At 62.2% G+C, this 115,343-nt stretch carries 92 protein-coding genes and 4 pseudogenes (2 of these 96 cut by a window edge); 22 read left to right on the top strand and 74 right to left on the bottom strand.

Translation table 11 applies throughout. The features are described from left to right. The 7 genes from BISU_RS10250 to BISU_RS10285 form a co-directional block, all read right to left on the bottom strand. On the bottom strand, nucleotides 1-327 hold the beginning of the coding sequence (locus BISU_RS10250) for an ABC transporter ATP-binding protein (protein WP_024463852.1). Its footprint begins 681 nt before the window's first position; 327 of the gene's 1,008 nt are visible here — the first part of the coding sequence; it begins with the start codon at nucleotides 325-327; its stop codon lies off the left edge, out of view. After that, a complete protein-coding gene (locus tag BISU_RS10255) occupies nucleotides 327-1,481 on the bottom strand; it encodes a FecCD family ABC transporter permease (protein WP_024463851.1) in 1,155 nt (384 codons plus the stop codon). The genes BISU_RS10250 and BISU_RS10255 overlap by 1 nt, the downstream gene beginning before the upstream one ends. 2 nt (nucleotides 1,482-1,483) lie before the next feature. Next, nucleotides 1,484-2,617, bottom strand: a complete 1,134-nt coding sequence (locus tag BISU_RS10260; protein ID WP_226839110.1) for a FecCD family ABC transporter permease — start codon at nucleotides 2,615-2,617, stop codon at nucleotides 1,484-1,486. A 91-nt stretch (nucleotides 2,618-2,708) separates the two neighbouring features. Further along, nucleotides 2,709-3,848, bottom strand: a complete 1,140-nt coding sequence (locus BISU_RS10265; RefSeq protein WP_161787747.1) for an iron-siderophore ABC transporter substrate-binding protein — start codon at nucleotides 3,846-3,848, stop codon at nucleotides 2,709-2,711. Nucleotides 3,849-4,259: 411 nt separating this feature from the next. Next, a complete protein-coding gene (locus BISU_RS13270; RefSeq protein ID WP_024463848.1) occupies nucleotides 4,260-7,142 on the bottom strand; it encodes an alpha/beta fold hydrolase in 2,883 nt (960 codons plus the stop codon). Between the two features lie 139 nt (nucleotides 7,143-7,281). Continuing rightward, a complete protein-coding gene (locus BISU_RS10280) occupies nucleotides 7,282-8,631 on the bottom strand; it encodes a class I SAM-dependent methyltransferase (RefSeq protein WP_033503099.1) in 1,350 nt (449 codons plus the stop codon). 248 nt (nucleotides 8,632-8,879) lie between these two features. Then, entirely contained in the window at nucleotides 8,880-9,590 is a 711-nt protein-coding gene (locus tag BISU_RS10285; RefSeq protein ID WP_024463846.1) for a rhomboid family intramembrane serine protease, read from the bottom strand. A 142-nt stretch (nucleotides 9,591-9,732) separates the two neighbouring features. On the opposite strand from BISU_RS10285, the gene BISU_RS10290 reads away from it, so the two are divergent. Further along, nucleotides 9,733-9,951, top strand: a complete 219-nt coding sequence (locus BISU_RS10290) for a hypothetical protein (RefSeq protein WP_024463845.1) — start codon at nucleotides 9,733-9,735, stop codon at nucleotides 9,949-9,951. Between the two features lie 288 nt (nucleotides 9,952-10,239). Here the strand turns inward: BISU_RS10290 and BISU_RS10295 are convergent, their stop codons facing one another. The 5 genes from BISU_RS10295 to BISU_RS10315 form a co-directional block, all read right to left on the bottom strand. Next, nucleotides 10,240-11,118, bottom strand: coding sequence for a sensor histidine kinase (locus BISU_RS10295; protein ID WP_034533096.1), 879 nt, complete (start codon nucleotides 11,116-11,118; stop codon nucleotides 10,240-10,242). Between the two features lie 137 nt (nucleotides 11,119-11,255). Continuing rightward, entirely contained in the window at nucleotides 11,256-13,910 is a 2,655-nt protein-coding gene (locus tag BISU_RS10300) for a response regulator transcription factor (protein WP_024463843.1), read from the bottom strand. Nucleotides 13,911-14,135: 225 nt separating this feature from the next. Beyond that, complete coding sequence (locus tag BISU_RS10305) at nucleotides 14,136-14,867, bottom strand: hypothetical protein (protein ID WP_152599211.1); 732 nt, start codon at nucleotides 14,865-14,867, stop codon at nucleotides 14,136-14,138. Nucleotides 14,868-15,144: 277 nt separating this feature from the next. Continuing rightward, nucleotides 15,145-16,518 carry an MFS transporter gene (locus tag BISU_RS10310; RefSeq protein ID WP_024463841.1) on the bottom strand — a complete coding sequence of 458 codons (1,374 nt, stop codon included), beginning with the start codon at nucleotides 16,516-16,518 and terminating at the stop codon, nucleotides 15,145-15,147. Between the two features lie 457 nt (nucleotides 16,519-16,975). Further along, a complete protein-coding gene (locus BISU_RS10315; protein WP_024463840.1) occupies nucleotides 16,976-19,432 on the bottom strand; it encodes a glycogen/starch/alpha-glucan phosphorylase in 2,457 nt (818 codons plus the stop codon). Nucleotides 19,433-20,071: 639 nt separating this feature from the next. Here BISU_RS10315 and BISU_RS10320 point away from each other — a divergent pair. Continuing rightward, nucleotides 20,072-20,392 (top strand): annotated as a pseudogene (locus tag BISU_RS10320) (sterol carrier family protein); the annotation flags it as partial. Nucleotides 20,393-20,612: 220 nt separating this feature from the next. Here the strand turns inward: BISU_RS10320 and BISU_RS10325 are convergent. The 5 genes and pseudogenes from BISU_RS10325 to BISU_RS13275 form a co-directional block, all read right to left on the bottom strand. Continuing rightward, nucleotides 20,613-21,434 (bottom strand): amino acid ABC transporter permease, encoded by an 822-nt coding sequence (locus BISU_RS10325; RefSeq protein WP_024463838.1) that lies wholly within the window; start codon nucleotides 21,432-21,434, stop codon nucleotides 20,613-20,615. Then, complete coding sequence (locus BISU_RS10330) at nucleotides 21,425-22,105, bottom strand: amino acid ABC transporter permease (RefSeq protein ID WP_024463837.1); 681 nt, start codon at nucleotides 22,103-22,105, stop codon at nucleotides 21,425-21,427. The genes BISU_RS10325 and BISU_RS10330 overlap by 10 nt, the downstream gene beginning before the upstream one ends. Nucleotides 22,106-22,457: 352 nt before the next feature. Then, complete coding sequence (locus tag BISU_RS10335) at nucleotides 22,458-23,432, bottom strand: glutamate ABC transporter substrate-binding protein (protein ID WP_024463836.1); 975 nt, start codon at nucleotides 23,430-23,432, stop codon at nucleotides 22,458-22,460. Between the two features lie 288 nt (nucleotides 23,433-23,720). Next, the gene (locus tag BISU_RS11765; protein WP_024463835.1) at nucleotides 23,721-24,452 is read right to left on the bottom strand and encodes a hypothetical protein; all 732 of its coding nucleotides are present in this window, start codon (nucleotides 24,450-24,452) and stop codon (nucleotides 23,721-23,723) included. Nucleotides 24,453-25,105: 653 nt separating this feature from the next. Next, nucleotides 25,106-25,492 (bottom strand): annotated as a pseudogene (locus BISU_RS13275) (DUF3073 domain-containing protein); the annotation flags it as partial. Between the two features lie 154 nt (nucleotides 25,493-25,646). Here BISU_RS13275 and trpS point away from each other — a divergent pair. Next, a complete protein-coding gene (trpS, locus tag BISU_RS10350) occupies nucleotides 25,647-26,738 on the top strand; it encodes a tryptophan--tRNA ligase (RefSeq protein WP_024463833.1) in 1,092 nt (363 codons plus the stop codon). A gap of 234 nt (nucleotides 26,739-26,972) precedes the next feature. Here the strand turns inward: trpS and BISU_RS10355 are convergent, their stop codons facing one another. After that, nucleotides 26,973-28,529 (bottom strand): threonine/serine exporter family protein, encoded by a 1,557-nt coding sequence (locus BISU_RS10355; RefSeq protein ID WP_033503116.1) that lies wholly within the window; start codon nucleotides 28,527-28,529, stop codon nucleotides 26,973-26,975. A gap of 506 nt (nucleotides 28,530-29,035) precedes the next feature. Here BISU_RS10355 and BISU_RS10360 point away from each other — a divergent pair. Then, nucleotides 29,036-31,717: pseudogene (locus BISU_RS10360) on the top strand (phosphoenolpyruvate carboxylase); the annotation flags it as partial. 378 nt (nucleotides 31,718-32,095) lie between these two features. Continuing rightward, nucleotides 32,096-32,782 (top strand): carbonic anhydrase, encoded by a 687-nt coding sequence (locus BISU_RS10365; protein WP_024463831.1) that lies wholly within the window; start codon nucleotides 32,096-32,098, stop codon nucleotides 32,780-32,782. Between the two features lie 834 nt (nucleotides 32,783-33,616). Here BISU_RS10365 and BISU_RS10370 read toward each other — a convergent pair. Continuing rightward, nucleotides 33,617-34,759 (bottom strand): ATP-binding protein, encoded by a 1,143-nt coding sequence (locus BISU_RS10370; protein WP_024463830.1) that lies wholly within the window; start codon nucleotides 34,757-34,759, stop codon nucleotides 33,617-33,619. A gap of 229 nt (nucleotides 34,760-34,988) precedes the next feature. On the opposite strand from BISU_RS10370, the gene BISU_RS10375 reads away from it, so the two are divergent. After that, the gene (locus tag BISU_RS10375) at nucleotides 34,989-36,383 is read left to right on the top strand and encodes a hemolysin family protein (protein WP_024463829.1); all 1,395 of its coding nucleotides are present in this window, start codon (nucleotides 34,989-34,991) and stop codon (nucleotides 36,381-36,383) included. A 777-nt stretch (nucleotides 36,384-37,160) separates the two neighbouring features. Further along, entirely contained in the window at nucleotides 37,161-37,640 is a 480-nt protein-coding gene (locus tag BISU_RS10380; RefSeq protein ID WP_024463828.1) for a Dps family protein, read from the top strand. A gap of 424 nt (nucleotides 37,641-38,064) precedes the next feature. Here the strand turns inward: BISU_RS10380 and BISU_RS10385 are convergent, their stop codons facing one another. After that, entirely contained in the window at nucleotides 38,065-38,829 is a 765-nt protein-coding gene (locus BISU_RS10385) for an SDR family oxidoreductase (RefSeq protein WP_024463827.1), read from the bottom strand. Nucleotides 38,830-39,029: 200 nt separating this feature from the next. Here BISU_RS10385 and BISU_RS10390 point away from each other — a divergent pair, with 200 nt between their 5' ends. Next, entirely contained in the window at nucleotides 39,030-39,383 is a 354-nt protein-coding gene (locus BISU_RS10390; RefSeq protein ID WP_034533097.1) for a hypothetical protein, read from the top strand. A 565-nt stretch (nucleotides 39,384-39,948) separates the two neighbouring features. On the opposite strand, the gene BISU_RS10395 is transcribed toward BISU_RS10390, so the two are convergent. The 3 genes from BISU_RS10395 to BISU_RS10400 are packed head-to-tail and all read right to left on the bottom strand — an operon-like array spanning nucleotide 39,949 to nucleotide 41,619. Beyond that, entirely contained in the window at nucleotides 39,949-40,575 is a 627-nt protein-coding gene (locus tag BISU_RS10395; protein ID WP_233419515.1) for an ArsR/SmtB family transcription factor, read from the bottom strand. Continuing rightward, nucleotides 40,484-40,759: a TFIIB-type zinc ribbon-containing protein gene (locus BISU_RS13615; RefSeq protein WP_081672702.1), complete on the bottom strand. Its 276-nt coding sequence runs from the start codon at nucleotides 40,757-40,759 to the stop codon at nucleotides 40,484-40,486. Before BISU_RS13615 ends, BISU_RS10395 begins: the two co-directional genes overlap by 92 nt. Then, nucleotides 40,756-41,619, bottom strand: a complete 864-nt coding sequence (locus BISU_RS10400; protein ID WP_024463557.1) for a DNA-processing protein DprA — start codon at nucleotides 41,617-41,619, stop codon at nucleotides 40,756-40,758. Before BISU_RS10400 ends, BISU_RS13615 begins: the two co-directional genes overlap by 4 nt. A 203-nt stretch (nucleotides 41,620-41,822) precedes the next feature. On the opposite strand from BISU_RS10400, the gene BISU_RS10405 reads away from it, so the two are divergent. Together BISU_RS10405 and BISU_RS13620 are read left to right on the top strand one after the other, a co-directional pair. Next, nucleotides 41,823-42,158, top strand: coding sequence for a hypothetical protein (locus BISU_RS10405; RefSeq protein WP_024463558.1), 336 nt, complete (start codon nucleotides 41,823-41,825; stop codon nucleotides 42,156-42,158). 36 nt (nucleotides 42,159-42,194) lie between these two features. Then, nucleotides 42,195-42,584 carry a recombinase family protein gene (locus tag BISU_RS13620; protein WP_033502967.1) on the top strand — a complete coding sequence of 130 codons (390 nt, stop codon included), beginning with the start codon at nucleotides 42,195-42,197 and terminating at the stop codon, nucleotides 42,582-42,584. Nucleotides 42,585-42,773: 189 nt separating this feature from the next. Here BISU_RS13620 and BISU_RS11775 read toward each other — a convergent pair whose 3' ends face one another. The 5 genes from BISU_RS11775 to BISU_RS12690 form a co-directional block, all read right to left on the bottom strand. Then, nucleotides 42,774-43,355: a helix-turn-helix domain-containing protein gene (locus tag BISU_RS11775; protein ID WP_051922018.1), complete on the bottom strand. Its 582-nt coding sequence runs from the start codon at nucleotides 43,353-43,355 to the stop codon at nucleotides 42,774-42,776. 336 nt (nucleotides 43,356-43,691) lie between these two features. Further along, a complete protein-coding gene (locus tag BISU_RS12685) occupies nucleotides 43,692-43,958 on the bottom strand; it encodes a hypothetical protein (RefSeq protein WP_152599183.1) in 267 nt (88 codons plus the stop codon). A 212-nt stretch (nucleotides 43,959-44,170) separates the two neighbouring features. Further along, nucleotides 44,171-45,016: a tetratricopeptide repeat protein gene (locus BISU_RS10425; RefSeq protein WP_024463563.1), complete on the bottom strand. Its 846-nt coding sequence runs from the start codon at nucleotides 45,014-45,016 to the stop codon at nucleotides 44,171-44,173. Further along, nucleotides 45,001-46,380 (bottom strand): AAA family ATPase, encoded by a 1,380-nt coding sequence (locus BISU_RS10430; RefSeq protein WP_024463564.1) that lies wholly within the window; start codon nucleotides 46,378-46,380, stop codon nucleotides 45,001-45,003. Before BISU_RS10430 ends, BISU_RS10425 begins: the two co-directional genes overlap by 16 nt. A gap of 499 nt (nucleotides 46,381-46,879) precedes the next feature. Continuing rightward, a complete protein-coding gene (locus BISU_RS12690) occupies nucleotides 46,880-48,004 on the bottom strand; it encodes a LysR family transcriptional regulator (RefSeq protein ID WP_152599181.1) in 1,125 nt (374 codons plus the stop codon). Between BISU_RS12690 and BISU_RS10440 the strand changes: the two genes are divergently transcribed. Then, complete coding sequence (locus BISU_RS10440) at nucleotides 48,003-49,289, top strand: MFS transporter (RefSeq protein ID WP_024463566.1); 1,287 nt, start codon at nucleotides 48,003-48,005, stop codon at nucleotides 49,287-49,289. The two genes, BISU_RS12690 and BISU_RS10440, sit on opposite strands and share 2 nt — an antisense overlap. Before the next feature lie 127 nt (nucleotides 49,290-49,416). Here the strand turns inward: BISU_RS10440 and BISU_RS10445 are convergent, their stop codons facing one another. From BISU_RS10445 to mutM, 3 genes are all read right to left on the bottom strand, one after another. Next, entirely contained in the window at nucleotides 49,417-49,797 is a 381-nt protein-coding gene (locus tag BISU_RS10445; protein WP_024463567.1) for a type II toxin-antitoxin system PemK/MazF family toxin, read from the bottom strand. After that, nucleotides 49,794-50,054 carry an AbrB/MazE/SpoVT family DNA-binding domain-containing protein gene (locus tag BISU_RS10450; RefSeq protein ID WP_024463568.1) on the bottom strand — a complete coding sequence of 87 codons (261 nt, stop codon included), beginning with the start codon at nucleotides 50,052-50,054 and terminating at the stop codon, nucleotides 49,794-49,796. Before BISU_RS10450 ends, BISU_RS10445 begins: the two co-directional genes overlap by 4 nt. Nucleotides 50,055-50,338: 284 nt before the next feature. Further along, nucleotides 50,339-51,472 (bottom strand): bifunctional DNA-formamidopyrimidine glycosylase/DNA-(apurinic or apyrimidinic site) lyase, encoded by a 1,134-nt coding sequence (gene mutM / locus BISU_RS10455; RefSeq protein ID WP_024463569.1) that lies wholly within the window; start codon nucleotides 51,470-51,472, stop codon nucleotides 50,339-50,341. A gap of 306 nt (nucleotides 51,473-51,778) precedes the next feature. Here mutM and BISU_RS10460 point away from each other — a divergent pair, with 306 nt between their 5' ends. After that, nucleotides 51,779-52,159: a hypothetical protein gene (locus BISU_RS10460; protein ID WP_024463570.1), complete on the top strand. Its 381-nt coding sequence runs from the start codon at nucleotides 51,779-51,781 to the stop codon at nucleotides 52,157-52,159. 254 nt (nucleotides 52,160-52,413) lie between these two features. Here the strand turns inward: BISU_RS10460 and BISU_RS10465 are convergent, their stop codons facing one another. The 4 genes from BISU_RS10465 to BISU_RS10480 form a co-directional block, all read right to left on the bottom strand. Next, on the bottom strand, nucleotides 52,414-53,007 hold the full coding sequence (locus BISU_RS10465; RefSeq protein ID WP_226839146.1) for a YdhK family protein: 594 nt from the start codon (nucleotides 53,005-53,007) through the stop codon (nucleotides 52,414-52,416). Nucleotides 53,008-53,308: 301 nt separating this feature from the next. Further along, nucleotides 53,309-54,166: a peroxiredoxin family protein gene (locus tag BISU_RS10470; RefSeq protein WP_202805592.1), complete on the bottom strand. Its 858-nt coding sequence runs from the start codon at nucleotides 54,164-54,166 to the stop codon at nucleotides 53,309-53,311. Beyond that, complete coding sequence (locus BISU_RS10475) at nucleotides 54,123-55,085, bottom strand: cytochrome c biogenesis CcdA family protein (protein WP_024463573.1); 963 nt, start codon at nucleotides 55,083-55,085, stop codon at nucleotides 54,123-54,125. The genes BISU_RS10470 and BISU_RS10475 overlap by 44 nt, the downstream gene beginning before the upstream one ends. Nucleotides 55,086-55,087: 2 nt before the next feature. Then, nucleotides 55,088-55,489, bottom strand: a complete 402-nt coding sequence (locus BISU_RS10480) for a hypothetical protein (RefSeq protein WP_024463574.1) — start codon at nucleotides 55,487-55,489, stop codon at nucleotides 55,088-55,090. Nucleotides 55,490-55,682: 193 nt separating this feature from the next. On the opposite strand from BISU_RS10480, the gene BISU_RS10485 reads away from it, so the two are divergent. Together BISU_RS10485 and BISU_RS10490 are read left to right on the top strand one after the other, a co-directional pair. Beyond that, a complete protein-coding gene (locus BISU_RS10485) occupies nucleotides 55,683-56,459 on the top strand; it encodes a winged helix-turn-helix domain-containing protein (protein WP_226839145.1) in 777 nt (258 codons plus the stop codon). Next, complete coding sequence (locus BISU_RS10490) at nucleotides 56,456-57,748, top strand: sensor histidine kinase (RefSeq protein WP_024463576.1); 1,293 nt, start codon at nucleotides 56,456-56,458, stop codon at nucleotides 57,746-57,748. The genes BISU_RS10485 and BISU_RS10490 overlap by 4 nt, the downstream gene beginning before the upstream one ends. Here BISU_RS10490 and BISU_RS10495 read toward each other — a convergent pair. After that, entirely contained in the window at nucleotides 57,723-58,184 is a 462-nt protein-coding gene (locus tag BISU_RS10495; RefSeq protein WP_152599178.1) for a hypothetical protein, read from the bottom strand. The genes BISU_RS10490 and BISU_RS10495 overlap by 26 nt on opposite strands. 296 nt (nucleotides 58,185-58,480) lie before the next feature. Here BISU_RS10495 and BISU_RS10500 point away from each other — a divergent pair, with 296 nt between their 5' ends. Next, complete coding sequence (locus BISU_RS10500; RefSeq protein ID WP_024463578.1) at nucleotides 58,481-59,116, top strand: LysE family translocator; 636 nt, start codon at nucleotides 58,481-58,483, stop codon at nucleotides 59,114-59,116. 136 nt (nucleotides 59,117-59,252) lie between these two features. On the opposite strand, the gene BISU_RS11780 is transcribed toward BISU_RS10500, so the two are convergent. From BISU_RS11780 to mraZ, 15 genes are all read right to left on the bottom strand, one after another. Further along, nucleotides 59,253-59,864, bottom strand: a complete 612-nt coding sequence (locus BISU_RS11780; RefSeq protein WP_024463579.1) for an RES family NAD+ phosphorylase — start codon at nucleotides 59,862-59,864, stop codon at nucleotides 59,253-59,255. Then, nucleotides 59,864-60,502, bottom strand: coding sequence for a hypothetical protein (locus BISU_RS10510; protein ID WP_024463580.1), 639 nt, complete (start codon nucleotides 60,500-60,502; stop codon nucleotides 59,864-59,866). Before BISU_RS10510 ends, BISU_RS11780 begins: the two co-directional genes overlap by 1 nt. 115 nt (nucleotides 60,503-60,617) lie before the next feature. Then, nucleotides 60,618-61,397 carry a DUF1829 domain-containing protein gene (locus BISU_RS10515; RefSeq protein ID WP_024463581.1) on the bottom strand — a complete coding sequence of 260 codons (780 nt, stop codon included), beginning with the start codon at nucleotides 61,395-61,397 and terminating at the stop codon, nucleotides 60,618-60,620. 256 nt (nucleotides 61,398-61,653) lie between these two features. Continuing rightward, the gene (locus BISU_RS10520) at nucleotides 61,654-62,766 is read right to left on the bottom strand and encodes a cell division protein FtsQ/DivIB (protein ID WP_024463582.1); all 1,113 of its coding nucleotides are present in this window, start codon (nucleotides 62,764-62,766) and stop codon (nucleotides 61,654-61,656) included. Beyond that, nucleotides 62,763-64,316, bottom strand: a complete 1,554-nt coding sequence (murC, locus tag BISU_RS10525; protein ID WP_024463583.1) for a UDP-N-acetylmuramate--L-alanine ligase — start codon at nucleotides 64,314-64,316, stop codon at nucleotides 62,763-62,765. Before murC ends, BISU_RS10520 begins: the two co-directional genes overlap by 4 nt. 201 nt (nucleotides 64,317-64,517) lie before the next feature. After that, nucleotides 64,518-65,708 carry a UDP-N-acetylglucosamine--N-acetylmuramyl-(pentapeptide) pyrophosphoryl-undecaprenol N-acetylglucosamine transferase gene (locus BISU_RS10530; RefSeq protein ID WP_024463584.1) on the bottom strand — a complete coding sequence of 397 codons (1,191 nt, stop codon included), beginning with the start codon at nucleotides 65,706-65,708 and terminating at the stop codon, nucleotides 64,518-64,520. A gap of 15 nt (nucleotides 65,709-65,723) precedes the next feature. Next, a complete protein-coding gene (locus BISU_RS10535) occupies nucleotides 65,724-67,127 on the bottom strand; it encodes a peptidoglycan glycosyltransferase FtsW (protein ID WP_081672707.1) in 1,404 nt (467 codons plus the stop codon). Next, entirely contained in the window at nucleotides 67,114-68,607 is a 1,494-nt protein-coding gene (gene murD, locus BISU_RS10540) for a UDP-N-acetylmuramoyl-L-alanine--D-glutamate ligase (RefSeq protein WP_033502964.1), read from the bottom strand. The genes BISU_RS10535 and murD overlap by 14 nt, the downstream gene beginning before the upstream one ends. An 86-nt stretch (nucleotides 68,608-68,693) precedes the next feature. Then, complete coding sequence (mraY, locus tag BISU_RS10545; RefSeq protein ID WP_024463587.1) at nucleotides 68,694-69,797, bottom strand: phospho-N-acetylmuramoyl-pentapeptide-transferase; 1,104 nt, start codon at nucleotides 69,795-69,797, stop codon at nucleotides 68,694-68,696. Between the two features lie 50 nt (nucleotides 69,798-69,847). Next, on the bottom strand, nucleotides 69,848-71,431 hold the full coding sequence (locus BISU_RS10550) for a UDP-N-acetylmuramoyl-tripeptide--D-alanyl-D-alanine ligase (protein WP_024463588.1): 1,584 nt from the start codon (nucleotides 71,429-71,431) through the stop codon (nucleotides 69,848-69,850). Between the two features lie 34 nt (nucleotides 71,432-71,465). Further along, nucleotides 71,466-72,347: a hypothetical protein gene (locus BISU_RS10555; protein ID WP_024463589.1), complete on the bottom strand. Its 882-nt coding sequence runs from the start codon at nucleotides 72,345-72,347 to the stop codon at nucleotides 71,466-71,468. A 25-nt stretch (nucleotides 72,348-72,372) separates the two neighbouring features. Further along, on the bottom strand, nucleotides 72,373-74,160 hold the full coding sequence (locus tag BISU_RS10560; RefSeq protein ID WP_024463590.1) for a peptidoglycan D,D-transpeptidase FtsI family protein: 1,788 nt from the start codon (nucleotides 74,158-74,160) through the stop codon (nucleotides 72,373-72,375). Next, nucleotides 74,153-74,611 (bottom strand): hypothetical protein, encoded by a 459-nt coding sequence (locus tag BISU_RS10565; protein WP_024463591.1) that lies wholly within the window; start codon nucleotides 74,609-74,611, stop codon nucleotides 74,153-74,155. The genes BISU_RS10560 and BISU_RS10565 overlap by 8 nt, the downstream gene beginning before the upstream one ends. Next, the gene (rsmH, locus tag BISU_RS10570; protein ID WP_024463592.1) at nucleotides 74,611-75,672 is read right to left on the bottom strand and encodes a 16S rRNA (cytosine(1402)-N(4))-methyltransferase RsmH; all 1,062 of its coding nucleotides are present in this window, start codon (nucleotides 75,670-75,672) and stop codon (nucleotides 74,611-74,613) included. The genes BISU_RS10565 and rsmH overlap by 1 nt, the downstream gene beginning before the upstream one ends. Further along, nucleotides 75,672-76,112 carry a division/cell wall cluster transcriptional repressor MraZ gene (mraZ, locus tag BISU_RS10575; protein ID WP_226839174.1) on the bottom strand — a complete coding sequence of 147 codons (441 nt, stop codon included), beginning with the start codon at nucleotides 76,110-76,112 and terminating at the stop codon, nucleotides 75,672-75,674. Before mraZ ends, rsmH begins: the two co-directional genes overlap by 1 nt. Nucleotides 76,113-76,433: 321 nt before the next feature. On the opposite strand from mraZ, the gene BISU_RS10580 reads away from it, so the two are divergent. Together BISU_RS10580 and serA are read left to right on the top strand one after the other, a co-directional pair. Next, nucleotides 76,434-78,713 carry a HelD family protein gene (locus BISU_RS10580; protein WP_024463594.1) on the top strand — a complete coding sequence of 760 codons (2,280 nt, stop codon included), beginning with the start codon at nucleotides 76,434-76,436 and terminating at the stop codon, nucleotides 78,711-78,713. A 10-nt stretch (nucleotides 78,714-78,723) separates the two neighbouring features. Then, nucleotides 78,724-79,923, top strand: coding sequence for a phosphoglycerate dehydrogenase (gene serA / locus BISU_RS10585; RefSeq protein ID WP_024463595.1), 1,200 nt, complete (start codon nucleotides 78,724-78,726; stop codon nucleotides 79,921-79,923). A gap of 263 nt (nucleotides 79,924-80,186) precedes the next feature. On the opposite strand, the gene nrdR is transcribed toward serA, so the two are convergent. Further along, entirely contained in the window at nucleotides 80,187-80,642 is a 456-nt protein-coding gene (nrdR, locus tag BISU_RS10590) for a transcriptional regulator NrdR (protein ID WP_024463596.1), read from the bottom strand. 191 nt (nucleotides 80,643-80,833) lie between these two features. Beyond that, nucleotides 80,834-81,136 (bottom strand): LysM peptidoglycan-binding domain-containing protein, encoded by a 303-nt coding sequence (locus tag BISU_RS10595; RefSeq protein WP_051246077.1) that lies wholly within the window; start codon nucleotides 81,134-81,136, stop codon nucleotides 80,834-80,836. A gap of 333 nt (nucleotides 81,137-81,469) precedes the next feature. Here BISU_RS10595 and lexA point away from each other — a divergent pair, with 333 nt between their 5' ends. After that, nucleotides 81,470-82,183, top strand: coding sequence for a transcriptional repressor LexA (gene lexA, locus BISU_RS10600; protein ID WP_024463598.1), 714 nt, complete (start codon nucleotides 81,470-81,472; stop codon nucleotides 82,181-82,183). Nucleotides 82,184-82,206: 23 nt separating this feature from the next. On the opposite strand, the gene BISU_RS10605 is transcribed toward lexA, so the two are convergent. The 3 genes from BISU_RS10605 to hflX form a co-directional block, all read right to left on the bottom strand. Continuing rightward, nucleotides 82,207-83,157, bottom strand: a complete 951-nt coding sequence (locus tag BISU_RS10605; RefSeq protein WP_024463599.1) for a cation diffusion facilitator family transporter — start codon at nucleotides 83,155-83,157, stop codon at nucleotides 82,207-82,209. A 117-nt stretch (nucleotides 83,158-83,274) separates the two neighbouring features. Continuing rightward, on the bottom strand, nucleotides 83,275-84,237 hold the full coding sequence (locus tag BISU_RS10610; RefSeq protein ID WP_024463600.1) for an L-lactate dehydrogenase: 963 nt from the start codon (nucleotides 84,235-84,237) through the stop codon (nucleotides 83,275-83,277). Nucleotides 84,238-84,548: 311 nt separating this feature from the next. Beyond that, the gene (hflX, locus tag BISU_RS10615) at nucleotides 84,549-86,006 is read right to left on the bottom strand and encodes a GTPase HflX (protein ID WP_233419517.1); all 1,458 of its coding nucleotides are present in this window, start codon (nucleotides 86,004-86,006) and stop codon (nucleotides 84,549-84,551) included. Between the two features lie 269 nt (nucleotides 86,007-86,275). On the opposite strand from hflX, the gene BISU_RS10620 reads away from it, so the two are divergent. The 3 genes from BISU_RS10620 to BISU_RS10630 all read left to right on the top strand — a co-directional run bounded on the left by BISU_RS10620 (nucleotide 86,276) and on the right by BISU_RS10630 (nucleotide 92,110). Continuing rightward, nucleotides 86,276-86,923 carry a class I SAM-dependent methyltransferase gene (locus BISU_RS10620; RefSeq protein WP_024463602.1) on the top strand — a complete coding sequence of 216 codons (648 nt, stop codon included), beginning with the start codon at nucleotides 86,276-86,278 and terminating at the stop codon, nucleotides 86,921-86,923. Continuing rightward, the gene (hrpA, locus tag BISU_RS10625) at nucleotides 86,920-91,014 is read left to right on the top strand and encodes an ATP-dependent RNA helicase HrpA (protein ID WP_024463603.1); all 4,095 of its coding nucleotides are present in this window, start codon (nucleotides 86,920-86,922) and stop codon (nucleotides 91,012-91,014) included. The genes BISU_RS10620 and hrpA overlap by 4 nt, the downstream gene beginning before the upstream one ends. A gap of 163 nt (nucleotides 91,015-91,177) precedes the next feature. Next, nucleotides 91,178-92,110: a hypothetical protein gene (locus tag BISU_RS10630; RefSeq protein WP_024463604.1), complete on the top strand. Its 933-nt coding sequence runs from the start codon at nucleotides 91,178-91,180 to the stop codon at nucleotides 92,108-92,110. A 56-nt stretch (nucleotides 92,111-92,166) separates the two neighbouring features. Here the strand turns inward: BISU_RS10630 and glnA are convergent, their stop codons facing one another. From glnA to dnaE, 10 genes are all read right to left on the bottom strand, one after another. Further along, on the bottom strand, nucleotides 92,167-93,504 hold the full coding sequence (gene glnA / locus BISU_RS10635; RefSeq protein ID WP_024463605.1) for a type I glutamate--ammonia ligase: 1,338 nt from the start codon (nucleotides 93,502-93,504) through the stop codon (nucleotides 92,167-92,169). A 98-nt stretch (nucleotides 93,505-93,602) separates the two neighbouring features. Next, a complete protein-coding gene (priA, locus tag BISU_RS10640; RefSeq protein WP_024463606.1) occupies nucleotides 93,603-94,328 on the bottom strand; it encodes a bifunctional 1-(5-phosphoribosyl)-5-((5-phosphoribosylamino)methylideneamino)imidazole-4-carboxamide isomerase/phosphoribosylanthranilate isomerase PriA in 726 nt (241 codons plus the stop codon). A gap of 23 nt (nucleotides 94,329-94,351) precedes the next feature. Beyond that, nucleotides 94,352-94,999: an imidazole glycerol phosphate synthase subunit HisH gene (gene hisH, locus BISU_RS10645; protein WP_024463607.1), complete on the bottom strand. Its 648-nt coding sequence runs from the start codon at nucleotides 94,997-94,999 to the stop codon at nucleotides 94,352-94,354. Between the two features lie 195 nt (nucleotides 95,000-95,194). Beyond that, nucleotides 95,195-96,001: a hypothetical protein gene (locus tag BISU_RS10650; RefSeq protein WP_033502962.1), complete on the bottom strand. Its 807-nt coding sequence runs from the start codon at nucleotides 95,999-96,001 to the stop codon at nucleotides 95,195-95,197. Next, nucleotides 96,001-96,600 carry an imidazoleglycerol-phosphate dehydratase HisB gene (gene hisB, locus BISU_RS10655; RefSeq protein WP_024463609.1) on the bottom strand — a complete coding sequence of 200 codons (600 nt, stop codon included), beginning with the start codon at nucleotides 96,598-96,600 and terminating at the stop codon, nucleotides 96,001-96,003. The genes BISU_RS10650 and hisB overlap by 1 nt, the downstream gene beginning before the upstream one ends. 221 nt (nucleotides 96,601-96,821) lie before the next feature. Then, a complete protein-coding gene (locus BISU_RS10660) occupies nucleotides 96,822-98,006 on the bottom strand; it encodes a histidinol-phosphate transaminase (protein WP_024463610.1) in 1,185 nt (394 codons plus the stop codon). Beyond that, nucleotides 98,003-99,400, bottom strand: coding sequence for a histidinol dehydrogenase (gene hisD / locus BISU_RS10665; protein WP_024463611.1), 1,398 nt, complete (start codon nucleotides 99,398-99,400; stop codon nucleotides 98,003-98,005). The genes BISU_RS10660 and hisD overlap by 4 nt, the downstream gene beginning before the upstream one ends. Before the next feature lie 93 nt (nucleotides 99,401-99,493). Then, complete coding sequence (locus BISU_RS10670; protein ID WP_051246097.1) at nucleotides 99,494-100,531, bottom strand: glycosyltransferase family 2 protein; 1,038 nt, start codon at nucleotides 100,529-100,531, stop codon at nucleotides 99,494-99,496. A gap of 184 nt (nucleotides 100,532-100,715) precedes the next feature. Beyond that, on the bottom strand, nucleotides 100,716-102,392 hold the full coding sequence (locus BISU_RS10675) for a glycosyltransferase family 39 protein (protein WP_024463613.1): 1,677 nt from the start codon (nucleotides 102,390-102,392) through the stop codon (nucleotides 100,716-100,718). Between the two features lie 467 nt (nucleotides 102,393-102,859). Beyond that, complete coding sequence (dnaE, locus tag BISU_RS10680) at nucleotides 102,860-106,417, bottom strand: DNA polymerase III subunit alpha (protein WP_024463614.1); 3,558 nt, start codon at nucleotides 106,415-106,417, stop codon at nucleotides 102,860-102,862. A gap of 425 nt (nucleotides 106,418-106,842) precedes the next feature. Here dnaE and BISU_RS10685 point away from each other — a divergent pair, with 425 nt between their 5' ends. Beyond that, nucleotides 106,843-107,337 carry a hypothetical protein gene (locus BISU_RS10685; protein WP_024463615.1) on the top strand — a complete coding sequence of 165 codons (495 nt, stop codon included), beginning with the start codon at nucleotides 106,843-106,845 and terminating at the stop codon, nucleotides 107,335-107,337. A gap of 57 nt (nucleotides 107,338-107,394) precedes the next feature. Here BISU_RS10685 and BISU_RS10690 read toward each other — a convergent pair whose 3' ends face one another. The 8 genes and pseudogenes from BISU_RS10690 to BISU_RS10725 all read right to left on the bottom strand — a co-directional run. Then, the gene (locus BISU_RS10690) at nucleotides 107,395-108,363 is read right to left on the bottom strand and encodes an RluA family pseudouridine synthase (protein ID WP_024463616.1); all 969 of its coding nucleotides are present in this window, start codon (nucleotides 108,361-108,363) and stop codon (nucleotides 107,395-107,397) included. Nucleotides 108,364-108,518: 155 nt separating this feature from the next. Next, a pseudogene (locus tag BISU_RS10695) lies at nucleotides 108,519-109,037 on the bottom strand (signal peptidase II); the annotation flags it as partial. A 26-nt stretch (nucleotides 109,038-109,063) separates the two neighbouring features. Next, a complete protein-coding gene (locus BISU_RS10700; RefSeq protein WP_024463618.1) occupies nucleotides 109,064-110,545 on the bottom strand; it encodes a DivIVA domain-containing protein in 1,482 nt (493 codons plus the stop codon). Nucleotides 110,546-110,663: 118 nt separating this feature from the next. After that, the gene (locus BISU_RS10705; RefSeq protein ID WP_024463619.1) at nucleotides 110,664-110,942 is read right to left on the bottom strand and encodes a YggT family protein; all 279 of its coding nucleotides are present in this window, start codon (nucleotides 110,940-110,942) and stop codon (nucleotides 110,664-110,666) included. 166 nt (nucleotides 110,943-111,108) lie between these two features. Further along, nucleotides 111,109-111,579 (bottom strand): cell division protein SepF, encoded by a 471-nt coding sequence (locus BISU_RS10710; protein ID WP_024463620.1) that lies wholly within the window; start codon nucleotides 111,577-111,579, stop codon nucleotides 111,109-111,111. A gap of 53 nt (nucleotides 111,580-111,632) precedes the next feature. Next, a complete protein-coding gene (gene ftsZ, locus BISU_RS10715; protein WP_024463621.1) occupies nucleotides 111,633-112,847 on the bottom strand; it encodes a cell division protein FtsZ in 1,215 nt (404 codons plus the stop codon). 144 nt (nucleotides 112,848-112,991) lie between these two features. Then, nucleotides 112,992-114,164, bottom strand: a complete 1,173-nt coding sequence (gene dusB, locus BISU_RS10720) for a tRNA dihydrouridine synthase DusB (protein WP_226839173.1) — start codon at nucleotides 114,162-114,164, stop codon at nucleotides 112,992-112,994. A 289-nt stretch (nucleotides 114,165-114,453) separates the two neighbouring features. After that, a protein-coding gene (locus BISU_RS10725) for a glycine--tRNA ligase (protein ID WP_024463623.1) crosses the window boundary here: on the bottom strand, nucleotides 114,454-115,343 show its 3' portion. The gene runs 625 nt beyond the window's last position; 890 of the gene's 1,515 nt are visible here — the last part of the coding sequence; its start codon lies off the right edge, out of view; its stop codon occupies nucleotides 114,454-114,456.

The following is a 115,343-nucleotide window of genomic DNA, read 5'->3' on the forward strand; positions in this document are numbered from 1 at the left end:
GGTAGGCGTTTGGGGCAGCAGCCCGACGATTGTCGCGACCTGCTTGGTGGGCAGAGCGCTGATCGGCTTGCCGTCCAGCAGCACGGAACCGCTCTTCGGCTTGAGCAGGCGCGCAAGCGCCTTGAGCAGCGTGGATTTCCCGCAGCCGTTCGGGCCGATGATCGCGCCCACCTGATGCGCGGGGATGTCGAGATCGAAATCATGGACTACCGTATGCCCCTCATACGCCAGCTCGAGCCGCTGCGCGCTGAACGTGTGGCCGGGATGGCTGTGCTCGTAGCCATTGCCTCCACCGGCATGGTGTCCGTTGGCGCTGATTATGCTCATCAGAACTCCTGTCTGCGGGTCATGCGGATCATCAGGATCACCAGCACCGGGCCGCCGATGATGCTGGTGATCACGCCGACTGGCAGCTGCGTCGGCGGCACGTGCTGAGCGACGATATCCGAAGCGAGCACCACGCAGGCTCCAATGAGGCCAGCCTGCGCGATGGCGGGTTTGCGCGGGCCGACGCATTGGGCGGCGATGGGCCCGGCGAGAAATGAAATGAAGGATATCGGGCCGCTGGCGGCCGTGGCCACCGATAGCAGCAGCACCGCCACGATAATCACCGCGCCTTGGGTCGGGTTCACGCGCACCCCTAGGCCCGTGGCGACATCACTGCCGAAACGCAGCACATCCACCCGCCGGTTGAGCAGGAGCAGCGCCGCGCCGCACGCGAGCACAGTCGTCAGCAGCGGCGGGATTCCCGGCCATTGCGCCGAGGCCAGGCTGCCGGTCAGCCAACGCGAAGCAGCCTGGATATCCCATTGGTCGCCGCGGATGAGCATCCACGAGCTGACTGCGTTCAGGGCTGCAGCCACGCCGATGCCCATCAGAATCAGCCGGTTCGGCGCAAAAGCGCCATTCCAGGCGAGCCAAGCGACCAGCGCCGCAGTCGCCAGCCCGCCCGCCACCGCAAGCAGCGAAAGCGGCACGCCGGAAGCGCCCAGTACGATGATGCCGAATACGGCCGTGGTATTCGCTCCGGCGGTGATGCCGATGATGTCCGGACTCGCCATCACATTGCGCAGCATATGCTGAAAACTCGCCCCGGCCATGCCGAAGGCGATGCCGCACAGCGCACCGACGATCACCCGGGGAAGTCGCAGCTCGCCGATCACGAAACTCATGCCGGGAACATCACGGCCAGCGATAACCGCCAAGACATCGCCCACCGCATATATCTGATGCCCGAAAATCAGATCGGCGAAGAACAAGACGAACAGCAGCGCCGCAAGCGCAATCGAAATCGCCAGCGAGCGCAACGAGGCCTTGCGGCGCAGCCACCGCAGATTCAGCGCGATATCCGATTCTTGCGGCGGCTGCCGAAGGCCGGTCGCACCGTTGCCGGATGCACCGGATGCGCTATAATAATCCGCTGCACTAGAGGTCTCGCTGACCATGCCAGAGATATGCATATAATCCCGTTCCGCGTTCATCGCTATACCTGAGCCATCGTGCGCCGGCGGACCAGCGTCACGAACACCGGGGCGCCGATCAGCGCGGTGACGATGCCGACCTCCACATCGGCCGGACGTGTGATGATTCTGCCGACGACATCCGCGACCAGCAACAGCAACGGTCCCATCAGGGCGCTGGCCGCCATGATGCGCCGGTAATCCGATCCGACGATCAGCCGGGCCGCATGGGGCACGACCAGTCCGACGAAGCCGATGGGACCGGCCAGCGAGGTGGCGCCGGCACACAGCAGCACCGCGCCCACCCAGATCGTCACGCGCGTGGCGCGGGTCTTGAGCCCAAGCCCTACGGCGAGTTCGTCGCCCAACGCGATCGTGTTCAGCGACCGCGCGGAAAGGAAAGCAATGACGAATCCGGCCAGCAGCAACGGCACGATCGGCAGCATCAGATTGAATCTGGCCCCGGAAAGCCCGCCGACCTGCCAATAGCGATACGTGGAGATCACATCGACGCGCGGCAGCAGAATCGCGGCGGTCAGCGAACTGAGCACCGCACTGAGCACCGCGCCGGCCAGCGTCAGCTTGAGCGGGGTCGGCCCGGACCTGCCCATTGATCCCACTGCCCACACGGCCGCTGCAGTCGCGCTGCTGCCGAGCAGCGCCACCCACACGTATTGGATCGGCGTGGACAGTCCAACGAACGCGATCGAGCAGACGATGGCGAAGGCGGCGCCCGTGTTGAGTCCCAGAATGGAGGGGTCGGCCAGCGGATTGCGCGCCACGCCCTGCATCAGCGCCCCGGCGACGGCCAGGCTGGCCCCCACCAGTATGCCAAGCACGGTGCGCGGGATTCGCAGCCGGATGGCGGCAGCGGAGATATCATTCGACGACGTGGCAATCGCGCGGACAATGTCGCCAGCGCTGACATTGCGCGAGCCGAACACGATCGAAAGGACGCACGCGAACGCGATGGCCATGAGCAGCAGCGCAACCATGGCCGCGCCGCGACCACGGCGGCGCTCGCGTTCATGCGCTTTTGCGGCGTTTGCCCGATTGCGTGAAGCAGGCGCGGCTGCGCCCGCCGCGTCGGTCGCCGACGCGCCTGTTTGCACTGCGCTGGCTTTCACCGCGTCAGCGTTCACCGGTTCATCATTCACTGTGCTGCCGTTCACTGTATTGCTCGATCACCGCTGTTTTCAATCACACCATGTTTTCGTTCGTCTGGGCTACGTCCGCTTCAGCCGCCGATCAGACTTTCGCCGCGGCTTCGCCGAGCAGTCTGACGTATTCCTTGGTGGTCGCGGGAATCGAGAGCGCGGACGGGTCGAGCGCGTTGGCCATCTCCGTGGTGCTGTCGATCACGACCACCGAGCCGCGTTTGACCGCTGGGATCTTGGAGAGCAGCGGATCCTTCTGCATGGCAGCAAGCAGGCCGGGCGTGCCGTAGGTGACGATGATGTCGACGTCCTTGTAATCGTCGGCATGCTCTGCGGAAACGTCCTTATAGAAGGAGTCGGTTCCTGCCGAGGCTTTCTTGATCGAGTCTGGGGTGGCGAGCCCGAGGTCGTTGAGGAGCTGCGGCCGCACATCGGTGGTCGTGTAGATGCTGAAATTGGAGAGCTTGGACGCGTCGAAATACATGACCGCGCCGGTTTTGCCCTTGAGATCAGGATATTGCGCGGCGGCGCTCGTGAGCTGATGCGCCAAGTCGGCGATAAGCTTCTTGCCTTGCGCCTCCTTGCCGATCGCCTTGGCGGTGGTGGTGATCATGCTGCGCCACGGGTCGCCCCATGCGACCTTCTGGTAAGCGATGGTCGGCGCGATTTTGCTCAGCGTCTCATACTGTTCCTTGGTCATGCCCGACTGCAGTCCGATGATCAGATCCGGCTTGGATTCGGCGATTGCCTCCACGTCGATGTCATCCGATTCGTCATGCAGCTGCGGCATGTCGGATTGGCTCACGCCCATCTTGTCCAGCGCGTCTTTGGTCCACGGCAGGAAGCCGCCGTCGACGGTTTTGCCATACGTGTTCTTCTGGATGCTCACCGGCACGACGCCCAAGGCGATGAGATTGTCGAAGCTGCCCCAGCCGACCGTGGCCACGCGCTTGGGCTGCGTGGCAATCGTCGTGGTGCCATAGGCGTGTTTGATGCTTACCGGGAATGCCCCGGAGTTGGCGGAATCGTTCGCCGAGGCGGAAGCATTGGAATCGCCGGCGCCGCTGGCATCGTTGGACGCGCCTGAGCATGAGGCCAGCGCGACCAGCGAGCATGCGGCCACTGCGGCTGCGGCGAAGCGCAGCACTCGGCGCCGAGCGCCTGCCATCAATGGGGCGTGCGAGGTATGCGATGTGGCTGACACCAGTGATTGCATGGTATTTCTTGTCATAGTATTCCTTGTCATAGCATGGTCAGCTTCGCTGTCATTCACGATGCGCACGCCGGATTCGCGATTCGCGTTGGTTTCGCGTCCGCGCAGCGCATCCGCGCAACGAACGGAGTCGGCTACAACATATCAATGAAATGCCGCCAGCAACAGACTTGTAATATCGCTCATACTGTGGTAAAAGCCAACCATTTGCATAACTGCAAGGGTGATGGATGGTTCGAGATGCTCCTCGTGTTTTCATCACGCCAATAGGCTGATCGGCGTGATGAAAACACGAGAAACCCCGGCAACTTGCACTTTCCTCACGTCAGCATCGTGCTTTGCGTGGCGAAAAGACGAGGATATGCAATTTCCCCTACTGCAGTTTCCTCATGCTCCCGCCATGCAAATAAGCCTCAACGGCCCCGGGCTTCAGCAGCCCTCGGACAGGCGCGCCGAGCGGGCGTTCATGCCCAACGCGTTGTAGAGGAAGTCGCGCTGCAGGGTGAGCAGGTTTTCGGCGACCGTCTCGTCGTTGGTCATATGCGTGATGCCTGTCAACGGCAGATAGGTGTGCGGGCGGCCGGCGGCCATCAATGCCTGCGAGAGGCGCAGGGAGTGGGCGATGGTCACGTTGTCGTCGGCGAAGCCGTGGATGAGCATGAGCGGGCGGCGCAGCTTCGGCGCGTCCGCGATGATGCTGTTGCGCTCGTACACCGCCGGATCGAGGCCGAGATAGCGCTCGGTGTAGTGCGTGTCGTACAGCGTCCAGTCGGTCGGCGGCGCACCGGCGCAGGCGGCATGCACCACATCGGGCGCGTCCAGCACGGCGAGCGCGGAGAGATAGCCGCCGTACGACCAGCCGATCATCGCGACCTTGTCGAGATCGGCCTGCGGCTCAGCGTCGGCGAGCGCCTGCACCGTTTCGATCTGATCGGCGAGCGAGATTTCCTTCATGTTCTCGAAGATCTCGCGATCCCAGCGCGGGCCGCGACCAGTGGTGCCGCGCCCATCGGAGGTGACAACGAGGAAGCCCTGATCGGCCCACCACTGCGATTCCCAGTAATATGACTCGCTGAACACGACCTGTTGGAAGCCCGGCCCGCCATACGGCTTCAGGAGCACCGGCAGCTTGTCGGCATGCGCGTACGGGCTTTCGGCGCTCGGCCGCGTGATGGCTGTGAACAGCCGGTGTTCGCCGAGCCTCGCAAACGTGGTGTTCGGCGTAAAACCGGGAGCCGCGGCATGGTTCTCGATTGCGGCGCGGAAGCTCTTCGCGACGGATGCGGCCGGTGATGCCTTGCCTGTGGTTTTGGCTGTTGCCTGAGTTGCTGCGGATAGCGCAGCGGCAGTCTTACCGCCGAGCGCACCGGTATCATCCGCCGCTGTCTGCGTGACGATATGCGTCATCGTCGCATAGGGACCATGCATCGAGCGCCCGGTGACGACCAGCCCGCGCCCCGAGCGCGATGCCGTGTACACGCCGGGTTCGCCAGTGAAAGGGGTTGCCCTGCCGTCATAATCGAAGGCGATCACATCGAAACTGCGGGCGTCATGCTCAGCAAGCGACTCGCGCCATGCATCGGCGGGCCCGGCGAGAGATACGTCCGAATCAGCCGAACCGGATAAAACGGGTGAAACCGCAGAGTTGACCGAGCCCAGCGACGCAGCCGAACCGTCCGAACCAGCCGAGTCAAGCATTCCAACCGAACCAGCCGAAGCGCCCTCCGCCGCAAGCTCGTGCACCGCATGCAGCTCATCCAGCTCCGGCGTGCGCTGCACGACCGCCAGCACGTTCTCGTCACGCACGTCGAGCACTTCGCGCACCTGCCATCCGGCCGGGGTGAAGGCCACGCCGTCGATGGTAAGCCGATTGGTGTCGGCTGCCATGTCATTCGACGCGCACAGCAGCCGCCCGTCCGGCGTGTAGGCCGGCGTGCCGGGAATCAGGTCGAGCCACTGCTCGTTGGCATGCTCCTCAAGCACGCTCGTCATGCCGGTAGGCTCCACCGCGAGCACCTGATCGCGGTTCTGCCGCCGGTTCTGCACCAGCAGCAGCGGGCGCTGGCCAGCCGTCCAGCGCACCGCCGCCACGTATTCGTAAGCCTTGCGGTCCCAGGCGATGCGCCGCGCATCCAAGCCGCAGGAATGGCCGCGCCCGTCGAAGCTGAGTCCGGCCAGCGTCAGATACACGTCGGCATTGCGCGTCAGCGCACGCGGGTAGCGCCGGGGAGTTGCCGGAATCTCGGGGTCGGCGGGGTCGCTGATATGCCACACCGGTTCGGGCGCGCTGTCGAAGGTCTCGAAGATGATGCCGTCCGAATCGGGCGACCACCAGAAGCCGTCATAACGGTCCATCTCCTCTCCGGCAACGAATTCGGCCAGACCGATGCGCCAGGTATCGTCCTCTTCGTCATCGCCGACCCCCCACAGCGCGGCGACATGATCACCCGTCGAAAGAGCGTCTTCGTCCTCCTCCTCGCCGCAGCGATGAACATGGGAATACGCCGCATGGGCATGGCTGATCGCCGCCATATTCGCAGCGTAGTCAGCCGCGCCCGCATCGTCGGATGCGTCCGCGTCGGCGTCGGCGGCATGAGCAGCATCATCGGATTCACCGGCTGCGGAAAACTCAGCAGCGCCGGCAGACTCCTCAGCACCGCCTCGCCCGCCATCGACGTCGAGATTGCCTGCGGCACCCGCCGCACCGCCGCGATCAGCGGCATACATCTTGTCGGCATCGCCAACATCGTCAGCCTCATCCGCATCATCCCAATCGGCGATATCGATGATCACCAGATGTTTGCCCGTGGTGTACAGCACATGCCGACCATCAGGCGAAATACGCGGGTTGAGCACAGGCGCATACTCGGGATGCTCCTCGGTCAGATCGCCAGCGCCCAGCTGACGCGTCCTCGCGTTTTGGCCATCCGGGTCGATTTCGGTGAGGAACAGCCTGCCGTCGATGGTGAAAACCACGCGATTGCCGACCGCATCAGCCGAATACGACACGATGCCCCGCCCGCCTTCGCGCGCACGTTCGCGACGAGCCAATTCCTCGGGCGGCACGTCTTCGCCTTCCGCGTCGGCCAACAGTTCGCGCGGGTCGGCCAGCAGCAATTCGCGATAGCTGCCATCGGAGCCGATTGCGCTCATCCACAACGCGGTCACGAGGTCTTCGGGGCCATCGGAACGCAGGAACAGCGCACGTGCGCCATCGCCGATCGCCTTCGCCGACCTGGGAGCGCCGCAGGTGAAGCGCAGGGTGCGGGCCTTGAGCCGGGGAAATTCTCGTATCGCTTGTGAAACACTCATGTTCTACAGGCTAGTGCCCCGTTGCCCAAAAAGACAGCCCGTGGGATTTGCGCAGTTTCCTGCGGGCCGATGCAGCTCTCTCGCATCCGCGCCGGCGTTCCATCGCGCCCGGAACCGGCCCCGCACCGGCCGAATCACGTCAGCCGGCCTTTTCAGCACGAATGATGATGTGCGCTCCGCTGCTGTCGGTCGTCGCGAAGAGATACGCGTCGCCGCCGTCGCGCAGCTTGAGTCGTTTGCGCAGCTGGGAGACGGCGAGCGGGAAGTTGCGCACGGTGATGTTCGCCTGCTTAAGGCCCGCCAAGCCGACTTTGAGCGCGCGCTTGCTCATCGTCATGGTCGAGACGATGCGGAACCGGCGGCCAGGAAAATCGGCGACAGGTTCCTCCGTCACGAACAGATGGCTGTTCGGCGCAATCTGACGCACGCCGAATCGACGTTCGATCAGCGCGAAGCATCCAGCCTTCATAAGCGCGGCATTGGGCTCATACAGGAACTGCCACGCGCTGTCCGCTTCCTTCTGTCGTTCATTTTCCACAGCCAACGATTCCGCGTTGTTGTCCACAGTATTGCCATCCACAGCATTGTTGTCCACAGCATTGCCATCCACGTTATCCACCGCATAGCCGCAGCCGCCTGCACCACCGCCCTGCGCAACGTAGGCGAATCGCTGATCGTCATTCACGCATACGATTTGCAGCCGCTCCCCTGATTGCCGGACTTGCGACAGCACGAGCAACAGCTCCTTGCATTCGTTGCCCGCCGCGACGATATGCACTTCGCGCACCGTGCCGCCGAAATCTTCGACGGCTTTGCGCCAGTCGAGCATCGGCGAAAGCTTGACCACCACGAATGCGGCCTTGCGCAGCAGTTCGCCCTGCATCGTCAGCACGTCAGGCGTGCAGTCGGCGATGGCATACGTGCGAGCGCCATGCGCGTCGCGCCGAGCAGGATCGATGAAAACAGCCGACACCGGCTTCATCTGAGCCAGGTAGCGTTCCGCATCGTCGTGCACGACGCGAATGCGGTCCGCCAGTCCGAGCGCGGCGAAGTTATGCTCGGCGATCTCGCATAGACCCTCCTGCCGCTCCACATATACGGCGCTATCGAACACCCGCGCCATGTACGAGCAGTCGACTCCGAATCCCCCAGTCAAGTCGACCAGTACGTCGGGGGCTTTATCGTTCCCTGCAGAGCCGCCAGCCCCGCTCGGTCCGTTAATCAGCCGCTGCAGCAAACGCGCTTTGTACTCGGCCGTGATCTGCGACGAGCACTGTTCCAATGCCAAATGCGGAGGATAGACGATGCCCTCGCATGTCGCCCATTGCGGCAGTTTGGTCTTCGCCATCCGCCACCCGGCTATCTGGTCCAGCGCCCACGGCATATCGATCCGCGGATCATGCGAGTGCAGCGCCAAGTCGCGCACATCCTCGTCGCGACGCTCGCGATGGTCGCGTATGAAAGCCAAAGTCCGGGATGATGTGTGCACACGGCTATTCTAACGGCCCAGTTATTGGAAAAAGCAGTACCGCACCAGCATGAGTTATCCACATTCGCTTATGCACATTGTCCACAATGACAGAATCGTTGGAAAACCAAGCTTTCTAGTTAGTGCAGTGGATAACTGGACGACTTTTCCACATGTTATGCCCCAGTAATACCCATGTTATCCACAATGTTGTCCACCGATGTGGAAAACTACATGCGTGTTATTTGCGAGCCATTCACCAGCACTGCTCACACCGCGCCACGTGCGCATACGACGATGATCACGGCCAAAACTGCCGCTATCGCACCGCCATACACCCACATGCGAGTGTGCATCGACGCATGCTGCAGGCCGGGCACACGCGACACCAGCAGCGCGGCGAGCAGCCCGCCGACGACGAATCCGCCGACATGCGACTGCCACGCGACATTGGGAATGACCAGCGGCATGGCGAAGTTGATCGCCATCCAGATCAGCATCGAACGCAGCTCGATGCCCATGCGGCGGTACACGATCAGCAGCGCGGCGAACAGGCCGAACAGCGCCCCGGAAGCGCCATACGCGCTCACCGACCAATCCGAACGCAGCCAGGCCCAGAGCGACAGGCCCGCGGCCCCGCCCAAGCCCGAGATCAGATACAAGGCCAGATAATGCCAATGCCCCATCAATCGCTCCAAGGTCGGGCCGACCGACCACAGCGCCAGCATGTTGAAGCCCACATGCATGGGGTTCTGCGCGTGCAGGAACAGCGAGGTCAGCCAGCTCCACGGGTGCGATATGGCGAGATACGGCGCATACAGGCCGCCGCCCACCACGTTCACATATAGCGCAGGAGAAAGATACCTGAGCACGACCTCAAGCACCCACGCGGCTGCGCAAAGAGCGATGATCGCCTGCGTGACGACGGGTCCGCCGTGATGCCAGTCGTAGCGGATGCTGCGCATGCTCAAGTTAGCCATTGCTCCACTGTACCGGGCGGTCAAAACCGACATATCGACGTTGTTGCGCAACCTTCCACTCAATCGTCACAAACAAACCCCTATGATGGGAAGAGGAATCGGTTTGGACGAGCAAGCCGATGCGATCGGGAAAGGAGCCGTCATGGAGAATAAGTCTTCTAACGGTTGGAAGTTCTTCGCGCTGCTCTTCGGAGCGGCGCTCGCTGCAGTCGTCGGACTGTACATCTACAAGCAGCAGAACCCGGATTACGATCCGTGGGAGGAGCCTTGGGAAAACAGCTCTTCGCCGGTCGATCTGGGACTCGCCAAAGACAATGAGGAGCCCGAGGAGGACGAGGCCGCTGAGGCTGCCACGGACTGATTCGGACTGATGGATTCCGGCTGCTGATTTCCGGCTTCCATACCGTTAGCGAAGACCCCCGTATCGCACGTTACGTTAATATCTGCAGATTGCTTGCCCTTGCAACGATTGCAGTAATTGCGTTATTTGCGCCGATACGGGGGTCTTCTGCGTGCTTGCTGCAGTCCGTGATGCTCGTGGAAAACGGCTTGGCTCACACACTTGCGATGCCATTGCCGCCGCAGAAATTCGTGGCATGGGCCAAAAGCACCGCTAATTCCAATATCAAGGTTCCAATGCCAGGATGCGTCATGCGCGCTCCTCGTCAAGCACTTGCTTGGCTGGTTCGATGACTTCGCGGCGCAGCGTCACCAGAATCGCTTCGAGATGATGTTCGAGACCGACAAGCCGCGCCCGCTGCGGATCGTCCTGCGGCAGTCCATACGCAGTGTTGCGGCATTGCAGCACCGCATACGACAGCGAGCCAGCCACCGAATCGTGCAGGCTGTGCAGCAACCGCAGCCGCTCGGCCTGCAGCGCGGCATCGCGCCGAAGCTGCTCGCGCCGCGCCTCCCATTCCTGCCATCGCCGCAGCCCATAGCCGACTGCGATAGCCACGATGTAGGGCACGAGGTTTTCCGAAGCGAGCGCAAACCGGATGGCGGCTCCTCGCGGCGTATATGTCAAGACGCCTCGCACGAGAGACACGAAGGGGAAAGACTGATTCGCCCCAGCGAGGGCGATCACGCCAACGCAGATTACGGCCGTTGCCGTTCTGCGCCGCCATGCGAGCGCGGCCAGCGCATACACCGCCCCAGCTGCGGGAACGGTGAACCCGACGAAACGGTAGGCGAATCCGGAATCCATCAGCCCCCAGTTAAGGGTGGCCGGCACGTCGGTATGACCTATGCTTACCGCGTTGAGCACGCAGAGCAGCACATAAACCGGCACCGGTTTGGCAGGCATGAGCACGAGCAGCACGCTGTACAGCACCATAATCAGCGTGAATTGCAACGAATACCATGGGTCGCCGAATATCACCATCACCAGCCCGGCAATCAACGGCAGCGCGAGAATGCCAAGCAGAATCGCCGAGGCGATGCGGTCCATGCGCTCTTGAGAGACTTCGCTGCGGCGGTCGTCTGCGGCATACATCACTGCGCCCGTCTCACTGTCGATTCCGCGCACGCTACGGCGGAAAACCCACCTGTCCGCGTCACGCCTCTGCTGGCGCCGGCACTCGCGCTGCCGTCGTTCGCTGGGGCTGCGTTCGCTAGCTCTGCGTTCACGTTTCATGCGCTCGCGCTGCGTATGTTCCCGCGCCATCACAGCAGCCCCTCGCGGATGCACACGGCAATCGCCTGCGAACGGTTGTGCACGCTGAGCTTGCGGTAGGCGGCGTTCATATGCGTTTTCACCGTACCCTCGCTCATATGCAGCTGATGGCCGACGGCGATCACGGTCCGACCGCGCAGAAACAGCCGCAGCACCGCAAGCTCGGTCTCGCTCAAGACCTCGCGCCCGATCACTCGGTCCCCATCGCACCAGTTCGCTGCCGACTCATTGTCGGCAGCGGCCCCGATCGCGCGCACCAGTAGCTCGGTCTGCGCCTCCTTGTGCAGCACCTGCGCAATGCCCGAGGCACGCACGCGGTCGAGCTCATGGGTCAGTTCAAACGCGGTCATGCCCACGATGGCGATATCCGGCTGCCGCTGCGACAGCGCCTCCGCCAGCTCCACGCCGCCCATGCCCGGCATTTCCAAATCGGCCAGCACCACGCTCGGACGCGACGCCGCCCGTTCGCACAGCTCCAGTACATCGCTTGCGGCGAACACCGTCCACAGCACATGCACGGGTGCGCGGCGCTGCGCAAATGACATCTCCACCGCCCGCGCCGCATATGCTTCTGCGACACCTGATCTTGCGACGCCTGTGCCTAAACTGCCACTGCTGTGCGCTGTGCCATCGGCAACGACTGGAACGACTGGAACGCTTGGCACGACTGGCACCGCTATAGCGAGCGACCAGCCGTCCGCATCCCGGCAGGCATTCATCGACCCGCCCAGCTGCTCGGCGTCCATGCGCAGCAATCCCAGTCCGCTGCCGGACGACAGGGCCGCCATGTCGATGTCGGCACGGGCGGGTTCGTATTCCTGCGATGTGATCGCCCCCTGCGCAATCGGCACGGCGCTGACTGCCCGGCACGCATTCGAGGACACCAGCGATAGCACGGTCGACGGTCCGCCCAACCCCGCGCCGGCGCCGACTCCGATGGTCGCGCACAGCGCATAATCCCCTGCGGCACCATGCTTTGCGATGTTGATGGCCAGTTCATCGAAAGCCGTACGCAGGAAGCTCTGGTACCGCGCCGGCAGGTTCTCATACCGACCAATCAGCAGCGGGCGACCAGTGAAGCCGAGCAGTGCCAGCGTGCGGCCGATATCGTCCAGATGCGCTGCAAAATCGCACTGTGACGATGGCGATGATGACAACGGCGACGAGGCACGTTCGGAGCATTCGAAAGACCCAAAGGATTCCGGGAGTGCTGTAACAGATTGATCAGAGGCATGCTGCGGCTGCAGCGCATAGCCCATCCCCGCTTGCTGCGATTGCAACGCATGGCCCATCGCGGCCCGCTGCGCCGAAGCCATATGGTTTATCTCGTTCTGCGTACAGTCTGCGCTGCCCCGCTCACTCGCATGCCGTTGCTCAGCCTGCTCACCCCCATCCGCCAACCAGCAGCCAGCCGAGCTGCCGAGTCGACCACTGTCACTGCCATGCAACGGGCCATTCGCCACAGCCGCAGCCGCAGCCGCAGCATCGGCGGTGATGCTGCAGTCCGTTTCGGCGATGCCAGCGCCGGCCATATCTTCGGCATCAGCCCCAGCTGTGCCTTCGCCAACGCCGCCATTTGCACCAGCACCACGCCGCGAACCCATGGCCACGGCCGCCGACGCACCATGCTCAGGCGATGCTTCCTTCGCCATGACGTCAAACGCAAAGCGCACATGGCGGCCGATTTCGGCAATGCCGTCGCGTTCGGCATCACTCGCCCCGCGTGATGACCATTCATGCGACGATAAACCTTGCGACGGTACATCTCGCAACCCTGAACCTTGCGCAGGCAACAATTGCGAACCCAGCGGTCGCGAACCCAAACTCGGCTCCAAACCGTGCGGCTGTACATCTGGCAATCCGGAACTTCGCGCATGCACCGATTGCACATCGGAACCCCGCACGCCGGGATCCCGCGTCTCTAAGACCCGCACTGTCGCCGAGCACGCTTCCAAAGCCTCGCACTCCTCAATGGTCTGCAGCAGCTCGTCGGATATCCTGCCGTGCACGCCGGCGAGCAGTCGCAGCCGTTCGCGCTGCGACGCCGTCTGCCGTGCGCTCCGCTCCGCATCCCGATGTGCGTCGACCATATTGCGAGTCAGCACGCCCGCAACCGCGCACAGCAGATACGGCACGAAACCCACCACGCGCCCGCCAAACACGTACAGCGCGCCGAACGGTCCGAATCCGGGAAACCCCAGCTGCCCGAAACCGCCGCTGGCATTGACGTACAATGCGCAGCCAACGACCGCCGAGCACGACCAGAGCAGGGTTGTGGAGCGATGCCACGCCAGCGCTCCCAGCGCATAGAACGCAGCCCAGATGCTTGGCAACCGCGTTTGCCCTCCGCACAGCGCGACCCCGGTCGCCACCAGGCACAACGTCGCGTAGGCGGGCACCGGCACCAGCGGCATCGCGAGAAGCGCCACGGCATACAGCGCCGCAACCGCGACGAACAGGGGGACGCCGGGGTCCCAATAGGGAACGTACACATACCACGACAGCACGTCGTAGTCCAGCAGAATAAGAAAGAGCACGGCCGCCAGCACGTCGACTAGCCCTACATGCCAATGCCAATGCCCGACACGCCGCGCAATCCGCGAGGCCCACTGGCCCGGAGCGTGTCGGGAGTTCATCGGCATCATGCCACCGTCCTTGTCTGTGCTGTCCTTGCGGTCTTCGCAGTCTCTGCGATTTTGCGGCTCCTGCTGTTCCTGCGGCTCTTGCAATCCTTATGGTTCCCGCACCCCCTGCCTGTGCGCAAGCACGCGCCCGTGCAAAGCAGCGGCTGCTCCTTGATTCAGCAGCATAGCCGCCGGCGCGCCGACGAGACTTCCCAACCTTGGTCGACCTCGTCGCCGCCGCTGCGGCTATTGCGCAGCAGGACCGGCCTCGCACTGCGCGAAAGCCTTCGCATCGCTGTCATTATATTGCGGATTGGCGCGATTCATGTATTTGTCGAAATGCTGCTCGTTGAGCTGCTGCGCCTTGTCGCTGGCACCCATCATGATCTCGTTGAACTGCTTCGCGGTCATACTCGCATCCGCAAGATCGTGCTGCTTGAGGCAGTCCAGCGTACGCGCGTTCAGCTCCTCGGGGCTGAGGTTGCCCTTATTCCAAGACATTTCGCCATACAGCGCGATCACTCTTTTGTAGTCGGTGCTGTTCAGGCAGGCATGTATCTGATTATTGGTCACGTCATAGTACTCGACGTCGCCATCTTTGGACTTGTCGTACTCGAACGCGACGAGTCCACGATCCATATGGCTGCCGATGCCCGAAGCCGCCAGGCAGTGCGCGTAGGCGTCGCTGATCTGCGTTACCTCCGCCTGCGTGATGGTGTCATCCGCGAGCACCTGACGCGCCAAATCGCTGACGACGCTCTGCCGAGTCTGATCGTATCTCGCTTTCCACGCGGCGTTGGCGGTGATGTCGCCATGCGCGAATTGCTGCGGCGCCGTGCTGTCGGCATTGTGCGCACCGTTAAACGCGAATGCCGACAACGCTGCCGCCACAGCGAGCACGGCCCCTATGCCCGCCAATCGCATCCGCCACCGGCCGCGGCGCTTCGTATGCATCTGCTGTTGCGTCTGCTGTTCCATGATTTCAGCTCCTTTGTTCGACATTATCCTTGGCGATTCACGCCTGTGCGAGAACCACGCCTTGCATGATCTACGCTAAGGAAAACGCCGTGCGGAAGCGCCGAGCGCCCCTCATACGAATGGGCAGAGTTTGGCATCCGCTGCAGGCGGAGATACCAGATAGAGCCATACGATAGCGCCCCGCACGAAACTGAAATTTTCGTACGGGGCGCTATCACACAGGCTCATGGCCAGGTCGCCACGCTGCCGCACTGATATGCCGTTACGCGGCTACGCGCTAGCCAATCGACCTGCGCGAGGTCTCGGCGCCGAACACGCCGACGACGAGCATTGAAACGATGGCGATGGCGCTGATCGAGACGAAGATGGATGTGGTGCCCAATGCGGTCAGCATCCAGGCGACGGCCATTGGCATAAGCACGTTGAGCAGTTTGGCGACGGCATTGGCGAAGCCGACACAGCGGAAGCGCACTTTGGTGCCGAAGAGCTCGGGCGCGTAGACGGCCACGACCGAGGCCATCAGCGTGTACAGGCACACCATGAGCAGGAAGCCGACGATGATGGCGGATACGGCGGATGTCTGGTAGGCGTAGAGCATGCCGAACACGCCGGTGAAGAAGAATGCGGGCACGATGGTGCGCTTGCGGCCGATACGATCGATGAGCAGGGAGCCGACCAGGCAGCCGACGGGTGCGCCCAGCATCATCAGCGTGGAGGTGAACAGCGAGCTGGACAGGTTGATGCCGCGCTTGAGCAGAATCGTCGGCACCCACGATGTGAAGGCATACGAGCACACATTGGTGGCGCTGACGGCCACTATGGCCACAAGCAGGCTGATGCCGAGCGAACGGCCGCCTGCGTTGCGCGAGGAATCAGCGGCGGCAGCCGAGGACTGCGCGGACACCGGCTCGGAGCCATTGCTCTCAAGCTGCTTGACGATGGCATCGGCTTCGTTGTAGCGGCCATGCACGGCGAGCCAGCGCGGCGATTCGGGTATATCGCGACGCAGCCACCAGATTACTGCGGCCGCAAGGCCGACGCCTACGAACAGCGGCCGCCACGACCAGCGCGGAATGACCCATGCGCACAGCAGCATGGCAATCGGCACGCCGCAGTTGGCGACCAAGGACACCATCGCGCACCAGTGCCCGCGGCGATTCATCGGCGCGAACTCGTTGACCATCGCGAAGCCGGTGACGATCTCCGCGCCTAGGCCCAGGCCGGCCCCGAGGCGGCACAATGAAAGCACGGTCATGTTCGGCGCGAAGGCACCGAGCAGCGTGAAGCCGCCGAACAGCAGCAGGTTGATCTGGTAGGCGGTGCGCCGGCCTTTGAAATCGCCGACGAAGCCCGCCAGAAGCGAGCCGATCAGTAGCCCTAAGAAGCCTGCGGACATGAATGTGGAATTCTGCGCGACCGTGGACCAGTGCGTCGACAGGGCGCTGCTTGCGACAGCGCTGCCCAGGTAGACGTCAATGCTGTCCATCAGTATGCCGGCGGCGATCAGCGCGGCGATGCGGTGGAACATCGCGGTTTCATGCGCACAATCCACACGCGAGATAATATCCTGTACTTCGGCTGAATCCCCTGCCACGCGCCGCTCGGACGCCGTGGTGGAATCGCCGGAAATCTGCTGTGCTGCAGCAGTCATGGTGAACACTTCTTCTCTACACAAGCCCATATCCGGCCAGCTCTCAGCCGGCTTTCGGCGGGAAAATTCACGCCTCGCCAAAAGCACTATGGGCGAACTCTCGACGTGACCGACGGCCATCCGCCATCCCATTGTGTGGGAGGCCGATGCGCGCCGCATCATCGCCTTGAATTCCTCACGACGGTGCAATCGTTATGCAATCGCACCTCGCATAGCCATCCACTATAGCGCCAGGCAGGACTTTGGCTCGGCGAGTCTGCGCTCGGCGACCCTGCCCGGCACTCACGAAAGTACGCATGACAAAGCCCCCGCCACCACACAGATAGCGTGTGGATGGCAGGGGCTTGCCCTATGTCTGTCAGTGTGTCAGCGTATGTCAGCTGTCAGTGACGCAGCTTAGCGACTCAGCGAAGTCGCAGACTCAGCGGTATGAACTCAGCGACACAAGCTCAGCAGCTCACTCGCCGAGCGGACCGGTCTCCCAGATGTCGCGCAGGTAGTCGTCGATGGCGCGGTCGGAGCTGAAGAAGCCCGAGTTGGCGACGTTGAGCAGGGCCTTGCGGCTCCATTCGAGCGGCTCGCGGTACAGGGTCTCGATCTCGCCTTGGATGTCCATGTAGGCGCTGAAGTCCGCCAAGGTCATGAAGTAGTCCTTGTTCAGCCAGTCGGTGACCAGCGGCTCGTACAGGCCCTTGTCGCCCTCCGAGAAGGTGCCACCGGCGACCATGTCCACGGCCTGCTTGAGGCGCGGATCGGCCTCGTAGTAGTACTTCGGCTCGTAGCCCTTGGCGTAGAGCGCCTCGACCTCGTCGACGGTCATGCCGAAGAGGAAGAAGTTCTCGGCGCCGACGCGCTCACGGATCTCGACGTTCGCGCCATCGAGCGTGCCGACGGTCATCGCGCCGTTGAGGGCGAACTTCATGTTGCCGGTGCCCGAGGCCTCCTTGCCGGCCTGCGAGATCTGCTCGTCGAGGTCGGTCGCGGGGATGAGGTGCTGCGCGAGGCGGATGTTGTAGTTCCAGGGGTAGTACACGGCCAGCTTGCCCTTGACGTCCGGGTCGTTGTTGACGACGCGGGCCACGTTGTTGATGAGCTGGATGGTGAGCTTGGCCATCTTGTAGCCGGGGGCGGCCTTGGCGCCGAACACGACGGTGCGCGGCAGGATGTCGTCCGCGCTGACCTTGCCGCTCTTGATGTCGGCGTACTGCGAGATGACGGAGAGGATCTTCAGGCTCTGGCGCTTGTACTCGTGCAGACGCTTGATCATGGAGTTGACCATGGTGTTGGGGTCGATGTCGAAGTCATACTCGCGCTTGGCGTAGTTGGAGAACGCGACCTTGTTGGCCTGCTTGACGGCGGCGAACTTCTTCACGAATTCGTCGTCCTTCGCCAGCGGGACCAGCCCTTCGAGCATGTCCAGATCGCTCAGCCAGCGGTCTGTGCCCAGGCCCTCAGTAATCAGCGCGGACAGGCGCGGGTTGGCGATCCTGATGAAGCGCCGCGGGGTCACGCCGTTGGTCACGTTGGTGAACTTGTCGCCGTAGACGTCCGAGAAGTCGCGCAGCGTGACGTCCTTGAGCAGCTGCGAGTGCAGCGCGGCCACGCCGTTGACGTGCGAGCCGCCATAGGTGGCGAGATAGGCCATGTGCACCTGCGGATCTTCGCCGTCGGTGACGATGCGCATGCGGTCGATCTTGGCGCTGTCGCTTGTCTTCGTGCCCAGCTCGGCGACGAACTGCTCGTTGATCTTGTTGATGATCTCCAGATGACGCGGCAGCAGCTCACCGATCAGCTTCGCCGGCCAGACCTCAAGGGCCTCCGGCAGCAGCGTGTGGCAGGTGTAGTTGAAGGACTTGTTGGTAATGGACCACGCGGTATCCCAGTCGTAGCCGTACTCGTCGATGAGCACGCGCATGAGCTCGGGGATGCCGATGACCGGGTGCGTGTCGTTGAGCTGGAAGCAGATCTTGCTCGGGAAGGTGGTGAGGTCGGGGTTCTCCTCGCCGGGGTAGAAGACGCGAATCGCATCCTGAATCGAGGCGGCCACGAAGAAGTACTGCTGCTCAAGGCGCAGCGCCTTGCCCTGCGGGGTGGAATCCTCCGGGTAGAGGATCTTCGAGATGTTCTCGGCGGCGACCTGCGGCTTGACAGCGTCCACGTATTCGGACTTGTTGAAGGCCAGCAAGTCGAATTCGTCATAGGACTTCGCGCTCCACAACCGCAGCGTGTTCACGCGGCCCGACGCATAGCCCGGCACCATGTAGTCGACCGGCACGGCGCGCACCGACCACGCCGGCTTCCACACCTTCTTGCCATCTTCCTCCACGACGCTGCCGCCGTAGTTGACGCGCTGCGAGCGGTTGTAGTCGATATGGCCCCACGGCTCCTCGTTGGCCAGCCAGTAGTCCGGGCGTTCGACCTGAGCGCCCTGCTCGTCGAACTCCTGTTTGAAGATGCCGTAGCGGTACTGGATGCCGTAGCCAAAAGCGGGCACGCCCTTGGAGGCGAGCGAATCGATGTAGCACGCTGCGAGACGGCCCAGGCCGCCATTGCCCAGTCCCGGCTCGTATTCCGAGTCGATGACGTCCTGCACGTCGAAGCCGAGCTCCTTGACCGCATCATAGAACTGATCGCTCAGGCCGGCGTTGAGCAGCGCATTGAGCAGCTGCTTGCCCATGAGGAACTCGGCGCTGAAGTAGCCGACAGCCTTTGTGCTGCCAGCAACCATGTCATGCTGCGTGGTCGCCCACGAATCCACGAGGTGCTTACGCACTGCGGTCGCGGTGGCGACGTACACATCGGCCGACGTCGCCTGCTCGGTGGTCACGCCCTGCGTGTATTTGAGTTCCTTGCGAATTTCGTCGGCGAATTCGCCCGGCGTGGTCGACGACATGGGTGCGGTGTGTTCGGTCATTACCTGACTCCCTTTGACGGATGGTTCTCCATGAAACATTATGCCCGATTATACCCGAGCCGAACGACGTCACATTAACTTTTGCACTGCTGCCCATTCGCCGCCATGACTCGTATTGCATACGTTTCCAGCGCCGAGCTTAGCACGACCGCTGAAACAGCAAGTGTCAGGGGTCTTAATTCTTAATATTTGGCGCGGCGCGAGTGCCAAGCATGACAGCGCGTTCGGGCGGCGCGATGCGGGGTGCGCACGCGGCGGATGACGCAGCCTACATCGGGTCGGCACGGATTGCATCATCACGTCCAATGCACTGGCACAATGGAAGCTATGGCAGCGATACGCGAACAGGATCTGGCGGCAGGCAAGGCCGCACTGCACCAATGGGCGCAGGCGGCGCAAACCGCGTTGGCGGCGCTCGGGCCGCACACTCCCGACGATGCACCCGGTTCGGCTGCTTCGGCTGCTTTGTCCAGCTCGATCAGCGCGGCTGATTCCTTATCGAATCGGTCTGGCCAAGCCGTAATCGATGCAACCATCCCGACTGCTCAGGCAGAACATCAAACGACGCAGGAGACGACGGTTTCAGCCACACCAACTGTTCCAACCGAAAATCAGCCAACGCAGATCGACGCCGCAGAGCGCCTATCCCTCTCCCCTGACCTCCCGCGCCCGATCTGGGCGCTGGCCGTGCGCTACTCGCTGTTCCTGCTCGAACGCAAGGCGCCCGGCCCAGGCGTCGAGGTGCGCGTGGCTCCGTGGGCCGCCGTCAAGATCCTCGATGGCCCGGCTTCGGACCCGCACAATCTCACGCCGCCCGACGTCATCGAACTCGACCCGGACGTATGGCTGCGCTTGGCCTGCGGCATCACCAGCTGGAGCGAGGAGAAGAATGCCGGCCACATCAGCGCCGTCGGCGAGCGCGACGATCTCAGCGCCCTGCTGCCGCTGGCAGTCGCGTAACGCGCCGCTTGTGCGTGCCACCGGCCCCGTTACTCGGACCAGCGTCACTGTCCTAGTACTGTCGTCGCGCAAACGGCCGTGTTTGCGTGACGACAGTACTACCAATCGGCGTTCCCAGTAGCAGCGTCACGCAAAACCACCTGTTTGCGTGACGCTGCTACTAGAACCAATCGATGCCTGCGCCCCCCGCGCCCAGCCCTCAACCTGCATCCCCAACCCCTCATGTCGCGAGGATCTTGACGTCGGAGCGGCTTGAGAGCCAGCGGGCGAAGCGGGAGATGGCGTAGTTGACGAGGATGTAGATGACGGCGACGACGAGGTAGACCGGCAGCATGCTCGTGGAGTTGGCGACGATAACTTTCGCGTTCTGCATCATCTCGGGGTAGGTGACGACGTAGCCGAAAGTGGTGTCCTTGACCACGACGACCAGCTGCGTGACCATCGTCGGCACGATGATGCGAAACATCTGCGGCAGAATGATCAGTCGGTAGCTCTGCCAGCGGCTCATGCCCACCGATATGGCGGCTTCCTTCTGCCCGGCCGGCACGGCCTGCACGCCGGCGCGATACACTTCGGCCAGCACGGCGGAGGCATAGAACGACACCGGAATGACCACCATCCAATAGGTGCTGATATGGATGCCGAACTGCGAGGGCACGAGGAAGAAGAAGTAGATGAACAGCAGCGTCGGTGTGCCTCGCACGAACTCGATCACCGCCGTGGCGAGCCAGCGAACCGGCGCGATTCCCGAGATGCGCCCGAACATGAGCACCAGTCCGCCGACGAGCGCGATAACGCCCGAGCTGAGCGCCGCACGCGCGGTGCCGATGAAGCCGGCGCCGAGGAACTTCCAGATGTTGATGTTGGCGAACAGATCCCAATACATCGGGTCGAACTGGCCATTGGCGTCCAGTCGCATGATGAGCCAGACGACGAGCGCCACGAATAGCAGCGAAGTCACAACGGTGCCGACAAGGATGCGCCGACGGGCGTGCGGTCCTGCGGCCTCGAACAGGGCCGCCTCGGTGGGTGTCATCGCCATATCACGGCCCTCTTTTCGATGATGCGGCCTATCGCGCCGATGACCAGCCCCGTAGCCACGTAGAACAACGCGGCCACCAGGAAGGTCGGAATGCCCAATGCCTCTTTGGTGTTGATTCTGGAAACCAGCCCGGTCAGCTCGTCATGGGCGATTGGCACGAGTGCGCCGGTCGAAGAGCTGATGATCACTGAGATGAACAGCGTGACCATCGGCTGCACGACGGTGCTCAGCGCCTGCGGCAGCACGATGGAGCGCGTGATGCCGCCAAACGACATGCCAAGCGAGCGAGCGGCCTCGATTTGGCCGGGGTCGATGGCGTTGATGCCGGAGCGCAGGTTGTCGCAGCCGAACGCCGATGACACCAGAATCAGCGTGGCGATGACGCTTGGCTCGTAATCCAGCGTGAAGCCGACCTCCGGCAGCCCGTACACGATGAACAGCAGCAGGCACAGCACCGGAATATTGCGGAAAACCTCGACATAGCCTGAAACCGCCGTCCGCAGCGGCGGAATCGGGCTGATGCGCGCCATCGTCAGCAGGACGGCAAGCAGCAGCCCGCCAAGGAACGAGATGACGCCGATGCGCAGCGTCACCCCATAGCTCGTCACATAGTCATGGCCGAACCGCCCGGCCAGGTAGGCCAGACTGCCCCATACCGAATCCTGATGCATACGCCACTACCTTGGTTCTCAAGTGGATCAATGATTGCGATTGCCCGACTGGCCGCTTGGCCGCCGAGACAAGTGCTGCTGAGACAAGCCTAGACAACCATTCTTAAGCGGTTGTTTCCTAAGCGATATCCCCTAGAAACAACTGCGAGGGTCGTCCGGCAGCCCTGCGACTGCCGGACGACCCTCAAGTTGGACCTCGGCTGACATTGCCCGATGCATGGGCGGAATCCGACCTGCCCAACCGCGCTGCTCGGTTATGACCAGCCGCGAACGCACGGCAAGCGCGTCGCTCGAGCGTTCGCGGCTCGCCCGTCAGGGGCAAAGCCCGCCGGGCATCACGCATTACTCAGTTTCACTCAGCGATAGTCGGCGGAGTCGGCACTTCGGTGACGCCAGTGCGATCGCCGATGGTGAGCTTCCACAGCTTCGCCCACGTGCCATCGGCCTCGATCTTCTTCAGCCAGTCGTTCACGAACTTCGTGGCGTCGGAGCCCTTCGGCAGACCAATGCCATACGGGTCCTCGCTGCCGAAGCCGTCGCCGACGACCTTCAGCGCCTTGGGTTCCTTGGCCACATCGCCGAGCACGAGCGACTGGTCGACCACATAGGCGTCGATGCGGCCCTGCTTGATGGCCTGCACCAGCTGCGAATCGTCTTGGAACTCCTGCACGGTGGCCTTCGGCGCAGCCTTCTTGACGATCTGCGGACCGGTCGAACCGGCCTGCACGCCGACCTTCTTGCCATCGAGATCCTTGACGGACTTGATGCTGTTGTTCGTGGACTTGACCAGAATGCCCTGGCGCGAGACGTAATACGGGCCGGCGAAATCGATCTTCTGCTTGCGCTGGTCAGTGATCGAATACGTGGCGAACACGGCGTTCACCGTACCGTTCTGCAGCACGGCCTCGCGCGTGGAGGAGTCGACCACGCTGACGTCGGTCTTCGCCTCGCCGGTGATGTAGCGGGCCAGCAGCTGCGAGAGGCCGGCGTCGAAGCCGCGCAGCTTGTTGTCGTCCGTGCTCTCCAGCGAGAACAGCGCGGAGGTCTTGGTGCCGCCGACCTTGAGCACGCCGGCCTTCTTGACCGCCGAAGCCCAGGTGCTGGCGTCGACCGTGGCGCTGTCGGCCACGGAGCCGGCCGCGATGAGCTTGTCGTAGGCCTTGGTGTCCAAGGGCTTGCCGGTGGCGCTCGAACCATTCGAGCCGGCCGCGCCGTTCGACGCCGAGCCGGAGCCCTGCGAGCCGCATCCGGCCAGCGCGAGTCCCAGAGCCGCGATTGCGGCGGCAGCGAATACTGCCAATTTGCGACGTGTGTTAAGAATGGTCATATTCTTCTTCCCTGTCTATGTCTGTGTATCGCTGTTCTGCTGCGGCTATAGGCTATCCTCATCGGTTAGCCCATAAGCTCGGCAGCGCCCAGCCGTGCGATGCGCCCGCAAGCGGTAGCTCACGAACAAAATCGGCTTAAGCCAGTATAAAGTCCCTTCGCCGCCGCAGGCACCCTGTGGCGCGCATTGCGCTATCAGCATTCATTATGATCGCTTATCACGGCACGCCATGGCAAGGGCTGCACGGGCGAGCATTCACTCATGCAGCCATGCAATGGCCGGGGGGATTCAGTCGGATTCGCCGCGCTCGATGACGATGACGCGACGCTCGTACCGGTCGTTCACCAAGACATATGGCACGCGCTCCCCGCTGTCGAACAGCGAGGCGGCAATCAGGCGATTGGCCTGTGCGGGCTCGTGCTCGATGCGCCGCACTCGCGCGCCGTCGACCTTGGAATCCTTGTATGGGTCGAACACGCGCACGGCCGGGGCGCCATCGGGCATGGCGTCGAAGCCAGTAACCAGCACATAATGCCCGTTCATCCGATTCGACCAGACCCGCGCCACGCCGGCCGCGTGGGGACCGGCAATATGAGCAGCCTCACCAACGCGACGAGCACCGGCGTCGGAGACGTTCCCGGCATGGTTCCGCGCAGGAGTCGGCTGATTCGCGTCACTATTCCTCAAGCCCGACTCGATCGCCCGGCGCAGCGGGGTGCCCGACCCATCTGGCTCGCCCGCCAGCGCATCTTCGCCGCGCAGCAATCGCGCCCGAATGGGGAACTGGCCGGATTCGCCATACATATTGAAGGTGTTGACCAAGCTGAGCATGGCATCCGGCGACGTGCCATCGCCGCCGAAACTGCCGTCCGGACCGTACAGATCCAGCGATGCGCGGAAAATCGACCACAGCACATCAGGGCGAATCTCATCGCGGTCGAACAGGTAGCGCAGCGCATTCACCATGGTCGCGGGAGCGCAGGTGTAGTCGGTTGACTGGTATGCCAAATCGTTCTTCATATGCCTGGCCTTTCCGGTTCTGCTTCCGATGCTTCGCGTTTACGTGCGCACTGTTTATACGCACACTGTTTATGCGTTATGCGCACACTGTGGGCGTGTGTGGGCAAGCACCGCCACTTCAACCACCGGGCCGACTCTATGCCCCTTTCGTGACGCTCAATGCAGATTACCGTCACGAAAGGGGCATTCGTTGCAGCACACTGCCCCTTTTGCGCCTCGTATCACGATTCAGCGTCACGAAAGGGGCATAGACAAGGGATACAGACCACTGCAATCAGCACCTCGTATGAGTCCATTGCTGGGTTGCGACCAGCCCATGCCTCCGGCCGAGAATCCGGACTGGCCCACAAACTGATCTGCTGCTACTTGGTCTTGGGCGCGGCGTTGGACCGGCTCGTGGAGGCACCCGAAGGCTTCGCGGCCTTGGTTGATTTGCCATCCGGCTTAGGAGCCGTGCCGCCCGCGGCCTTCGAGGCTTTCGCCGTCTTTGACGTCTTGCCCACAGACCCGGTGTTTGCAGCCTTGGCTTCACTGGTTTTGCTGGCCTTGCCCGATTCGTCGGCGGCTCCGGCACCCGCATCGTGCGGCTCGGCACCGCCCGCGACCTTGTGCGGCACGCCCGTCTTACGCGATGCGCCGGGCCTATGCAATGCGCCGTTCTTCGACAACGCGCTCGGCACCGGCATCGGAATGCGATGCGGCTTCGGCTGCGCCTTGGCCGCCGGCGTCACCGGCATCTCGCCGCTGGTGGCCTTCGCCGCGGCCTCGGCGGCCCATTTGGCGTACTCGTCAAGATCGTCGTCAACGGGCAACTCCGCCTCAGGCTTGCCGTCGACCGCGTCGACGCGAGCATTGCCACGAGCCGGCGTCGAATCGTCGGAATATGTCGTTTCGGCATCGGCGAAAGGATCGATCGAGTCGGAACCCGGCTCCTGAACGCGCAGCTCCTTGGCGAGTTCGTCGTAGTTGGTATCAGTTGTCAAGTACTTGAGCTTACGGGCTATTTTCTGCTGCTTGGCTTTCTGACGTCCGCGGCCCATCTGACCCCCTGAATTACTGTTGCGTTCGATTCATCACATAAGAGAGTACCACCAGTTGGGCCGCACCGGCTTGTCTGCTCGGACTTTTACGATAAAAGCGATATTTTCGAACGGTTTCCACACGCTTTTCGGCGGGTGCGGCAAAGGACATGGCATGAGCGACGACCAGCAGATGACTGCAGCGGGCAATGAGATGAGCGCGAGCTTCCTAGCGGCGAAGCGGCTCTCCGAGCAGACCAAGGCGCAGCTCGACGCGAACCCGGGCCGTTTCACGATGCTCACCGGCGACCGGCCGACCGGCCGACTGCACTTGGGCCATTACTTCGGCTCGATTCAGGAGCGCGTCGCCATGCAGAACAAGGGCGTGCACTCCAACATCATCATCGCCGACTATCAGGTGATCACCGACCGCGACACGACCGAGCATATCGAAGACAATGTGCTCAACCTCGTGCTCGACTATCTCGCGGCGGGCATCGACCCGACCAAGACCATGATTTACACGCATTCCGCAGTGCCGGCCGAAAACCAGCTGATGCTGCCGTTCCTGTCGCTGGTGACCGAGGCCGAGCTGCACCGCAACCCCACCGTGAAGTCCGAGATGGAGGCCTCCGGCCACGCGCTGACCGGGCTGCTGCTGACCTACCCCGTGCATCAGGCGTGCGATATCCTCTTCTGCAAGGCCAACGTCGTGCCGATCGGCAAGGACAACCTGCCGCATGTGGAGATCACGCGCACCATCGCGCGGCGCTTCAACGAGCGCTACGCCCCCAAGCACCCCGTGTTCCCCGAGCCTTCGGCGATTCTGTCCGAAGCGCCCGAGATCCCGGGTCTCGACGGCCGCAAGATGAGCAAATCCTACGGCAACTCGATTATGCTGGGCGCCACCGCGCAGGAGACGACGAAGCTCATCAAGAAGAGCCCGACCGATTCCGAGCGCCGCATCACCTTCGACCCCATCAATCGCCCCCAGGTCTCCGCGCTGCTGACGACCGCCGGACTCGTGACCGACCGCGATCCGAAGGACATCGCCGAGGAGATCGGCGATGCGGGCGCCGGTGCGCTGAAGCAGTACGTCATCGACTCGGTGAACGAGTTCCTCGCCCCGCACCGCGAGCGCCGCGCCGAGCTCGCCAAGGATATGGATTCGATCCGCGACATCCTGCGCGACGGCAACAACCGCGCCAACGCCATCGCCGAGCAGACCCTCGACGAGGTCCGCGCCGCGATGGGCATGAGGTACTGAGCGGGCGCTCGCAATCGCTGGCACCGGGTCTACTGATGCCGGGCCGGAGCGTACGGCTCTCTGATCGTTCGCGAAGGTCATGTTGGGAAACGTACGCTGACTGCGACTCAGCGTACGTTGTCCGATATGGCCTCGCTCAACGTGCAGCATAACGTACGCTGCGCGACGGGAATGCGGGCGAAAAGCCGGGGACTGGATGGATGCTCGGACGCCAGAGCGTCAATCATCAGAGCGTCAAATATCGTAGCGCCAGCTTTTATCGGTGATGACGCGGGCCATGGCCAGGCCTACGGGCAGGCACAGGATGACCATGAAAGCGCGGAAGGCCCAGTCGAGCGCCGACTGGGTGTCGAACTGGCCGAGCTGAAACATGGCCTGATACATATAGAGTCCTGGCACCATGATCACAATCGAAGGCACAGTCAGGCAGATGCGCGGATAGCCCAGATGCGGCGGCAGCCAGCCGCGGCGCACCGATGAACGCCACGCGGAGGCGAGCAGGCCGGAAAGCAGCGCGCCGATGAACGCAGCCGCTTCGGGCGGCACGCCGAAATCGACGATCGTCAGGCGCAGGGTGTCGGTGATCGCGCCGATGGACGCGGCGGTGAGGCACATGCGCTGGGGCGAATTGAAGAGCACCGAGAAGCCCCACACGCCTACGAAAGCAGCCACGAGACGGAAGAGTCCATTCACCAAAGGGCTGAGGCCCAGCGGCTCGAAGCCTTGCGGGTTGAGATGCACGATCGTGGCCACCATCCACCCTGCCAGCGTGGCCATCAGGATGATCGCGAAAGTATAGGTAATGCGCTGAATGCCTGAGGGGAAATCGATTTTCGCGATATCCAAGCCTCCGGTGATCAGCGGAAATCCGGGGATCACGAACAGCATCGCGCCGATATACGCGGTATCGTGCTGCAGCGCGACCGGGTCGAACAGGCCGATCATACGCAGGGTGCCGGTGCAGGCAAGGGCGGCGAGGGCCACGCACACGAAGGTGACGAAGAACTGGTTCAGCCGATGCGCGAACAGCAGCCGACGCAGGAATTGGCCGAGCCCGGCGCCGATGAACGCGCCGACCATGTCGTACGGGCCGCCGCCGAGCAGGAACACGAACGCGGCGCAGGCCAAGGCCGACGCAAGACCGGAGAACCACGGCGAGTAAAGCGGCGGACGGCGTTCGATCAGATCGAGCCGGTCGTGGGCCTGACGCACGGTGATGCCGTTGCCGCCGGTCACTGCCGCCGCGCCGACATGGTCGAAATGCTGGGCGTACTGGCCTTTTGGCGGCTCGCGCCGCGCCTGCTTGACCGCGCGCATGGCGGATTTGCGCGAGGCGGGGTTGTCGAGCTGCTCGACGAGTTCCTCGGAGACCGTGGGTTTGGCGTGGTATATCGATTCCTCGCCAAGGTTCACATTAAACCAGTCGGCGAAATGCTCGAGCAGCCAGATGCGTTCGGTGTTCACGCCGGTCGTAGGCAGGTCCACGACCTCGGTGATGCGGTCCTTGCCGTCGGTGCAGGCCGCTTCGATGTCGGTGAGGTTCACATCGGCCCGCACATGCACGCCGAGCGGATAGGCGATGCGATGCATCATCTCGCGTACTCGGAAGCTTCCGGTGCCTGCACCCAGGTCCAGCATGCCAACGCGCACGATGACGCTCGCCTTGGCTGCGATGCCGGCATCGGTCACCGGCGTATCCCAGTCGCGCTCGATATCCTCCATGTCCAGCGGAATGGAATGGGTGTGGAAATGCTGCACCGCGGCGGCCGTGTCTTCAGGCTCCCCGGCCATATGGTCAGAGGCGGAGACATGGGCGCTGGCACCAGCGCTGGCCGAAGCACCGCTCGGATCATTGGCCGCATCGGCAGCGCCGGTATCGCTGAAGCCGCCAGCCAAGACGCTGGGCGCACCGCCGTTGCCGCCGTCGACACCGCTGCCTTCGGCCGCAGCCGCCGCCTGTTCGCCTTGTTGTTTGGAAGTCACAGTACAAGTTCTAGCGCACGCCACGTATGAGTTCCGCGACAGGTCCGGCACGCCCCTCGTGGACCTGCGCAGGGTCACAATATGACCGTCGGTAACACGAATGTCGATTTGGTGGTTTTACAATGAAGCCGCACAAACCACCGAACGATGGCTTTGGGTTCGCAACAGACGGTCATCACAATCGCGGAGGAGCCGCGAACGACCGACAGATCGAGCAACCGAAGTTCGGCAAAGGAGGTCTCATGACACAACAGAAAACACAAACCGCGGTTGCGGCTGACGAGCAAACGCCCGTCGCCGCGCCCGTCCAGCTGCCGGAGGAGCACGAGCTCCCCGCGTCGCTGCAGCACGACATGGATCTATGTCTGGAGATTCTGCGCGACGTGGTCGGGGAATTCAACCCCGATCTGCTCGGCGCGTTCGACACCGTCCGCGAACACGTGGTGGCCGACAGCGACGCGCAGTACAGCGGCCAGGCACAACCCGAATCCGGGGAAAGCGGTCTGGACAAGGCCCGCGAGATCATCGACTCGATGAATCTGCACGACGCCCAGCTACTCGCCCGGGCGTTCACCACATACTTCCACTTGGCGAATCTGTGCGAGGAGAACTACCGCGTCAGCTCGCTGCATCAGCGCGAAGCCAAGGTCAGCGACGATCAGGCCGTCGACCCGGTAAATGAGCTGACCGGCACCTATCACCAGATCATCGTCGAGATGGGTCCGGCGAAGGCTAAGGCATTGCTCGACAAGCTCGAGTTCCACCCGGTGTTCACCGCGCATCCGACCGAGGCCCGGCGCAAGGCCGTGGCAGGCAAGATCCGCCGCATCGTGATTCTGCTCAGCAACGATTCGATGCTGGGCGGCTCCAATAAGAAGGAGAACCGCCGCCGGCTCTACAACGAGATCGACGCCCTGCTGCGCACCTCGCCGATCGCGCTGAAGAAGCCGACTCCGGTCGAGGAGTCGAACACCATCCTCGATATCTTCGACGACACGCTGTTCGACACGATTCCCAAGGTCTACCGCCGCTTCGACGACTGGGTGCTGGGAGACAAGGCCGGGCTCGTCGAGCCGGTGTGCCCCGCCTTCTTCCACCCGGGCAGCTGGATCGGCTCCGACCGCGACGGCAACCCGAACGTCACCGCCAAGGTCAGCCGCAAGGTAGCCCGCAAGTTCACCGATCACGCCGTCGCAGCGCTTGAGAACGCGACCCGTACCGTCGGCCGCAACCTGACGATGGAATCGGGCACGACCCCGCCCAGCGACGAGCTGATGCAGCTGTGGAGCCATCTCAAGGAGATGAGCGAGCGGCTGACCGACAAGGCCACGCTGATTTCCACGCAGGAGCCGCACCGCGCGACCATGCTCGTGATGGCCGACAAGCTGCACTACACGATCGAGCGCGACGCCGACCTCATGTACCATAGCTGCGATGATTTCGTCGCCGACCTCAAGATCGTCCAGCGTTCGCTCGCCGCAGCCGGCGATCCGCGCGCCGCGTATGGCCCGGTTCAGGACTTGATCTGGAAGGCCGAGACCTTCGGCTTCCACATGGTCGAGATGGAGTTCCGTCAGCATTCGCTGGTGCATACGCGCGCGTTGGAGGATATCCGCGAGCACGGCCTGCACGGCGAGCGCGGCGAGCTGAAGCCCATGACGCACGAGGTGCTCGACACCTTCCGTGCGCTCGGCTCGATCCAGAAGCGCAACGGCATGAAGGCCGCGCGCCGCTACATCATCTCCTTCACCAAGTCGGCGCAGAACATCCGCGACGTGTACGAGCTCAACCGCATGGCGTTCTCGCACCCCGAAGACGTGCCGACCATCGACGTGATCCCGCTGTTCGAACAGCTGCAGGATCTCGAGAATTCCGTCGACGTGCTCGAGGAAATGATCAAGATCCCCGAGGTGCAGGCCCGGCTCAAGGCCACCGGCGGCAAGATGGAAGTCATGCTCGGCTACTCGGATTCCTCCAAGGACGCCGGCCCGACCACCGCCACGCTTGCTCTGCATTCCGCGCAGGACCGCATCGCCAAGTGGGCGAAGGGCCATGACATCGATCTGACGCTGTTCCATGGTCGCGGCGGTGCCGTCGGCCGAGGCGGCGGCCCCGCGAACCGCGCCGTGCTGGCACAGCCGGTCGGCTCGGTCAACTGCCGCTTCAAGCTCACCGAGCAGGGCGAGATCATCTTCGCCCGGTATGGCAACCCCGTGCTCGCCGTGCGCCACGTCGAATCGGTCGCGGCCGCCACGATGTTGCAGTCCGCGCCGAGCGTGGAGAAGATCAACACCGAGATGACCGAGAAGTATGCGGATATGGCGAATACGCTGAGCGATATCTCGCACAAGCGCTTCCTCGATCTCATCCAGGCCGACGATTTCGCCCCGTGGTTCTCCACCGTGACGCCGCTGACCGAGGTCGGTCTGCTGCCGATCGGCTCGCGCCCCGCCAAACGAGGCCTTGGCGCGAAATCGCTCGACGATCTGCGCACGATTCCCTGGGTGTTCTCCTGGGCGCAGGCGCGCATCAACCTCGCCGCATGGTACGGCCTGGGAACGGCCTGCGAGCAGTTCGGCGACCTCGATGCGCTGCGTGCGGCGTACAAGGAGTGGCCGCTGTTCACCACCTTCATCGACAACATCGAGATGTCGATCGCGAAGACGGACGAGCGCATCGCCAAGATGTACCTGGCGCTGGGCGACCGCGACGATCTGCGCGACAAGGTGCTTGAGGAGATGGAGCTGACCCGCAAGTGGGTGCTGCTCATCGTCGACGACGAATGGCCGCTGCAGCATCGTCACGTGCTGGGCCGGGCCGTGCGTATCCGCTCGCCGTACGTCGACGCGCTGTCGGTCACGCAGGTGCTCGCGCTGAGGACGCTGCGCAAGAAGGTGGACAAGGAAGAGCTGAGCGAAAGCCAGCAGGCCGGGTTCATCTACCTGATCCTGTGCACCGTTTCGGGAGTCGCCGCCGGCCTGCAGAACACGGGCTGATTCGGGTGTGATCCGGATCCGGACGGATGAGAGCGGTTGCGCATGATTGCGCACGCCGCGGTCCGTCCGGCTTTATCCGGCATAAACGCCGTAGGGCGGGTCGGGAATTTACGGGTTCCCGGCCCGCCCCGCGCGATTTTTTGGGGTTTTAGGTTTTTGGGGGAGGGGGCTGCGGGATTCGTATGCAGAGGTTCGCGACGGTGTGCGCCTAGGCTGGGCGTGGTGGACCCGCGCTGATTGTGATTGTTTACATCATTTATATTCGTGCGCGACTATCATGGCGAAAGGCTATGCACGAACGGCCGCAATTGACGATACGACAATAGCCGACACGACGACAAGCCAAAACGACGCGATGTGCCGAATGAGAGGAAAGCCATGACCGACGAACCCGATGCGCAACCCGAACAATCCGAGCAATCCGACTTGACCGAAGCGAAGGCCACGGCCGCGTGGAGCCGCATGCTGGCCGGCAATCGCCGGTTCTCGCAGGGCGATGCCGAGCACCCGTGGCAAGACAAGGAGACGCGCGAATCGCTCATCGACGCGCAGCATCCGGATGCGGCGGTGCTCTCCTGCTCAGATTCACGTGTGCCTCCCGAGATCGTCTTCGACCAGGGATTGGGCGATATGTTCACGATTCGCACGGCCGGCGAAGTGCTCGACGATGCGGTTGTCGCCTCGCTCGAATTCGCCGTGGAAGCGCTCAAGGTCAGCCTGCTCGTCGTGCTCGGGCACGAGCATTGCGGCGCAGTCGCCTCGACGGTCGCCCAGCTTAAGACGCTGATTGACGATTCGACTCGTGCCGGCCAGACCGATCTCGCCAAGACCATCGCCGAATCGGATTCGATCATCACGCGCTCAGTCGGCGCTTCGATTCAGGCCGCCCGCGAATCCGACCTCACCAGCACCGACGACTTCGAGCGCGTGCACGTCGCCCGCACCATCGAAGCACTCGTCAGCGGCTCCGCAACCATCCGCCAGGCCATCGCCGAGCAGCGGGTGACCATCGTCGGCGCCCGCTACCAGGTCACCAACGGCAAAGTCGAAGTCCTGTCGTTCTAAGCGATCCAGACGACGAAACGGCCATATGCGAGTAAGAGCATTATGCCGCTTAGCATTTCACCGTGTTCGGTTTGCCTGTGCATGCCGCTGTCATGGCTATACCGCCGCGATGTATCACTTTTGCAGGCAGTTAAGGGTGCGTGCGACCGGTAGGCACATCTATTAAGCACATCTGGGATGATTACACAGATTTGCATGTTCAGACGGCCCTTTGCTGACTCTTGGGAATGGCGGTATTCCGCCAAAACGCGCTATGGCGAATTCGTCGGCTACTTGGCGAAGTGCTTAATACGCGAAAAAAGTGCTGAATAGACGCCCACAGCGGTCGCGTCGGCGGCAACCACGAAAATCGCGGCATCGGCACCACAATCCGGCACTACTTTCATCTATTCAGCACTTTTTTCGCGTATTCAGCACTTGCGAAAGTACAAGCCCGTCATGCTTCGACACGGATTCGCGGCATTCCGCCGATTATGGGTACATGCCAATGTCTGTGAAGACCCTGTTGACACGGCCATACGCGGAAATCTGCTTAATAGATGAAGAGGGACAGTCATTGCCGCTCCTGTGCTCTGTGAACCGCCCGACCACAGATTGCTGGTTGCAAGCCGTTGCCGGCGAACCGTTCACTTGCGTCGCCTTTCTTACGGTAGTTGGACCCTGCCGTAAAAACTGTAACGTTTTACAGGTCCATTATGTAACATTTCGTACGCCAGCCTCACGTTAGCGTGCAAAAGACGACGCTGAACACCGATTGTCGACGATATATCACGGATTGCAGTCGTCGATCGTAATCCGCAAATTGCGAACCGCAGACCATAAACCGTACGCCGCCTAAAGCGCACGCAAGTACTCGCCCAGATGCGGCACGGCGAATTCCACGTAACCGTGATCGGCCGGCCGGATGAGCTTGTCCTTGATGAGGATTGCGCGGTATTTGCCCACCCAGCTGCGGCTTCGACGCGTACGCTCGGCGATGTCAGCCACTCTCGTGGGATTCGGCGAGTCCTCAGCCATCGCAGTGAGAAACAGCCGTTCAGCACCCGTCGTGCCATTCAATGCCGGAGCGCATACGGCATCCTCAAAGGCTAGCATCGCATCGCCAGCCCCCGCGTTCACGTCGTCAGCAGTGATGACAGCGGAGCCCCGCCGCTGCGCGGACTGCCACATGTAATACCCCACGAGCTGCATTATGTACGGGTAGCCCTCCGAGCGACGGGCGGCATCGAGCGCATCGTCATTGCTGATGGTTTTGCCGGATTCAGCGACGCTCTGGACGAATGCGCTTCTGACGTCCGGCAGCGGCACATTGTCAAGCTCACGTCGCAACGCGCGGCGCAGGAACGTCGTTACTTCGTTATCAAGCAAATCGTTGACCATGTACGGCAGCCCGGCGAAGACGATGGCGACGCCCTTCTTCTCGGCATCAGGCGTATCGCTTTCGTCGGTGTCGATGATGACGTGCTGCACGGCCGTAGCAATCGCCACAAGATCCTCGCGCGACGCGGCCTGCGTCTCATCAATGGTGATGAGAATGCCTTTGCCTTTGCCGATCTTTCGACTGCCGAGCCATTCGTTGAGCGCATTGCGCAGCGTCAACGGACTGGTCTGCGCGGAGAAATGCGCCTGTCCGAGGCTGGCGGAGATGATGCCTGGGACAGCCACCGTCGGGCTGATTTCCGCCTCGTCAAGCCGTAACTTTTCAGGCGTCAGCGCCGCCACCAGCCGCGCAACCAATCCTTGAGAAGCAGTTTCCGCGATGGTCTCCCAATGCTGCGCCTTGGCGATGCGCCGAAATTCGGTGAGCATGACCGTCTTGCCGAAGCCGCGCTGCCCCGTGACGAGCATGATGCGCCCCGGCGCGCCGACGCCGTTTTTCAGCGATTCGGAAAAGTCATCGATAATCGTCTGCCGTCCGATGAGTATGGGCGGCATCTTGCCAGCCGTCGGCTTGAATGGATTGGCTTCCGCTGCCATATTGCGCCTCCTTGTGTGACTTGTGTAGCTTGTGTAGCCGTACGTCCCATACCCTGCGTACATGACGCGCTGCACACCATATACCACGAATGCATACCATATTACACGATTACATACTACAATATACGATTACATACCATCATGTACTCTCTCGCTGAAGGCTGGGCTGGCAGCCAAACCGGTCCAAAGCCACACCCCAAAGACCGGGCACTCCCCTAGAGTGGAGTTCATGCCTCTTGGTTTGAACATCCTTCTGATTTTCGTCTTCCTCGTGCTCGGCTCCATATTCTCCGGCACCGAGCTGGCGCTGGTCAGTCTGCGCGGCTCGCAGCTCGACCAGATGGAGCTGGAGGATGCGCGCGGAGCACGCGTGGCCAAAATCGCGCGTGACCCGAACACCTTCCTCTCGACCGTGCAGATCGGCGTGACGCTGTCCGGCTTCCTGTCGGCATCCTTCGGTGAATCCTCGATTTCGCCGTTCATCGTGCCGGTCGTCGTGGGCTGGGGCGTACCGCAGAACGCGGCGGCGCCGCTGACCACCATCGTGCTGACGCTGATCATTTCTTACTGCTCGATCGTCATCTCGGAAATGGTGCCCAAGCGCATCGCCATGCAGCGCACCGAGCAGATCGCGCGCGCCGTGGTACCCGCCATCGACGCCTTCGCCAAAATCACGAAACCTATCATCTGGCTCATCGGCAAGAACACGAACGGCATTGTGCGGCTGCTCGGCTTCGACCCCAACGAGACCGAAAGCGAGGTCTCCGACGAGGAGCTGCGCGTGCTGGTCAACTCGAATTCGCGGCTGAGCATGGACGAGCGCACGATTCTGGACGATGTATTCGACGCTTCGGAGACCATCGTGGCCGAGGTCATGCGCCCGCGCGCCGACGTGGTCTTCCTCGATGGCGCGCAGCCGCTGGCCGAGGCCGCGGCCTACGTGCGCGAGATGCCGTATTCGCGCTATCCGGTCACCGGCAAGGATTTCGATGATGTGCTCGGCTTCGTGCATGTGCGCGATCTGCTCGATGTACGCGACCCCAACGCCCGCACCGTCGCCGACGTGACCCGCGAGGGCATCGCGCTGCCCGGCACCTCGAAGATCCTGCCGAGCCTGAGCCTGCTGCGCAAGCGCGGCATCCATCTGGCCGTCGTCATCGACGAATACGGCGGCACCGATGGCATCGTCACTTTGGAGGATATGACCGAAGAACTCGTGGGCGACATCCGCGACGAATACGACCTGCCCGAGGAGCCGCGCCACAGCGGCAACGGCAGCGCTCCGGGCGCGTTCGTCAACGGCGTGGCCACGATTGACGGCGGCATGACCATCGAGGACTTCGCGGATCTGACCGGCATCGAACTGGGCGACGGCCCGTACGAGACCGTCGCCGGCTACTTCCTAGCCCACACCGGCCGCATGGGGGCCGTGGGCGAGGTGCTGCACTCTGATGACGGCTACGATATGGTCGTCACCGAGGTCGATCACCGCCGCATCGAAACGCTGGAAGTGCGCAAGCATGTCGGCGATGCGGGAAGTGCGAATGACCAGATTCTGACTGCTTCTGCTAATTCCGCTGCTTTTGCTCATCCCACAGCGGAGCAGGCACCGACCAAGGCGTGACGTGAGCTGCTGGCACATGCGCCTGTCGATCCGCATCTGTTCGGGCGGGTGCTAATTACCAAGCGCTAATCGACAGGCGCAAACCCCGACTTTGCAACGATATATGCAGTTCGAGCGTCCTCCTTGTCTGCAAAACCCGCGAGCTCTCATTCCGCACCGCACGTCCTTCATATATTTAGTAAGCAGATTTTGCAAAATTGCGTGGCATATGCCCCGTATTGGTCGGATATCAAATCACAGAAATGGCGGAATTGCAACAAAACGCAGTATGCTCGTTTTCTCGGCTACTTGGCGAAGTGCTTAATAGCCGAAAAATCTGCTTACTCAATGGTGTGACAGCATCTTCATCCAGTTTTCACCTTGCGCCCATAGTATTTCCTCGCGCAACCCATGCCGCAATCGTTGTTTTCATCTATTCAGCAGTTTTTTCGTCTATTAAGCAGTTACGAAAGTATGCGACCTAAAGACCTTCGCACGATTATTGGTATTCCGCCATTTCTGTGCGTATAAGAAAGATCTCGAAACCGCGTATCAGCGATTTTGTACATCAATGTGCTTACTAAATGACAGCCATAGCAGCCGCATCACCAGATGCTGAGGAAAACATGTCGCCTTTCGTCCTCTGTTTGACGAAATCGCACTTACACGGCCACAAACCGGCAAATGCCGGATTTCGCCGAATGCGAAGTTCGCACGATAGCGGGCGTGGCTGCACGCAGCCACAGCCAAGACCGCTAGGATGGAAGTACTGTGTTCATTGACAGGAAGGAATGAATTATGGCACTTGAATTTGTGGTTCCCGGACTGGACGAGGCTGCCTCCGAGAAGATCGTCTCCATTTTGCAGAATCGTTTGAGCCAGGAGCAGGAAGCGTCCCTGGTGCTCAAGCACGCGCATTGGAATGTGACCGGCCCGAGCTTCATCGGCGTGCACGAGATGCTCGATCCGCAGATCGATATCGTGCGCAATCAGGCCGATGAGACGGCAGAGCGCATCGCCACCCTCGGCGGCAGCCCGGACGGCCGTCCCGACGCGATTCTGCGCAATCGCACCTGGAAGGGCGTGGACCTGACCGGCCGCCACTCCACGACGGATTATCTGAAGGCGCTGTGCGACTTCTACGACCAGCTCATCGCCGATGACCGCGAGGCCATCAAGGAGCTCGACGAACTTGACGTGATCAGCTCGAACATCGTGCAGGATCACGTGCAGGATCTCGAAAAGTTCCAGTGGTTCATGCGCAGCCACTTGGTGTGAGCCGCTCGTTGCACGTATAAACGTGCGAGCATATAAACGGCGGTGCAAGTTACACATTGTGAGGTGAAACTTGCACCGCCGCAGTTTCCCAGCGGGGTGGGGCCAGCGATTCGATTCGCTGGCCCCACCCCGCTGCTATGTCATGATTACACGGTTACTGTCACCGGAAATGCAAGCTTTGGCCTTCTACTTTACAATTTATCGGACTCATACTTAATAATTTATCGGATTATTGTGGTGTATTGCTGCTATATCAGCATCGCGAAGAATGGGATGCTTCGACTGAGATCGGACGAATGAAGACTGCTAACGCGGCGTTTACGCTAGCTACTAGAACGCGCTGGTCCTCGTATTGTCGTCACGCAAACCAACCTGTTTGTGTGACGACAGCACGAGGATCAGAAACGAAGAAGCCGAAACCTTCTCAGCTCTCGCGGTAGAGTTTGGTGTAGGAGCCTTCGGCGCGGGGGCGCACCACGATCGAGTCGATGTCGACGGTGTCGGGCTGGTCGAGCGCCCAGCGAATAGACTCAGCGACGTCGTCGGCCGTGAGCGGGTTCGGCACGCCTTGGTACACGGCGGCGGCCTTGGCGGCATCGCCGCTGAAGCGCTTGACGGAGAACTCGTCGGTTTTGACCAGTCCCGGAGAGATGTCGATCACGCGCAGCGGCTGGCCGATCTGCTCAAGCCGCAGCACTCGCGCCATGATGCGCTCGGCCGACTTCGAGGCGCAGTACCCGGCGCCGCCCTCGTACGGCTCGATGCCTGCGGTCGAGGAGACAATGAGCACCGTGCCGCCGCCGGGCGCAGCCTTCAGCGTCGGCAGCAGCTTCTGCGTGATGCGCAGCGTGCCGATCACGTTGAGCTCGTACATGTTGCGCCAGTCGTCAAGGCTGGCTTCGGCCACTGCGTCCTTGCCGATCGCGCCGCCGGCGCAATTGACTAGGGCCTTGACTCCGCCGCCCTGAACAATCGTGTCCACGGCCTGCTGAGTCGAGTCTTCGTCGGTGATGTCGCAGGCGACATAGCTTACCGCCGAGCCGATCTCCTCGGCCAGCTCCTTGAGCTTGTCTTCGCGGCGAGCCAACGCCACCACGCTCCATCCGGCCGCCACCAACGCGTGCACAGTCGCCGCGCCGATGCCGCTGGATGCGCCGGTCACCACCACGCGTTTCGTTGTTTCCGTCATATGCCGGACCTCCTTCAATCTTGTTCAATCTTGGGACTTCTGTAATCGCTTCAAAAGCGAATAGCGCTGTATCTCAATAACGTCGCATTCGATTCCCACAGTAGTATCACGACTATCGCAGGATTATTCTGTTACCGAATTTTACGGCTTAACGGCTCCCAGGGCGCAACCCCGAAGCCCAGAACATCACCGACCCCGACATGCGCCAAGCCCTGACAGAACGACAAGACCTCATTGAGCAGCGCGCCGCCACCCTCCTCGACGCCGCCATCACAGCAGGTGAACCATGGACGGCACGGCTCGGCCCCAAACCCGACGAGCCCAGGAAGCAGACGGCATGGCTCACCGCCGCTCGCACCGTCGCCGCGTACCGCGACCGCTACCAGATCACCGACAGCCAGCACCCCCTCGGCCCGCAACCGGAGAACGTGAAGCAGAAAGTCGACGCGATTCGTGCCAGAACGTCACTCGCGCGGGCTGAGCGCCTGACAAGTGATCCTCCTGCGGATGCACGTCGAATCGACACCGTCGGGCATATTGGACGAATTCTGTGAATCTAGTTCGACGACGAGTACTGGCCATGGGCTGAGGATAACTTTTGCTGGCTGCATAGCCGACATCTCTGAGTTCGAAGTCCGGGATACCTCGTAACAGCTTTCTTACTGTATTGGTGTTGCCTCATCCTTGAAGTGCTGGTCGAGGCAATTGAAGATAACGAGGTGAACGAATTCGAAGTTGGTGATTTGCCAGTGTGCGTTGTCTTCCTCGTGACAGAAGTGCCGGACGGTGACATCGTACTCGTCGCTAGCACGCATGACCCCGGACAACTCGTCGGTTCTGCGGCACCGCCGTCACCAACGAGAAGCAGGCCTGGGACTTCCAGAATCCGGTGTCAATGGCTGCGCTTCTCTGGGTGTCGCAGCCCCTCTGCCGTGAGTTCCGAACCGCTAAGTATATCTCTTTACGCTCACGTCGAAGACCATATTGGGCACGCCTGAGGGAGGTACGTAGCGACGTTGATGAGTCTGGCGATGAGTCGCGACGGTCTGTGATGCCGCCGGTCGGTCTCTCTGTGAACGAGTGCTTTCGTCCACGACATCCATGAACGAAAGCACTCGTTCAAGAATCGGATGTGTGATCGTGATTGCTGTCTGCGTGTAGCGTCAGTGGGGAATGATTCACATGGTCTATAGCGAGTTCAAGGAGCGCACGTACGTGGGAATCGGCGAGGGCATAGTGCGCCTCCCGGCCTCTTCGAATCACGTCGACGACGCGATGAGCACGAAGGATGCGCAGCGCGTGTGACACGGAGGATTCGCTGGCGCCGACGACCTTGACGAGGTCGCACACGCGAAGCCTCCTGACGCTCAGAGCGATGAGAATGCGCAGCCGAGCAGGATCGCCGAGCAGCGAAAAAATGTCGGCGACATTCACAATTTGTCTCTCTTCGGGGATGGATTCCCTCAGCTCTTGGATTCCGAGATCGACCGTGCCGACAGTGCAATCGTGTAGTTCGCGGTGTATGGCCCTGTGCGTCGGCGAAGTCGCACTAGAACCGCCGACAGATGATGCTTGGTCGTGATCATGCCCTTCGATCAATGAGATACTCACCAACCTGCGGTGATCTGCACCGTTGTGGAGATGAGTGTCCATGTCAATCGAACAAGTCACCGAGCCAACCTCCCCGGCGACGTTGACCATATCCGTCGCGGGTAGAACCGTGGTGGTCATTTCGACTAGAGCCATGGCGGTCTCTTTGATCGCCGTAGCCCGTCGAGGGCGATGAGCCGAAACCATCTCCCGCACGTTCAATAATCTTGTCCAGTTCGCCTCGGTCGAGCCAGACCCCCCTGCACTCGGGGCAGTAGTCGATTTCAATGCCGCTGCGTTCAGAGAGCGCCAGCGGTGTTCCGTCGGTAGGACACTTCATGATCTTTCACATCCATTCGTCATATTGGTTCTCATCTTGTTGTCATCCACTTTGCAGTGATGACAACGGACCACCATTGTGGCCATGAAAACTATGGTACATGTGAACATATATTCATACAACAGGGCGGCGTGTCCAGTTGGTTTGACCGCAAGACTTGCCGCCATGAGTCGGTGGCGGGCGAGGAACATCTGCCGCGTCGGCGCGGACTGCGGGGGCCGTTCGGACACCAGCAGGCCCACATCCCCGATCCTGTCCAGCAGCTCCGCGTTGCCCGCCGGATAGCGCCGGTCGATGCCGCCGGCCAGCACGGCCACCGTCTGGCCGCCAGCCGTCAGCGCACCACGGTGGGCGGCCGCCTCAATCCCATACGCGCCGCCGCCGATGATGACCCGCTCCGCGTTCGCCAGGCATGTGGCCAGCTCGCCGGCCACATGCTCCCCATAATGAGTGGCGGCCCTGGACCCGGTGATCGTGACCCGATCCGACAGCGACCCGGACAGCAGGGAGGCCGCGCCTTTGGCCCACAGCACGTACGGGGCCCGGTCGCCCAGGTCAGCCAGCGCGGTCGGCCAGTGTTGGTCGCCGGGGATGAGCGCGGCCATGCCGCCCTGCCGGTAGCCATCCACCCGAGCCAGCACGTCGGGCGTGAGTTTGGGGGCGAGGCGTTCGCGCCACACCCTGGTCCTCATGGCGTCCATGTCGGGAATCGGACTATCGGACTGCGCCAGCCGCAGGGTCTCGATGCCGCCATGCTCGCGCAGGGTGCCGCCGGTGGCGGGGTCGGCGGGCTCGGCGATCATCGACAGGATGATCCTCGCGGCGCGTTCGTCTCGTACCTGGTCTGCCACGGCGTCCATGGGGGGCTCCTCTCCGGTTGACAGTAACCGGACAGGTACACGGCAGAACACCCGCGAAGGGTTCCGCAGATCGCAGGCCTCACGTAGAATCGAAAGTGAGGTGTCTTTCTCCTTCACATTGGGCCGTTCGCGGCAGACCCTCCGGGTCACTCTCTAGCGCACCACCTCGATGGATACCCGTGCGTGAAGAGAGGAGCACTGCCATGATCCGCCTTCTATTTGCCGCCAGCATCGCCATCCACGACTTCCTGCGCCGCTGGATGCCCACCAACGTCATCCGCGACCTGATCCGCACCCGCCAAGGCCTCAAGTGGGGCGTGCCCGCCATGCTGCTGGCCGCACCCTACTTCGCCGCCGCCTACTGGCTGACCACCCTGCTCGCCAATGGGGCGCCGGGCTGGCTGAACCTGCTGGTGCTGCTGTGCGTGTGGTCGGGGTTCAAGATGCTGTGGCTGGGGCCCATCAGCATCGTTCTGCTTTTTGCGGGCCCGCGCCCGCGAGTTCGCCGCCCGACGCCGGGCACGGCGACAGGAGGATAGCGCTCAGCGTCATCGTGTAGAAGCGAGCGCCATCTGATGTATGCCGCGATTTATACGCGCAATGCGCGACCGAACGCTGGACTGTTTCAGGCGCAGTGCGCAGACTGCAAGCGCTTGGCTGCCGAGTCCGGATTCGAGGTCGTGGGCGAGTTCCACGACGACGGTCATCCCGGGTCTGGCCTCGACCAGCTCCTTGCCTTGGCCCGTGGCGGCAACGTCTCGGCGGTCGTCGTCAGAGACGTTAACCGTTTCGGCCGTGCCTTCGATGCCTTTGGACGAGTCATGACGACCCTCGACGAGGTCGGCGTGCTGCTGTACATCGTTGGCGAAGGCCGTCTGACTGACACTCAGCGGTCGGTCCTCGGCCTCATGCGCGTGCTCACGGACTGTGGAACAGAGCAACCGCGACGGGGACTTCGCCCCTGAATTCGATGACGAGCAGATGGCGTAGCGGGAACGCAAGGTTGACGCGGTGATCGTGAAGCCGCTCGCCACGTACTATCCAGACATTGAATGGGCGCCACCTGAAGACGAGTGATGCCATAGCGACCACAGCGGAAGGGCCACCGAGACGGACATCCCGGTGGCCCTTCCGCATGAGTGACGGTGCTGCCGCTAATGCTGCGGGTGACGCACTATTCCCGCAGGCCTCATTGTTCCTCCGGCATCGCGAATGATGGCGCGCGCTCCCGCAGAGCTGATGCCAAGTTCCTTGGCGACCTCGGCAAGGCTCATACCACCTTCGTAGAGCGGCAGGGCCTGCGCTTTGGCCTCCGACGAGATTCGCGGCCTCCTCACTGGGGCTCCTTCGCTGTTGACGATCGTCGTGACCGTGTTCCGGTGGATGCCGAACTCTCTCGCGATCTGCCTGACAGGCGTCCCAGCAGCGTAGGCCGTGAGGAGTTCTTGACGTCTCGGGTAGCTCAAACGAGTTTGAGTCTGGAGTGTTTTCTCGGCCATCGGGCCCCGAACATCGTTCCGTGGAGACTTCGACGAACGAGTCGCGATGGCCCGTTTGCCGCGCAAAGTCCGGGAGATCAACGACTTCAACGCCACCGACTGGTTTGAGAAGCTCCTACAGAGGACCACCAGATGTTCGTTGTTCAAACTGGCAACGAATGAAGTTTGATTTCCCGACTCGCTTTCCGCTTTATGGCGGAGGGCGAGTTTTTGTATTTCGGAGTCGAGGCTCTTCATGGAGATCAACGCTCACATCTTCAAACAGTGCGACAGCTTGACACCCGCTCACCACGGGGTGATATCCATCTGTACCGTACGCATCTGCCGACAGCAGCAGGTCCGATTCGATCAATGCGCATGCAGCAATCGACGCAGATGCGATACATATGCCAAGTTGAGACTTTATTCTTGATGCAGCTGATGCAGTTGATGCAGACTGAGGCGCAGACACTATGAGTTGGCATTCGTCTGATTTGCAGCTGCATGCCTACAATCCAAGATGAAACCAAAATATACGTGATAGAGCCAAATCAGCGGCACTGCAATCGCCACTCCGCACAGTGCATAGAACCATCATGACTGCCACGCCAATTGCCCGTTGAACTGGCTGATCACCAAGAAGACAAGAACTGCAACCATCATGCCAGCCCAGCCAAAAACCACATAGCACGTTTGATTGAAGGGTAGGCTAATATATGGTTCAACTACGATAGATTGGTGGGCAATCTTGCGCCGAACGCCGCTGGCGACGATCGCAGCGCCAACGCCATACCCAAGGGTGAGCACCGCCAGCCGCCACAACAGTGCGGTCATGCGTTGCTGAGCATCGAAAGCCGCCATTGCCGTGTTATCGACCCCAGTAAAATCCAAGCTCAGATATAACGCGAACAGTGTTGCCGCGCACACAACCCCGAGACCGAAATAGGCCGGTTTGCACCGGTTCAACTGCCTCCACAAGTACCGTGGCGGGCCACTTTTGAAACGCTTCAGCGTATGCCCCCAGACCGACACATACCCGGCAACCACCCCAATTAGCATGATGTTGGAAATGCCTAAATGGCGGTGCCCCGAGGCACTGCAACATGCACATAGCAGAAGATCAGCACCCAGAACGAAGACATGATTATTCTGCCCAACCGCAACACCAGCATCAGATTCAACTGAGCCTGAGCGTCGGCATTCTGCGGGTCGCTGCCCAAGACTCCTGCCAGCATCTGCGCTGATTGCTTGCTCTTCGACGGCTGCTGCGCGTCTAATATCTTAAGGGAAGAGTTCTGTGGGTCGAGGGCAAGCCCTTGATCGATAAACTCCTGCGCGCGCTTCTTGCGGTCTTTGTCCTGTTCAGACCATTGCAGGCCTATCACCTGTTCAATCTGGGCAGATAGCTCCAAGAGTCTCACATCGGTGGGGTCGATCCCGCGCGCCTGCGCGATGTGTTCCGCAGCCGCGTCGATGACTTCTTTCCGCCGAGCACGGGACAATGAGCCATATTGCATTTGGCCAAGTTCTGTCCAGGCCCGGCAGAGATACGGCTGCGAATCGTGTGGATACAGCTCTTGGAACGTGTCGCAGACCGCGAGCGCCTCATCGTAACGGGTTTGAGAGGCCAAAGTACCATTCAAAACGATATAGGCACGATAATTCGTTTCATCGTATCGCAACGCGCTCCGGGCTGCCTCTTCCGCGCCTTTCGCATCCTTGAAGTGGTTAATCTGCACCAAGCCATGCGCTGCATATAGCTCGGCCTCCTGCGGGTAGAGCTGCAAGTTCTGCAGCAGCAGCTCACCCGCCTGTTGCCACCGACCAGCGTCGAAAAGCAGCTGCACCTGCTCCATAACCCGGGCAACCGGATCTTGCGCTGGGGCAGCGTCGTCACCAGGGTTCAGCGAGTCTTCCACGACCGCACCAGCTTGTCGAGATCGTCATATTGGCCATTCGGATTCGCATACTCCACCACATTGCGCGCAGACTGCATCCACGGGCCAATCGACGAATGCACTTCGTTGAATGCGAGTTCAAAATCGTTCATATCGACCAAGCGGATGACATTGGTGCGAATTGAGTCGGCCATTGCGCTCTGCGTTGCCGTGGAGCACAGCTCCGAGACATCGGCGCCTGAAAAAACCTCGGAGCGGAAGGCGATCTTTTTCACATCGATCTTATTCACCGGCACCTGCGCAAGAGCGGTGCGCACTATCTGCTCCCGGGCAGCGGCGTCCGGCGGGGTCACCAGCAGCACCCGGTCAAAACGCCCCGGCCGCTGCAAAGCCGAGTCAACGTCCCACGGCGCATTCGTTGCCGCCAGCACGAACACCCCGTCGTTTGACGCAACCACGCCATCCATCTCGGTGAGCAGCTGGTTGACCACCGGGCGCAACCCGGAGCCGGCGTAACTGGAGCGTTTGCCGCCGATCGCATCCACCTCGTCAAAAAACAGCACCGCCGGGGTGTGCGCACGAGCGGCCTCAAAGGCTGCGGCAACCCCTTTCTCCGACTCGCCAATCCATTTAGAGAGCACGTCAGCCAGTGAAATCGGCATGAAGGTTGCCCCCAGCTCGCCTGCGATGGCACGTGCCACAAACGTCTTGCCGCAGCCGGGAGGGCCGTACAGCAACAGGCCGCTGCCCACTTTGCGACCAAACATCCTGGCAATTCTCGGGTTGCGAATAGGGTCGAGAAATGTCTGCTGAATGCGTTTTTTGACTTGGTCGAGACCCGCCACCTGGGCTAGGGTGAGCTGCTCGCGCTTGAGATCTGCCGCATACGGGATTGGCGCCTCCGAGTCATCAGTCTCAGAAGCCAGAAACGCCGGGCCAATCTCAGAGTCGATCTCTTGTTCAGCCTTTGCCCAGTCGAACTCAGGCGGGACTTGCCGGGCCGGAGTTTGCGCAACTTCAGCTGACGACGATTGCGCGGATGTTCCTTGGTCAGATACCGAGGCGGTAGGCGGCTGTGATGCCGTGGGTGATTCCGACGCCGGTTCTGCCGCTGGCTGAGTGGTGGGTTCAGACACGTCTTGCCGTGAGACATGTGGCGTAGTGGTGCCGTCCGCACCGTTGCTCGTATTCAGCTCGACAATGAGGTCCGCGGCAGCCTGCAACTCTGGATTCAATGCGAATGCGGTGGCAGCTTCGATACGCGCTTCGTCTGCATTGCCGGCCTGCTGGAGCGCCCGGGCAAGTGCGACGCGCACGGCACCGTTCTCAGGTGCGGCAGCGACTGCTGTGCGCAGTCCAACAATCAGTGCATTCGTCTCTGCCATATTTCTTCCCCGGTCTCTTATAATCACACAAACTCACTGCACAAACTACGAGCGAATGAGCGCGAGCCACACACTCACGAGAATTACATGCGCACAAAACAGAGGACATATCGACATCCAAAGTGACAGCTCTGATGCCCCGAAGTGTTTCATACGCCACTAAAGCATTGTCGTTTCGAATCGTAATGGCACACATTGACACTCGAAGATGCCTTCATCGAACGTTCGTTGCTCGCACTGGCAACGAATGAAATCCGATTCGGCCGTCGGTGCGCAGGAGTGTGGGCATGGTGCCGTACCTCCTTCGATGAGCGTCCGTTTTGTAGCGCTAATGATGGCCTGTCGCTACACAACGGTCTATAAGGCTTCGTCAGCGGCAGGATTGTAGCGTCAGGACATAGCTAGCGCTACAAAACGGACGCTAAGCCTGAGATGCGCCTTGGGGTGCGGCCGAATTCTGCCAGTTATGTGGGCAGTTAGGTGCTCCTATGCACGTGTCTCAGGCGTCAGACTTGGACACCTGATTGAGAAATGCGCGTATCGACGGGCCGGAGGCGGCACCGCGTCTCCAAATCAGACGTTTGCGGAACGTGAGCGGCGGATTGAAGTGTCTGATACCCAGCTCGTTGTGCATATTGGCCCCATCGATCGCGCCAATCGAGGCTGCTACGTCTGCAGCAGTGTCAGAAACGCTGAAGCTCGAGATGTCATCGGCAGAGGTATCTGCAGCAGGAATTGAAGAAGCAACGGATGCGGCAGAGGCGGCAGAAGCAGAGTCAGCAGCGGCAGAATTGACAGCGGCAGGGAGCATGGAGGCCGCTGTCAGTGCGATTCCCGCGCCCTGCCGGGCCATCGCCACGTGCAGGAGCGGGTCGTTGGTCGCGCATATCAGGTCGATCCGATGGTCTCCACGCGCGGCGTCGACGAGTTCGGCCAATGCGGATTCGTGCGTGTAGCTGATGATGGGGCACCCCGCGAGGTCCGGCCATGATACCCCGGACGCTTGAGGGAAACCGCCCGAAATAGCCACTGCCACCACCTCATCCATCATCACGGTGATGCTGTCGAGATCTTCGGGCAATGGCGTCACTTCGCTCACGGCGACTGCCAGATCGAGCTCCCGAGTGCGCACGGCTTGGATCAGCGTGCGGCTGGTTCCGTCGGCCATCGTGATGCGCACTCCGGGATGGGCGCGATGCAGCGCCGCCGCGCAGGCCGGGATTCGGGTATTGGCAGTGCCATTGACAACGCCGATGCGCAGGGTTCCCGTCAGCAGTCCGGTTCGTTCGGCGAATGCGTCATGGGCATGCTCAATCGCGGAAAGCGCCGCGCGCGCATAGGGGACGAGCGTCTCTCCCGCTTCCGTCAACGCGGCACCATCTCGGCTGCGAATGAACAGGCGTTCGCCCAGCTCACGCTCCAATCCGGCGATCTGTCTGCTCAATGAGGGCTGGGCCACCCGGCATCGTGCGGCGGCCGCGCTGAAAGACCGCTCCTCGCTTACCGCGAAAAATAGCCAAGCACACGTATATCCATGCCTCAAAAGCATAGCAGAGGATACTTCTAGGTCTTTGACACATAATATATGAGCAGCGACGATGGAAACCATGACATTGCAACCCATGACGCTGAAACCAATAATCTCAGAACCAACAACTTCGCAATCTTCGCACCCTGAGCAACCCCTGCATGCCCAGCAATCGCATTCCGGTCAGCAGCCACACGCTACCGAGCGGCCTACCCGTCGCTGGCTGCTTTATGGCATCGCTTTTCTGTCCTTCTTCGACCGGTTCGCCGCCTCCCCCATGCTGGTCCTCATGAGCGTTCAGGAAGGCACATCCCTCGCCACAATCGCAACCATGATCGCCGCCTACGGAATCGCCTATGGCCTAGGCCAGCCGATCTGGGGAATTCTGGGCGAGCGTCAGGGCCGCCGACGCGCGCTGCTCATCGCCCTGTCCGGAACCACGCTGACCGGTCTGGCCACCATTCTCGCCTGGACGCTACCCATGATGGTTGCGGCGCGAACCGCGATGGGGTTGTGCGTCGGAGGACTGTACCCGCTGCTTCTCACGCTCATCGCCGACACCACGTCCTTGACCCAGCGCGGCCAGGCGATCTCCGACCTGCAAGCCTCGTCCGCGCTGGGAACGACTGTCGCCACCTTAGTTACCGGCGCAATCGCCACGGCCACCAACTGGCGCGTCGTTGTGGCATTGACATGCATGGCAGCAGCGAGCTGCTTCCTTGTGCTCTATCGCCAAAGACCCACCGACCCGCATCATGCCTCAACCGAGAACGTCCAGGCTCTCCCCTTCCTCACCTCCTTGCGAACCGCCCTCGCGCCTCGGCCCCTCGCTCTCTACACCCTCGGATTCGTCGAGGGCGGGCTGCTGCTGGGCACGTTGACCTATTTGGCACCCGCCATCGAAACGCTTGGCGTCTCCCCGCGGCTCGCCGGCAGCCTCACCGCAGGTTATGGCATCGCAGTAATCGCCGGATCCCAGCTCAACAAAGTGCTTGTGCGCCAGCTGCCACGCCTGCCCATCATGATCGCAGGAGCTCTCATCCTGGCAGCCGCCTACTTCATCGCCGGTCTGCGCCTGTCGATTCCCACCGTGATCATCACATCGGTTCTGGTCGGGCTGTCCAACGCCCTGCTCCACTCCGGCCTGCAATCCTGGGTGACCGAAGTCGCTCCGGCAGCGCGTTCCACCACCGTCGCCTTCTTCGCCTGCTCGGTGTTCCTCGGCGCCGGCGTACTCACCAGCCTCACCGCACCCGCCATCGCAGCAAATCGCTACGCAGCGGTTTTTCTGATCACAGCAATTGCAGCGCTACTGCTCACCTTTGCGCTCGCAATCGTTGCCTCACATTTTCATCGCCGCCAACGCGAAGAATCACTATAGAACCCGCCAGCATAGGAATCGCCCATCCGGCGAGACAACCCAGATGGTCCAGTCGGCAACGGCAAGCAGCGGCTTGACCACGCCCACAACCCAGCGAGATCAAGCAACCTCCGACTCCATCGGATCACTACGCGTAGTTCGGGATGATCATCATCTCGGGCTGGATGTAGCAGCTGATAAGAGCTCCGGTGATCTGGTCCATGTCATCGTCTTTGAGGCGGCCGATTCTGGCAGGGTTGCGTTCTTCAAGGTCTAAGGCGCGAATCTGCTCGACTTGTGCGTAACCATCGATCCAGCCATTGCCGTCTTCTCGTTGGACGGCTGCGATGGGCAGATGCAGTTCGAAGTCGCCGCGTCCGTGCGAGATGGCAATGACAACAGTCATGCTGCAATTGCGGTTGTAGTCGTCGTTGCTTACGACGACTACGGGGCGGCGCTTCTTCTGCTCGTGACCTTTTGACGGGTCGAGATCGACCAGGAGGACATCTCCATATTCCCATGAGGTCATAGAGCTTCCCTGCCTACGGCCGGTCCCGTGAGTTCCTCCGTGGCCTTATACTCCTCGGTGCGATTGCGAAACACATCGGCAAGACGCGGAACCCGGATGACCCTGACATTCGTACGAATCGGGCGCAGCACGATGACACCGTCCTTAACGGTCGCCTCGACACGGGAGCCATCGGCCATGCCCACTTGTTCGCGCATGTCCTTCGGCAAGCGCACGGCCTGGGCGTTACCCCACTTGCTCAGTGTCAGCGTAGCCATATTCATCACCTCCTACAATCGATAGTATGTATATCTTAGTATATACATTATGGGTTGCGCAAGCAGCCCTGCCCGACTGCGGGTGCCGACTACACTTCATTCCACTTGGGTCATTCTGATACCTCGTAGCCGTCGATGGGGGATGCATTCGCAGCTTCCGCGGATGGCCTCGGAAGCTGCGAAAAGAAATGCGGGGTAATTGGGGGAAATTTATAGTATCTCCCGCCCTGTCAAGCTGATGCTATAGTTCCTCGTCCTCGCCGCTCACCGATGCTCACCGATGCTCAGCGCCGCCGCTGGCAGCGCGGACAATAGTATGACGACCGCGATCCGAAGCGCTCGCGCCGGATTGGAGTGCCGCACCGCGTGCATGGCTTGCCTGCGCGGCCGTATACGTTGAGGCTGCGCGAGAAGTAGCCGGATTCGCCATTGACGTTGACGTACAGCGAGTCGAATGAGGTGCCGCCTTGGGCGAGCGATTCTGCGAACACCTCGCGCACGGATGCCAGCAGCCGATGCAGCGTACGCGCCGCAATGTCGTGACCGGCCCGCGCCCAATATATATGCGAGCGCCACAGGGCCTCGTCGGCGTAGATGTTCCCCACTCCGGAAACCAGTCGTTGATCGAGCAGCAACGACTTGGCGCTCGCCCGCGATGCTCGCATGCGGGCGATGACTGCGTCTTCGTCGAATGCTGGTTCCAGCGGATCCGGCGCGATGGCGGCGACGCTGCTGGGCACCAACCGCCCACGGCCATCATCCGCAAGCGGCTCGACCGCGAGCCGGCCGAAGATGCGCTGGTCAACGAACGACAGCTCGACAGGCCGCTCATCTTCCCGGATGAGCGCCAGCCGAGCGCGTACATGGGGGCCGGCAAGAGCCTGTGCCATGCGTGAGCGCCTATCGTCACCGAATTCAGCGGATCTTGTGTTTCCCTGCTGCACATCGCGGGATTGAGCGTAAACCGCCGGGCCTTGTTGTGGATCGACCGATGACATGGGAAGCATTGGTCCTCGCAGCAGGTTTCCGGACGCCACAGAAGACACCGCCTCCTGCACCGCCCCAGATTCGCGCAGAAGCAGCTGGCCGCTCATGCCCAGATGCGCCGTCAGCGCCTCGGATGGAGGCTGCGACTGCGGCGGCCACGCAGTCTGCACGTTCAACGGCCGTGCAGTCTGCACGCCATAACCAAGCTCGACGAGCGGCATCCACAGGAACTTCCCGCGCCGCTGCACAGCGACAATCCGACGCCCTTCGAGACTGCTGGCGAATTCACTGCCCGAAGGGTGCGGCGCCGCAGGAGCACCGTGCCGTCTCAGGATGCGTTCGTCGATCACATCAACGCCTGTACAGACCGCGCCCGTGATGTGGGACGCCAGGCCGCGGCGCACGGTTTCGACTTCTGGTAGCTCTGGCATGGCCCCTACCCTACCGCTTTGCCGATGTCATTACACGGCAAAGCTCCTCGCGCCGACCATTCGCAAGATACCCCGTTCTTATGCCACCTTCCGTAGCTGCGGACTGCGCTGGCAGCGTAGTCCGCATGCGCCTTGCATCGGCGCGGAACACTGGAAACTCAGCCAAGCCAAGTCAAATCGTCGTAAGGGCACCTCGCAATTACGAGCAGCGGCAGCCGGATTATGGGATGATAGGCACAAGGTTCGGCACTGAGGCCCTAGCGGTCGCAATGATGCCGACATCCGATACACACTAGGGAGGCAACCATGACATTGCAGAAGCAGCTCAACGACCTGAACATTGGTGCCATCGGCGATCAGCTTGGCGATCAATTCAGCAATCAGGCGGATAATCTCAAATCCACGCTGCGCGACGTCGCACAGACGGCACAGTCGAAGAACCCACTCCCGTTGTCAAAAAAAGAGAAGAAAAGCGTCAGTGACACGCTGCTTGCATTCGGCTTCGCATCGGTTCTGCTCTTCCTCGCGTTCCTCTTCTACCGGGCCATCGTCAAGGCAGGCGTGAAAGCCGCCCTGCGGGAGCATGATGAAGAGGTGGCAAGCGAATGGGCGTATCGTCACGACCAGTACGATCATGCCGACCAGGAAATCGCTGAGGATGACTACCAAGACGATCAGGACGACTGAGCGCCCGCAGCGGCTGCGAATCCGAAACTCGCATCTTCGGACCTGCACCAGTGCCCAGGCACACAGGAATCCTCGATTATCGATACAGACGACATCGCCAGCAGGCCGGTAATCAACGACACAGTTGAGTATTGCCGAGCGGAACGGGGTTGACAGTTCGCCCGGCAATACTTGATATGAATATTCAGGAGTGATGCCGCCGATCGGAAGCGATCGAGCGGCATCATCTCATTATCTCTTGCCTGGCGAATGCATTAGCTCGCAGGCTTGATTTCGCTTTCGACGACCCACTTGTGGTTGGTCATGGTCATGCCGTCAGCCGTGTAATTGACGACGTATACGGTCTCGTCGGTGGAGGACGCGATGGTCGCCTTCGCGCCTTTCATGCCCTCCATGTGATCGGCCAATAGCACGACTTCGGTTCCATCAGCCAGGCGCTTGCTGCCGGCGTTCTCGATCTCCTCCTGCACGACCCACTTGTGGTCGCGCACAGGCTCGCCGCCCGCAGGAGTGTAGTTGACGGCGTACGTATAGGTCTTGTATGCGCCTACGATAGTCGCCTTCGCACCTTTCATGCCGTGCATGTGGCCGGCGGTGAGCGTCACTTCGCTCCCTACCGGATACTTCGGGTCAGCGGCCTTTACCATGCCCTCGGGCACCGGGCCGCCATCCATCGGATGGTCCATGCTGCCATGCCCGCCTTGCCCGGTCGACACCGGCGACGACGCCGAAGGGGCCGAAGAAGCCGTGCTTCCCTGACCGCTCGCGCAACCAGCAAGCGAGAGCGCTCCCCCGACTACTGTTGCAACGAGTGCGAATCGCAGTTTCCTATGCATATGCATGTCCATTGTGCTTTGCTCCTTACCTTGTCTCCTATGCCGCGTCTCATTCGAGACTCCTGCCATGTCGGCGCCAACCCGCGCTGCAGGCGCGTCGTCTGCAGAACAGCAGCATGCGCAGCCGCCTTAGACTCAGGCAGGACGTGAGCCGCAGATCCACCCGACCACCCAACGCCCGGCCGCAGCTGCCATACCCCATAGCTTTTCCAGTCCTGCACAGCCTGCTTCCAGCATATACCCCTAGGGGGTATAAGTCAAATAAACTGCTATAGCTTGGCGGAATGATACGACGAAGATCATGAGCCAGAATCTAATTGTGCGCTTTCAACGCCGTCTGCGCCACGCTGAGAAGATCCTGGGGGTCGACTCGCATGCTGGGATAGTTTTTCGCCCAGCGGACCACACCCTGTCGGTCGATGAGCACGAAGCCGTGTCCGGGCAGGTCAGCATGCATGCCAGTTCCCAATGTTTTGTATGCTTTCGAAACGGTCCCGTCGTCGAGTGCGAAGGGCGTGCCCACGTCGAATTGCTTCATCGCCCGGATGATGTCCTCGCGGGAATCCATGACAATCGGAACGACGCTCAGCCCGGCATGCGCGAAGCTCGCCTGCGCACCTTCGATGCTTTTCATCTGCGTGATGCACGCCTGACAGCCCGCTCCCTCGCTGAAATAGAGCAACACCGGCTTCCTGCCTTTGAAATCGGCGAGGGAGACCTGCCGGCCATTGGTAGTTTCGAGCGAGAAATCAGGGGCGGGCTGGCCTACGAGAGCGATGTCCGAGGGCGCGCTGGCGGCGCTTCTGCGCGTATTGAGTACGAACGCGTAAACGATGGCGGAGATTACGGCGGCGACGACGAAGACGACAATGATGCCGAGAATCGTTGCGCCGCGTCTCTGACTGCGGATTTCAGACTTGGCAGCGCGGCTGTATTGCGTTGCGCGATTGCTCGCGGCGCGTGCTTTCGTTGCGTAGGCGCCGGAGCCCGATTGGGAACTGGCGCGTTGTGATCGCCCGGTGTTCTTCCCCGTGTTCTTCCCGGCGTTTTGCACAGCGCCTTGCTTAGCGGCCCGCGTCTGTCCGGCATTGCTCAATCGCTGATTGCCTTTCGCGCTCGAGGTCGTTTTATGATTCCTGCTGCTCATCCGCTCCTGCTCCGTGCGTGTCATGGTCGTGTTCGTGTTCGAGTATCGAGGCGATGGCCGCGTCCTCGTCGCCCGTGTCGTGTTTGCGCTGGGGGATTATGATCGCCGCGGTTATTACGAGAGCGGCAAGCGCGATCAGCAATATCCCTTGTATAATGATCGGCATGCCTGCCGTCGCGCGTGCGATCGGGGCGGTTACGTCTGCTATCCAGGTGCCGAGGAACCCCAGCGGCTGCTGGTGCCCGGTCGGCATCTCCCCACTGAAGGCGACGACTCCGATCAGCACCGCCATGACGAGGAATCCGGCACCGACACAGAGGTTGATGATGTTCGTGTGCGCAGTCCTGCCCAGCAGCCGCAACGTGAGCGGTTTGGGCGTGAACGACCTGCGACCCAGATCGAAGGCATCCCATGCCAACGCTATGAGCAGCAGCGGGAACACCATGCCCAGCACATAGGCGAGGCCGAGAATGATGGCCTGCACGGGCGACTGGGAAATGGCGGAAAGCGTGAGCACTCCGGCAAGCACCGGCGCGCAGCAGCTGGAGGCGATTCCCGAGAACACGCCGAATGCGAAAAAGCCCGCGTACCCGCCGCCATGCAGGTTCGGCGCAGTCATGAACGATGGCATCGACCACATGCGGCCCGACACCGACAGCACTGCGAACACCACCATCAGCAGTGACCCCAGCATGAAGAGGACCGTGTGATTGGCAGCGATGAACGATGAGATCATCGTTACTCCGGCAGCGATCGGCACGACCACCAGGGCCAGCCCTGAAGCGAACACGATGGTCAGCGGGATCAGCCGCCAACGCCGGTTTTTCACTGCCCCGGCAAGATACCCGGGCAGCAGAAATACGACGCAGCACGGAGCGAACAGTGCGATGGAACCGGCGAAGAACGCGGCTATCAGCCCGCCAGTGGAAAGCAGCGCCCCCATGCTCAGGCAGCCTCGCAGCCACAATCATGCGCCCGCGCCGCATGCGCGTCGGTCGCGCCCGCCGCGCGAACCGGTTGCTCGGCATGAGACGACGCAGCGCTTGGCTGCGCGGAATCCGCATGTGCTGCGCCCGCTCGTTCGCCATCTGGCTGCCCGGCCTGGGCGATCCGCTGGCGCAGCTTGCCTTCATCGATCGCGCCCTGCGCGAAATAATGCCCGGCCACGAGAACAATCGGCACTTCAACGGCTGCGATCTCCTCTATGATTCTCCTGCCCACGGGCTCGTCGGACTTGACGTGGCGCACGTTCAGACTCACGCCTTCGCGTTGAAGACGGGCGAAAAGATCGTTGGCGTTCGCGCAGTCGACGCAGCCTTCGCGCTCGACGATGAGTATGTCTGTCATGGGGGTTCTCCTTTGGTTGAATCGTGGCGGCTCGCCGCCGGGCATGTGTGCTGCCCGGCGATGCGGCATTGCCAACGACGCTATGTGCCGTGCATGGAGAAGGGATAGCGGCTTCATAAACTTTTCATGAAGATCGCAAGCATCGCATAGCCTGGGGCAAGCTGCGGCGTTCGCCGGCAATACAATGGGAGCAATGATCGCGTATGCAGGAAGGATCTCGATGCCCGCCGATAATGCAGGACCTGAGGCGCAGCTGCTGAAGGGGACGGTGCTGATCGTCGAGGACGAAAGCAGCCTTGCGACGATTCTCGCCGGGTATTTCAAGAAGGCGGGATTCGGCGTCACTGTCACCAGCAATGGCTTGGACGCGGTGGATATGGCCAGAGACGACGCAGTGTCCGTAATCGTGCTTGATCTCGGGCTTCCCGGCATCGATGGCATCGAAGTGTGCAGGCGCGTTCGTACGTTCAGCGATGCGTATATTCTCATGCTGACGGCGCGCGTCGAGGAGGTCGACGAGCTCATCGGCCTGTCGGTCGGCGCGGATGACTACCTGACCAAGCCGTTCAGCCCGCGTGTACTGGTCGCACGGGTGAAGGCGCTGCTCAGGCGCCCGAGAAACGGCGCGAATCATGGCACGGCGGGCAACGGCGACTCTTCGGACTCGGCCGTTGCCGTCGGCGACGTCACGATAGACCCGCCGGCGCGGACCGTGACCCGCCGCGACACGTCGATCGCGCTGACGAAAACCGAATTCGACCTGCTTGCCACGCTGGCGAGCCAGCCGGGGCGGGTATTCACGCGCGAGCAGCTGATGGAAGCCGTATGGGGAGGCCCTGCGATAGGCGACGACCAGCTGGTGGATGTGCACATCGGGCATCTGCGCAAAAAGCTGGGCGCACCGGACGGTTCGGGGCCGAAGATCATCCAGACGGTACGCGGAGTGGGCTACCGAATGGAGGCGGGATGATGCCGAGAAAACACGCTGCACTGGATGATTCGTCTGAGTGGAATGAATCACGGCCGCACGGCGCCGGGAATGATGCCGGGGATGGCGCTGCAAATGGTTCTGCGGGCGACGCTGCGAATCATTACCAGGACGCCAATCGCACGCAACCGGGCTCCAGTCGCCGGCTCAGGCGCCTCATGCCGCGCTCGTTCGGCGGCATTTTCCTGCTTTCGATGCTGATCGTCGTCGGGCTGGCGGTGTCGACGACCGCCGTCACGAATATGCTGGTAAGCCCGTGGCTCCTGCAGCAGCATATCCACGACGCCCAGCTTTCCGCAGGGCTCACGGCTGCGGGCGACGCCAATGTGATGGAGCATGTCGACATCGCGGCGCGGGTCGCCAACGGCATCTCGCTGGGGATATCCCTGCTGGTCGGCATAGCCGCTGCCGCCGGGGCCTCGCTGTATCTTTCACGCCAGCTGAACGCCGCGATGGCGCGCATCGCCGGTGCCTCGCGCGAGATCGCCAAAGGCAACTACTCGATGCGCGTCGAACGGACAGCGCTGGGAGAGGATATGTCCGCATTGATCGAATCATTCAACGCGATGACGGCGCGTCTCGAAGAGACCGAAGCGCATCGCAGACGGCTGTTCTCCGACCTCGCCCACGAAATCAGGACGCCCGTGTCCATTCTCGCCGCGCAAATGGAGGCCTTGGACGACGGCGTCGCCACGCTGGATGATTCCCGCCGCGTCCTGCATACCCAATCCGGCCGGCTTGTCACGCTGTCCGACGATCTCAGCCTGCTCTCCCGCGCCGAGGAAGGCAGCCTCTCCTATGAGATGCAGCCGATGGATCTTGCCGAAGCGGCCCGCGATGCCGTCGATTCGATGGCGATACCGTTTTCGAACCGCGGCGTCGAGCTTGCGCTCGAACCGTGCGAGCCAGTGCTGCTGACCGCCGACAGGCAGCGGATACTGCAAGTCATCGGCAATCTGCTGAACAATGCGCTTCATGCCACATCCGCCACCCCGCAACGCGGTATCGTGCGGGTCACAGTCGTACGGCAAGGCGCAAACGCGTCGCTGTCGGTGACAGACAACGGGAAAGGGCTGACCGAAGACCAGCTTTCCAGCATTTTCGAACGCCTGTACCGCGTGGAAACGGCGCGCAGCAGGCACGATGGAGGATTCGGCATCGGACTCGCCGTATCGAGGCAACTGGTCGCGGCCCATCATGGGACGCTGCGTGCGGCAAGCGAAGGCCTCGGCAAGGGGGCGACGTTCACGATGACGCTTCCGATTCGCTGAACGGCTCGTCGGCACTGGAATCGTGCGGGAAAGCCGCCGCTGGTTGGCTTTGGAAGCTGTGCGCATGCGCGCCGCCTACCGCCATTGGGCGGGTTGCGGACTCGGATTCCGGCAACGCAGCCGTCTGAAATGCCGGAGAGCGGGATGGCAGCTGCTGCTCTCGGCCTTCTGGGCGGGTGCCCGCAATCTCATGCCTGTGCTCATGGTCGTGGTCGCGAGCTTGAACGTCGTCGCGAGCATTGTCGTGGCGCATCGAACGCCCCATGACGATCATCATGCCGACCATACCCAGCGGGCAGGCTAGCGATAGCGCAATAGGCAAAGCCGCTTGGAAGTCGAATCCGCTGGCCAGGAAAATCAGCAGCAGCACGCCGCCCCCGCCAGCCATCCAGAGGATATGGCTTTTCATCGAGCCCTTCATTGGCCCGTGGTCCATATGATTCATCATCGTCTCCGCATCTGTGTCGCTATCGTGGTGTTCGCCGGCATTATCGCCGACTGAAACCAGTCTCGCCACTTAGCATGAAACGCTGACGATGGCTGCATGAAGTCTTTATGAAGAAATGAGGACGAGGAGCAGGATGCCTTCATCCCCGATACATCGCGAACCCGCATACGGAACCATACGCATAGGCCGCATGGAGCCTTCTCGCATACCCTGTGTACGCTATCCGCTAGCGAAAAGCGCACGATTCGGCATCCTTAAAAGGCACGCGCACAGAAGGAACAGCAATGCTTCAGCAACTCATCACTTTCATCTTGGCTTCTCTCCTCATCATCATCGTGCCGGGGCCGGATATGGCACTGCTGCTGAGGAACGCCGCGCACGGAGGGCAGCGCGTGGCTCGCCATACGGTTATCGGCATCATGACAGGGAACGTCATATTAGGCACGGCGGCGGCTTTCGGCCTGACGGTTCTTCTGATGGCCTCCACGACGCTCTATCATGTCGTGCGCATCGCGGGCGGTCTGTATATTGTATGGCTGGGAATCCAATCGATCCGTTCCGTGTGGCTGCAGCGGCATGGCGCATCTATCGAGGGCACCATCACTCACGCGCACAGGGAAATCGTAACGCATCACGGCTTTCGCGAAGGACTGCTTTCGAATCTGCTCAATCCCAAAGTCGCGATATTCTATCTATCCCTGTTCCCGCAATTCAACCTGAGTCCTTTAAGCCCGCTCATTCAGCACGTCGTGCTGGCCGGATGCTTCTGCCTCTTGGCCGCAGCATGGTACGTGATAGTCCTCGCCATTCTCAGACGCATCGAGCAGCTCCTTCGCAAGCAGGCATTCAGCCAAACGCTCGGACTGGTTACCGGAAGCGTACTTATGGGACTCGGCGGCTGGGTACTGGCACGGCGCTGACAACACCGCCGCACAGCTGACATCGCCTTCTGCGAATTACGGGTAGGGCAACGACAGAGTCACTGAAGGCATGGCTTTCCGGCGTTTATGCTTGTGCTACGGTGCAAAGCAGCGCGGGAAACAACGGGTTCAGATGTCAGATGATTGTGACGTCTTTCGCACGTCTGATCGGAGCCAGAACACGCAGACCGGCTTGAGCGCAAACCACGGTCCCGGGGATTTCGCGGCTCACTTTGAGCCCGCACGTACCTTCGATTCCGAACGTGGCCCAAGCACGCGCCGGCCCGCTAGTGAACCGCGACCCGTAGCGCACGCCCTGCATCCCTGCCTTCGCGAACGCGCCAGCCCAAGCATGCGTAATCGTGTAGTCCTCCTCGCTTTCCAGCTGCCGGGTCGCGCCGAAACCGGCGGCCTCACGTGAAGAGATGTCAGCGCAGGAGGCCTTGTGTTCGACGGTGATGACAGCCACGTTGAACCCGGCGGCCATCTTGTCGCTGACCGCCTGGCTCACCCACGCGGCCTCGCGCACCTTCTCGCGCACAGCGGTCTCCACGTCATCGGCGGCGTATAGCGTGCCCTGCGGGGACGCCAGATCGAAGCGCCCGCCGCCCGGGTCGATTGTGTTGGGAATCGAGGAGCGCCATCCGGCACCACGATCCGCAGCATGAGAGCGGTACACGACGCTGCCCTCCTGCAGGATGCGAACGGGGAAGCCCGCCAGACTGGCAGGCGGCTGCGCAGCCGTCATCAGGCGGCCCACGCCATGGCAGTGTGACTAGCTTGGGTCAGCATGCCATCCACATCACCCGCCGCCAATCGCTCGATGGGAGACAGTCCGCCGTCCACGGGGGTAGCGAGCCATTGGGCGATCAAATACTCGTCGTCCGTGCCCATGCGCAGGGCCTGCACGACCTCGCCCAGGCCTGGGACCAGAACCCCGTCACGCACCTGGAACGCCGGGTACAGGGACTTACCATCCTGCGTGCGCACGCGGACAAGCGAGCCGCTGCCCACCCGCTTGCCAATGGCCTGCCGACTCACGCCCAGCACCTTGCCCAAGCTATGGGTGGTGTAGAAGGGGCCGAGCAGCTCATCCCAAAGCGAACGCCGAGGCAGGACGCCGGCGATCATGTCAACAGTCTCGTCCAAGTGCTCGTCATCCAGAGCCCATTCATCGAGATCCGGCACGCGCTCAAGAATCGCATCAGCCAGCCGAAGCGCACGATCCCGCGCCACGGCGTGCCGGGCGGGACGCGGCCGCTTGACCGCCTCACCGCGATGTGCCGCCCTGAGACCGGCACCACCGCCCGAGCCGGACGCCAGCACGGACTTGCCTTTGACGTGGGGATGCAGCCCCGTCTTTTGCGCCTTCTGTATGATTGTCATATTCCAAGCTTACCGTCAACCCCGTCAATGCCAACTACGTCAACCCCTAATGCGCCGACAGACCATCATGTGTCCATCGAATCAACTCCCGTTGGCACCAATACAAACCGTCGCCTCACGCGGCAAGCAGGGGTCGCGCCTTGTCGGGTATCTCCGAATATTTGAGCACCTTCGCGTTGTACAGCTCGAATCCTGTCAGAACATCCGCATTAACAGCCTTGTCTCGGTCATCAGCGAATACGAGCAGTTCCGCATCTTTCCGCTCCTTCGTGCCACTGACATCATCCCAGGCGAACAAAGTCATAGCCAGAGCGGTCTGGTCGAGCCTATTCGGCGCCTTCGCAAAAATCGTTGGTCGATTCTCGCTTTTCTGGAACAGAAAATCAAAATTGTGGGAGTACAGGGATTTCCCCTGTATGTTCACATCCTGCGTGTAGTAGATGTTCTGCTCCGACAAGGCATCAGCCACATCTTCGGCGAAGTACCCGGCCACTCTTCGGTTCACGATTTCCATAAGCGAATCGACATGGACGAGAGCTTGAACATAACGGTTCATCGCGTCCCCGGTTTTCTCCGGTTTCGCAATCATCGCTATGGAGCCGACACCATCCTTGTACAATGCCCCGAATTGATTAGCGGTCTCAGCGACGCGCTCTTTCCGTTTTCCCTGAAGCGAGAAGCCAGATGTCTCCATGTTGCTGAGCGTGTAGCCGTCGTCGTCGAATTCCACTCGTCCGTCTTTAAATCTCACGTAGAACTGGAAATGATCACCCATATGATCAAGGAACGGTACGGTGACCTCGTTCCAGTTTCCCAAACTTCTCACGGATGAATGGCTTTTGAGCCAGTCGGCATATTCATCGACTATGGTTTCGAGAGTCGTGCTCTGTGTCATGGCAGCATTCCTTCCGGGGCATCTCTGTCCATTCATGGCCACGGTTACGTACGCATCAAATACGCCTTCTGTCCATAAGCAAACCGAGGGCCCACCAGCACTGGCGAATGCGACATATAGCCATGCTAGCTTAGGGCGTGGTTCGGCACAGGCCATCCCCCAAATATTCCGGACACATAACGTCTGACGCGCTTTTCGCATCGATAGGAATCTGAGGATTCCATACTCCAGTCGAAGACCACCCCAGTCGTCTTGTTTACTTAATGATCGGGCGCAGGGGGGCGGAGACGTCGACCTGGTGCTTGTCGCCGATTTTAGTGGGGTCGTTGATGATCTTGTCGACGACGGCTTTCTTCAGATCCAGCTGCGAGGCGTCGCCCCAGATGATGACGCGGTCGCCGCCGTTCAATTCCGTGGTGATCGAGTCCTGAGTCTGAGCGCTGACTTTGGTGATGCCTTTGCGCATATTCTCGGGCAGCGTGCTGAGGATCCTGAGTGCCTCCTGCACGGCGCGGCTGCGCAGCCCTTTGTCGACGTCGCCGACCTCGATGACCGGGATGCCATCGGCCGAGGCCCCGTTGACCGAGTTGAGCACGCGGCCTTGACCATCGACCGCGGTCATGTCCTTGTCGGTTTTGAGCATGGCGGCAGGCTTCTGCGCCTTCACCGCGACCGCCATGCCTTTGGGGAATCGCTTATCGGCCGTGGCATCGGTGACGCCGGGAATGTCCTTGAGCCGCGAAGTCACTTCATTCGCCGAGACCAGGAACAGCGATTTGCCACTCTGCCGATTGGCGATGTCGCGGATGCGCTGCGTGCTGACCCACTCATTGCCGCCGGACACGGCGATCTGCCCAGCATCCAAGCGGAAGACGCTGGAAAACAGGAGCAGCCACACCAAGCCGCAGACCACGGCGATGACTCCGACGACTGCGGTCACGCGCAGGGCGATGGTGCGGATGCTGGCGCGACGTCGCTCTCGAAGCCGTGCGCTGAAATCGACGACCTTGGGACGTGAGGCGATGCCAAGCGTGCCGGTTGTTTCATTCAGAGTTTTGGCCACCAAGTCCTCGCTGGGCAATGCCCGTGCATCCACGAACCCGTCGGATTCTTCGATGCCCATGCCTGCGCCAGCATCCGAAACGATGCTCCGACGCGCGGAACGGCCCCTCGCCGTCTCGCCGTTGCGCATCCGGTTGGAGCGAGCCGAAGTCCCGGACTGGGCGAAATCCCCGGGCTGCGCAGCAACGTCATCCCGAGCGGACGAGCCGGATATGACACGGCCCCTCCCCTGCTCATGCGACGCGGAATCGCCGGACTCGTCGCCTTTGCGCCCACGCCTGGAACTAGTGACCCGCCTGCCCATCAGGCCTCGCAAGCATCGCGATGCGCCTGCAGCGCGTGCAGCAGCACTGGGTCCATATCGGTGATGTCGCCGGCGCCGACGGTGAGAATCACATCGTCATGATGGGCGCGCATCACGATCATCTGCGCCGCCGTATGCATGTCTTCGACTGCGCGAATCCAACCGGTCGGCGGCTCGTGCGGCAGCTCAGCCGCCGCGCTGACGATGCTGGACGCGCCGATGCCGGGAAAATCCTCCTGCCGTTCGCGGGCCGGATAGATGCCGCTCACGATCACGTCATCGGCCAAGCTGAGTGCCTCGGCGAACTCATGCGCAAAATATTTGGTGCGTGAAAAAAGATGCGGCTGGAAGAGCACATGGATGCCGGCCTGCGGGTAGCGTCGCCGCGCCGCCTCAAGCAGCGCCCTGATCTCGGTAGGGTGATGCGCGTAATCATCAATGACGCTGACGCCCTTTTCATAACCGCGCACCTGGAAGCGTCGGGCCGCCCCGGCGAAATCCAGCACCGAAGCCGCGGCCGCATGCGCTTCCAGCCCCAGCTGCACTGCTGCGAGAATCGCGGCCGACGCATTGCGGGCGTTATGCGCACCGGGAATGCGCAGCGCGACCGGCACCCGCGTATCCGCGACGCCGTCGAAGGCATCGCCCGGAATGTGCAGCGTGAAGCGCTCCTCGCCGCTGCCGGCCTCTTCGCGCTCCGCTTCGATTCGGGCGAAGGCGGCTCCGTTGAGCTCCGCCGCAGCCAGCTTGCGCGTGCCGTAGGCGATGGCCCGCGCAGCCACTGACGGGTCCAGCGCTTGCAAGATGCCCAGTGCGCCGTCGTCGTCGATGCTGATGATCACGCGGTCGTGCGCATGCCCTGCATATTCGACGAACGCGGCCTGATAATGCTCTTCGTCGTGGTAATGATCGAGGTGGTCGGCTTCGGCGTGCGTGATGATCGCAACGTCGGGATGGTATTTGAGGAAGCTGCCGTCGGACTCGTCGGCCTCCGCCACCAGCACGTCGCCGGACCCGGCGTGTCCGCCGTCCGAAGAGATGCCGTCCGGCCGTTGGATCGAGCCGCCGATCGCATAGCTTGGGTCAGCCAGCGCACCGGTTCCGGCTGTGACGAGAATATGCGCCAGCAGCGAGCTGGTCGTGGTCTTGCCATGCGCCCCGGCCACTGTCACCGCGCGCTTGCCATGCATGAGCAGCGCGAGGATATCGCTGCGATGCACGATGCGCGAGCCTTGTTCGTGCGCTGCGACGATTTCAGGATTATCGCCACGAATCGCGCTGGAATACACCACGGTGCGCGCGCCTTCGACATTGGCTGCAGCCTGCCCGATGGCCACTGATATCCCTAACGATTCGAGCCGCTGCGTTTTCGCATTGGCTTCGCGATCCGAACCGCCTACTTCCACGCCGCGCGCGTGCAGCATCTCGGCGAGCACGCTCATGCCCGCCCCGCCGATGCCGATGAAATGCATGCGGCCCAGCTGCTGCACGTCATCGTCAGGCCCGAAGGCCGGGATGGTGGGATCCAGATCGATGGTTCCGCCGTTCGTCATGCTTCCCGGCATCATATGCTCCTCGCCTTTGCCCTGTATCGTTTGCTCAGTCGTTTGCTCATTGGTCTCGCCCAAATGCCTTGTCACCGTAAAAACCCTACCTATTATGCCCGCAACAGCCCCCAGATGCTAGGGGCCGAGGCTGTCGGCGATTGGGCGTCGCGCGATATCGCGCATTGCCGCGCCTCACCGTCTGCGCGTTCAACGCCGCCCATGCCGCTGGTCAACCAGTTCGAGTATCCGACGCGCCATGACCTCGGCGGCATCCCGAATGCCATATGACCAGGCCGCCCGGCCCATGTCGCGCAGACGCTGGGTGTCGGCCAGCAACGGCGGCAGCTGCGAGGCCACCCATTCCGGCGTGAAGTCGCCATCGGCGATCATAAGGCCGCCGCCCGCCTCGATCACCGGCTGCGCGTTGAAACGCTGCTCGCCGTTGCCGATCGGAAGCGGGACATACACCGCCGGCAAGCCGATGGCGGCAAGCTCCGAAACCGAGCCGGCGCCGGAGCGGCATATCACCAGATCGGCGCAGGCGAAAGCCAGATCGATGCGTTCGAGATACTCAGCCATATGATAGTCGCCCTGTCCGGCGTGCGCAGGCCCGAGGTCGTTGATCGGCCCCTCTCCCACGCGGGAGACCGCTGTCTGACGAGTCGATTCGATTTTGCCCTTGCCCGTCAGATGGATGACCTGCGCGTGATCGAGCAACGCATCGGCTGATGCAGCCACGGCATGATTCAGACTGGCTGCGCCCAGCGAGCCGCCGGTCACGACGATCAGCGGCCGTTCGGCGTCAACGCCGAGCTGCTGTGCCGCTTCGGCCCGGGCAGCGTGCGGATCGGATTCGATGCGCCGGCATAGCGCCGCAATCGCCGGGCGCAGCGGCAGCCCGACGCGCTGCACTTTCGCGTCGTCACGCGTTTTGAGACCAGTGCCGTCATACGCCGTGCCGATGAAATCAGCCCAGCGCGCGCCGAGTCTATTGGCCATGCCAGCCCGGGCGTTCTGCTCGTGGATCACAATCGGAATGCCCATGCGATGCGCCGCAGCATAGACCGGCGCCGAGGCGTAGCCGCCGAATCCGGCGACCACCTGAGCCTGACGGCGTGCGAGAATCTCACGCACCCGACGTCGCTCATTGCGCCAGCGTCCCGGGAATTGCAGCGCGGCGCGGTTCGGACGGCGCGGGAAGGGCACCTTGTCGATGGTGTCGAGCTCGTAGCCGGCCTGCGGCACCAGATCGTGCTCCAAGCCCACGGCGGTGCCCACCACGCTTATCGAGGCCTGCGGATCGATTGACCTGATCGCGTCGGCCACGGCCAGCAGGGGGTTGACATGGCCCGCGGTGCCCCCGCCAGCCAGAACGATGTGTCGTTGTGCGCTATTCATAACTTACGAGTCTAGTCACGCGTTCAGTGGGGAGGTGCCTGCACTGATCTGCGGCTGAGCGCGCATCATGCTCGCGCCGACTCCTGCCGCGACCAGGCACATGATGAGCGAGGAGCCGCCTGCCGAGACGAAGGGCAAGGGCACGCCCATCACCGGCAGCAGCCCGATCACCACCATGATGTTGACCAGTCCCTGCCCCACCAGCCATACCGCGATGCACACCAGGACCATCGAAACATAGCGTTTCTGCGTCTGCAGCGCCACGCAGATAAGGCACCACCCCACGATGGCGAACAGCACGATCACCATCACCGCGCCAAGGAATCCTGTCTCCTCGCCGATAATCGCAAAAATGAAGTCGTTGTGCGCCTCGGGCAGGTAGTTCCACTTCTCTCGCGAATTGCCGATGCCCACGCCAAGCAGTCCGCCGGAGCCCATCGCATATTTCGCATGAATGGCCTGATAGCATACATCCGCCACATCGTTGGCCGAGCAGGGCTGGTAGGCCGCCAGAATGCGCTTCATGCGATTGGGGCTGGTGACGACGAATGCGGCGATGAATACCACGAGCAGCGCGGCGATGCCGCCGAACCAGCGCAGCGGAAAGCCGCCGACGAGCAGCGCGGCCGCCCCGATGAAGACCAGTATCATCGCCGTGCCCAAATCCTTGCCGGCCATGACGGCCAGCAGACACGCCGCGAACATGCCCGAGGGCAGCGCGTATGCCTTCAGCCCTTCTGCGGCGTACCGGCGTGTCGAAGATTCCATGGCGGTAGGCATCCAGACGCACAGCGCCAGCTTCACCACCTCGGCCGGCTGCATGGTGAACACGCCGGGAATGCCGATCCATCCCGAGTTGCCGTTCACCGAGACTCCTAGCGGCGTCAAAGTGACCAGCTGGAGCGCAATCGCGAAACAGAGGAAGAGGAAACCGAACCGGCGGTATGCCGCAACCGGCACATGCATGGCGGCGATGCCCAGCACGAAGCCCAGCACGCAGTAAACGCCTTGCGTTATCGCCTGCTTCCAGGGGGAGACGCCGAGCGAGATCATCGTGACAGCCGAGCTGGAAAAGACCATGATCACGCCGAAGCACGTCAGGGCGATGACCGCGATGCGAAATCCGTGATAGCACCACAGCGGATTGCTCAGCGCACGAAAGCCGCTGCCGCCGTACCCCCCGCGCCTGTCGCGGCCCGCGCCGCCGCCGGCATTATCGCCGCCGCGGGAGCCGCCGGTCAGACGTCGCTCGTCGTCGTACCGTCGCGCCGCCGAACCGCGTGCGGCCGAACCGCTCCCTGATGTTGAACCGTTTCGTCGCGCGGCGGCCTTCCCGACCTTGTCGGGATTATCGGTTGTGCCGGCCTTGCGTGAGGAAGCGGTGCGGCGGGAGGAGCGGGGGCGTTTACCGTTCGCCATGGTCCCTCATCCAGCGCCGCGCCTGCTCCGCGAAGCGCTCGCCTCGATCGGCATACGACACGAACTGGTCCATCGAGGCGCAGGCCGGGGCCATGAGCACCACGTCGCCCGGCTGGGCAAAGGCTCCGGCCGCATCCACCGCACGATTCATAACCGTGTCCTTGTCCTGCGGGTCAATCACGCTCACCGGGATGTCCGGCGCCTGCGAGCGCAGCGCGTCGAGCATGGGCTGCTGGTCGACGCCGATGACGACCGCCGCCTTGATCTTCTCGCGCCGGTCGCGTATCAGCCCTTCGAAACGCGAGCCCTTGGCCAGGCCTCCTGCAATCCATACGACGCTTCCCGCAGCGAAGGCGGCAAGCGAGGCTTCGGCGGCATGGGCGTTGGTCGCCTTCGAGTCGTCGACGAAGCGAATCGCGCCGGCCGGGGACGTCGCCTCGGCAACTGTTTCGATCCGGTGGCCTCCCGGCGAGAACGCCTGCAGCGCCTCCAGCGCGGTCGGCAGGTCGGCGCCGATGCCGAGCGCCAAGGCCAGCGCGGCGAGCGCGTCGGCGAGCAGATGGGGATATGGGGAGCCGTCCGGCTCGCACAAGTGCGCGAGCTGCGCGACCGGCGCGACCCGAATCGCGTCGGCTTTGTTCCCGTCAGCGCCGTCCACATCGACTCGGGACTTGTCGTTGTTGGCTTTGCCATCGCCGGCCAGCCCGCTTCTGTCGACGATCCAACCCTCGCGGATGCCCAACTGCCCTGCCGCAGGCTCATGCAAAGTGAAGCCCACCTTGCCGCATCCGGGAGCCGTGACGGCCTCATCGGCGAGCTTGGAAACCCGCTCGTCGTCCGCGTTGAAGACCAGCGCGCGCTTGACGCCACGGAACACCTTCGCCTTGTCGGCCGCATAGTTTTCGATGCCGCCATGCCAGTCCAAGTGATCGTCGGCGATATTCGTGATGACGGCGCAGTCCAGCGCCAAGGACTCGGTGAAATGCAGCTGGAAGGAGCTCAGCTCGACGCACAGGATGTCGTTGCCCGGATCGACGGCGGCATGCGAAAGCGCCTTGCCGATGTTGCCGACCGCCGGGGCTTCCTGACCGCACGCCTCGAGCATCGCCGAAACCATCTGCGTGGTGGTCGTCTTGCCGTTGGTGCCGGTGATGCCGATCCATGGCGCCTCCACGCCCGAGCACTGGTTCGCGGCCCGCAGCCGCCAGGCCAGCTCCACTTCGCTGTAGATGGCCACGCCGTGCTGCTGGGCCTTGACGAGGAATGGCGTGCGCGGGTTGAAGCCAGGAGAAGTGACCACGATGTCGATCTGATCCCAGTCCACATCGTCGAAGGAGCGCAGATCGGCCTCCGGCTTGCGCTCATCCACCGTCAGGATGCGTCCGGCCCGGCCCTGCAGCACGTCGAGGGCGCTGCGCCCGGAAACGCCTAGGCCTGCGATCAGAACGGTTTTCTCGCTGAGATCTTCCATATTTGTCATTCATCCTCTCCGTATCAATCGGCCTTGCGCCCGTTGCCGCGCAATCGCCGTTGCACCACACAATCGACAGCTTACAATCGGCGCATTCACAGCAGCAGCCCGGAGCGTCCGGCCCAATCGGCGTAGAACGTCATCAGGCCGACGAGCACGAACATGAATTCGATCATCCAGAAGCGCACGACGACTTTCGTCTCGCTCCACCCGAGCATCTCGAAGTGGTGATGGATGGGAGCCATTTTGAACACGCGCCTGTGGGTGAGCTTGAAGCAGCCGACCTGGATGATGTCGGAGAAGGTCTCGATGACGAACAGGCCGCCGAGGATCACCGCGAGGAACTCGGTGTGCGTGGCGATGGACATTGCCGCGAACAGCCCGCCGAGCGCCAGCGAGCCGGTGTCTCCCATGAAAATCGTGGCCGGATTGGAGTTGAACCACAGGAATCCGAAGCAGGCCACCGCCGCGCAGGCCGCGATGATCGACAGGTCCAAAGGGTCGGAGACCGCATAGGCGTACCCCTCATGCCCTGCGCCCTTGAGATGGTAGCTCTCCCAGAAGGCGATGAACGTGTAGCCGGCGAAGGCGATCATCGAGGATCCCGAAGCCAGCCCGTCCAGCCCGTCGGTGAGATTGACCGCGTTGGTCCACGCGGTCATCAGGAAATTCGCCCAGATGACGAACAGCACGATGGCGAGCGCATTGCCGGCGAAGGCGAAGCTGAAGAACGGCCGCTCGATGAAGCTCATGCCCGCCTGCGCGCTGGGGAAGCCCGACTTGGTGGGCACAAGCAGCGCCAGCACGGCGTAGATCGTGGCGAGAACGAACTGCCCGGCGAACTTCGCGCCCACGGAAAGCCCGAGGTTCTGCCGTTTGCGCACTTTGGCAAAATCGTCGATGAATCCCAGCGCACCCATCGAGATCATGGCGAAGATCACGAGCAGCGCCGAACCCGAAGGCGCCTCTCCGGTATGCAGATATCGGTACAGCGCCGAGCTGCCCCAGCCCAGCACGATGGAGGCGATGATCGCCACGCCGCCCATGGTGGGGGTTCCGCGTTTGACCAGGTGGGACTGCGGCCCGTCCTGGCGGATGTACTGCCCGTAGTGCAGCCGGTGCACCAGACGTATCAGGAGCGGCGTGCCGGTGATCACGACGACCAGCGACACCACGATTCCCACGATGAGCGAAATCAATGTTGCAACCCCACTTCTTCTCCTGCGTTCCTTCTCTGTATATGAACCCGTCAGACCTCGGCGCGAACCGGGGCCCACTGCTCCGCCAGCGCGCTCAGCCCTGAGGCGTGAGAGCCTTTGAGCAGCACGACCGCGCCGCGATGAGCTCGGGCCAGGTCCATGACTGCGAGCCTGGCGTATTCAGCATTGTGGACCAAGTCTACCGAAACGTGCGCATCAGCCAGCCGCTCGGACTCCTGCGAAGCCCCGTGCGCAAGCGATGCGGCCAGCGCGTCGAGGTGGGCGTCTCCGCCCACCGCCACGAGCGCGTCGATGCCGCGGCTCGCCGCGTAGGCGCCGATCGACTCATGCAGCGCCGTTTCCTCGTCTCCCAATTCCAGCATCGCGCCGAGCACGGCGACGCGATAGATCGTGGCGTCGTCGCGCTTCCATGAGCGCAGTCCCTCGATGCCGGCCTTCATCGAATCAGGGTTGGCATTGAACGAATCGTCTATCAGCGTGAACGCGACGCCTTCGTCGTCGACCCGCGAGACCGCCATGCGGTGCGGGCTGACATGCCCGATATCCTGCAGCTCGCGCGCGATGGCGTCGAGCGACATGCCGAAATGCGCCGCGACAGCGGCTGCGGCCAGAGCGTTCATCACATTGTGGCTTCCGGCGAGGCCCAGATGCACGGTGGCCTGCTGCTCCACCGCAGTCTGCCGCGCCTTGGCCTGCCCGGCGGCATTCGAAGCGTCAGCGCCCCCCACGCGAACGAGCGTGAACACCGGGCGGCCGAGCTCGTCCGTTTCGATATGCTCTGCCCGGAGCATACCGGGATGCACGTTGCGCGGCTCCTCGCCAAGGCCGAACCACAGGATGTCGGCCGGGGCGATGTTGGCCATGGCGCTGACCCGTGAATCGTCGGCGTTGAGCACCGTGGCGCCTTCGGGCAACAGCCCGCGCACGATTTCGCTTTTCGCTTGGGCAATGCGCTCGACGGAGCCGAATTCGCCCAGATGGGCCGTGCCCACCTTGAGCACCACCGAGATGTCCGGGGGCGCGATCTGCGTCAGTTTGGCGATTTCGCCGACATGGTTGGCGCCCATCTCCGCGATGAGAAAGCGCGTATCCGCATCCACTTGCAGCGCGGTGATCGGCAGTCCTATCTCGTTGTTGAACGAGCCGACCGGCGCAACGGTAGGTGCCAGCGAGCCGAGCAAGGCATGCAGCAGGTCCTTGGTCGTGGTCTTGCCCACCGAACCGGTGATGGCCACGATGGAGAAACCGCCGGACTGTGCGCGGCGGCAGGCAAGATTGTACTTGGCCAGCTCGCCCAGCGCCCTGACGCAGTCCCCGACGACGATCTGAGCGAGCGCCGCGCCGGGAACCTCATGGTCGACGATTGCGGCGAGAGCGCCGTTGCGCGCGGCCGCGTCAAGAAAGTCATGGCCATCGACCCGCTCGCCGGGGATGGCTACGAATAATGAGCCGGGAGCGGCCTGGCGCGAGTCGGTGACGACGGCGGTGACGCCTGTATCGGATGGCGACGCTTCCGCAGCATCCGCTGCGCCGGCTGCGCCCGATTCGGCCGATGCCGCTGCAATCCGGCCTGACACGGCGTTCGCGACCTCGGCCACAGACATTGTTATCATGATCGTCCTCCCGAAAAACCCTTCCTATGCATGTCTAGCGCAGTTCCTGCGAGACACGCAGAGCGCTTTTGATATTGCCGCGGCGCACTCCTGCGGCCAGCGTCATGGCGATCGCCAACGACAAGCGCCGCTCCGACGCGTCGCGCTGCCCCAGCGCGCTCTGGCTGGCGAGCGCGTCCGACTCCTCTGTGCGCGTGGTCACCTTGAGCTGCTTGGGAGCTGCGAAACCGTAACGCTGGGCCTGCCGAAGCGCTGCAAGGGACTGCGGCTTCTCCTCATCCACGCAGCCCAGCACATCGACGCCGACCGATTGCAGCGCATCGGGGCGCAGCGTGCGCTCGTTGAGCGCGACGACTGCCGCAGCAGCGCCATCTTCGCCGCATACGGCCAGCGTGTGCTGCACGTCGAGCACGCCGATGGGGTGGCGCAGATCGAGTCGGCGTTCGAGCGAACTGGATCCGGACGCGCTGATCACGCCGACCGGATTGCCGAGCATATGCAGGAAATCGGCCAGTCGTATCACATTGGCCTCCACCTCGTCGCCATCTTCGCCGCAGATGGCGAACATGGCGAGCAAGCCTGAGGGCTTCCCCGCGATATCGCTCGCCAGCGCGCCGATCTGCCTGGCATCGGGTTCGGCGAACAGCAGCGGAAGCTGCGCGCTGTCCGCCACCTCGCGCATCGCATGCGGCACCAGCGCGGCATATGCGCCACGCGCCCTGGCCTGCTCAAGCCGTTCCACGTCGACGCTTTTCGAGGGGATGTACAGGCTCCCCGGGCTTATGGAATCCACCTCATCGGCCAGCGCGGTTATCGTCACGTCCACGGCGAACGAGGGTTCGAGACCGAAGCCGTAATGGTCCGCAAGGTAACCCAGGGTCATCCGTCTGCCGACGGATTCGCTCACTGCGCTCATTGGATGCACCTTTCCTGTTGCGACTTCACCAATCCACTGCAATAGCATTCTTGCGCGGCGCCGAGGTCGGCACTTCGTACTTCTGCATAAGGAATTCACCGATCTGCTTGAATACCGGCCCCGAAGTCAGGCCGCCGAAGCTGCCATGCGGGTTCTTCATCACGACGGTGACGACGAAGCGCGGATCGTCGGCCGGGATGATGCCCGACCAGTCGCTGATGATCGAGGAGAGCTTGCCGTCCGCGCCCGGCACCTCGGCGGTGCCGCTCTTGGCCGCGACGCGGTACCCGTCCACTCCGGCGAAAGCCTGGTAGTGGTCGGCCGCGGATTCCATCGCGTCGCTCACTTGGGCGGCCACTTGCTCGTCGACCACGCGGGTGGGCTGGGGCTCGCTCGGCGTCGAGACGTGGCCATTCGCATCGCTCACCGATTTGATGATCGACTGCTGCTGGCGCACGCCCTTGTTCGCGATCGTAGCGATGGCGTTGGTGAGCTGCAGCGCATTCACCGAATATCCCTGGCCGAACAGCACCGTGTCCTTGGTGCGCCCGTCCCACAGTTGCGGGCCGGAGAGCGCGCCCGAGGATTCGCCGGGGAGGCCCAGACCGCTGCTCTGCCCGAGTCCGAATTTGGTCATGAACTCGTAGCGCTGCTCGCTGCTGTAATTGTCGGAGGCCATCACCATGCCCACGTTGGAGGACTGTTCGAGAATGCCCGCCAGCGTCCAGTGCTCGGCCCCGTGGTCTTCGGCGTCCTGAAAGACCTGACCGTTCTTGTTGATGTGGTCGGGAACCGTGAACTTGTCGGTGAGCTGACGCGCCCCGCTCTGCAGCATGCCCGAGATCGAGATGACCTTGCCGACCGAACCGGGTTCGAAGGTCTGGCTGACCACCTTGGCGACGTTGAGTTTGGCATCGTCGCTGCCCGCATCGATCTGATCGGTGTCGTCGAGGGCGACGATCTGCCCGGTGCGCACATCCTGGACGACGGCGAGCGCCCAGTCGGCCTGATATTGATCCTTGCCTTCGGCGAGCACCTTCTTGAGATACCAGTCCACGTCGGCATCCACGGTCAGCGTCACATCGCTGCCATTGACCGCATCCTTCGATTCGGTCACGGTGCCGGGAATCTCCTCGCCGCCATTGCCCTGCTGGAAGACCTTGTAGCCGTCCTTGCCGGTCAGCGCCTTGTTCTCCATCTGCTCAACGCCCGCGACGCCCTTGCCCTCGGCATCCACGCCGCCGAGCAGCGCGCCGATCATCGTCCCGTTGGCATACAGGCGCTCGCTGCTCAGCTCGCCGTAGATGATGCCGCCCAGGCCGAGCTTGTCGATGGCACGTTTGACTTCGAGCGCGACGTCCTTCTTGAGTACGGCATAGCGTCCAGGCACGCTGAGCTTGGCACCCAGCTCCATGGCGTCCATGCCGAGCGCGGGGGCCAGCAGCCGCGCCACGGCTGCCGCTCCGGTCGTGCCGACCGGCTTGCCGTCGATCTGCTGGCAGTAGTTCTTGGTGTCAGCAGTGCAGGTCGTCGGCCTGAAGCTCTGCGCGGCCTGCGGGTCGCCGACGATCGTGTAGCGTTCCACGCTCTGCGCCAGCACCGAGCCATTGGCATCCAGAATCTTGCCGCGTTGCGCGCTGATCGTGACCGGCAGGGTGCGGCTCGCGGTCGCCGCCTGCGCCGTCGACTTGCCGTTCAGCAGCTGAATCGAAGCCAGCTGGCCGATGCACAGCATAGCCACCAGCGCCATGATGACGCCTATCGACGTCGAGCGCGAGACGAATCCCTTCGCCGACGTGCGCCTGCTACTCATGCCCGGCCCCCTTACTGGGTTGGTATCCGCTCAAATCGATCGATATGGAGCCCTGCTGCGGCACCATGCCCATATCCTGCGCCTTCTGGGGCAGCGAGGCTTCAAGCTCGTCGAGCTTCGCCTGATCGTCCTGCACGTCCTGGGTCAGCGTGGAGATGTTGTCCTGCACCCGCGTCTGCTCGAAGGAGTTCTGCGCCATCTGCGTGCGCAGCGCGAGCGAGCCGAGCAGGCACGCAGCGAGGAAGGCCACGGCTACGACGACCTGCAGCAGCGGCATGCTGCGGGCGCGCGTCCAGGTCAGCAGCCGTTCGAAGCCTTCGCCAACCGCGTTGCTCGCCGTGCGGCGACCTTTGATCACGGTGAGTTCGGGGCGTCGCGAGGTCTCCTTCGACTCCCTTTCACGCCCCGCCGGCGCCGCATTCGAACGCACGGTTCGTGCCGATGTCGCCATCATCCCCTCCTGCCTTTGCCATCAGCGCCATGTCGCGCTTCCTGTGCCGCATCGCGTACCGCATCTTTCGCCATATCGCCCAAGCGCCGCCTGAATCGCGGCGGAATCGGACGTATGAGCTCCACGCCGCGCAATCGCACGGAGGCGGAGCGCGGGTTGGCTGCGATCTGCTCGTCATCGGCCTTCAGCGCCCCGCGCGTGAGCGCACGGAAGAAGGGCTGGGCGTCGTCGGGGACGACCGGCAGGCCCGCTGGCACGTCGGCATGCAATCCCTGATTCATGAAGGTCTTGACCGTCCGGTCTTCCAGCGAGTGGTAGGACTCGACCACGATGCGCCCGTAGGGAGCCAGATGCAGCGCGGCCTGCGGCAGCGTGCGCGCAAGCTTGTCCAGCTCGCCGTTCACTTCTATGCGAAGCGCCTGGAACACGCGCTTCGCCGGGTTGCCCGCAGGCCGGTGCGCCTGCGGCACGACGCCGTCCACCAGAGCATTGAGCTGATGCGAAGTCGCAAGCGGATCGGCGGCCCTGCGCCTGACGATCTCGCGGGCTATCGGCCGTGAAAAACGCTCTTCGCCGTAAGATCGGAAGATGCGCTCGAGATCTCGTTCGCCGTATTCGGCCAGCACGCGCTCGGCGGTCAGCTCCTGCGAAGTGTCCATGCGCATATCCAGCGGAGCGTCATGCGCGTAGGAGAAGCCGCGTTCGTTTTCATCGATCTGCAGGCTCGACAGTCCCAGATCCATGAACACGGCGTTCACATGGCGAATATGCAGCCCGTCCAGCACATCGGAAAGCTCGTCGAAGGCGGCATGCACCGGCGTGAAACGTTCGGCGAATCCGGCGTCGCGCATGCGCTGCGTGGCCATGGCGAGCGCCTCGGCGTCGCGGTCGATGCCGATGAGATGCGCTCCGGGGGCTGCGGCGAGGAATGCGGTCGCGTGCCCGGCGAGGCCCAGCGTGCAGTCGACGACGATGCCGCCGGCCCTGCTCACGGCCGGGGCCACCAGATCCACGCACTCCTCGAGGAGCACGGGCTTATGAATCATCGAGTAATCAGTCATCAGAACTCCACCGCCGGCAGCACGTCATCGGAGATGTCGGAGTACCCCTGCTCCTGCTCGCCCAAGTAGCGTTCCCAGGCCTCGCGGTTCCATATCTCGGCGCGCGTGCCCACGCCGATCACCACGATGTCGGAACCGAGCTTCGCGTAGTCGCGCAGCATCGGCGGCACCAGCACGCGTCCTTGCTTGTCCGGGTCCTGGTCGATCGCGCCGGAGAGGAACACGCGCAGATAGTCTCTTGCGGCCTTGTTGCCCATGGATGTGCGCTGGATTCGCATCGCGATGCGGCGGAATTCGCTCTGCGGCAGCAGGTACACGCACCGTTCCTGGCCGCGCGCCATGACCATGCCCGGTCCGAGCTGGCCGCGCAGCTTAGCCGGCAGCGCCATGCGGCCCTTGGCATCGATTTTCGGCGTGTAGGTGCCCAGCAGCAAAGGCATGGCCGCTGCGCCGGCTTGCGAATCGTTCTGCGAGAAGGCATCGGCAGAGGAAAGCGGCTGCTCCTGCGACATTGGCCGCGGCATTGAATCTTCGGGCATTCCCCCCACCTCCTTCGCGTTTTCCGATGCGGCATTTCAGACGGATTACCCAGTTGCCTCACCACTCTACCCCACTTTCCCCCACTTCCCCCCACAATATGACGAAACAATCCTCATATGACCCCACAACTCCCACATAGCGGCAGTTCGCGTGCGGCTGACTCGTAGGGAGCGTGCGCTACATTTGATTGCCTTAAGTTTTGAAGGAAAAGGACGTCAAGCATGTCGAGTTACTCCTCACAGCTGCACGAGGAACAAGCGGCGGTAAGCCGCGCATATCACCGTTTGGACGCCTTGCGCAGCCAGGCTCGCGACCGGCTCGACGCCGTGCGCTCCGCCGGATCGCACGGCTCCCCAACGCAACGAACCGAACGCGACTCCTTCGCCACGATGTATGAGGATCGGCTCACCCAGCTGCGCGCAGTCGAGGATCGGCTGGTGTTCGGCCGGCTGGACGACGTGCGGGGCGAGCGCCGCTACATCGGGCGCATCGGGCTGTCCAGCGAGCGCCATGAGCCGATTCTGACGGATTGGCGCGCGGAAGCGGCGCGTCCCTTCTATGAGGCCACGCCCTCGAATCATGGCGACATCGTGATGCGTCGGCATATCACGCTCAACTTCCGCGAAGTGGTGGGTATCGAGGACGAGGTGCTCGATGTGCATGCCGAGCAGGTTGATCGCGCCTCCTCGGCGGGCACGCTCACCGGCGAAGGCGCGCTGCTAGCCTCGCTCAGCTCACGGCGAACCGGCAAGATGGCCGATATCGTCGCCACGATTCAGGCCGAGCAGGATCGCATCATCAGAGCCTCGCTCGACCGTCCGGTCGTGGTCCAAGGCGGGCCGGGAACCGGCAAAACCGCCGTTGCGCTGCACCGCGCCGCCTATTTGCTGTACACCCATCGACGCAGGCTCGAGAATGCCGGGGTGCTGGTCGTAGGCCCGAGCATGGCGTTCCTGCATTACATCGATCAGGTGCTCCCCTCGCTGGGCGAGACCGGCGTGGTCAGCCGCACGATGGCCGATCTCATCCCCGGCGTGCGCGGCGAAGCCCTGGATACCCCGCGAAATGCCATGCTCAAGGGAGACCGGCGCATGCGCGCGGTCATCGAAAACGCCGTGGCTTTCCGCGAGCGCGTGCCTGCGAATATGCCCGTCACTCGGATCAACGGCATCAACGTGCCGATGCGACGCGCCGATATCGAACAGGCGCAGATCGATGCGCATCGCACGCGCCAGCCGCACAACAAGGCGCGCGAAACCTTCGTGCATGATGCGCTCATAGCCATGCGCAATCGCTACGTCGAGCAGCTCGACTACACACCCGAGCAGGCGGAGCTCTCCGACGTGATGCTGCAGCTGCGCATGAACGACGAGGTGCGTCATGCGCTCAATATCGCATGGCTGCCGATGACCGGGCCATGGCTGATCGATCAGTTGTTCAGCAAGCCGGCCCAGCTGCGCCGCTTCGCGCCGTGGCTCAACGACGCCGACGTCGACGCGCTGATGCGGCCGAAGGGATCCGCGCTGACCCGCTCCGACATACCGCTGCTCGACGAGGCTATGGAGCTGCTTGGCCCCGACCCCAAGACGATCGCGCGCCAGGCGGCGGCGAACGCCCGCCGCGGCCAAGAGGAGCAGTTCGCCAAGGACGCTCTCGCCCAGTCCGGCGTAGGTGGCGGCATCGTCTCGTCAAGCATGCTGCTCGACGAGATGAACGGCATGGGTTCCGAAGCCGTCGCGCAGCGCGCCGGAAGCGACCGCGAATGGACCTACGGGCATATCGTCGTCGACGAGGCGCAGGAGCTCACCGCCATGGATTGGCGCATGCTGATACGCCGCTGTCCCTCGCGCTCCTTCACCATCGTGGGAGATGTGGCGCAGACCGCTGCGATGGGCGGCACACGACGCTGGCGCGACACCATGGATCCGCTTTTCGGCGCCGACCGGTGGGATCTGGACGAGCTGACCATCAACTACCGCAATCCCCAGGAGGTCTCGAACATCGCCAGCGACTTCGCCGCGCGGGAGGGCTTGTACATCTCGACGCTGAACGCGGTTCGCGCACTGCCCGATTCGGTCGCCCGCATCGAAATCAAGGATGCCGAGCTGCTAGGCAAGGCGGTGGCGCACCACGCTTTCAAGCTCGTCTCGCAGTTCGTGTCAGGAGACGGGACCGGCCGCGTCGCCATCATCGCCCCGCAAGGGCGCATTCCCGCGCTGCGCGAAGCGATACGCGAGCAGCTGCGCCAAGAGCTCGAACTCGACGAGTTCGCGCGGCTCCAAGCGCAGGGATCATGGGACGAGCAGGTGAGCGTATGCGACACGGAGATGGTGAAAGGGCTCGAATACGACGCGGTGATCGTCGTCCAGCCTGCGCAGATCGAAGAGGAGGCCCCCTCGCGCATCGTGGCGGCTTCCGATCTCTACGTCGCCATGACACGCCCGACCCAACGTCTGCTCATCGTGCGCACGTGCGACGACGCTGACCAGCTCCCGCTCTAAGATGGGGCGCATGCCCAAAGCATTGTTACTAGAAAACATCCATCCCTTCGCCGCGCAGTCCCTTCGCGAACGCGGCTTTGACGTCGAAACCATGGCAGGCGCACTCGGCGAGGACGAACTGATTGCGGCGCTTGACGGCGTGGATCTGCTCGGCATCCGCTCGAAGACGACCGTCAGCGCCAAGGTGATCGACGCTCGGCCGCAGCTGACAGCCGTCGGCTGCTTCTGCATCGGCACGAACCAGGTCGATTTGCAGTATGCCGGCTCGCGCGGCATCGGCGTGTTCAACGCGCCGTACTCCAACACGCGATCCGTGGTCGAACTGGTCATCTGCGACATCATCTGCCTCATGCGCCGCATCCCCGCGCATACGCATCACATGCGGCACGGATTGTGGGACAAGTCGGCCACCGGATCGCATGAAGTGCGCGGCAAGACGCTCGGCATCGTCGGCTACGGCCATATCGGCTCGCAGCTCTCCGTGCTGGCCGAGGCGCTCGGCATGCGCGTGGTGTTCTACGACATCGAAGAGAAACTCGCATTGGGCAACGCGCAGCGCATGCCCACCCTGCAGTCCCTGCTTGAAGTATCCGATGCGGTGACCATCCACGTCGACGGCCGCAAATCCAACACCGGATTCTTCGGCGAAGACCAGTTCTCGCAGATGAAGCAGGACGCCATCTTCATCAATATCTCGCGCGGGTTCGTGGCGGATCTCGGCGCACTGAAGCAGCATCTCGATTCCGGCCATCTCTCCGGAGCCGCCGTCGATGTCTTCCCGGTGGAGCCGAAGAAAAGCGGCGACCCCTTCGTCACGGCGCTCGCCGACGAGGACAATATGATCCTCACCCCGCATATCGGCGGTTCGACGCTCGAAGCCCAGGAGGACATCGGGCATTTCGTCACCCAGCGGCTGCAGGACTATTGGTTCCACGGTTCGACGATGCTTTCGGTGAACCTGCCGCAGATAACGCTGAAAGCCTGCACATCCGGCGCGAGAATCACGCATCTGCATGCCAATCTTCCCGGCAAGCTGACGGATGTCAACCAGGTGCTGCGCAAGGCGGAAATCAATATCACCGCGCAGTCGCTCGGCACGCAGGATGAGCTGGGATACGTGGTCACCGATGTCTCGACCAGACCAGATGCCGCATCGCTCGAAGCCTTGCGCACCATCAACGGCACGATACGCATGCGCGTCATCAGCTGATGCGCTGCCGCGTCAATACGCGCTCATGCCACGTCCACGAGCGCGGCGCCCAGCATCAGCGAGCGCAGCATACTTGACTGATATGGCTGAATATGAACGGCATTGCCTCTGTTGCGCTTGGATTCCTTACGAAGCCGTCCAGGCGCAGCAGTCAGCATGGCATGCGACGATGGCCCATTTGAGCCGGAAAAACCTAACGCATGAAGGCCTCTTCGAATAGCACCGCAGCTGGAATGCCATCACGCCCGGGCTGTGCATGAGCGTCAAGCTGCGTTCTTGTTGCGCTTCAGCTCGCTGATGGCGCTTTCGAAATCGTCAAGCCCTTCGAAATTCTGATAAACGCTGGCGAAGCGCAGATACGCCACTTCGTCCAAGTCGCGCAGCGGCCCCAGTATCGCCCTGCCCACCTCATCGGATTTGACTTGGGCGAGTCCGCGCGAGCGCAGATCCTCTTCGACCTTCTGGCCCAGCAGCTTGAGATCATCCTCGTTGATGGGCCTGCCTTGGCAGGCTTTGCGCACGCCGGAGACGACCTTCTCCCGGTCGAAAGGCTCGATATTGCCCGAGCGCTTCATCACTAGCAGCATCGAGGTCTCCACGGTGGTGAAGCGCTTGCCGCATTTGGGGCACTCTCTGCGGCGTCGTATGGAGTGGCCGTCCTCGTTGAGTCGAGTGTCGACGACCTTGGTATCGGGATTCTGGCAAAACGGGCAGTGCATGCCCACAAGAATAGCCGAATAATGCGAATAATGGGAAGGCCCGGTGGTTTCCGAGGCCTGCGTACGGACAGGGGACGTCCCGTAATCGTCACATCCGACACGCTCGAGTTCAACCATTCGTTTCGCAAGGGTCTGTCGTCGCGCCGCACATATGACCAAGCGCTGCATGGCTTATCGCTGCCGATAATGCGTCACTGCACGGGAACGAGCAGACTCTGTCCCGGAGTGAGCGACGCGGAGTCCAGATTATTCAGTTGCTTGAGCTCCTGTACGGTCTGTGCGACATTGCCTCCTTGCGGGGTGACGCGATTGGCATACGACCACAACGTGTCGCCGGGGCGAACCGTGTAGTTCACGACTTCCACCGGCCCCGTCGAGGACTGCGCCTGCTCGGTCGGCATGATCGTGCTCCAGCCCACCCATGACGCCGCGACTATGAGCAACGCCGCAGCGATCCGCGAGAATATCGGCTTCTTCGCATGCGTCGCCGTCATAACGGCACCGGACGTCTTGCGGGGAGTCTTTCGCGCTTCACTATGAATCCGGACCGCTTGTCCATATGATGTCGCAGCAGTCATCTCCACCACTCTCCTTCATCGCTATTCATCGCTATCGCTGATGCCTAATTCCTGCTCATGCCTGTTTTTGTCGACTTCCGTATCTTCGAGGACTTCCCAGCTCGAATATTGTATCGAACATCCGTTCTATCGAACGTACGTTTGATTTTCGCACACATGTTCGATTAATGCAACCCTTTTTTCGAACATCTGTTTGATTTCACACGATATACACGTTATGCTTGATGCAACGACCCATAAGGAGCGGATATGAGCACGATTCCCTTTGCCCCCAGGCACGCGCAGAACGCCGACGCCTCAGCCACGCTGACCGACCGCCAGCGCAAGGTTCTCGACGCCATACGGGTCCATGTCTTGCAGCGCGGATTCGCCCCGTCATTCCGGGAGATTGGACAATCCGCCGGCCTTAAAAGCCCTTCCTCCGTCAAACATCAGCTGCAGGTGCTTGAGGAGAAAGGCTTCATTCGCATGAACGCCAACAAAGGCCGTGCGATCGAGCTAGTGGAGGACGCACACGAAGAGCAGGGCGGCACAGCGACGATTCTGCCGTTCACTGGACCGAAACCCGAAGAGAGCGAATCGGTCATCGAATCCCGAGACGTGCCGCTGGTCGGACGCATCGCCGCGGGGTCGCCGATCACCGCCGAGCAGCATATCGATGATGTGATGCGGTTGCCCGAGCGGCTCACCGGCACCGGCAACCTGTTCATGCTTGAGGTTCACGGCGATTCGATGATCGATGCCGCGATCTGCGACGGCGACTTCGTTGTGGTTCGCGAGCAGCGCACTGCGGTGAACGGCGATATCGTCGCAGCGCTGCTTGACGACGAGGCCACCGTCAAAACCTACCGCAACGACCACGGCCACCTGTGGCTCATCCCGCACAATCCCGCGTACTCCCCCATCGACGGCACGCACGCCACCATCATGGGCAAGGTCGTCACCGTACTGCGCAAGCTCTGATGAGACCGCGACCGCCGTGTCGCTCACTCATGCAGGGCGGTCTCCTCTTGAGACGCATAGCCTTCCGGCTCCAACTGAAAAGTAGTATGCGGTATCGAAACCTCGAAATGCGCGATCAGGCAATGGCGCAGCTGATCAAGCACCGCGGCGGACTGCTCCATGGTCAGGCTCCGCTCGACGACCACATGCGCGGTGAGGATGGGCATGCCGGTGGCGACGGTGCTCGCATGCACATCGTGGACCGCGACCACATGCGGCACATGTTCCATATGCTGGCGGACCAACTCCAGATCCAAGCCTTGCGGCGTCTCTTCAAGCAATACGACAGCTGCCTTATGCAGCAGCCCGGCCGCACGGGGAATCATCAGCACGGCGACGACCGCTCCCGCCGCGGCGTCGAACCATTGCCAGCCGACGGTCATCATGACGATCGCGGAGATTACGACGACTATTGAGCCGAGCGCATCGTTCATTACTTCGAGGAACGCCGCCCGCATGTTCATATTGTCGCGCGATTGCGAAACCAGTATGACAATCGAGCCTATATTGGCTGCCAAGCCGAGCAGGCCGAAGCCAAGCAGCAGCCCGGTGTCATGCACTTGCGTCTGCGCCGAGCCGAACAGGCGCACGCCGGCCTCTAGCAGCGCGTAGAATCCTACGCCGAGCAGCGCGAGCGCCCCAACGGCAGCCGTAAGCACTTCGAGCCGAGCCCACCCCCAGGTCCGGCGGGCATTGGGCTTGCGCCGCATCAGCGCGGCAGTGACACTAGAAGCGGCCAGCACAGAAATATCGGTCAGCATATGGCCGGCATCCACGAGCAAGACAAGCGAAGAAGTAACGATGGCACCTACGACTTCGGCGACGAATACCGTCCCTGTCAGGGCCAAAGTCATCATCAGACGACGCTGATGGGAACGTCCCGCATCAATCGCATCGCTGGAATCCGCGGAACCATGAGAGTCGTCAGGACTCATAGCAATCACCGAAATCACGAACCGTAGAAGTCATAGAAATATAATCATGCCCCATGGCGGTCTTTGTCGCAAGGACCGCCATGGCGTAACGCATGATGCGAACAGAATCGGAGGGAATCAGAAACCGAACTGCGAAGCGGTCTCGCGCAGCGTGTCAGCCGAACGCTTGAGCGACGCCAGCTCCCTGTCCGAAACCGGAGTGTTGAGGCGAGAGTTGACGCCGGTCCGATTGAGCAGGGTGGGCACGGACATGCATACGCCCGAAATCCCGTGGAAATCGTCGAGATACGACGACACCGGCAGAACGCGGTTGGTGTTGTTCAGAATCGCCTCGACGATGTCGACACCGGACATGGCGATCGCGTAGTTCGTGGAACCCTTGCCGTTGATGATCCGGTAGGCCGCGTTCTTGACCTCCTGGTGGATCTCCTCGCGCTTGCCCGCATCGAGCGGTTCGCGCCCCGGCAACGCCTTCCAATCGCACATCGGCACGCCGCCGATCGTCGCGGAGGCCCACAGCGGAACTTCGGAATCGCCATGCTCGCCAGCGATGTAGGCATGCACGTTTTTGACGTTCACACCGGTCTGCTGGGCGATGAGATAGCGAAGACGGGCGGAATCGAGATTGGTGCCCGAGCCGAACATCTGATTGGCCGGCATGCCCGAAAGCTGCATCGACACGCGTGTGACGATATCCACCGGATTGCTGATGAGCATGTAGACGGCGTTCGGCGCCACCTTGACCACATTGGGAATAATCGACTTCATGATGTTCACCGTGGCCTCGGCTAGGTCAAGCCTGCTCTGCCCCGGCTTCTGGCGCGCGCCGGCCGTAATCACAACCATATCGGCATCGCGGCAGATCTCGACGTCATCTGATCCGTCGATGGTGACGGAAGGGTAGAAGCTGGAGCCGTGCTGCATATCCAGCACCTCGGCCTCGACGCGATCCTTGGAGATGTCCTGGAGCACGACCTCGCGGGCGACTCCGCGCTGCGCGGCGGCGAAGGCGAGTGTGGAGCCAACGGCACCAGCACCGATGATGGCAAGCTTCGTGGGCTTATTTGTGAAATCAACCATGTGTTGAACCTCTCTGTATTCGGTGCGATCCTGATCATCGCCCCATATCCTCAACTATGTACTCTATTCATAGACTATGACGTTTGCCGCCAGCCGCGCCAGCGTCGACCACTCGCGAAAAGCGCGTCGAAAATACCTTGCAAACAGTGCGGTTCCAATGCATTTTCCACAGCAAGACCGCACTGTGAACCCACTCGGAGAACTTCGCCACAATGAATTCGCAGCGGCGAGAATCCGCCCCGGTCAGATTCTCGCCACTCGGCTAATTCTCGCCACTCAATCAAATTCCGCCGCTCAGGCGTATTCGCCGCCTAGTCGATGGACGCCTCGACGATCTGCGAAGCCAGACGGCTGTCGACCCGCGCCTCAATGCGAACTCCATCATTGCGGTATTCCGCAGCATCAAGCCTGCCGTATTCGCGCACCCGTGACAGCAGCGAACCCTGCGCATACGGCAGTACCGCTTCGACACGCACATCGGGCACCGGAAGCAGCGCCTCAATCTCTTCGCGCAGCGCATCGACGCCTTCGCCGCTGAGCGATGACACGATATGAGCCTGTGGGTAGAGCGACGAAAGCCGCCGCCTCGTCGCCTCATCGATATGATCGGCCTTGTTGAACACTATGATGCGCGGAATGTCTTGCGCACCGGCGATATCGGCCAGCACCTCGTTCACCGCGTCGATCTGCGCCAGCGGATCGCCATACGAGGCGTCGACCACATGGACGATGAGATCGGACTGGGCAACCTCCTCCAGCGTCGATTTGAAGGCCTCGACCAGCTGGGTCGGCAGCCGTCGCACGAATCCGACGGTGTCGACGTAGGCGTACACGCGCCCGTCCTTGGTTCGCGCCGAGCGCACGGCGGTATCGAGCGTGGCGAACAGCGCGTTCTCCACCAGTTCGCTCGAACCGGTCAGCCGGTTGGTCAGCGAGGACTTGCCTGCATTCGTATAGCCGACTACGGCGACCGTAGGCAGCCCGTAACGCCGCCGCGAGCCGCGTTTGACCTCGCGAGCCGGGGCCATCCGCGCGATCTGACGACGCAACCGCGCGATTCTGGTGCGGATCACCCGTCGATCCAGCTCGATCTGCGTCTCGCCCGGACCTCGCGAGCCGATGCCACCGTCGGCTCCTGCCGCTTGGCCGCCCGCCTGCCGGGACAAGGCTGCACCCCAGCCACGAAGCCTGGGCAGCATATACTGCAGCTGCGCCAGCTCCACCTGCGCCTTGCCCTCGCGGCTGGTGGCATGCTGCGCGAAGATGTCGAGAATCACGGCCGTCCTATCGACCACCTTGACCTTGGCCACGTCTTCGAGCGCACGACGCTGGCTTGGCGCCAGATCGTCGTCGACGATAATCGTGTCGGCCTCATGCTGAGCCACAATGCCAGCGAGCTCCTTGGCCTTGCCCGAGCCGATGTAGGTCGCCGGATCGGGCTTGAGCCGATGCTGCAGCATGCCTTCGCACACTTCGGCTCCGGCCGTCTCGGCCAGTGCCGCAAGCTCTCTGAGCGATTCCTCGGCCTGGGATTGGGTGCCGGTGGCACTCGACCAGACGCCGACGAGCACGACGCGCTCAAGCCGGACCTTGCGATATTCGACTTCGGTGATGTCTTCGAGTTCGCCGAGTCCTGTCACATGCTTCAGCGCGTTGCGCGATTCGCGCTCAGCCCACTCCTCGCCGCCCTGGTCGGCGTCTGGAATATCATAGGACCTGTCAAGCAGGACCTCGGAGCGGTCGGCCAGCACTCCAGTGGCCTTGCTCACGTCGTTGTTGCTGTCGCTTTCGAATTGTTGAGTGAACTGTTGGGTCAATGACACCTCTCACGTTGGAACTATGGTTTTCCATTATCATCATTCTGGAAGACAACGCTACGGCAGGCAACATGACTGAGCCGTGGGCGAAGCGGATGCGGTTACGATGCCATAAGACAGTCGGGCCGAACCGTGGCCACGGCCACGGCGGGCGACGCGAAACAGCGGCGGGCGGCGGCATGGCATTCCGTAACGACAAGCAGAGAGACGGGCAGGAGAGCATGAGCGACAAGGATTCGCAAGGCAGGGATTCGCAGCGACCCCAGGAGCAGTATTTCTCGGCTTCGCCGACCTCTCCCGACGTTCGGCGCACAATCCATGTCCAACTCGCCGGGCGCGAGGTAGCGGCGGAAGTCTCGCATGGCGTGTTCTCCGGCAATCGCCTCGATCTGGGCACCTCGGTGCTGCTGCGCCGCGTGCCCGAACCTCCGGAACGCGGCAATCTGCTCGATCTGGGGTGCGGCTGGGGGCCGATTGCACTGACGCTGGGCCTGCTTGCTCCCGCAGCGACCATCTGGGCCGTGGACGTCAACCGGCGTGCGCTGGACCTGACGCGAGACAATGCGCACAGCCAGAATCTGGGCAATATCCGCGTCGCCGAGCCTGACGATGTCCCTGCCGACGTACGTTTCGACGCGATCTGGTCCAATCCCCCGATTCGCGTCGGCAAGGAGGCGCTGCACGGCATGCTCATGCGTTGGCTGCCGAGACTGTCGGATCATGGCGTCGCATATCTGGTGGTGCAGCGCAACCTCGGCGCCGACTCGCTGATTCCATGGCTCTCGGCGACGCTGGGCGAAGGCTACGCGGTGTCGAAATACGCCAGCGCGAAGGGCTATCGCGTGATCGAGGTGCTGCGCCAGGCATGAAATACGAGTATCCCCAAGAGCTGCCGGTCAGCGCGGCGCATGATGACATCGCCGCAGCCGTCGCCTCCTCGCAGGTCGTGATCGTCTCCGGCCAGACCGGTTCGGGCAAAACCACGCAGATCCCGAAGATTCTGCTGGAAATGGGTCGGGGCACGCATGGCCATCAGATCGTGCACACACAGCCGCGCCGCATCGCCGCACGCACGGTCGCCGAGCGCATCGCCTCGGAAATGGGCGTGTGCTTGGGTGATGAAATCGGCTATCAGGTGCGCTTCACCGACGCCAGCTCGCCCAAAACCCGTCTGCGCGTAGTCACCGACGGCATTCTGCTCGCGCAGATCCAGCGCGATCCGCGCCTGAGCCAGTACGATACGATCATCATCGACGAAGCCCACGAGCGCAGTCTGAACATTGATTTTCTGCTCGGCTACCTGACCTCCTTGCTGCCGCAGCGCCGCGATCTGAAACTCGTCATCACTTCCGCGACCATCGATTCGGTCAAATTCCAGCATCATTTCGAGCAGGCGCTGCACCGGCCCGTTCCAGTCATCGAAGTGTCGGGACGCACCTACCCCGTGCAGATCGTCTACGAGCCGCTGGGCTCCGAGCCCGCGCTAATGCGCTATGTCCCCGGATTCGAAAGCGGCACGGCACAGAACACGGACGGTGACGCGCCTCGCTCCGGCCATGCCGCAGACGCGGATATGGCCACGGCCGTGGCACGGGCCTGCGCCGAGCTGGTCATCCGCGCCAGCCACGAGCGCGGGCCCCGCGACATTCTGGTCTTCGCCTCCGGCGAGCACGATATCCGCGAGTTCGAAACCGCATTGCGCCGCCATTTCGGCCCTCGTGCCGACGACATGCGCCGGGGCGACGCCATCGAGATCATGCCGCTGTTTGCGCGGCTGTCGTCCAAGGAGCAGCACAAGGTCTTCGAATCGCATGTGCATCAGCGCATCGTTATCGCCACGAATGTGGCCGAGACTTCGCTCACCGTGCCCGGCATCCGCTACGTCGTCGACCCAGGAACCGCCAGAATCTCGCGCTATTCCAAATCCGCGAAGGTGCAGCGGCTGCCCATCGAGCCGATTTCGCAGGCCAGCGCCGACCAGCGTTCGGGCCGCTGCGGGCGCGTGGCGGACGGCATCGCGATACGACTGTACGACAGCGACGATTACGAGACCCGCCCGCGCTTCACCGAGCCGGAGATTCTGCGCACCTCGCTCGGGGCCGTCGTGCTGCATATGCTTTCGGTCGGCGTGGCGAAGAACGCCCATGACGTGACGCATTTCGGCTTCATCGACCCGCCGGATGTCAAGGCGGTTTCCGACGGCTTCAACGAGCTTACCGAGCTTCAGGCGGTCGCCCGCAAGCATGGCGAGATGGCGCTGACGCGCACGGGCCGCCAGCTTGCCCGCATCCCCATCGATATCCGGCTGGGGCGTATGGTCGTCGAGGCCGCGCACACCACCACGCCGAACACGCTGGCTGCCGTGCTGGTCGTCGTGGCGTTCCTGAGCCTGCAGGACCCGCGCGAACGCCCCGATGAGGCGCGTGAGGAGGCCGACCGCATCCACAACCGCTACGCCGACGCATCTAGCGATTTCCTGACCGCCTTAAATCTCTGGGACCGGGTGTTCCAGGCGGACGGCAGCCCCAGCAATGGCGTGCTGCGGCGCTTGTGCAAAACCGAGTACCTGAGCTTCCTGCGCCTCAGGCAGTGGCGCGACCTTGTTGCTCAGCTGGGCGATATGTGCCGCGAACTGAAATTCAAGGTGGGCGAGCCGCAGCCTGCGTCGCGGCCGAACTTGGACATTCGCCAACTGCCGCTCAATCAGCAGGCCGCGCACAGTCTTTGTTGCAGCTGGGATGCGCAGGGCATTCACACCGCCATGCTCGCCGGGCTGCTCTCGATGATGGGCATGCAGGTGGTGCGCGAGCCCAAGGCCTCGGATTTTGCTGGCTTGAAGGGCGCGGCGAAGGCGCGGGCGATGAAGCGCGCCGCCAAGCAATCGCATAACGACTATCAGGGTGCCCGCGGCACGCGCTTCGCGCTGTTCCCCGCCTCGGCCGTCGCCAAAACGACGCCGCCGTGGGTCATGAGCACCGAACTGGTCGAAACCTCGCGGCTGTGGGCCCGGTATTCCGCCGCCATCGACCCCGCGTGGGCCGAGCCGCTGGCCGGAAGCCTGACGCGGACCACGTATGCTGAGCCGCACTGGTCGGCCTCGTGCGGCTCCGCGGTCGCCAAGGCCAAGGTGCTGCTCTACGGACTGCCCATCGTGCAGGACCGCACCGTGCAATGGGGTCGCATCAATCCGCTTGAGGCGCGCGACTTCCTGATTCGCCAAGGGCTGGTCGAAGGCGATATCCAGCAGCGCTTCTCCTATGACAACTTCGTGACGCGCAATCTCGATGTGCTGCACGACGCCGCCGAGGACACGAGCCGCACGCGCCAGGCGGCGGCCAGCGTGAGCGATGAGGATCTCTACGACTTCTACAACACGGTGCTTCCACAGGATGTCACCTCGCTTGCCGAGCTGGCGAAATGGTGGAAACGCGAGCATGGCGAGCATCCGCAGCTACTCGATTTCGACCCGGAGGCCGTCGAACGGCTGCAACACGAAGACAGCGTAAGCCTGAGCGACTATCCCGACCGCTGGCATGCGCTGGGCACGGACGGCGCGGCGCTGGACTTGAAGCTGAGCTATGTCTACGACCCGCATGACCCGGCTGACGGGGTGAGCGTGCATATCCCGATCACGGCGCTGTCTCGGCTGCGCCCCGAGCAGTTCACGTGGAATGTGCCCGGGCTGCTGGATGAGCTGATCGTGGCGATGATCAAATCGCTGCCCAAGGCCCTGCGCGTGCAGTTCGTGCCGGCTCCCGACACCGCGCGGGCAATTCGCGCGTACATCGCCGAGCACTATCCCGATCTGCCCGGGTCGGGCGAGGGCGGGAGGCCGAAGCTGCCGCCGGAGAACGAGCAGACCGGCGTCGCCAGCTGGCCTGATTTCACGCATGTGTTCACCGAAGCGGCGATCCGCGTGGCTGGCGCACAGATTCACCCGCAGGTCTTCGAAGGCGATCAGTGGTCGAAGCTGCCGCCGTATCTGCGCATGAACTTCATTATCGAGAAGCCGAATCCCGCCGGATCTCGCAATCGACACGGCAACAGGCCTGGCCATGCCAGCCACAACGCCGCAACCGTACTGGGTTCCGGACGTTCGCTGGTCGAGCTGCAGCGCCATTTCGCGGCGCAGGCCGAAGCCTCGGCACGGCAGGTCGTACGCGGCAAAGCCCAGTCGGCCGGAGCGCAGGGCAAGCTGGTCGAGCAGGCGAATCTGCTGCACAAGGCCGGGGCCACGACACAGTCCCGCGCGACGATGCTTTGGCAGGGGGCACTGGACAAGCTGAGGCTCCCCGATGAACGCATCTCCTCGCGCTGGCTGGGAACCGAGGCGCTTATGCTCGCTTCGGCACCATATGCCTCGACCAAGGCGCTGAGCGAGGACTTGCAATTGGCCGCCGTCAAACGGCTGCTGCCCGACATCGATCAGCTAAATGACGATGCCGCGTTGGCGCAGGCCGTGACCGGCGTGGAGCAGGTGTACGAGGACACGGTCTATGCGGTGGCGCGCGACGTGATCGCGATATTGAAGCGCTACGCCGAAGTCGACAAGGCGGTTTCCGGGCCGGCCGATCTGCCGATGCTCTCGGTGCTGCAATCAGTGCGCGAGCATATCGCATCGCTCGTATGCAAGGGATTCATCGGCGCCGCTCCCCCGGACTCGCTGGCCTCCATCGAACGCTATCTGCACAGTGACATTTTGCGTCTGAACAAGGCGAAAACCGACAAGAATCGCGACGTGCGCTGGGCGTGGGAGGCCGACGAGGCGCGTCAGCTTGTTGAACGCTTCTACGTCAAGGCGAAGACCGAACCGGCCGGACCACGGCACGAGGCGCTGGACAAGCGCTACACCACCGCTCGTTGGATGCTCGAGGAGTTCTATGTTTCCCTGTGGGCGCAGGAACTCGGCACCGCGAAGCCGGTCAGCCTGCAGCGCATCAGAAAAACACTGGAAATCTAGCAAACGACTCGATTCAACGAAGACCGTCATATCGGGCAGCTTGTCGTATCGAACACATTGTCATGTCTTCGTTGAATCAGCCGCATCATGCAGAAACGCTGTATCATTCAGAAATGAAAAGCGTCCACGTCTTCGCTAGGTATCTGAATTACAATGGCTCACAATGACACGCACTTCCTCTCCACGGCAACAGCATTCGGCGCGACGCACCCAGCCTAAATCAGGCGCCCAGCATGGCAAACGCCCACATGGCAAAAACAGCAGAAATCGCAGAAGTCCCAGCGTGGCGCGGATAATCCTTGGCATTCTCGCAGCATTATGCGTGCTGGCGCTCATCATGGGGCTGGTGCGGTTCGTGCAGTGGCAGCATGAGATCAGCACAGTCCAGAACGAGCAGGCTGCGGCGGCACGCCAATACGGGTTCAATCCCGGCAATATCATCGCCGACGGCCAGTTCTTCAACGGCAACGCGATGAGCCAGGCGGAAGTCCAATCCTTCCTCGATGAGCAGGGCGCATCTTGTTCGGGCAGCCGCTGTCTCAAATCCATGACCTTCGACACTGCGGACCGGCCAGCCGACGGCCTGTGCTCGGCATATGCCGGAGCCAAAGGCGAGTCTGCGGCCGCAATCATCGACAAATCAGCCCGAGCCTGCGGCCTGAGCCAGAAGGTGCTGCTGACGATGCTGCAGAAGGAGCAGCATCTCGTAACGGCCACCGCTCCTACCGATTTTCAATACAAGGCGGCGATGGGACTGAGCTGTCCCGACGATGCCAGCTGCGACCCGGCGTACGCAGGATTCTTCAATCAGGTGTATGGCGCGGCGAAGCGCTACCAGTACTATCGCGCACACGAAGGCGACTACCGCTATCATGCCAAGGCGCTGAACTACGTAGCCTATCATCCGAATGCATCCTGCAGCGGCAGCCCGGTCTACATCGAGAACGAGGCCACGGCGCTACTGTACATCTATACGCCCTATCAGCCGAACGCGGCCGCATTGCAGGCGGGGGACGGCGAAGGCGACTCCTGCTCAAGCTACGGCAACCGCAACTTCTCCATCATCTACCGCGGATGGTTCGGCAATAAATCCTAGGGTCTGCTTAGGGTCTGAAAACTGTAAAGCCTTCAGACCCTAAGCGTGTGAAACCTTTACAGCCTCGGCAGGAACTTCTCCAACTCGTAGGTCGTGACCTGGCGGCGGTAGTCCTCCCACTCGCGGCGCTTGTTGCGTAGGAAGTATTCGAAGGCGTGCTCCCCTAGGACTCCGGCCACGAAATCGGATTTCTCCATGACCTTCAGGGCCTCGTCCAAGGATTCTGGCAATGGCTGGATGCCCATCGCCTTGCGCTCGGCGTCGGTGAGCTCCCAGACATCGTCGCTCGTCGGCTCGCCGAGCTGCATCTGCTGCTCGATGCCGTCGAGACCAGCCGCGAGCAGCACGGAGTAGGCGAGATACGGGTTGGCGACCGCGTCGAGGGCGCGGAACTCCATGCGGGAGGAATTGCCTTTGCCCGGCTTGTACTGCGGCACGCGCAGCAGCGCGGAACGGTTGTTGTGGCCCCAGCAGATGTAGCTCGGCGCCTCGGCGCCGCCCCACAGCCGCTTGTAGGAATTGACGTACTGGTCGGTCACCGCGCTGATCTCGGAAGCATGGTACAGAATGCCCGCCGCGAACTGCCGCGCGATCAGCGACATGTTGAACTCCTGACCGGCCTCGTAGAAGGCGTTGGCGTCGCCTTCGAACAGGCTCAGGTGGGTGTGCATGCCCGATCCGGGCTGATCAGTGAGCGGCTTGGGCATGAAGCTGGCATGGATGCCGCGTTCAAGGCCGATTTCCTTGATCACCGTGCGGAAGGTCATGATGTTGTCGGCCGTGGTCAGCGCGTCGGCGTACCGCAGGTCGATCTCGTTCTGGCCGGGCCCGCCCTCGTGGTGCGAGTACTCGACCGAAATGCCCATCTGCTCGAGCATGTTGACGGCGGCGCGGCGGAAGTCCATCCCCGGGCTGCGCGGCACATGGTCGAAGTATCCGCCCTCGTCGATCGGGGTCGGGGCCCTGGACCAGTCCTCCTGATGCTCGAAGAGGTAGAACTCGATCTCGGGATGCACGTAGAAGGTGAAGCCCTTCTCCTTGGCCTTGGCCAGCGTGCCCTTGAGCACATGGCGCGGGTCTCCCAGCGACGGCTCGCCGTCAGGCGTGAGAATGTCGCAGAACATGCGCGCAGTGCCTTGCGGACCATCGCGCCACGGCAGAATCTGGAAGGTCGAAGGGTCCGGGCTCACGATCATATCGTCCTCGGATACGCGCGTCATGCCCTCGATGGCCGAGCCGTCGAAGCCCAGCCCTTCCTCGAACGCCGCCTCCAACTCGGCGGGCGCGATGGCGACGGACTTCAATGTCCCCAGCACATCGGTGAACCATAACCGAATAAAGCGCACGTCGCGTTCCTCGACCGTGCGCAACGCAAACTCTTGCTGCTTATCCATATGCCACATGCTCCCATGCGATTATTACGTCTGCTTAACCATGCTACAGGCGTGTCGTCCGCCCCCGATTGTCCGTTAAGGCCCCGACGAGAAACGGCTCAGTCAGCCACGCGAAGGGCCTGTTCAAGCGTAAACGCGCGGGCGTAGAGCGACTTGCCCAGGATCGCGCTGTCGACGCCGAAGGATGCGAGTTCGGCTATCGCGCGCAGGTCGTCCAGCGACGATATGCCGCCCGAGGCCGTGACCTTGGCATCGGTGCGCTGCGCGACTTCACGCAGCAGTTCGAGATTCGGCCCGCTCATCATGCCGTCGCGCGTCACATCGGTGACCACATAGCGAGAGCAGCCGGCCGCATTGAGCATATCCATGGTCTCGAAGAGATCGCCGCCCTCCTTGACCCAGCCACGGGCCGCCAAAGTATGCCCGCGCACATCCAGGCCGACGGCCACCTGCGCGCCGTATTCTCCGATGACGCGCCTGGTCCACTCGGGGTTCTCGAGCGCGGCGGTGCCGATGTTGACGCGTGCCGCGCCGGCATCGAGCGCAGCTTTGAGACTCTCGTCGTCACGCACGCCGCCGCTCATCTCGATGCTGACCGTATCGCCGAGCTCGGCGACGATCTCGCGCAGCTGGGCGCGATTGTCGCCGGTGCCGAAGGCCGCGTCCAGATCGACCAGATGAATCCACGAGGCGCCGGACTCGACCCAGGTGCGGGCGGCCTCAAGCGGACTGCCGTAGTCGGTTTCGGAGCCTGATTCGCCCTGTCGCAGTCGTACGGCCTTGCCGTCGCGTACATCGACGGCGGGGAGAAGGGTCAGCATGATGGATGTCCTTTCTTGCGGATTTTCTAGAATGTCGCGACCCAGTTGCGCAGCAGCTGCTCGCCGGCCTTGGCGGACTTCTCAGGGTGGAATTGGGTTGCCGACAGGATCCCACGCTCATAGGCCGCCACGAAGCGCGTGCGGTCATATTGGCACCAGGCGACTTGCTGCTGCGTCGGCCCGAAGTCGATGTGCAGCGCCGAGCAGTCGGCTGGCTCGGCGCTGGTGGCCGCATAGGAATGCACGAAGTAGAAGCGCTCCTCCTCGATGCCCTTGAGCAGCACCGTGTCCTGCGGAGCCTCAAGCGTGTTCCACCCCATATGGGGGGTTACGTCGGCGTCGATCTTGTCGACGGAGCCGCCGATCAGCCCGAGTCCTTGCGCCTCGACGCCGTTCTCGTCGCCGCTTTGGAAAAGGATCTGCTGGCCGACGCACACGCCGAGCACCGGCCGGCCCGCGCGCAGGCGGTCGTACACGACGCGGTCCCCGCCAACCCGTTTGAGCCCTTGCATGCAGGCGGCGAATGCGCCGACGCCGGGCACCACCAAGCCGTCCGCTTCAAGCGCCTGCCGGTAGTCGGAGGTCAGGGTCGCGTCAAGCCCGATGTTGGCGAGCGCGCGCAGCATCGAACGCACGTTGCCGAATCCGTAATCGAATACCACGGCTGAAGTCATGAGGGAAGCTCCTTGGTGTGCAATGCCTGTCTGGATAGTGGATCTATGCGAAAGTATATATGCCGTGTGTGCGATGACACTGCGTGCAATAACGCAGTGCGCAGTGTCATCGCAGTATGCAGTGCCATTGCGCGCAGTGTTGGAATGTCACAGTGTCGCAGTGTTGTACAGCGCTGCTGGCGTCGGGCAGCGCCATCACCGGATATGCGAGGCACCGCGACCGAACCGCGTATGCTCGGCGATGATGGCCATGGCCGCGTCGTGGTCGAGACTCGCCGAATCGATGATATGCAACCCCTGCTCGCGCAGATCCGCCAGCGACGCGATGCCCAGCATAAGATCCTCCACGAAATCCGGAGCCGAAGCAAAGAGAATCGGCGGTGCAAAGGTCTGTCCGGCCTCGCCGTGCAAATACAACGTCGAATCGAGCTTGTCAGCGCGGTTCACCGCCAGCACGGCGGCCATGCCTGAGACCACGGTGGTGAGATCCTTGGCTGCGGATTCGGGGGCGTCACCGTCCAGATTGCGCAGCACGGCCACTGCCCCCTGATCGGAGCCTATGCAATCGGCGGAGATATCGGAGATCTGGCAGAACGCCGCAAGCAGGCGGGCCGAGGCGAGTCGGGTGATGAGTGCGGCACCCTTCGCCTTGTCGCCGACGAGTCCGCGCAACTCCTCATCGAAGTCGAGTGCGGAATCAGCCGCATCCAACGGGGATTGCGGCGCTGACGGAGATGCTGAAGCAGATGCGTTTGGCCTCTCGGCTGCGTTAGCTGCGTTATCCTCAGCCGTTGCGTCGAACGCATCAGCCGCGCCGGACGTAGTAGACGCTATGCCGTCGTTCCCCTGTTCGGATGGCGATGGCTGAGTCTCGCCGCCCTCTTCGAATTCCTGCTCGAAGCCTTCGAGCGCCGCGGCAAGCTCCTCATCACTGAAATGGAGGTCGTCGGGCCGCTCATCCCGGGAATCGAAGTCGTCGTCGTTCTCGTTGCCGTCAGCCATCACAGCGCACCCTTCGTGCTGGGAATGCCGGTGACGCGCGGGTCAGGCTCGACGGCGAAGCGCAGCGCCCTGGCGAGGGCTTTGAACTCCGCCTCGGCGATATGGTGCGGATCACGCCCGGCAAGCAGCTGCATATGCAGGCAGATGCCGGAGTGGAAAGCGATCGATTCCATGACGTGGCGCACCAGCGACCCGGTGAAGTGCCCGCCGATCATGGCGAACTCGAATCCTTCCGGTTCCCCTGTGCATACGGCATAAGGGCGGCCCGAGATATCGACGACGGCTTTGGCCAGCGCTTCGTCCAGCGGCACGGTGGCATCGGCGAAGCGGCGAATGCCGCGTTTGTCCCCCAGCGCCTGCTTAAGCGCCTCGCCGAAGACAATGGCGGTGTCCTCGACGGTGTGGTGCACGTCGATATCGGTGTCGCCCGAGGCCTTGATGCGCAGGTCGATGAGCGAATGCTTGCCCAGGGCCGTCATCATATGGTTGAAGAACGGCACGGAGGTGTCGATGTCGGTCGCACCGGTGCCGTCGAGATCGAGGCTGAGCTCGATGTTGGATTCGCTGGTTGCTCGTGTGATCGTGGCTGTACGTGCCATATATGTCTCCCCCGTTCGCAGCCGTTTCCTTTCCCTCACCCGCATGCCACCTGCGGCGCATCCAGATGAGGGAAACATGCCTGCTGCCGTGCTTGTTTCACTGCTGTTGCTGTACCTGCTGGTACGTACTGCAACTGCTCTGCCTGTTGTAACTGCTTTGCCTGTTTCAGCACTTTGTCTGCTGCAACACTCTGCTTGTTGCAACACTGTGCTTGTTGCAGCTACTCTGTCTGTTCCACTATAGGCAGGACTTCGGCCAACGCCTCGCGGAAGCGTGCCATCTCCTCGTCGGTGCCCATGCATACGCGCAGCCAACCGTCCGGACCGACCACGCGGATGAGCACGCCTCGGTTCAGCAGCTCGTCGAAGATGCGCTGGCGGTTGTCGAAGCAGCCGCCGAAGAGCAGGAAGTTCGATGCCGAAGGCGCGACCTTGATGCTCTCGCCCTTGTACTGCAGGCTCTCAAGCCACTGCGCGGTCTGCTGGCGGGTTTCGCGCAGATGCGCCACGCGCGCCAATTGCTCGTCGGTGTGGTCGAATGCGGCGAGCGCCGCCGCCTGCGTGATGGCCGAAAGATGATACGGCATGCGCACGATGCGCAGGCAGTCGATGATGCCTTGCGAAGCCGCCACATACCCGACGCGCGCACCGGCGAAGGCGAAGGCCTTGCTCATGGTGCGGCTGACCGCGAGGTTCGCATGGCTGTCGATCAGCGGCAGCGCCGTGGGCACGTCCGGATCGCGGAATTCGATATACGCCTCGTCCACGACGACGACAGGGTGCACGCCCTCGTTCGCGCCGGTGACCGGCACCTGCTCGCAGACCGCGAGAATCTGTTCCAGGTCGTCTATCGGCAGGCTTGTTCCGGTGGGATTGTTCGGGCTGGTGAGCACCACCATCGAGGGTTTGACGTCCTGTATCGCTTCAATCGTCGCATCGACGTCGAGCGTGAAGTCCTCGTTGCGGTGCACGAGCTGCCATGTGGTGAAAGTGTCGCGCGCGTACTCGGGGTACATGGAGTACGTGGGATCCGCGCCCAAGGCAATTCGCCCGGGGCCGCCGAAAGCCTGAAAGAGCTGCAGCATGATCTCGTTGGAGCCGTTCGCGCCCCATAGCTGCTCGACTTTCAGCCGCACGCCCGATTCGCGGGCCAGGTAGTCGCTGAACGCCTGGCGCAGCTCGATATGCTCGCGGTCAGGGTAGCGGTTGAGCGTCGGCGCGATGGCCGCGACACGCTCGGCGATGGCCGCGACCACCTTGGGATCTGGCGGATACGGGTTCTCGTTGACGTTCAGGCACACCGGCACATCGAGCTGCGGGGCACCGTACGGCTCCTCCCCGATCAGATCGTTGCGCAGCGGCAGCGTGGCCGGTATGGTGCTGTCTGATTGGTCGGATGCGCTCATCGCAGTCCTGCCTTTCGTTCCTGCTCCTGCAGCGTCGCCTTGTCGTACGGGTCATCGACGAAGCGGCTAAGTACGCATTCGCCGTGCCCAGGCAGATCCTCGGAGACCGCGAAGGCGTTGATGCGGGAGGCAAGGGCTTTGAGACCCTGCTCGTCGTATTCGATGACCTCCACGGGCTTGAGGAAAGTATGCACGCCGAGACCGGAGTTGAAGCGCGCCGTGCCGCCGGTGGGCAGCACATGGTTCGAACCGGACATATAGTCGCCCAGCGGCACCGGCGAATACGGTCCACGGAAGATAGCTCCGGCGTTCATGATGCGCGGCACCACGGCGTTTGGGTCGGCGGTCTGGATTTCCAAGTGCTCAGCGGCGTAGGAGTTTGCCGCCGCCACGGACTGGTCAAGATCGTCGGTGAGGATGATGCCGGACTGGCGACCGGTCAGCGAGGTCGCTACACGCTCGGCGTGTTCGGTGCGCGGCACGCGGTAGTCGAGGTCCTTCTGCACTGCGGCGGCAAGCTCTTCGCTGTCGGTGATGAGCACGGAACCGGCGAGCTCGTCATGCTCGGCCTGGCCGATCAGGTCGGCGGCCACCCAGCTGGGGTTGGCGTCCTTATCTGCGAGAATCGCGATTTCGGTGGGGCCAGCTACGGCGTCGATGCCGACCATACCGGAGACCATGCTTTTGGCCGTGGCCACGAAGATGTTGCCCGGACCAGTGATCTTGTCGACCGGATCGCACAGGATTTCGCCGTCCTGCGGCTCCGATCCGCGCGCGCCATAGGCGAACATGGCGATGGCCTGTGCCCCGCCGACAGCATAGACTTCCGTGACGCCGAGGATCGCGCAGGTGGCGAGAATCGTCTTGCTCGGCAGCCCGTCGTCGCCCTCCCTGCTCGGCGGCGTCGCAATAGCCAGGGAGCGCACGCCGGCGGTCTGTGCCGGCACCACGTTCATGATCACCGAACTCGGGTAGACGGCCTTGCCGCCCGGCACGTACAGGCCGACGCGATCGATCGGGATCCAGCGTTCGCTCACGCGCGCGCCCTCAGCCAGATCGGTGTGGAAGTCCTTGGGCACCTGCGATGCGGCGACCGCGCGAGACCGGCGCACCGACTCCTCGATCGCCGCACGCACCTCGGGGTCCAGCTCGTCAAGGGCCTGTTGCATGGCCTCGGCCGGCACGCGTAGATTCTTGGTACGAATATGGTCGAATTTCTCGCCGAAATCGCGCAGGGCCGCAGCGCCTCTGGCTTTGACGTCGTCGAGAATCGGGCGGACGAGTTCACTCGCCTCGCTGGTCCCCATTTCGGCCCGGGGCATCGCCTCAAGCATCTCGGCACGGGTCAGGCGCTTGCCGCGCAGGTCGATGATTCGCATGGTGTTATCGCTCATACCCACCTATGGTAGCCACACCCCGTACACAGCACGCAGGCTGTGTCTTTTCAATGATGTGCCGCTTCAATACTGAGTCGCCGCAGCACCATGTCACTGCGTCTGCGCATCGTGAGATATTCGCTGCGCGCCTTGGACACGGTGCGGCAAAGACGACTGTGATGTGCCGATATCGTCTTCCTCAATCAGATAATTCGGTCTGCCTTTGGTCTGGTTGAAGATTCTGGCAATGTACTCGCCCATGATTCCCAAACTCAGCAGCTGGATGCCGCCAAGCAGGAGCATGACGACCATCGTCGACGCGTATCCCGGCACGTCGATCCCGGTCGTGAGCCGCTTGACCGCGATGGCGACCGCATATGCCGCCGAGGCGAGCGAAACCCCAACGCCCAGCCATGTGGCTATGCGCAGTGGCGCAGTCGTGAAACTGGTGATGCCGTCGAGGGCGAGTCTGCATAGCTTGGCGAAGCCCCATTTCGTCTTTCCCGCCGCACGCACGTCGCGATCATAGAGGAATTCGATTTTGCGAAAGCCGATCCAGCTGAACAGCGCCTTCGCATTGCGTTCCGATTCGCGCAACTGCTGCAGGGCTTGCACGCATTTGCGGTCGAGCAGGCGGAAATCTCCGGTATCCTGCTGAACCTCCACGCTGGCAATCTTCTGAAGCAGTGCGTAATAGGCATGCGAACTCGCCTTCTTGAACCATTTCTCCCCTTGGCGGGAGCGACGCCTGGCATAGACGTCCTCATAGCCTTGCATCCACAGATCGGCCATCTGCCCGATGAGTTCGGGAGGATCCTGCAGGTCTGCGTCGATGATGACGAGGCCGTCTGTGTTCACGTGCTCAATGCCGGCGAACATCGCTTGCTCCTTGCCGAAGTTTCTGGATAGGAACATATAGTGCGCATAAGGCCGCGTGGCTGCATACGCCCGGATGAGACTCTGGCTGGAATCCTTCGACCCGTCATCCACGAACAGAAAAGAATAACGTATGGGCCGTGTTTCGTTTCGACGCAGACCGTCCAGTCGCTCGAACAGCCTGGGCAGCGACTCTTCCTCGTTCCAGCAGGGCACGAGCACCGTGAGCGACCTTGATGCTCGCTCAGCTTGTGTTTTCCGTGTTGCCTGCATGTTTTGTCCTTTCTGCCCTTTCTGCGCCGTCATTGCCACGCCTCGCACGTCGTGCCTACGGATTCGACTGTGCTGTCTGAACTGATTGTGCTGACTGAAACGCCCTCGTAGCGTGCGTATCGCCGGTGTATGCAGGGCGGCAGCAGCATCCCTGACAGTGTTGTCACGGCAAGCAGCATTATCATCATCGCAGCGCATACGTGGAGACCTTCTGCCTACTGAAAACACGTTCGTGCACAAGTCGGTAGCGCGGATCGTCCAGCGGTTTGCGGTCCGAGACCCACGTGAGCACCGTAACCGTCGGCGTGCGCAGCTCGCGGGCATCGCTGATTCGAGCGGGGCTCCCGTGCAACGGAGCGTATCCACCGGATAGTGCAATCTCATGCGTCGCAAGGAAACGCAAAGCGCATCCGTCAAAGTAGTAGGCGGTTTCGATGTACATGAACGCATCAACGGCGAGAATCGTGTTATCCGGTGAGCAGACGATATGCGCTCGCTCCGTTTCAGCCATAGGAGTGCGCCGCTCGCCAAAATTGCGATTGCCGTCCGCATCCAAGTTGGCAATGCCGATAAGGCTAATCGCCACAACGCATACTACGGCACACGCCGCAATGACGCGGCTACGCGCACTCAGCAGCAATGACGGCTGGATTCTATCCGTGAGTGCGACGGCAACGAGCGCATAGAAGAACATGCTGACGAACGATGCATACCTTGGTATGTACATCAATGGCACTCCAGCCAGCTGTCTGAGAGCATCGATGGCGGCGAACACGCCCAGCGGCATCACCGCCATGGCAGCCAGCACGGCGCAGGCCCGGCGATCCCGCGCCTGTGCCGTCTGGCTTGATGCCGTTGCGCGACTGCCGCCGACGTGAAACATGTACCAGAAAGGAATCGCGGCCACGAACAAACACAGCAGCGTTTGCACAGGCCCGATGCCATCACCGCTGCGGGCCAGCACGAATAGGCTCAGCGTGTCGCCCAGTGCAGCGAGCGTCATGCCATGACTCAGCAGCGGATTGATCGTCGCAGAGAGCACTTGGTGAAGCGCAAAGGGCAGATAGGGCACATACAAACCGAGAGCTAACGCATAGGCTTCAAGCCACCCCCACGGCATGCGTCGGCGAACGGAGGCGACTGTCAGCAGCAAAAACTGCGTAATCCATACCGTGGCCGTGACGAACAAGGTGCTCATGCCGAGCGCGACCAACGCCGCATAGGCTATCCAGAACCGTTTGCGTCGCATCCGAACTGCACGCGCCAGCATAAGAGTCGCGGCCACCACAATGAGACTCGCCAGCGAATACATGCGAATCTCATAGCCGAAACGCAGATGATACGGTGCGATGACCAATAGCGGCGCACTGAGCGCGGCCACTGAAGGAGAGGCAAGCTCCTTGATGAGCAGCACGGTCACAGCCGCCGCAAGCCCGGCAAATATTGCGCTCAACAGGCGCAGAGACCATTCCTGCCATGAGAAGCAGCTGCCCCAGAGTTTGAGCACGAGATAATACAGCGGCGGGTGTGCATCGACCGAAGTAAGGCGGATGAGCTCGCCAACCGGTCTGCGGCTGATCATGATCGAATAGCCTTCGTCGAACCATACCGATGCGCGCCTGCCCAGGAACATGCTCAAAGCACATGACGACACGCCCACGGCGATAAGCAACGCGGATTCATATAAGCGATGCGGTGCTGCTCTGGCGACGCGACGCTCACATGCAGTTCCCACCAGGACCGTCCGCGTATTGGGCGAGCCTTGTGCATCTGGCCGCTTCGCAATGCTGCCGTCGTTCTCCATCGTCGTCTCCTCGCGCACTTCGCCGGCCGGCATACTTATGTCGGTCGGCCAGCTCATCTCCCAAGGTATTCGTGCGTTTTGCGGCAAACGCCGCAGAGACCTCATACGAATGGACAGGTTTCGAGTGCGGCAGGAGCGAGTTTCTGCAGTTGGGCGGCGAGCAAGATGCACCCGCTTGCGTGAGAGTGTCCGCGCAGCATCAGAAAAAGGCACTTCGACGCGTTGCGGGGTTGGAAGTTCCAGTGTGCAGGTGTATCTGCGTTACGTGTGGCGTTATTGGGGTGCCGCAGAGGTCTATCTGCGTTGTGTGAGGCGTTACTTTTCGGGGAGCCGAGTATCGGACGGTCCAAAACCGCCATTTTACGGCGGTGATACTCGGGATGCCAGAGAATTAGCGCCTCACACAACGCAGATAGACCTCCGCAGCCGACGTTTAACGCCTCACATAAGCGAGATACTGGGTTTTTGAGGCAAGGGCAAGATTCGGTGATCTCACATTTGTTTTGGGGAGGCCGCTACCACCCTCACGCAGCGGGCAGGCAGCTGGGGCCGAAGAGGATCTTGATCTCGGCGAAGAGCGAGGTGTCGCGTTTGACGCGGAAACGGTCGCCGAAGGTCAGCACGCGGGCGTTGCCGCGTTCATCGAGCACCGCGAGCTTGACTTCGCAGTAGCCCGGATGGTCGTGCAGTACCTGCCCGAGCTGGCCGATGCGGCTGCGGTCCAGCGCGACGGTCGGCAAGGTGATCATCACCGGGCGCTCGTCCGCTGCCTCCAAGGTCGGCACCTGCAGCTCGGTAGCACGAATGCTGGGCGTGGATTCGTCGCGCACCTCGACCTGCCCGCGTATCTGCACGATCTCGTCAACGGCCAGATCCTGCGAGGCGGCCTCGTAGACCTTGCCGAAGAACATGCATTGGATCGAGCTCTCCATGTCCTCGATGGTGACGATGGCCCACGGGTTGCCTTTGCGCGAGACGCGCCGGTCGACGCTGGTGATCAGCCCGGCAAGCGTGACCTGCTGGCGGTCGTCCATGGTTTTCGCGCGGTCGATGAGATGCGCGATCGACATTTCGCGCAGTCCCCCCAGCACTGCCGTCATACCGCTCAGCGGATGGTCGGAGACGTACAGGCCGAGCATTTCGCGCTCGAAGTTCAGCTTGGTTTTCTTGTCCCATTCCTCGATGTCGGGCACGATGACCGAAGCATCTCCCATCGCCTCGGCGCCGTCGTCGCCATCCATATCGGCGAACAGGTCGAACTGGCCCTCGGCCTGCTTGCGCTTGAGGCTGACCACCGAATCGATCGCCGCCTCGTGAATCTGGAACAGCGCCCTGCGGTTCGGATCGATGGAATCGAAGGCGCCCGCCTTGACAAGCGATTCCACTAAACGCCGGTTCAGGGCCGTCAGCGGCACGCGTCGGATGAAGTCCATGAAGTTGACGTAGCGGCCGCGGTCGGTCTCGCGTTCGGCGATGATGTCAGCCACCGCCTTGTCGCCGACGTTGCGGATAGCGCCCAAGCCGAAACGCACGACGTCGCCCACTGCGGAGTACTCGAGAATCGACTCGTTGACGTCCGGCGGCAGCACTTGGATGCCCATGCGCCGAGCCTCGCCCAAGTACAGCGCGGTCTTGTCCTTGTTCGTGCGCTCGTTCTGCAGCAGCGCGGCCATGAACTCGACCGGGTAATGCGTCTTCAAATAGGCGGTCCAGTACGAGATCAGCCCGTAGGCGGCGGAATGCGCCTTGTTGAACGCATAGCCGGAGAACGGCACGAGGATGTCCCACACCGCCTGCGCGGCCTCTTCGGAGTAGCCGTGCTCCTTCATGCCCTCGAAGAACGGCCCCTGCTCCTTGGCCAGCACCTCGGGCTTCTTCTTGCCCATCGCGCGGCGCAGCACGTCGGCTCGGCCCAGCGAGTAGCCGGCTAGGATACGCGCCGCCGACTGCACCTGCTCCTGGTAGACGATCAGGCCGTAGGTCTCGTCAAGCACGGCGGCCAGCGGCTCAGCCACCTCGGGGTGAATCGGGGTGATGCGCTGCAAACCGTTCTTGCGCTTGGCGTAGTTGGTATGCGAGTCCATATCCATCGGACCGGGGCGATACAGGGCGATCAGTGCCGAGATGTCGTTGAAGTTATCGGGCTTGAGCTGGCGCAGCAGCGAGCGCATGCCGTCGGAATCGAGCTGGAAGACGCCCAGCGTGTCGCCGCGCGAGAGCAGCTGGTAGGTCTCCTTGTCTTCCAACGGAATCTTCGTGTAGTCGATCTTGTCCTTGCCGTTGCGCTCGATGTTCAGCAGCGTGTCGCGGATGACCGTAAGGTTGGAAAGCCCGAGGAAATCCATTTTGACCAGGCCGAGCGTTTCGCAGGTGTGGTATTCGAAAGTCGTGGTGACCGTGCCGTCGGTGCGTTCCAGCAGCGGCGAGGTGTCCGTGATGGGTTCCGAACCCATGATCGTGGCGCAGGCATGTACTCCGGTCTGCCGAATCAGCCCCTCGATGCCCTTGGCCTGCTCGGTGATGCGCTTCGTATCCGGGTCGGATTCGTAGAGCTCACGGAATTCGCGCGCCTCAGCGAAACGTTTCGAGGTCGGGTCGAAGATGTCTTTCAGACTCGCATCCTTGCCGTTCTTGCTCGGCGGCAGCGCCTTGGTGATGTGCTCGCCCACGGAGAACTCGTAGCCCATGATGCGGGCGGAATCCTTAAGCGCCTGCTTGGTTTTGATGGTGCCGTAGATCACGCACTGGGCGACCTTGTCGCGCCCGTACTTCTCGCCGACGTAGTCCAGCACCTTCGCGCGGCCGTCGGGATCGAAGTCCACGTCGATATCCGGCAGCGAGACGCGCTCGGGGTTGAGGAAGCGTTCGAAGATCAGGCCGTGCTTGAGCGGGTCGAGCTCGGTGATGCCCATGGCATAGGAGACCATCGAGCCTGCCGCGGAGCCTCGACCCGGCCCCACCATCACGCCGTGCGTTTTGGCCCAGTTGATGTAGTCGGCGACGACGAGGAAGTAGCCGCAGAACTGCATCTGGCAGATGACGCCGCATTCGTAGTCGGCCTGCTTGAGCACGTGCTCGGGCACATTGCCTTCATAGCGACGCTCCAGACCTTCCTCGACGTTCTTGAGGAACAGCGAAGTCTCATCCCAGCCATCCGGGCAGGCGAATTCCGGCATGAACGCGCCGTCCTCGCTGTCATCGAACATCACATTGCAGCGTTCGGCGATTTCGAGCGTGTTGTCGCAGGCTTCGGGCAGATCGTGGAAAAGCTCGCGCATCTCCTCGGCGGATTTGATGTAATAGCCCGAGCCGTCGAATTTGAAGCGGTTGGGGTCGTCCAGACGCGAGCCGGAGTTGATGCACAGCATGGCATCCTGTGCGCTGCGATCCTCCTCGTGCACGTAGTGCGAATCATTCGTGGCCAGCAGCGGCGCATCGAGCATCTTGGCGATCCTGAGCAGATCGTCGAACACACGCTTCTCAATGCTCAAACCGTGGTCCATCAGCTCGATATAGAAATTATCCTTGCCGAAGATATCCTGCAGCTGTCCGGCGGCGCGCAGCGCATCATCGAACTGCCCCAGGCGCAGACGCGTCTGCACGATGCCCGAAGGGCATCCCGACGAGGCGATGACGCCTTTGGCATGCTGCGCGAGCACCTCGTAATCCATACGGGGGTAACGCATCACGCGCCCCTCGAGGTTGGCGATCGAAGAGGCCTTCATCAGGTTGACCAAGCCTTCGTCGTTCTGCGCCCACATGGTCAGATGCGTGATCAGGCCGCCGCCCGAGACGTCGTCGGAACGCTGCGACTCGTTGCCCCAGTGCACGCGCGTCTTGTCCTGTCGCGCGGTCTCCGGAGTCACATAGGCCTCGATGCCGATGATCGGTTTGATTCCGGCCTTGACCGAGGCACTCCACATCTCATAGGCGCCGTGCATGTTGCCGTGGTCGGTGATGCCCACCGCCGGCATGTCCAGCTCCTTGGCACGCGCCACCAGGTCGGGGATCTTCGAGGCGCCATCAAGCAGCGAGTAGTGCGTATGGTTGTGCAGCTGAACGAAGTTCCCGGAATTGGTCATGGCTCCACGATAGCTATGGAATGTGACTTCGCGGCGAATGCTCGCCTAACGGCTCGAGATTGACTCATATCCTCAGTCCGTGGACCCGACGTAGCAGTCATCCAGCCATAGTTTCGCCTTCGGCTTGACGGTGCCGTCGGCACCGTCCTTCGCGACCTTAGCGGCCGCTCCCTTCACCTACGAACAGCGCACAGCGCTGTTCGCTTTACGGTTCAGCACTGCGCTGTTCGCTTTACGGCTCGACACGCCGAATGTGGATAACTCGAAGCGTTCGACCACATTGGCTGATGCAAGTGGCGCATGACACTGCTGCCCAGCAACACTGGTATCAGGACTGTTGCAGTACAAGACCTGAAATACAGCATCGACGGTTCTTAGACAGACCTGAGACAACGAGCACTACGAACCCGCATGAAGGAGTTGCTATGCGATCCGACGACACCCAGCGAATCCGACCTGATCCTGCGAGGACGACATCTGCTGGAGACGCCAAACAGGCAGAAAACACTGTGCATGAGCAATCGCGCATGGATGGTTTGAACCACCCCTATGGGAGGCCAAAGCCAAAACGGCCCTTTCGGCACTCGCCAACAGCCATCGTCTCCGCGGCGCTGGGCGCAGCGGCATCGCTGCTTGCCCTCGCGGTATGGGGCGGACTCGCCTATTTGAATCGGGGAGTCTATAACCCGGCCGATGTGATCGTGCTGCTGGGCTTTGCCCTAGCTATTCCTTCGTGCATTGCCTGTGCGGTCGCGGCACTGATCCTTGCTGCAATAGCAAGGAAACAGCGACCTTCCATCCGAGACCAACCGGAAGCCATAGCGCGTGCAAAACGCGATCGGAACATGACGACCGTCGCCATAGCGTTGGCATTGCTGCCATTGATCGCCTTCGGCATCATCATGCTCGCTCCCCGATAGGCGTATGCATCGCACGCGTTACGCCTACGCATCCATTGCACGGAGCGCACAGGCTTGTCATGCGGTTCGCGCGTGCAATCCCGCTTCGTCCGAGTCTGCACGGTCACGACCTGCACGGTCAGCGTTGAGAACATCGAGCGCATGCTGCAGATCGGTCGGATAATGGGAATCGACCGTAGTCCAGACATGCGTGCGCGGGTGACGGAATTCGAGGCGCATGGCATGCAACCACTGGCGATCCAACCCCAGCCTGCTTGCAAGAACGGGATTGGCTCCATACATCGGGTCCCCCACCAATGGATGCCCGAGGGAAGAAAAATGGACGCGAATCTGATGGGTGCGCCCCGTTTCCAGATTCACCGAGGCAAGTGTGGCCTTTCCGAAGCGCTCAAGCACATCCCAATGGGTGATGGCCGGCTTGCCCGCAGGCGTAATCGTGAAGCGGAAATCACTGACCTTCGCCCGCCCGATGGGGGCGTCGATGGTGGCGCGGTCCTCGTTGAGATTACCTTGGACCAAGGCGTGGTATATCTTCACCACTTCATGTTGTGAGAACTGCCGGCGCATCTCCTTATAGGCCAGTTCGGATTTGCACACGAGCATCAGCCCGCTCGTTCCCACATCCAAGCGGCTCACGATACCCTGCCGTCCTGGCGCTCCGTAGGAGGTGATATGCACGCCGCGCCCGATCAGGCTGCCCAGAACGGTCGGTCCAGTCCACCCGACCGAAGCGTGTGCGGCCACGCCGACAGGTTTGTCTACGACAACGACATCCTCATCCTCATAGGCGATGCCCATGTCGTCAGCGAGCGGTTCGGCTTCGCGGTATTCCTCGCCAATGTCGAATTCGATGACATCGCCGGCAAGCAACGGGCTGGACTTGTGCATCATGCGGCCGAGAACACGTACCCGCCGAGCCTCGATGAGCTCCGAAGCCTTCGCACGCGAGACCCCCAGCATCTTCGCGGCGGCGACGTCGAAACGCCGTCCGACGAGTGCATCGGGAGCGGGAACCACCGAATTCATGCTTCGAGGGCTCCCCCGTGCTGCGCATCGCCCGCATGCCCGTGCCGAGGTCTCTGAGACTCCTGAATCTCCTGAGACTGTTGAGCTTGTTGAGGCCCCGGATTCTGTTGCACGTTCTCGAGGTCATGAACATCCAAGGTTCCTTGGAATCCGGGAGCATCCTCGCCGTCGGGGACTCGCCCGTTCAGCTCTCGCGCATCGAACGGCTCGCCACCGAGAATAAGCACGACGATGAACACGCCTGCCACCATAAGGACGATGTCAGCGACGTTGCCGATAGACCAGCCATAGTTGAGGAAGTCCACGACCTTGCCGTTCAAGAATCCATCAGCATACGCGATGCGGTCATAGAGGTTGCCTGCTGCGCCGGCGAAGGCCAGCGCGAAAGCTATGGTCCAGCGCATGGAGACGGTTCTGAGCGCCAGCACCACCAGCATGATGCAGGCGGCCGCCGCGAGCAGCGAGATCAGCCAGGTCCGTGAAGAGCCAAGCCCTAAGGAGGCACCCGGATTGTGGATGAGCGTCAGCGACAGCAGCTTCGGAATCACCGGGATGGTGTGCCCATCAGCGAGGTTGTTCTGCGCCCATGCCTTGGTGCTTTGGTCAAGAGCAAGTGCCGCGAGCGCGACACATGCAAAGACGGCCACGCGAATGCGCAGCCGTCCGTGATGCATATCAGTCATCTTGAAAAGACTACCAGTCAGTCTTGGACTTGGTCCATCTGGCCGTAGTTGTTCGTATCCGAGACCTGCGATACCAGCTGGCCGAGGAAGTCGGTGAGACGGGCGCGATATTCGGTTTCGAACTGCTTGAGGCCTTGGATATTGCCTTCGATGACCTTCGATTGGGCTTCGAGGTTGCCGCGCACCTGCTGCGCATAGTCCTCGGCGGCAGCGCGGGTCTTCGAGTCGTAGTCAGCGGCACGACGCTGTACTTCGGCCTCGTAGTTGTCCGCCTCGACATGCTTGTCGTTGACATAACCGTCGGCGTCGGCACGAACCTTGTCGGCGTATCCGTCGGCTGCATGATGCGTCTGCTCCGCGTAATTATCAGCGTCGGCACGCGTCTTGTCCGAGTATTCGTCGGCAACACGGTGCGTCTCCTGCGCATAGGCATCCGCATCGGCATGCGTCTGGTCGGAATACGCATCGGCCTGAGCGCGAGTCTTGGTCGAGTAATCGTCAGCCTGAGCGCGGATCTGGTCGGAATACGCATCGGCGTCGGAACGGGTCTGGCGTCCGTATTCGTCCGCCTCGTCGCGAGTCCTGCTGGAATAGTTGTTGGCCTGGGACACGAGCTCTTCATACTTGGCCTGGCTGGCTTCGGTGATTTCGCGGGCCTGCGCCTTGCCCTTGTCCACATACTGGTCGTGCAGCTGCATGGCGAGCGTCAGCATCGCAGTAGCCCGTTCGGGCTCGCTCGTCGCGCCAGACGCGGCGCCGGCGATCTTCTGCAGACTGCCGGTCTCGGTGTTCGGCTCGATCTTCTCGACCTGGGTGCGCAGCTGCTCCTCGCGCTGCTTGGACTCCTCAAGCTGACGGGCGACGTCCTGCAGCTGCGAAGCCTGCTGCTGCAACTGCGGAAGCTGCTGCTCGTACGAGGAAACCTTGTTCTGGGTGGCAGCGAGATCCTGCTTGCACGTGGCAAGCTGCTCCTGGTAGGAAGCGATTTCACGGCTGAGTGAATCGTTGTTGGCGCGGAAGTCGTCGCGCTCGCGCTGCATCGCGGTGAGCTGCTCTCCCAGCTGCTTGTTGCCGGAGGCTTCGGCGGCCTGGGCGGTGAGCTGATCGACCTGAGCGGTGAGGCGGTCCACCTGCCCCTTGAGCTGCTCGTTTTGCGCAGCCAGAGCCCGGTTGCTTTCCTCGGCCTCGCTCAGCTTCGAAGCATCGACCTGAGCGGATTGAGGCCCCTGCTGCGCTGCGGAGCGAAGATTCTCATTGTCACTCTGCAGCGACTGCACCTGTGCAGTCAGCTCGGAGATCTTCGCATTGAGGTTCGCCACGTCAGGCCCCAGCGTCTGCGTGGACTGGCCGCCGGCCTGCACAGCCTGCTTCCCCAGTGCCTCGACGGTTTCGGTTACCTGGTCGAGGAAGTCGTCAACTTCGTCGACATCGTAGCCTTCCTTGAATCGGACTGTCTGGAAGGTATGCTCCCGTATGTCCTTGGGCGTCAACAGAGCCATAAATCCTACACCTCGCTTTGGGCATGAAGCCTCGATGTGTTGCTATTCACACCGATGCTATCACGTACTTCGCGCCTGCACGAAGTTTCAGGCCCCGTCATGGCGCTATTTGAGCCAATCAGATGAGCACCCGCAGCACGATCAACAGGAAGTAGAGCACGATGAAACTCACATCGAGGCTGAACGCCCCTAGCCTGACCGGTGGGATATATTGCCGCAGCCAGTGCAGCGGCGGATCAGTGAGCCAATAGACGGCGAATACCAATGAGGCGATGACGCCGCTCGGACGCCACCGAGGAGAGAGGATAGACACCCAGTCAAGGATCATCCGAATGAATAGCACGGTGATATACGCGCCGATCAGCCAATCAATGAGGCTCAGCAATAAAGTCAGCATGCGCCCAACCCTACCAAGAGGCGCATAATCAGCGCGGCGCAGAACATATGACGCATCCTGTTAGCCGCAGGCGCAGCCAATCCGGAGATGGCCAATCATAGGTATGCTCCGCCTTGAAATGCACGACGAAATCGCATGCCTGCTCTGCTAAGTTTTTCGGCAGCGGCTATTCCGAGAACAGATCTCGAGCCGAATTGGACTGCTTCGGTTCCTCGACCTTGATGTTGACCTGCGCCGGGCTTAAGAGGAACACGCGCGGAGTAACACGCTCAATCGATCCGCGCACGCCGAAAACGACGCCTGCGGAGAAGTCCACAATGCGATATGCCACAGCCTCGGGCACCCCGGTGAGATTAAGTACCACGGGCACGCCGTCGCGTATGGCCCGACCGACAAGCTGCGCATCCTCATAGGTCTTGGGGTGAATCGTCGTAATTCGACTGACTCTGCTTTGGAACGGACTCGTCTCCCGCTGCGGCTGCGCGGAGGACGCCGACGACTGGTTCGGCGGCGCGACCGTATGATCCGAATCGAAGGAGGAGCTGTCGTCATCGCCGGGCACGGTGAAATCGTCCTCCTCATCGACCACGTCGCTCATGCCGAGATACGACATCGCGTTTTTCATAAAGCTCGCCATGCAAGTTCCTTTCGTTCAGCGTTGCGCATAATCGCCAACGACCACACCAATCATCACCGCAGGAAGTCGGGGATGTCAAGATCGCCCGGATCGTTCGCGGAGAACATGCCATCGCTCGTGTCGTCGCTGCCCGCATCATCAAGAGACTGAGAAGCGACATCGCCGTCGCCTGGCGCGAAATCGGGCGTATGGCTCTGCACGAGCGGTGGCACCTGAGTGCCTTCACTCGGACGAATGGATTGCGCAGCAGGCTGGGCAGGCTGCTCGTCATGTGCCACAACAGGAGCGGGCATCTCGGTTTTCTTCGATTTGGCGTCGAAGCCCGCGGCGATGACGGTGACGCGCACCTCGTCGCCATAGGCGTCGTCCAGCGCCAGGCCCCAGATGATCTGCGCCTCGGGATGAATCGCCTTGCGCACCAGCTCGGTGGCGGCGGAAGCCTCCTGCAGCTTGAGATCGGTCGGACCGGCGATGTTGATGAGCGCGCCATGAGCCCCCTCGACGCTTTCCTCAAGCAGCGGGGAGCTGATCGCGATCTCGGCGGCCTGGGAGGCGCGGTCCTCGCCGCGCGCCGAGCCGATGCCGAAGAGCGCGGTGCCCGATCCGCGCAGAATCGAGGAGATGTCTTGGAAATCAACGTGAATGTAGGAGTTCATCGTGATCAGGTCGGTGATGCCTTGCACACCGGCCAAGAGGGCCGTATCAGCGGTTTTGAACGCGTCGACGATGCCGATGGTGCGGTCGGAAAGCTCGAGCAGCCGGTCATTGGGGATGACGATGAGCGCATCGACCTCGTTGCGCAGATTCTCGATGCCCATCTTCGCCGAAGCGGCTCGTTGCGGCCCCTCGAAAGAGAACGGCCGGGTCACCACGGCGATGGTGAGCGCCCCCTGCTGGTGCGCCGCGCGCGCGACGATGGGGCTGGCCCCGGTGCCGGTGCCGCCGCCTTCGCCGCATGTCACGAACACCATGTCGGCGCCTTTGAGCGACTCTTCGATATCCGACTGATGGTCCTGCGCCGCCTTCGCGCCCTTCTCCGGGTCGGCGCCTGCGCCAAGGCCTCGGCTGGAAGCGTCGTTAAGCGAGATCTTCACATCCGCATCGGATCTCAGCAGATCCTTCGCGTCGGTATTGACCGCTACGAATTCAACGTTCTGCAGACCTTCGGCAATCATGCGATTGACGGCATTGCCGCCGGCTCCACCGACACCGACTACCTTGATATTGGTCTTGTCGTTGAAATTGTCAGTCTGGGCAATCTCGCTCACCATAGTCTCCTGTCATTCACGGTTACGCCTACTCTAGCGCAGAATCGGGCCGCAACGGCTTTTTTTCGCGCGTGTATCCATCTTTTTTCCCACTTTCGCCTACGAGAACGGCATGCCGTCCGCTTCGCAAACGAAACCGGATGCTCAGTAGCCTGCATCCATGGGGTCATCGCCGAACAAGGCCTCGCGCTCATCGTGCGTCGTGCTGCGCGAATCCAGCCATCCATAGGGCAAATGAACTTTCTTCGCATAGCGAACGCGGCCGCGCGGCGCATCGATCACCCGCTCGGGAAGCTCCAGCGTAGGGTCGAGCCGAGCGATTTCGCGCTCGACATCCGCAAGGCTCTCGCATTCCATGAAAGCCTTGCGGGTCGAGCCGCCGACCGGGAACCCTTTGAGATACCAGGCGATGTGCTTGCGAAGATCATGCACGGCCATGTGCTCATCGCCGTCGAAGAACTCCACAAGCAGCCGGGCATGGCGCATGATCACAGTGCCGACCGCGCCCAGGTTCGGGTTGATGCGCTCCTGACTGCCTTGAAAGGCGTGTTTGATGTCAGCAAACAGCCAAGGGCGACCTTGGCAGCCGCGCCCGACAGAGACGCCCGCGCACCCGGTCTGGCGCATCATGTCCAGCGCGTCCTCGGCGCCCCAGATGTCGCCGTTGCCGAATACCGGGATGCTTAAGGCCTGCGCCAGTTCAGCGATGCGATGCCAGTCGGAATGCCCGCCGTAATATTCGGCCGTCGTGCGCGCGTGCAGCGTCACGGCCGCGCAGCCTTCTTCCTGAGCGATACGACCGGCTTCAAGGTAGGTCTCATGCTCATGGTCGATGCCCACGCGAATCTTCGCCGTGACCGGGATATTCGCCTGCGAGCAGACTCCAACAACACGAGAAACCAAGTCGCGGAAGATGTCCATCTTCCATGGCAGCGCCGAGCCTCCCCCGCGCCGCGTGACCTTGGGCACCGGGCAGCCGAAGTTCAAGTCGACGTGATCGGCCATGCCGCCGTCGACCACCATCTGCGCGGCCTGCGCGACGATGGCCGGGTTCACGCCGTACAGCTGCAGCGAGCGAATCTTCTCGCTCGGCGCGAAACGGCACAGCCGCAGCGCCTTGGGATTGCGGGCCACCAATGCCCGGGCGGTGATCATCTCGGCCACATACAGCCCGTCGGGGCCGTATTCCTCGCAGATCACACGGAAGGGCCAGTTGGTGACGCCGGCCATCGGCGAAAGCACAACCGGGGTGGGAATGCGAATGGGGCCAAGGTCCACTGGTTCGATTGCGACATGTTCGGCGCCGGCTTTGGCCACAGCATCGTTGTTGGGATCGGCGGCAGCGCGCTCTCGGCATTCCCCGCGAACCTCACCCAGCTGCCGGACGCTACGCGGGTCGCTGAGCGTGCCGTCGCGGTGCCTGGCATCCCTATTGGCCAGCGTCGTCTCGTTATGCGCGATGGCGGTCGGCGTGATGACAGGCGCAACAACGGCTCGCGCCGAGGAGGCGCTTCTAGCAGCAGTTTCCGTCACAGTTCCTCCCCCGCATTCGCTCAATACAGTTCGCTGAGTACATGTCCATTCGGTACAGCAGCTCTATACTGGCTCAGTACTTGCCGCCAGCCTCGGCGACCTTCACCGGCGCGCTCAGATCCTCGCCGCTCTCCTTGGTCACGTCCGTGCCGCCGTCAGCCGCGGTGGTGCCGACGATGCGGACCGGCCCCTCCGGGTAGCGCACGCGGCGCTCGGACACGCGCTCGGCCACATAATCGGCGACCTTATCGAGGCTGACGCGCTCCTGCTGCATCGTGTCGCGTTCGCGAATCGTCACAGCATGGTCGTCGATTGTGTCGAAATCGACGGTGACGCACAGCGGCGTGCCGATCTCGTCCTCGCGGCGGTAGCGGCGGCCGATGGCACCGGCCTCGTCGTAGTCGATCATCCAGTCGTGCTGGCGCAGTTCGGCGGCAAGATCATGCGCAATGCCTTGCAACGCAGGCTTCTTGCTCAATGGCAGCACCGCTGCCTTGACGGGTGCCAAGCGCGGGTCGAGCCGCAGCACGGTGCGCTTGTCGACGCCGCCCTTGGTGTTCGGCGCCTCGTCGATGTCGAAGGCGTCAACGAGGAAGGCCATAAGCGAGCGGGTCAGGCCGGCTGCTGGCTCGATGACGAACGGCACATAGCGTTCGCCGGTGGTCGGGTTGAAGTAACTCAGGTCCTCGCCCGAATGCTTGGCGTGCGCGGAGAGGTCGAAGTCGGTGCGGTTCGCGATGCCCTCCAGCTCGCCCCAGTCGGAGCCTTGGAAGCCGAACTTGTATTCGATGTCGACCGTGCGCTTCGAGTAGTGCGACAGCTTCTCCTTCGGATGCTCGTAATGGCGCAGGTTCGCCGGGTCGACCCCGAGGTCCGTATACCAGCGGGTGCGGGTGTCGATCCAGTACTGGTGCCAGTCCTCGTCCGTGCCGGGCACGACGAAGAACTCCATCTCCATCTGCT

It is taken from the genome of Bifidobacterium subtile (genome assembly GCF_000741775.1).
GTDB classification, from domain to species: Bacteria; Actinomycetota; Actinomycetes; order Actinomycetales; family Bifidobacteriaceae; genus Bifidobacterium; species Bifidobacterium subtile.

Bases quoted from the DNA above. Each gene is read 5' to 3' on its own strand.
- BISU_RS10255 (WP_024463851.1), bottom strand. From the start codon at position 1,481: ATGAACGCGGAACGGGATTATATGCATATCTCTGGCATGGTCAGCGAG.
- BISU_RS10265 (WP_161787747.1), bottom strand. From the start codon at position 3,848: ATGACAAGAAATACCATGCAATCACTGGTGTCAGCCACATCGCATACC.
- BISU_RS13270 (WP_024463848.1), bottom strand. From the start codon at position 7,142: ATGAGTGTTTCACAAGCGATACGAGAATTTCCCCGGCTCAAGGCCCGC.
- BISU_RS10285 (WP_024463846.1), bottom strand. From the start codon at position 9,590: ATGGCTAACTTGAGCATGCGCAGCATCCGCTACGACTGGCATCACGGC.
- BISU_RS10290 (WP_024463845.1), top strand. From the start codon at position 9,733: ATGGAGAATAAGTCTTCTAACGGTTGGAAGTTCTTCGCGCTGCTCTTC.
- BISU_RS10300 (WP_024463843.1), bottom strand. From the start codon at position 13,910: ATGATGCCGATGAACTCCCGACACGCTCCGGGCCAGTGGGCCTCGCGG.
- BISU_RS10305 (WP_152599211.1), bottom strand. From the start codon at position 14,867: ATGGAACAGCAGACGCAACAGCAGATGCATACGAAGCGCCGCGGCCGG.
- BISU_RS10310 (WP_024463841.1), bottom strand. From the start codon at position 16,518: ATGACTGCTGCAGCACAGCAGATTTCCGGCGATTCCACCACGGCGTCC.
- BISU_RS10315 (WP_024463840.1), bottom strand. From the start codon at position 19,432: ATGACCGAACACACCGCACCCATGTCGTCGACCACGCCGGGCGAATTC.
- BISU_RS10325 (WP_024463838.1), bottom strand. From the start codon at position 21,434: ATGGCGATGACACCCACCGAGGCGGCCCTGTTCGAGGCCGCAGGACCG.
- BISU_RS10330 (WP_024463837.1), bottom strand. From the start codon at position 22,105: ATGCATCAGGATTCGGTATGGGGCAGTCTGGCCTACCTGGCCGGGCGG.
- BISU_RS10335 (WP_024463836.1), bottom strand. From the start codon at position 23,432: ATGACCATTCTTAACACACGTCGCAAATTGGCAGTATTCGCTGCCGCC.
- BISU_RS11765 (WP_024463835.1), bottom strand. From the start codon at position 24,452: ATGAAGAACGATTTGGCATACCAGTCAACCGACTACACCTGCGCTCCC.
- trpS (WP_024463833.1), top strand. From the start codon at position 25,647: ATGAGCGACGACCAGCAGATGACTGCAGCGGGCAATGAGATGAGCGCG.
- BISU_RS10355 (WP_033503116.1), bottom strand. From the start codon at position 28,529: ATGGCCGGGGAGCCTGAAGACACGGCCGCCGCGGTGCAGCATTTCCAC.
- BISU_RS10365 (WP_024463831.1), top strand. From the start codon at position 32,096: ATGACCGACGAACCCGATGCGCAACCCGAACAATCCGAGCAATCCGAC.
- BISU_RS10370 (WP_024463830.1), bottom strand. From the start codon at position 34,759: ATGGCAGCGGAAGCCAATCCATTCAAGCCGACGGCTGGCAAGATGCCG.
- BISU_RS10375 (WP_024463829.1), top strand. From the start codon at position 34,989: ATGCCTCTTGGTTTGAACATCCTTCTGATTTTCGTCTTCCTCGTGCTC.
- BISU_RS10380 (WP_024463828.1), top strand. From the start codon at position 37,161: ATGGCACTTGAATTTGTGGTTCCCGGACTGGACGAGGCTGCCTCCGAG.
- BISU_RS10385 (WP_024463827.1), bottom strand. From the start codon at position 38,829: ATGACGGAAACAACGAAACGCGTGGTGGTGACCGGCGCATCCAGCGGC.
- BISU_RS10390 (WP_034533097.1), top strand. From the start codon at position 39,030: ATGCGCCAAGCCCTGACAGAACGACAAGACCTCATTGAGCAGCGCGCC.
- BISU_RS10395 (WP_233419515.1), bottom strand. From the start codon at position 40,575: ATGGCTCTAGTCGAAATGACCACCACGGTTCTACCCGCGACGGATATG.
- BISU_RS13615 (WP_081672702.1), bottom strand. From the start codon at position 40,759: ATGAAGTGTCCTACCGACGGAACACCGCTGGCGCTCTCTGAACGCAGC.
- BISU_RS10400 (WP_024463557.1), bottom strand. From the start codon at position 41,619: ATGGACGCCGTGGCAGACCAGGTACGAGACGAACGCGCCGCGAGGATC.
- BISU_RS10405 (WP_024463558.1), top strand. From the start codon at position 41,823: ATGATCCGCCTTCTATTTGCCGCCAGCATCGCCATCCACGACTTCCTG.
- BISU_RS13620 (WP_033502967.1), top strand. From the start codon at position 42,195: ATGTATGCCGCGATTTATACGCGCAATGCGCGACCGAACGCTGGACTG.
- BISU_RS11775 (WP_051922018.1), bottom strand. From the start codon at position 43,355: ATGAAGAGCCTCGACTCCGAAATACAAAAACTCGCCCTCCGCCATAAA.
- BISU_RS12685 (WP_152599183.1), bottom strand. From the start codon at position 43,958: ATGGCGGCTTTCGATGCTCAGCAACGCATGACCGCACTGTTGTGGCGG.
- BISU_RS10430 (WP_024463564.1), bottom strand. From the start codon at position 46,380: ATGGCAGAGACGAATGCACTGATTGTTGGACTGCGCACAGCAGTCGCT.
- BISU_RS10440 (WP_024463566.1), top strand. From the start codon at position 48,003: ATGACGCTGAAACCAATAATCTCAGAACCAACAACTTCGCAATCTTCG.
- BISU_RS12690 (WP_152599181.1), bottom strand. From the start codon at position 48,004: ATGGGTTGCAATGTCATGGTTTCCATCGTCGCTGCTCATATATTATGT.
- BISU_RS10445 (WP_024463567.1), bottom strand. From the start codon at position 49,797: ATGACCTCATGGGAATATGGAGATGTCCTCCTGGTCGATCTCGACCCG.
- BISU_RS10450 (WP_024463568.1), bottom strand. From the start codon at position 50,054: ATGGCTACGCTGACACTGAGCAAGTGGGGTAACGCCCAGGCCGTGCGC.
- mutM (WP_024463569.1), bottom strand. From the start codon at position 51,472: ATGCCAGAGCTACCAGAAGTCGAAACCGTGCGCCGCGGCCTGGCGTCC.
- BISU_RS10460 (WP_024463570.1), top strand. From the start codon at position 51,779: ATGACATTGCAGAAGCAGCTCAACGACCTGAACATTGGTGCCATCGGC.
- BISU_RS10465 (WP_226839146.1), bottom strand. From the start codon at position 53,007: ATGGACATGCATATGCATAGGAAACTGCGATTCGCACTCGTTGCAACA.
- BISU_RS10470 (WP_202805592.1), bottom strand. From the start codon at position 54,166: ATGACACGCACGGAGCAGGAGCGGATGAGCAGCAGGAATCATAAAACG.
- BISU_RS10475 (WP_024463573.1), bottom strand. From the start codon at position 55,085: ATGGGGGCGCTGCTTTCCACTGGCGGGCTGATAGCCGCGTTCTTCGCC.
- BISU_RS10480 (WP_024463574.1), bottom strand. From the start codon at position 55,489: ATGACAGACATACTCATCGTCGAGCGCGAAGGCTGCGTCGACTGCGCG.
- BISU_RS10485 (WP_226839145.1), top strand. From the start codon at position 55,683: ATGATCGCGTATGCAGGAAGGATCTCGATGCCCGCCGATAATGCAGGA.
- BISU_RS10490 (WP_024463576.1), top strand. From the start codon at position 56,456: ATGATGCCGAGAAAACACGCTGCACTGGATGATTCGTCTGAGTGGAAT.
- BISU_RS10495 (WP_152599178.1), bottom strand. From the start codon at position 58,184: ATGGACCACGGGCCAATGAAGGGCTCGATGAAAAGCCATATCCTCTGG.
- BISU_RS10500 (WP_024463578.1), top strand. From the start codon at position 58,481: ATGCTTCAGCAACTCATCACTTTCATCTTGGCTTCTCTCCTCATCATC.
- BISU_RS11780 (WP_024463579.1), bottom strand. From the start codon at position 59,864: ATGACGGCTGCGCAGCCGCCTGCCAGTCTGGCGGGCTTCCCCGTTCGC.
- BISU_RS10510 (WP_024463580.1), bottom strand. From the start codon at position 60,502: ATGACAATCATACAGAAGGCGCAAAAGACGGGGCTGCATCCCCACGTC.
- BISU_RS10515 (WP_024463581.1), bottom strand. From the start codon at position 61,397: ATGACACAGAGCACGACTCTCGAAACCATAGTCGATGAATATGCCGAC.
- murC (WP_024463583.1), bottom strand. From the start codon at position 64,316: ATGACGAACGGCGGAACCATCGATCTGGATCCCACCATCCCGGCCTTC.
- BISU_RS10530 (WP_024463584.1), bottom strand. From the start codon at position 65,708: ATGAATAGCGCACAACGACACATCGTTCTGGCTGGCGGGGGCACCGCG.
- BISU_RS10535 (WP_081672707.1), bottom strand. From the start codon at position 67,127: ATGGCGAACGGTAAACGCCCCCGCTCCTCCCGCCGCACCGCTTCCTCA.
- murD (WP_033502964.1), bottom strand. From the start codon at position 68,607: ATGACAAATATGGAAGATCTCAGCGAGAAAACCGTTCTGATCGCAGGC.
- BISU_RS10550 (WP_024463588.1), bottom strand. From the start codon at position 71,431: ATGATAACAATGTCTGTGGCCGAGGTCGCGAACGCCGTGTCAGGCCGG.
- BISU_RS10555 (WP_024463589.1), bottom strand. From the start codon at position 72,347: ATGAGCGCAGTGAGCGAATCCGTCGGCAGACGGATGACCCTGGGTTAC.
- BISU_RS10560 (WP_024463590.1), bottom strand. From the start codon at position 74,160: ATGAGTAGCAGGCGCACGTCGGCGAAGGGATTCGTCTCGCGCTCGACG.
- BISU_RS10565 (WP_024463591.1), bottom strand. From the start codon at position 74,611: ATGGCGACATCGGCACGAACCGTGCGTTCGAATGCGGCGCCGGCGGGG.
- rsmH (WP_024463592.1), bottom strand. From the start codon at position 75,672: ATGACTGATTACTCGATGATTCATAAGCCCGTGCTCCTCGAGGAGTGC.
- mraZ (WP_226839174.1), bottom strand. From the start codon at position 76,112: ATGCCTTTGCTGCTGGGCACCTACACGCCGAAAATCGATGCCAAGGGC.
- BISU_RS10580 (WP_024463594.1), top strand. From the start codon at position 76,434: ATGTCGAGTTACTCCTCACAGCTGCACGAGGAACAAGCGGCGGTAAGC.
- serA (WP_024463595.1), top strand. From the start codon at position 78,724: ATGCCCAAAGCATTGTTACTAGAAAACATCCATCCCTTCGCCGCGCAG.
- nrdR (WP_024463596.1), bottom strand. From the start codon at position 80,642: ATGCACTGCCCGTTTTGCCAGAATCCCGATACCAAGGTCGTCGACACT.
- BISU_RS10595 (WP_051246077.1), bottom strand. From the start codon at position 81,136: ATGACGGCGACGCATGCGAAGAAGCCGATATTCTCGCGGATCGCTGCG.
- lexA (WP_024463598.1), top strand. From the start codon at position 81,470: ATGAGCACGATTCCCTTTGCCCCCAGGCACGCGCAGAACGCCGACGCC.
- BISU_RS10605 (WP_024463599.1), bottom strand. From the start codon at position 83,157: ATGAGTCCTGACGACTCTCATGGTTCCGCGGATTCCAGCGATGCGATT.
- BISU_RS10610 (WP_024463600.1), bottom strand. From the start codon at position 84,237: ATGGTTGATTTCACAAATAAGCCCACGAAGCTTGCCATCATCGGTGCT.
- BISU_RS10620 (WP_024463602.1), top strand. From the start codon at position 86,276: ATGAGCGACAAGGATTCGCAAGGCAGGGATTCGCAGCGACCCCAGGAG.
- hrpA (WP_024463603.1), top strand. From the start codon at position 86,920: ATGAAATACGAGTATCCCCAAGAGCTGCCGGTCAGCGCGGCGCATGAT.
- BISU_RS10630 (WP_024463604.1), top strand. From the start codon at position 91,178: ATGACACGCACTTCCTCTCCACGGCAACAGCATTCGGCGCGACGCACC.
- glnA (WP_024463605.1), bottom strand. From the start codon at position 93,504: ATGGATAAGCAGCAAGAGTTTGCGTTGCGCACGGTCGAGGAACGCGAC.
- hisH (WP_024463607.1), bottom strand. From the start codon at position 94,999: ATGACTTCAGCCGTGGTATTCGATTACGGATTCGGCAACGTGCGTTCG.
- BISU_RS10650 (WP_033502962.1), bottom strand. From the start codon at position 96,001: ATGGCTGACGGCAACGAGAACGACGACGACTTCGATTCCCGGGATGAG.
- hisB (WP_024463609.1), bottom strand. From the start codon at position 96,600: ATGGCACGTACAGCCACGATCACACGAGCAACCAGCGAATCCAACATC.
- BISU_RS10660 (WP_024463610.1), bottom strand. From the start codon at position 98,006: ATGAGCGCATCCGACCAATCAGACAGCACCATACCGGCCACGCTGCCG.
- hisD (WP_024463611.1), bottom strand. From the start codon at position 99,400: ATGAGCGATAACACCATGCGAATCATCGACCTGCGCGGCAAGCGCCTG.
- BISU_RS10670 (WP_051246097.1), bottom strand. From the start codon at position 100,531: ATGCAGGCAACACGGAAAACACAAGCTGAGCGAGCATCAAGGTCGCTC.
- BISU_RS10675 (WP_024463613.1), bottom strand. From the start codon at position 102,392: ATGAGCTGGCCGACCGACATAAGTATGCCGGCCGGCGAAGTGCGCGAG.
- dnaE (WP_024463614.1), bottom strand. From the start codon at position 106,417: ATGACCAATTCCGGGAACTTCGTTCAGCTGCACAACCATACGCACTAC.
- BISU_RS10685 (WP_024463615.1), top strand. From the start codon at position 106,843: ATGCGATCCGACGACACCCAGCGAATCCGACCTGATCCTGCGAGGACG.
- BISU_RS10690 (WP_024463616.1), bottom strand. From the start codon at position 108,363: ATGAATTCGGTGGTTCCCGCTCCCGATGCACTCGTCGGACGGCGTTTC.
- BISU_RS10700 (WP_024463618.1), bottom strand. From the start codon at position 110,545: ATGGCTCTGTTGACGCCCAAGGACATACGGGAGCATACCTTCCAGACA.
- BISU_RS10705 (WP_024463619.1), bottom strand. From the start codon at position 110,942: ATGCTGACTTTATTGCTGAGCCTCATTGATTGGCTGATCGGCGCGTAT.
- BISU_RS10710 (WP_024463620.1), bottom strand. From the start codon at position 111,579: ATGGCGAGCTTTATGAAAAACGCGATGTCGTATCTCGGCATGAGCGAC.